The sequence below is a fragment of the Mesorhizobium sp. P2_H9 genome, assembly GCF_056403215.1.
In genome coordinates, this window is sequence record NZ_JBFUFX010000007.1 from 1 (window position 1) to 109,027 (window position 109,027).

114 protein-coding genes and 1 tRNA gene are annotated in these 109,027 nt (G+C 63.6%); 55 read left to right on the forward strand and 60 right to left on the reverse strand.

The window, feature by feature from the left end:
• Positions 1–290: 290 nt before the first annotated feature.
• Positions 291–1,439 (reverse strand): flavin-containing monooxygenase, encoded by a 1,149-nt coding sequence (locus AC1DXN_RS14170; RefSeq protein WP_477274035.1) that lies wholly within the window; start codon positions 1,437–1,439, stop codon positions 291–293.
• Positions 1,440–1,591: 152 nt separating this feature from the next.
• Here AC1DXN_RS14170 and AC1DXN_RS14175 point away from each other — a divergent pair, with 152 nt between their 5' ends.
• Positions 1,592–2,629, forward strand: a complete 1,038-nt coding sequence (locus AC1DXN_RS14175; protein ID WP_477274485.1) for a phosphatidylglycerol lysyltransferase domain-containing protein — start codon at positions 1,592–1,594, stop codon at positions 2,627–2,629.
• Positions 2,630–2,631: 2 nt separating this feature from the next.
• On the opposite strand, the gene AC1DXN_RS14180 is transcribed toward AC1DXN_RS14175, so the two are convergent.
• A complete protein-coding gene (locus AC1DXN_RS14180) occupies positions 2,632–3,393 on the reverse strand; it encodes an ABC transporter permease (RefSeq protein WP_477240349.1) in 762 nt (253 codons plus the stop codon).
• Positions 3,390–4,316: an ABC transporter ATP-binding protein gene (locus AC1DXN_RS14185; RefSeq protein WP_477274037.1), complete on the reverse strand. Its 927-nt coding sequence runs from the start codon at positions 4,314–4,316 to the stop codon at positions 3,390–3,392. Before AC1DXN_RS14185 ends, AC1DXN_RS14180 begins: the two co-directional genes overlap by 4 nt.
• Before the next feature lie 234 nt (positions 4,317–4,550).
• On the opposite strand from AC1DXN_RS14185, the gene AC1DXN_RS14190 reads away from it, so the two are divergent.
• Complete coding sequence (locus tag AC1DXN_RS14190) at positions 4,551–5,912, forward strand: cytochrome ubiquinol oxidase subunit I (protein ID WP_477274039.1); 1,362 nt, start codon at positions 4,551–4,553, stop codon at positions 5,910–5,912.
• 11 nt (positions 5,913–5,923) lie between these two features.
• Complete coding sequence (locus AC1DXN_RS14195) at positions 5,924–6,928, forward strand: cytochrome d ubiquinol oxidase subunit II (RefSeq protein WP_477274041.1); 1,005 nt, start codon at positions 5,924–5,926, stop codon at positions 6,926–6,928.
• Positions 6,929–7,081: 153 nt separating this feature from the next.
• Here AC1DXN_RS14195 and AC1DXN_RS14200 read toward each other — a convergent pair whose 3' ends face one another.
• The 5 genes from AC1DXN_RS14200 to AC1DXN_RS14220 all read right to left on the reverse strand — a co-directional run bounded on the left by AC1DXN_RS14200 (position 7,082) and on the right by AC1DXN_RS14220 (position 10,190).
• Positions 7,082–7,369 (reverse strand): GIY-YIG nuclease family protein, encoded by a 288-nt coding sequence (locus AC1DXN_RS14200; protein WP_477274487.1) that lies wholly within the window; start codon positions 7,367–7,369, stop codon positions 7,082–7,084.
• A 183-nt stretch (positions 7,370–7,552) separates the two neighbouring features.
• Positions 7,553–8,284: a peptide-methionine (S)-S-oxide reductase MsrA gene (gene msrA / locus AC1DXN_RS14205; protein WP_477274043.1), complete on the reverse strand. Its 732-nt coding sequence runs from the start codon at positions 8,282–8,284 to the stop codon at positions 7,553–7,555.
• Between the two features lie 160 nt (positions 8,285–8,444).
• Positions 8,445–8,786, reverse strand: coding sequence for a hypothetical protein (locus AC1DXN_RS14210; protein ID WP_477274045.1), 342 nt, complete (start codon positions 8,784–8,786; stop codon positions 8,445–8,447).
• A gap of 81 nt (positions 8,787–8,867) precedes the next feature.
• Positions 8,868–9,563 carry a DUF1223 domain-containing protein gene (locus AC1DXN_RS14215; RefSeq protein WP_477274046.1) on the reverse strand — a complete coding sequence of 232 codons (696 nt, stop codon included), beginning with the start codon at positions 9,561–9,563 and terminating at the stop codon, positions 8,868–8,870.
• A gap of 255 nt (positions 9,564–9,818) precedes the next feature.
• Complete coding sequence (locus AC1DXN_RS14220) at positions 9,819–10,190, reverse strand: endonuclease domain-containing protein (RefSeq protein ID WP_477274048.1); 372 nt, start codon at positions 10,188–10,190, stop codon at positions 9,819–9,821.
• Between the two features lie 158 nt (positions 10,191–10,348).
• Between AC1DXN_RS14220 and lepA the strand changes: the two genes are divergently transcribed.
• From lepA to AC1DXN_RS14280, 12 genes are all read left to right on the forward strand, one after another.
• Positions 10,349–12,154, forward strand: coding sequence for a translation elongation factor 4 (gene lepA / locus AC1DXN_RS14225; protein WP_477274050.1), 1,806 nt, complete (start codon positions 10,349–10,351; stop codon positions 12,152–12,154).
• A 398-nt stretch (positions 12,155–12,552) separates the two neighbouring features.
• Positions 12,553–13,065, forward strand: coding sequence for a hypothetical protein (locus AC1DXN_RS14230; RefSeq protein WP_477274052.1), 513 nt, complete (start codon positions 12,553–12,555; stop codon positions 13,063–13,065).
• A 15-nt stretch (positions 13,066–13,080) separates the two neighbouring features.
• Positions 13,081–13,590, forward strand: a complete 510-nt coding sequence (locus AC1DXN_RS14235; protein WP_477274054.1) for a hypothetical protein — start codon at positions 13,081–13,083, stop codon at positions 13,588–13,590.
• 117 nt (positions 13,591–13,707) lie between these two features.
• Positions 13,708–14,220 carry a hypothetical protein gene (locus AC1DXN_RS14240; RefSeq protein WP_477274056.1) on the forward strand — a complete coding sequence of 171 codons (513 nt, stop codon included), beginning with the start codon at positions 13,708–13,710 and terminating at the stop codon, positions 14,218–14,220.
• A complete protein-coding gene (locus AC1DXN_RS14245) occupies positions 14,217–14,753 on the forward strand; it encodes a hypothetical protein (RefSeq protein ID WP_477274058.1) in 537 nt (178 codons plus the stop codon). The genes AC1DXN_RS14240 and AC1DXN_RS14245 overlap by 4 nt, the downstream gene beginning before the upstream one ends.
• 73 nt (positions 14,754–14,826) lie before the next feature.
• Positions 14,827–15,174 carry a hypothetical protein gene (locus AC1DXN_RS14250; protein ID WP_477274060.1) on the forward strand — a complete coding sequence of 116 codons (348 nt, stop codon included), beginning with the start codon at positions 14,827–14,829 and terminating at the stop codon, positions 15,172–15,174.
• A 345-nt stretch (positions 15,175–15,519) separates the two neighbouring features.
• Positions 15,520–15,891: a hypothetical protein gene (locus AC1DXN_RS14255; RefSeq protein WP_477274062.1), complete on the forward strand. Its 372-nt coding sequence runs from the start codon at positions 15,520–15,522 to the stop codon at positions 15,889–15,891.
• A gap of 176 nt (positions 15,892–16,067) precedes the next feature.
• A complete protein-coding gene (locus AC1DXN_RS14260; RefSeq protein ID WP_477274064.1) occupies positions 16,068–16,691 on the forward strand; it encodes a CDGSH iron-sulfur domain-containing protein in 624 nt (207 codons plus the stop codon).
• A 59-nt stretch (positions 16,692–16,750) separates the two neighbouring features.
• Positions 16,751–17,053, forward strand: a complete 303-nt coding sequence (locus AC1DXN_RS14265) for a cupredoxin domain-containing protein (RefSeq protein ID WP_477240382.1) — start codon at positions 16,751–16,753, stop codon at positions 17,051–17,053.
• 180 nt (positions 17,054–17,233) lie between these two features.
• Complete coding sequence (locus AC1DXN_RS14270) at positions 17,234–17,488, forward strand: endonuclease domain-containing protein (RefSeq protein ID WP_477274066.1); 255 nt, start codon at positions 17,234–17,236, stop codon at positions 17,486–17,488.
• Between the two features lie 162 nt (positions 17,489–17,650).
• The gene (locus AC1DXN_RS14275; protein WP_477274068.1) at positions 17,651–19,678 is read left to right on the forward strand and encodes a hydantoinase/oxoprolinase N-terminal domain-containing protein; all 2,028 of its coding nucleotides are present in this window, start codon (positions 17,651–17,653) and stop codon (positions 19,676–19,678) included.
• 277 nt (positions 19,679–19,955) lie between these two features.
• A complete protein-coding gene (locus AC1DXN_RS14280; protein ID WP_477274070.1) occupies positions 19,956–22,130 on the forward strand; it encodes a malate synthase G in 2,175 nt (724 codons plus the stop codon).
• Between the two features lie 51 nt (positions 22,131–22,181).
• Here AC1DXN_RS14280 and AC1DXN_RS14285 read toward each other — a convergent pair whose 3' ends face one another.
• On the reverse strand, positions 22,182–22,697 hold the full coding sequence (locus tag AC1DXN_RS14285; RefSeq protein ID WP_477274072.1) for a GNAT family N-acetyltransferase: 516 nt from the start codon (positions 22,695–22,697) through the stop codon (positions 22,182–22,184).
• 93 nt (positions 22,698–22,790) lie between these two features.
• Positions 22,791–24,323 (reverse strand): YifB family Mg chelatase-like AAA ATPase, encoded by a 1,533-nt coding sequence (locus AC1DXN_RS14290; RefSeq protein WP_477274074.1) that lies wholly within the window; start codon positions 24,321–24,323, stop codon positions 22,791–22,793.
• Positions 24,324–24,628: 305 nt separating this feature from the next.
• Between AC1DXN_RS14290 and AC1DXN_RS14295 the strand changes: the two genes are divergently transcribed.
• Positions 24,629–26,134, forward strand: coding sequence for an Ig-like domain-containing protein (locus tag AC1DXN_RS14295; protein WP_477274076.1), 1,506 nt, complete (start codon positions 24,629–24,631; stop codon positions 26,132–26,134).
• Between the two features lie 328 nt (positions 26,135–26,462).
• Positions 26,463–26,843 carry a cupin domain-containing protein gene (locus AC1DXN_RS14300; protein ID WP_477240396.1) on the forward strand — a complete coding sequence of 127 codons (381 nt, stop codon included), beginning with the start codon at positions 26,463–26,465 and terminating at the stop codon, positions 26,841–26,843.
• A 4-nt stretch (positions 26,844–26,847) separates the two neighbouring features.
• Here AC1DXN_RS14300 and gshB read toward each other — a convergent pair whose 3' ends face one another.
• The gene (gene gshB, locus AC1DXN_RS14305; protein WP_477274078.1) at positions 26,848–27,792 is read right to left on the reverse strand and encodes a glutathione synthase; all 945 of its coding nucleotides are present in this window, start codon (positions 27,790–27,792) and stop codon (positions 26,848–26,850) included.
• Positions 27,793–28,018: 226 nt separating this feature from the next.
• Here gshB and AC1DXN_RS14310 point away from each other — a divergent pair, with 226 nt between their 5' ends.
• On the forward strand, positions 28,019–29,263 hold the full coding sequence (locus tag AC1DXN_RS14310) for a glycosyltransferase family 2 protein (protein ID WP_477274080.1): 1,245 nt from the start codon (positions 28,019–28,021) through the stop codon (positions 29,261–29,263).
• On the forward strand, positions 29,260–29,667 hold the full coding sequence (locus AC1DXN_RS14315; protein WP_477274082.1) for a GtrA family protein: 408 nt from the start codon (positions 29,260–29,262) through the stop codon (positions 29,665–29,667). The genes AC1DXN_RS14310 and AC1DXN_RS14315 overlap by 4 nt, the downstream gene beginning before the upstream one ends.
• Before the next feature lie 24 nt (positions 29,668–29,691).
• On the opposite strand, the gene AC1DXN_RS14320 is transcribed toward AC1DXN_RS14315, so the two are convergent.
• The gene (locus AC1DXN_RS14320) at positions 29,692–30,309 is read right to left on the reverse strand and encodes a class I SAM-dependent methyltransferase (protein WP_477274084.1); all 618 of its coding nucleotides are present in this window, start codon (positions 30,307–30,309) and stop codon (positions 29,692–29,694) included.
• A gap of 193 nt (positions 30,310–30,502) precedes the next feature.
• On the opposite strand from AC1DXN_RS14320, the gene AC1DXN_RS14325 reads away from it, so the two are divergent.
• The 8 genes from AC1DXN_RS14325 to AC1DXN_RS14360 all read left to right on the forward strand — a co-directional run bounded on the left by AC1DXN_RS14325 (position 30,503) and on the right by AC1DXN_RS14360 (position 39,802).
• A complete protein-coding gene (locus AC1DXN_RS14325; protein WP_477274086.1) occupies positions 30,503–32,302 on the forward strand; it encodes a GtrA family protein in 1,800 nt (599 codons plus the stop codon).
• Positions 32,303–32,444: 142 nt separating this feature from the next.
• Complete coding sequence (locus AC1DXN_RS14330; RefSeq protein ID WP_477274088.1) at positions 32,445–33,794, forward strand: putative bifunctional diguanylate cyclase/phosphodiesterase; 1,350 nt, start codon at positions 32,445–32,447, stop codon at positions 33,792–33,794.
• A 154-nt stretch (positions 33,795–33,948) separates the two neighbouring features.
• Positions 33,949–34,716 carry an SDR family NAD(P)-dependent oxidoreductase gene (locus AC1DXN_RS14335; protein ID WP_477274090.1) on the forward strand — a complete coding sequence of 256 codons (768 nt, stop codon included), beginning with the start codon at positions 33,949–33,951 and terminating at the stop codon, positions 34,714–34,716.
• Positions 34,713–35,660 (forward strand): 2-dehydro-3-deoxygalactonokinase, encoded by a 948-nt coding sequence (locus AC1DXN_RS14340; protein ID WP_477240410.1) that lies wholly within the window; start codon positions 34,713–34,715, stop codon positions 35,658–35,660. Before AC1DXN_RS14335 ends, AC1DXN_RS14340 begins: the two co-directional genes overlap by 4 nt.
• 40 nt (positions 35,661–35,700) lie before the next feature.
• Complete coding sequence (locus AC1DXN_RS14345; RefSeq protein ID WP_477240412.1) at positions 35,701–36,342, forward strand: 2-dehydro-3-deoxy-6-phosphogalactonate aldolase; 642 nt, start codon at positions 35,701–35,703, stop codon at positions 36,340–36,342.
• Positions 36,339–37,220 (forward strand): SMP-30/gluconolactonase/LRE family protein, encoded by an 882-nt coding sequence (locus tag AC1DXN_RS14350; protein WP_477274092.1) that lies wholly within the window; start codon positions 36,339–36,341, stop codon positions 37,218–37,220. The genes AC1DXN_RS14345 and AC1DXN_RS14350 overlap by 4 nt, the downstream gene beginning before the upstream one ends.
• Positions 37,221–37,344: 124 nt before the next feature.
• Entirely contained in the window at positions 37,345–38,418 is a 1,074-nt protein-coding gene (locus AC1DXN_RS14355) for a D-alanine--D-alanine ligase family protein (RefSeq protein WP_477274094.1), read from the forward strand.
• A gap of 115 nt (positions 38,419–38,533) precedes the next feature.
• Entirely contained in the window at positions 38,534–39,802 is a 1,269-nt protein-coding gene (locus AC1DXN_RS14360) for a low temperature requirement protein A (protein WP_477274096.1), read from the forward strand.
• 12 nt (positions 39,803–39,814) lie between these two features.
• Here AC1DXN_RS14360 and AC1DXN_RS14365 read toward each other — a convergent pair whose 3' ends face one another.
• From AC1DXN_RS14365 to AC1DXN_RS14415, 11 genes are all read right to left on the reverse strand, one after another.
• Positions 39,815–40,102, reverse strand: coding sequence for a DUF1330 domain-containing protein (locus tag AC1DXN_RS14365; RefSeq protein ID WP_477274098.1), 288 nt, complete (start codon positions 40,100–40,102; stop codon positions 39,815–39,817).
• Between the two features lie 27 nt (positions 40,103–40,129).
• Positions 40,130–40,834 (reverse strand): orotidine-5'-phosphate decarboxylase, encoded by a 705-nt coding sequence (gene pyrF, locus AC1DXN_RS14370; protein ID WP_477274100.1) that lies wholly within the window; start codon positions 40,832–40,834, stop codon positions 40,130–40,132.
• Positions 40,831–41,427, reverse strand: coding sequence for an NADPH-dependent FMN reductase (locus AC1DXN_RS14375; RefSeq protein ID WP_477274102.1), 597 nt, complete (start codon positions 41,425–41,427; stop codon positions 40,831–40,833). Before AC1DXN_RS14375 ends, pyrF begins: the two co-directional genes overlap by 4 nt.
• 168 nt (positions 41,428–41,595) lie before the next feature.
• On the reverse strand, positions 41,596–42,201 hold the full coding sequence (gene pmtA / locus AC1DXN_RS14380) for a phospholipid N-methyltransferase PmtA (protein ID WP_477240424.1): 606 nt from the start codon (positions 42,199–42,201) through the stop codon (positions 41,596–41,598).
• 135 nt (positions 42,202–42,336) lie between these two features.
• Positions 42,337–43,467: a molecular chaperone DnaJ gene (gene dnaJ / locus AC1DXN_RS14385; RefSeq protein ID WP_477240425.1), complete on the reverse strand. Its 1,131-nt coding sequence runs from the start codon at positions 43,465–43,467 to the stop codon at positions 42,337–42,339.
• 210 nt (positions 43,468–43,677) lie between these two features.
• Entirely contained in the window at positions 43,678–45,594 is a 1,917-nt protein-coding gene (gene dnaK / locus AC1DXN_RS14390) for a molecular chaperone DnaK (RefSeq protein WP_477240427.1), read from the reverse strand.
• Positions 45,595–45,811: 217 nt separating this feature from the next.
• Entirely contained in the window at positions 45,812–46,606 is a 795-nt protein-coding gene (locus AC1DXN_RS14395; protein ID WP_477274104.1) for an inositol monophosphatase family protein, read from the reverse strand.
• Between the two features lie 67 nt (positions 46,607–46,673).
• Positions 46,674–47,672 (reverse strand): LLM class flavin-dependent oxidoreductase, encoded by a 999-nt coding sequence (locus AC1DXN_RS14400; RefSeq protein ID WP_477274106.1) that lies wholly within the window; start codon positions 47,670–47,672, stop codon positions 46,674–46,676.
• Between the two features lie 2 nt (positions 47,673–47,674).
• Positions 47,675–48,502: an arylamine N-acetyltransferase family protein gene (locus AC1DXN_RS14405; RefSeq protein WP_477240433.1), complete on the reverse strand. Its 828-nt coding sequence runs from the start codon at positions 48,500–48,502 to the stop codon at positions 47,675–47,677.
• Positions 48,503–48,571: 69 nt separating this feature from the next.
• On the reverse strand, positions 48,572–49,735 hold the full coding sequence (locus AC1DXN_RS14410) for an AI-2E family transporter (protein ID WP_477240435.1): 1,164 nt from the start codon (positions 49,733–49,735) through the stop codon (positions 48,572–48,574).
• A 130-nt stretch (positions 49,736–49,865) separates the two neighbouring features.
• Positions 49,866–50,927 carry an LLM class flavin-dependent oxidoreductase gene (locus AC1DXN_RS14415; protein ID WP_477274108.1) on the reverse strand — a complete coding sequence of 354 codons (1,062 nt, stop codon included), beginning with the start codon at positions 50,925–50,927 and terminating at the stop codon, positions 49,866–49,868.
• A 221-nt stretch (positions 50,928–51,148) separates the two neighbouring features.
• On the opposite strand from AC1DXN_RS14415, the gene AC1DXN_RS14420 reads away from it, so the two are divergent.
• Positions 51,149–51,577 carry a DUF6481 family protein gene (locus AC1DXN_RS14420; protein WP_477240439.1) on the forward strand — a complete coding sequence of 143 codons (429 nt, stop codon included), beginning with the start codon at positions 51,149–51,151 and terminating at the stop codon, positions 51,575–51,577.
• Positions 51,578–51,657: 80 nt separating this feature from the next.
• On the opposite strand, the gene sugE is transcribed toward AC1DXN_RS14420, so the two are convergent.
• Positions 51,658–51,972 (reverse strand): quaternary ammonium compound efflux SMR transporter SugE, encoded by a 315-nt coding sequence (gene sugE, locus AC1DXN_RS14425; RefSeq protein ID WP_477274110.1) that lies wholly within the window; start codon positions 51,970–51,972, stop codon positions 51,658–51,660.
• A 200-nt stretch (positions 51,973–52,172) separates the two neighbouring features.
• Complete coding sequence (locus AC1DXN_RS14430; RefSeq protein ID WP_477274112.1) at positions 52,173–52,298, reverse strand: hypothetical protein; 126 nt, start codon at positions 52,296–52,298, stop codon at positions 52,173–52,175.
• Positions 52,299–52,510: 212 nt separating this feature from the next.
• Between AC1DXN_RS14430 and AC1DXN_RS14435 the strand changes: the two genes are divergently transcribed.
• The 3 genes from AC1DXN_RS14435 to AC1DXN_RS14445 all read left to right on the forward strand — a co-directional run bounded on the left by AC1DXN_RS14435 (position 52,511) and on the right by AC1DXN_RS14445 (position 54,846).
• Positions 52,511–53,320 (forward strand): transglutaminase-like domain-containing protein, encoded by an 810-nt coding sequence (locus tag AC1DXN_RS14435; protein WP_477274114.1) that lies wholly within the window; start codon positions 52,511–52,513, stop codon positions 53,318–53,320.
• Between the two features lie 89 nt (positions 53,321–53,409).
• Positions 53,410–54,375 (forward strand): cation diffusion facilitator family transporter, encoded by a 966-nt coding sequence (locus AC1DXN_RS14440; protein WP_477274116.1) that lies wholly within the window; start codon positions 53,410–53,412, stop codon positions 54,373–54,375.
• Between the two features lie 66 nt (positions 54,376–54,441).
• Positions 54,442–54,846, forward strand: coding sequence for a GFA family protein (locus AC1DXN_RS14445; RefSeq protein WP_477274118.1), 405 nt, complete (start codon positions 54,442–54,444; stop codon positions 54,844–54,846).
• Positions 54,847–54,864: 18 nt separating this feature from the next.
• Here AC1DXN_RS14445 and AC1DXN_RS14450 read toward each other — a convergent pair whose 3' ends face one another.
• Complete coding sequence (locus AC1DXN_RS14450; protein WP_477274120.1) at positions 54,865–56,133, reverse strand: DNA recombination protein RmuC; 1,269 nt, start codon at positions 56,131–56,133, stop codon at positions 54,865–54,867.
• A gap of 104 nt (positions 56,134–56,237) precedes the next feature.
• On the opposite strand from AC1DXN_RS14450, the gene def reads away from it, so the two are divergent.
• From def to truA, 4 genes are read left to right on the forward strand one after another with little or no spacing between them, the layout of a single operon-like run.
• Entirely contained in the window at positions 56,238–56,768 is a 531-nt protein-coding gene (def, locus tag AC1DXN_RS14455) for a peptide deformylase (RefSeq protein WP_477274122.1), read from the forward strand.
• Positions 56,769–56,778: 10 nt separating this feature from the next.
• Positions 56,779–57,732: a methionyl-tRNA formyltransferase gene (gene fmt, locus AC1DXN_RS14460; protein ID WP_477274124.1), complete on the forward strand. Its 954-nt coding sequence runs from the start codon at positions 56,779–56,781 to the stop codon at positions 57,730–57,732.
• Positions 57,729–58,238 (forward strand): GNAT family N-acetyltransferase, encoded by a 510-nt coding sequence (locus AC1DXN_RS14465; protein WP_477274126.1) that lies wholly within the window; start codon positions 57,729–57,731, stop codon positions 58,236–58,238. Before fmt ends, AC1DXN_RS14465 begins: the two co-directional genes overlap by 4 nt.
• Positions 58,239–58,257: 19 nt before the next feature.
• Complete coding sequence (gene truA, locus AC1DXN_RS14470) at positions 58,258–59,043, forward strand: tRNA pseudouridine(38-40) synthase TruA (protein ID WP_477274128.1); 786 nt, start codon at positions 58,258–58,260, stop codon at positions 59,041–59,043.
• Here the strand turns inward: truA and AC1DXN_RS14475 are convergent.
• The gene (locus AC1DXN_RS14475; RefSeq protein ID WP_477274130.1) at positions 58,995–59,603 is read right to left on the reverse strand and encodes a transporter; all 609 of its coding nucleotides are present in this window, start codon (positions 59,601–59,603) and stop codon (positions 58,995–58,997) included. The genes truA and AC1DXN_RS14475 overlap by 49 nt on opposite strands.
• Positions 59,604–59,605: 2 nt before the next feature.
• The gene (dapE, locus tag AC1DXN_RS14480; protein WP_477274132.1) at positions 59,606–60,802 is read right to left on the reverse strand and encodes a succinyl-diaminopimelate desuccinylase; all 1,197 of its coding nucleotides are present in this window, start codon (positions 60,800–60,802) and stop codon (positions 59,606–59,608) included.
• 115 nt (positions 60,803–60,917) lie between these two features.
• Between dapE and AC1DXN_RS14485 the strand changes: the two genes are divergently transcribed.
• The gene (locus AC1DXN_RS14485; RefSeq protein WP_477274134.1) at positions 60,918–61,958 is read left to right on the forward strand and encodes a 2-dehydropantoate 2-reductase; all 1,041 of its coding nucleotides are present in this window, start codon (positions 60,918–60,920) and stop codon (positions 61,956–61,958) included.
• On the opposite strand, the gene AC1DXN_RS14490 is transcribed toward AC1DXN_RS14485, so the two are convergent.
• Genes AC1DXN_RS14490 through dapD form a run of 3 tightly spaced genes read right to left on the reverse strand, consistent with a single transcriptional unit; the run spans position 61,861 to position 63,878 of the window.
• Positions 61,861–62,634, reverse strand: coding sequence for a hypothetical protein (locus tag AC1DXN_RS14490; RefSeq protein ID WP_477274136.1), 774 nt, complete (start codon positions 62,632–62,634; stop codon positions 61,861–61,863). The two genes, AC1DXN_RS14485 and AC1DXN_RS14490, sit on opposite strands and share 98 nt — an antisense overlap.
• Positions 62,635–62,655: 21 nt before the next feature.
• Positions 62,656–63,027 (reverse strand): DUF805 domain-containing protein, encoded by a 372-nt coding sequence (locus tag AC1DXN_RS14495; RefSeq protein ID WP_477240472.1) that lies wholly within the window; start codon positions 63,025–63,027, stop codon positions 62,656–62,658.
• Positions 63,024–63,878 carry a 2,3,4,5-tetrahydropyridine-2,6-dicarboxylate N-succinyltransferase gene (gene dapD / locus AC1DXN_RS14500; RefSeq protein ID WP_477274138.1) on the reverse strand — a complete coding sequence of 285 codons (855 nt, stop codon included), beginning with the start codon at positions 63,876–63,878 and terminating at the stop codon, positions 63,024–63,026. The genes AC1DXN_RS14495 and dapD overlap by 4 nt, the downstream gene beginning before the upstream one ends.
• Positions 63,879–64,105: 227 nt before the next feature.
• Between dapD and AC1DXN_RS14505 the strand changes: the two genes are divergently transcribed.
• Positions 64,106–64,951, forward strand: a complete 846-nt coding sequence (locus AC1DXN_RS14505) for an LOG family protein (RefSeq protein WP_477240476.1) — start codon at positions 64,106–64,108, stop codon at positions 64,949–64,951.
• 118 nt (positions 64,952–65,069) lie between these two features.
• Here AC1DXN_RS14505 and AC1DXN_RS14510 read toward each other — a convergent pair whose 3' ends face one another.
• A complete protein-coding gene (locus AC1DXN_RS14510) occupies positions 65,070–65,789 on the reverse strand; it encodes a pyrimidine 5'-nucleotidase (RefSeq protein ID WP_477240478.1) in 720 nt (239 codons plus the stop codon).
• Between the two features lie 162 nt (positions 65,790–65,951).
• Between AC1DXN_RS14510 and AC1DXN_RS14515 the strand changes: the two genes are divergently transcribed.
• From AC1DXN_RS14515 to AC1DXN_RS14525, 3 genes are all read left to right on the forward strand, one after another.
• The gene (locus tag AC1DXN_RS14515; protein WP_477274140.1) at positions 65,952–66,713 is read left to right on the forward strand and encodes a GGDEF domain-containing protein; all 762 of its coding nucleotides are present in this window, start codon (positions 65,952–65,954) and stop codon (positions 66,711–66,713) included.
• A 180-nt stretch (positions 66,714–66,893) separates the two neighbouring features.
• Positions 66,894–67,064, forward strand: a complete 171-nt coding sequence (locus tag AC1DXN_RS14520; RefSeq protein WP_477240482.1) for a hypothetical protein — start codon at positions 66,894–66,896, stop codon at positions 67,062–67,064.
• Positions 67,061–68,500, forward strand: coding sequence for a GMC oxidoreductase (locus tag AC1DXN_RS14525; RefSeq protein WP_477274142.1), 1,440 nt, complete (start codon positions 67,061–67,063; stop codon positions 68,498–68,500). The genes AC1DXN_RS14520 and AC1DXN_RS14525 overlap by 4 nt, the downstream gene beginning before the upstream one ends.
• A gap of 176 nt (positions 68,501–68,676) precedes the next feature.
• Here AC1DXN_RS14525 and AC1DXN_RS14530 read toward each other — a convergent pair whose 3' ends face one another.
• Positions 68,677–68,844 (reverse strand): hypothetical protein, encoded by a 168-nt coding sequence (locus AC1DXN_RS14530; protein WP_352635611.1) that lies wholly within the window; start codon positions 68,842–68,844, stop codon positions 68,677–68,679.
• Positions 68,845–68,938: 94 nt separating this feature from the next.
• On the opposite strand from AC1DXN_RS14530, the gene AC1DXN_RS14535 reads away from it, so the two are divergent.
• Positions 68,939–69,421 carry a MarR family winged helix-turn-helix transcriptional regulator gene (locus tag AC1DXN_RS14535; protein ID WP_477240486.1) on the forward strand — a complete coding sequence of 161 codons (483 nt, stop codon included), beginning with the start codon at positions 68,939–68,941 and terminating at the stop codon, positions 69,419–69,421.
• Between the two features lie 4 nt (positions 69,422–69,425).
• Here AC1DXN_RS14535 and phhA read toward each other — a convergent pair whose 3' ends face one another.
• Positions 69,426–70,259 (reverse strand): phenylalanine 4-monooxygenase, encoded by an 834-nt coding sequence (gene phhA / locus AC1DXN_RS14540; protein ID WP_477274144.1) that lies wholly within the window; start codon positions 70,257–70,259, stop codon positions 69,426–69,428.
• Between the two features lie 140 nt (positions 70,260–70,399).
• Here phhA and AC1DXN_RS14545 point away from each other — a divergent pair, with 140 nt between their 5' ends.
• Together AC1DXN_RS14545 and bchE are read left to right on the forward strand one after the other, a co-directional pair.
• The gene (locus AC1DXN_RS14545; protein ID WP_477274145.1) at positions 70,400–70,876 is read left to right on the forward strand and encodes an Lrp/AsnC family transcriptional regulator; all 477 of its coding nucleotides are present in this window, start codon (positions 70,400–70,402) and stop codon (positions 70,874–70,876) included.
• Positions 70,877–70,978: 102 nt separating this feature from the next.
• Positions 70,979–72,526: a magnesium-protoporphyrin IX monomethyl ester anaerobic oxidative cyclase gene (gene bchE / locus AC1DXN_RS14550; protein WP_477274147.1), complete on the forward strand. Its 1,548-nt coding sequence runs from the start codon at positions 70,979–70,981 to the stop codon at positions 72,524–72,526.
• 152 nt (positions 72,527–72,678) lie between these two features.
• Here bchE and argB read toward each other — a convergent pair whose 3' ends face one another.
• Positions 72,679–73,572: an acetylglutamate kinase gene (argB, locus tag AC1DXN_RS14555; RefSeq protein WP_477274149.1), complete on the reverse strand. Its 894-nt coding sequence runs from the start codon at positions 73,570–73,572 to the stop codon at positions 72,679–72,681.
• Between the two features lie 145 nt (positions 73,573–73,717).
• On the reverse strand, positions 73,718–75,214 hold the full coding sequence (locus AC1DXN_RS14560) for an amidase (RefSeq protein ID WP_477274150.1): 1,497 nt from the start codon (positions 75,212–75,214) through the stop codon (positions 73,718–73,720).
• Between the two features lie 154 nt (positions 75,215–75,368).
• Here AC1DXN_RS14560 and AC1DXN_RS14565 point away from each other — a divergent pair, with 154 nt between their 5' ends.
• The 4 genes from AC1DXN_RS14565 to msrB all read left to right on the forward strand — a co-directional run bounded on the left by AC1DXN_RS14565 (position 75,369) and on the right by msrB (position 78,200).
• Positions 75,369–75,908: a sigma-70 family RNA polymerase sigma factor gene (locus AC1DXN_RS14565; RefSeq protein ID WP_477274151.1), complete on the forward strand. Its 540-nt coding sequence runs from the start codon at positions 75,369–75,371 to the stop codon at positions 75,906–75,908.
• On the forward strand, positions 75,905–76,636 hold the full coding sequence (locus AC1DXN_RS14570) for an anti-sigma factor (protein ID WP_477274489.1): 732 nt from the start codon (positions 75,905–75,907) through the stop codon (positions 76,634–76,636). The genes AC1DXN_RS14565 and AC1DXN_RS14570 overlap by 4 nt, the downstream gene beginning before the upstream one ends.
• Before the next feature lie 226 nt (positions 76,637–76,862).
• Positions 76,863–77,420: a fasciclin domain-containing protein gene (locus AC1DXN_RS14575; RefSeq protein ID WP_477274152.1), complete on the forward strand. Its 558-nt coding sequence runs from the start codon at positions 76,863–76,865 to the stop codon at positions 77,418–77,420.
• Positions 77,421–77,696: 276 nt separating this feature from the next.
• Positions 77,697–78,200 (forward strand): peptide-methionine (R)-S-oxide reductase MsrB, encoded by a 504-nt coding sequence (gene msrB / locus AC1DXN_RS14580; RefSeq protein WP_477274154.1) that lies wholly within the window; start codon positions 77,697–77,699, stop codon positions 78,198–78,200.
• A gap of 18 nt (positions 78,201–78,218) precedes the next feature.
• Here msrB and AC1DXN_RS14585 read toward each other — a convergent pair whose 3' ends face one another.
• Entirely contained in the window at positions 78,219–79,100 is an 882-nt protein-coding gene (locus tag AC1DXN_RS14585) for an AraC family transcriptional regulator (protein ID WP_477274156.1), read from the reverse strand.
• Between the two features lie 380 nt (positions 79,101–79,480).
• On the opposite strand from AC1DXN_RS14585, the gene AC1DXN_RS14590 reads away from it, so the two are divergent.
• Positions 79,481–81,019 (forward strand): FAD-dependent monooxygenase, encoded by a 1,539-nt coding sequence (locus AC1DXN_RS14590; RefSeq protein WP_477274157.1) that lies wholly within the window; start codon positions 79,481–79,483, stop codon positions 81,017–81,019.
• A gap of 116 nt (positions 81,020–81,135) precedes the next feature.
• Here the strand turns inward: AC1DXN_RS14590 and AC1DXN_RS14595 are convergent, their stop codons facing one another.
• Together AC1DXN_RS14595 and AC1DXN_RS14600 are read right to left on the reverse strand one after the other, a co-directional pair.
• Positions 81,136–82,689, reverse strand: coding sequence for a DHA2 family efflux MFS transporter permease subunit (locus tag AC1DXN_RS14595; RefSeq protein WP_477241832.1), 1,554 nt, complete (start codon positions 82,687–82,689; stop codon positions 81,136–81,138).
• A gap of 61 nt (positions 82,690–82,750) precedes the next feature.
• Positions 82,751–83,932 (reverse strand): HlyD family secretion protein, encoded by a 1,182-nt coding sequence (locus tag AC1DXN_RS14600; protein WP_477274159.1) that lies wholly within the window; start codon positions 83,930–83,932, stop codon positions 82,751–82,753.
• A gap of 146 nt (positions 83,933–84,078) precedes the next feature.
• Between AC1DXN_RS14600 and AC1DXN_RS14605 the strand changes: the two genes are divergently transcribed.
• Complete coding sequence (locus tag AC1DXN_RS14605) at positions 84,079–84,810, forward strand: TetR/AcrR family transcriptional regulator (protein ID WP_477274161.1); 732 nt, start codon at positions 84,079–84,081, stop codon at positions 84,808–84,810.
• Positions 84,811–84,826: 16 nt separating this feature from the next.
• Here the strand turns inward: AC1DXN_RS14605 and yihA are convergent, their stop codons facing one another.
• The 6 genes from yihA to rpmH all read right to left on the reverse strand — a co-directional run bounded on the left by yihA (position 84,827) and on the right by rpmH (position 89,948).
• A complete protein-coding gene (gene yihA / locus AC1DXN_RS14610; protein ID WP_477240510.1) occupies positions 84,827–85,486 on the reverse strand; it encodes a ribosome biogenesis GTP-binding protein YihA/YsxC in 660 nt (219 codons plus the stop codon).
• Positions 85,483–86,121: a CatB-related O-acetyltransferase gene (locus AC1DXN_RS14615; protein WP_477274163.1), complete on the reverse strand. Its 639-nt coding sequence runs from the start codon at positions 86,119–86,121 to the stop codon at positions 85,483–85,485. The genes yihA and AC1DXN_RS14615 overlap by 4 nt, the downstream gene beginning before the upstream one ends.
• A gap of 576 nt (positions 86,122–86,697) precedes the next feature.
• On the reverse strand, positions 86,698–87,264 hold the full coding sequence (locus tag AC1DXN_RS14620) for a fasciclin domain-containing protein (protein ID WP_477240514.1): 567 nt from the start codon (positions 87,262–87,264) through the stop codon (positions 86,698–86,700).
• Positions 87,265–87,617: 353 nt separating this feature from the next.
• Entirely contained in the window at positions 87,618–89,429 is a 1,812-nt protein-coding gene (gene yidC, locus AC1DXN_RS14625; protein WP_477274165.1) for a membrane protein insertase YidC, read from the reverse strand.
• A gap of 14 nt (positions 89,430–89,443) precedes the next feature.
• A complete protein-coding gene (gene rnpA / locus AC1DXN_RS14630; RefSeq protein ID WP_477274167.1) occupies positions 89,444–89,797 on the reverse strand; it encodes a ribonuclease P protein component in 354 nt (117 codons plus the stop codon).
• Positions 89,798–89,813: 16 nt separating this feature from the next.
• Positions 89,814–89,948: a 50S ribosomal protein L34 gene (rpmH, locus tag AC1DXN_RS14635; RefSeq protein WP_008833937.1), complete on the reverse strand. Its 135-nt coding sequence runs from the start codon at positions 89,946–89,948 to the stop codon at positions 89,814–89,816.
• A 346-nt stretch (positions 89,949–90,294) separates the two neighbouring features.
• Here rpmH and AC1DXN_RS14640 point away from each other — a divergent pair, with 346 nt between their 5' ends.
• Both AC1DXN_RS14640 and AC1DXN_RS14645 read left to right on the forward strand, forming a co-directional pair.
• Positions 90,295–91,782: a sensor histidine kinase gene (locus AC1DXN_RS14640; protein WP_477274169.1), complete on the forward strand. Its 1,488-nt coding sequence runs from the start codon at positions 90,295–90,297 to the stop codon at positions 91,780–91,782.
• Between the two features lie 336 nt (positions 91,783–92,118).
• Positions 92,119–92,195 (forward strand) — tRNA-Arg (locus tag AC1DXN_RS14645).
• A 158-nt stretch (positions 92,196–92,353) separates the two neighbouring features.
• Here the strand turns inward: AC1DXN_RS14645 and AC1DXN_RS14650 are convergent.
• On the reverse strand, positions 92,354–92,629 hold the full coding sequence (locus AC1DXN_RS14650) for a hypothetical protein (protein WP_477274171.1): 276 nt from the start codon (positions 92,627–92,629) through the stop codon (positions 92,354–92,356).
• Between the two features lie 89 nt (positions 92,630–92,718).
• Here AC1DXN_RS14650 and AC1DXN_RS14655 point away from each other — a divergent pair, with 89 nt between their 5' ends.
• Positions 92,719–94,389: a winged helix-turn-helix domain-containing tetratricopeptide repeat protein gene (locus AC1DXN_RS14655; protein WP_477274173.1), complete on the forward strand. Its 1,671-nt coding sequence runs from the start codon at positions 92,719–92,721 to the stop codon at positions 94,387–94,389.
• Between the two features lie 131 nt (positions 94,390–94,520).
• Here the strand turns inward: AC1DXN_RS14655 and AC1DXN_RS14660 are convergent, their stop codons facing one another.
• Positions 94,521–95,222, reverse strand: coding sequence for a helix-turn-helix transcriptional regulator (locus tag AC1DXN_RS14660; RefSeq protein WP_477274175.1), 702 nt, complete (start codon positions 95,220–95,222; stop codon positions 94,521–94,523).
• Positions 95,223–95,333: 111 nt separating this feature from the next.
• Between AC1DXN_RS14660 and AC1DXN_RS14665 the strand changes: the two genes are divergently transcribed.
• A complete protein-coding gene (locus AC1DXN_RS14665) occupies positions 95,334–95,732 on the forward strand; it encodes a VOC family protein (RefSeq protein WP_477274177.1) in 399 nt (132 codons plus the stop codon).
• A 10-nt stretch (positions 95,733–95,742) separates the two neighbouring features.
• Here the strand turns inward: AC1DXN_RS14665 and AC1DXN_RS14670 are convergent, their stop codons facing one another.
• The gene (locus AC1DXN_RS14670) at positions 95,743–96,633 is read right to left on the reverse strand and encodes a sigma-70 family RNA polymerase sigma factor (RefSeq protein WP_477274179.1); all 891 of its coding nucleotides are present in this window, start codon (positions 96,631–96,633) and stop codon (positions 95,743–95,745) included.
• Between the two features lie 28 nt (positions 96,634–96,661).
• Positions 96,662–96,964: a hypothetical protein gene (locus tag AC1DXN_RS14675; RefSeq protein ID WP_477274181.1), complete on the reverse strand. Its 303-nt coding sequence runs from the start codon at positions 96,962–96,964 to the stop codon at positions 96,662–96,664.
• Between the two features lie 148 nt (positions 96,965–97,112).
• On the opposite strand from AC1DXN_RS14675, the gene AC1DXN_RS14680 reads away from it, so the two are divergent.
• A complete protein-coding gene (locus tag AC1DXN_RS14680) occupies positions 97,113–97,478 on the forward strand; it encodes a VOC family protein (protein ID WP_477274183.1) in 366 nt (121 codons plus the stop codon).
• Between the two features lie 44 nt (positions 97,479–97,522).
• On the opposite strand, the gene AC1DXN_RS14685 is transcribed toward AC1DXN_RS14680, so the two are convergent.
• The 5 genes from AC1DXN_RS14685 to AC1DXN_RS14705 all read right to left on the reverse strand — a co-directional run bounded on the left by AC1DXN_RS14685 (position 97,523) and on the right by AC1DXN_RS14705 (position 102,433).
• A complete protein-coding gene (locus AC1DXN_RS14685) occupies positions 97,523–99,181 on the reverse strand; it encodes an FAD-binding dehydrogenase (protein WP_477274185.1) in 1,659 nt (552 codons plus the stop codon).
• Positions 99,182–99,211: 30 nt separating this feature from the next.
• Positions 99,212–100,198 (reverse strand): Gfo/Idh/MocA family protein, encoded by a 987-nt coding sequence (locus AC1DXN_RS14690; protein ID WP_477274187.1) that lies wholly within the window; start codon positions 100,196–100,198, stop codon positions 99,212–99,214.
• A gap of 68 nt (positions 100,199–100,266) precedes the next feature.
• Entirely contained in the window at positions 100,267–100,842 is a 576-nt protein-coding gene (locus AC1DXN_RS14695) for a YceI family protein (RefSeq protein ID WP_477274189.1), read from the reverse strand.
• A 67-nt stretch (positions 100,843–100,909) separates the two neighbouring features.
• Complete coding sequence (locus AC1DXN_RS14700) at positions 100,910–101,482, reverse strand: cytochrome b (RefSeq protein WP_477274492.1); 573 nt, start codon at positions 101,480–101,482, stop codon at positions 100,910–100,912.
• A 60-nt stretch (positions 101,483–101,542) separates the two neighbouring features.
• Positions 101,543–102,433, reverse strand: a complete 891-nt coding sequence (locus AC1DXN_RS14705) for a LysR family transcriptional regulator (RefSeq protein WP_477274191.1) — start codon at positions 102,431–102,433, stop codon at positions 101,543–101,545.
• A 96-nt stretch (positions 102,434–102,529) separates the two neighbouring features.
• Here AC1DXN_RS14705 and AC1DXN_RS14710 point away from each other — a divergent pair, with 96 nt between their 5' ends.
• Complete coding sequence (locus tag AC1DXN_RS14710; RefSeq protein WP_477274193.1) at positions 102,530–103,525, forward strand: aldo/keto reductase; 996 nt, start codon at positions 102,530–102,532, stop codon at positions 103,523–103,525.
• 84 nt (positions 103,526–103,609) lie between these two features.
• Here the strand turns inward: AC1DXN_RS14710 and AC1DXN_RS14715 are convergent, their stop codons facing one another.
• The 6 genes from AC1DXN_RS14715 to rpmI form a co-directional block, all read right to left on the reverse strand.
• The gene (locus AC1DXN_RS14715) at positions 103,610–104,212 is read right to left on the reverse strand and encodes a nucleotidyltransferase family protein (protein ID WP_477274195.1); all 603 of its coding nucleotides are present in this window, start codon (positions 104,210–104,212) and stop codon (positions 103,610–103,612) included.
• Positions 104,213–104,251: 39 nt separating this feature from the next.
• Complete coding sequence (gene pheT, locus AC1DXN_RS14720) at positions 104,252–106,660, reverse strand: phenylalanine--tRNA ligase subunit beta (protein WP_477274197.1); 2,409 nt, start codon at positions 106,658–106,660, stop codon at positions 104,252–104,254.
• Positions 106,657–107,079 carry a GFA family protein gene (locus AC1DXN_RS14725; RefSeq protein WP_477274199.1) on the reverse strand — a complete coding sequence of 141 codons (423 nt, stop codon included), beginning with the start codon at positions 107,077–107,079 and terminating at the stop codon, positions 106,657–106,659. Before AC1DXN_RS14725 ends, pheT begins: the two co-directional genes overlap by 4 nt.
• Positions 107,076–108,128 (reverse strand): phenylalanine--tRNA ligase subunit alpha, encoded by a 1,053-nt coding sequence (pheS, locus tag AC1DXN_RS14730; protein ID WP_477274494.1) that lies wholly within the window; start codon positions 108,126–108,128, stop codon positions 107,076–107,078. Before pheS ends, AC1DXN_RS14725 begins: the two co-directional genes overlap by 4 nt.
• Positions 108,129–108,319: 191 nt before the next feature.
• Complete coding sequence (gene rplT, locus AC1DXN_RS14735) at positions 108,320–108,721, reverse strand: 50S ribosomal protein L20 (RefSeq protein WP_023672281.1); 402 nt, start codon at positions 108,719–108,721, stop codon at positions 108,320–108,322.
• Between the two features lie 88 nt (positions 108,722–108,809).
• Entirely contained in the window at positions 108,810–109,013 is a 204-nt protein-coding gene (gene rpmI / locus AC1DXN_RS14740; RefSeq protein ID WP_006201248.1) for a 50S ribosomal protein L35, read from the reverse strand.
• Positions 109,014–109,027 lie beyond the last annotated feature (14 nt).

Here is a 109,027-nt window from a genome sequence, read left to right on the forward strand (position 1 = left end):
TCACAGAGGCAGGCTATCACAGAGGCAGGCTATGCGCCAACCTAGATTCATCCCGCTCTAGAGTGCAGCGGACTCTCCACCGCAGCGTAGTTCAAAAGTCACGGCATGGATCCTCGGGTCTGCGCCGCGTCGCTACGCTCCTTGCTCCGCCCGTGGATGACGAAGGGGATGGGCGCTTCGGCCAATCGCCGAGGTATGCGATCCCAGCACGCAGATATGCGTGGAACCACCAATCTGTGCCACAGATGCAATCTCAAGAAGTGCGCAGTGCTTCACCGTCCAGTGCTCCGCTACGACCCCCTGGCAATCTGCCTCGCAATCTCGCGGGCCTGCAGACCGGCGCTGTGGAAGTAGCTGGTCAGGCTCGGCCGCATGCCGATGAACCACAGGCCGGGCTGGCCGCTCGGCGTGCCGCCATTGGCTTTCGGCACGCCTTTTTGGTCGAGCACACCGAGATCGCCGACCATGGTTTCGAGCCCGGTGCGGTAGCCGGTCCCCGCGATCACCACGTCCGGCTCGATGATCGTGCCGTCACTCAGCCGGACAGCCGCGCCATCGAAGCTCGCCACCGGCGCCGCCACTGTGATACGGCCGGCCTTGAGCGCGGCGACGGCGCCGTCATCGACGGCAATGGCGATCTGCTCGGCGCCGAGCCGGCTGGCGCCGCCCTTTGGCGCCGGTGGCAGGCCGAAGCGCGAGAGATCGCCGAAGACCAGCCGCTGCGTCGCCGAGATCATCCTGTCGACGATGGGCGTCGGCAGCTGCGCCATGAAGCCGGCGAAGCGGTGCACGGCGACGCTGCCGATCCGCTTCGGCAGCAGCGACGGGCCGTGCCTCGCCGACAGCCAGACATGTTTGGTGTCGATGCCTGAGAGATGGTTGAGCACGTCGAAGCCGGAATTTCCGGCCCCGATCACCAGCACGCTTTTGCCCGAATAGTCTTCCGCCGTGCCGAAATCGGCGGCGTGGATGAGTTTGCCCCGGAAAGCTGCAGCGCCCGGCCAGTCCGGCATCCAAGGCAGGCGGTCGCGGCCGGTGGCGACGATCACATGGGCGGCGCTGCGCGGACCCGCGCTGGTGTGCACCAGCCAGCCTTGGCCATCGCCGGCGATCCGTTCGACCGCCACGCCGAATTCGACCGCAAGGCCGCGCTCGCGGGCAAAGTCCTCGAGATGGTCAACGATGACATCCTTGTGCGGGAAGGCGCCGGTGCGCGGTGGATAGGAAAGCCCCGGCAGCGCCGACAGCGCCCGGTGCGTGTTCAGATGCAGCCGCTCGTGCCGCCGCCGCCACGGTTCGGCGAGCCGCATCTCTTTCTCCAACACCACGGCAGGCACGCCGAGCCTGCCCAGCGCGTCGGCCGCAGCCAGCCCGGCCGCACCGGCGCCGATGACGATCACCGGTCCATCGGGCACCGCTTCGCTTGTCGTTGCCGCCATTCCGCCGAGATTCCCTTCCAGGTGCGCCGTGGGGCGCAGAGTGCGTCCTATATGGCACTTGCGCGATATGATCGATAATCAGGTCGCGTCAATACGACTGATTCGAGGCCGTGGGCTGGCCTCCATACCCCAAGGCACGCGAAAGCTCGACCATGCCCTCGTTGCGCATCTATTTCGACAGGCTGCTTGAAGGCGCCGCGCCCAGGGTTCCGCGCCAGGAGCTGAGCCATGTCGAGCGCCTGGCACTGGTTCGCCGGCACGGCGATTTTTCGCTCGCCTATTCCACCGCCGTACAACAAAAACTGTCCTATTTCGGCGATGCCGACGGCTACATCGCCTTCGGCACCAAGATGAAGCACCACTTCGCTCTCGGCGATCCGGTGGCGCATCCGGCCGACCGACCCGACTACATCAAGCGTTTCGTCGAAGCCGCCGGCGACCCCTGGTTCGTGCAGGTCGGCGCGGAAACCGCCCGCGTGCTCGCAGGGCTCGGCTATCAGGTCAATCGCTTCGGCATCGACACCAGGCTTGTCCTGCCCGATCACGATTTTTCCGGAAAGCGCAACGAGACCGTCCGCTATTCCGAACGCTGGCTCTCGAAAAAGGGCTTTTCCTTTGCCGAGGACAAGCGGACCATTTTCCTCGATGAGATCGCCCGGCTTTCCGAGAATTGGCGCGGCGACCGCATCGTCAAGCGCTGGGAGATGGGCTTTCTCAACCGCCCTTTCGCCGATCATCTTGGCGTCGACATGCGCCGCTTCATCCTGCACGGTCCGCAGGGGGAGCTTGTCGCTTTGCTCGACTTCGATCCGCTATTTCGCGACGGCAAGGTCATCGGCTACACCACCGCCTTCAAGCGCAAGCATATCGATGCCTCGCCGCATGCCGAAATCGGCCTGACCAAATTCGCCGTCGACCGTTTTCGCGAAGAGGGCATCTCGGTCGTCACGCTTGGCCTGTCGCCGATGGTCGACATCGAGCCGAGCGGATTTGTCGAAAGCGATTTCTGGCGCAATGCCTTCCGGCGCGCCTATGATTCGCCCTGGGTCAACCGCCGCAGGTTCAACCTGCAGGGACAGGCCGCCTTCAAGCGCCGCTACCACGGCGTCGAGGAGCCGGTCTACATCGCCTTCCGCAAGGGGACCTATGTCGAGATGCTGGGGCTGCTGCGGCTGGTCAAGGCCATCTGAGGTCAGTTCCGCAGCCGATAACCGGTCCTGAAGATCCAGGCGACGATGGTGATGCAGACCAATAGGAAAACGACGGTCATGCCGAGGCTGATGCCGACCGAGACGTCGGATTTGCCATAGAAGCTCCAGCGGAACCCGCTGATCAGATAGACGACCGGGTTGAACAGCGTCACCGTGCGCCAGATGCCGGGCAGCATGTTGATCGAATAAAAACTGCCGCCAAGGAAGGTCAGCGGCGTGATGATCAACAGCGGCACCAGCTGCAATTGCTCGAAGCTTTTCGCCCAGATGCCGATGATGAAGCCGAACAGACTGAAGGTCACCGCCGTCAGCACCAGGAAGGCGAGCATCCAGAACGGATGCAGGATGGTGAGCGGCACGAACAGCGACGCCGTCGCCAGGATGATCAGCCCAAGCACGATCGACTTGGTCGCCGCACCGCCGACATAGGCGATGACGATCTCGAGGTAGGAGACAGGCGCCGACAGCAGCTCGTAGATCGAGCCGACGAATTTCGGGAAATAGATCGCGAAGGAGGCGTTGGAGATCGACTGCGTCAGCAGCGACAGCATGATCAGCCCCGGCACGATGAAGGCGCCGTAGCTGATGCCGTCGATCTCGGTGATGCGCGACCCGATGGCCGAGCCGAAGACGACGAAATAGAGCGATGTCGAAATGACCGGCGAAATGACGCTCTGCAGCAGGGTACGCCCCGTGCGCGCCATTTCCGTCCGATAGATTGCCCATACCGCACGCAGGTTCATGGCTCTTGCCTCAAGAGATTGACGAAGATCTCCTCCAGCGAGCTGTTTTGCGTGTCGAGATCGCGAAACTGGATGCCTGATGCCTCGAGGTCGCGGATCAGCGAGGCGACGCCCGGCCGCTCTGCCTGGTCATCATAAGTGTAGGTCAGTTTTCCGCCGTCGGGCGACAGCTCCAGCGCATAGCGCGACAAGGCCTCCGGGACGGTGGCGAGCGGGCGGCGCAGTTCCAGCATCAGCTGCTTGCGGCCGAGCTTGCGCATCAGCTCGGCCTTGTCCTCGACCAGGATGATCTCGCCGCGGTTGATGACGCCGACGCGGTCGGCCATCGCTTCGGCCTCTTCGATATAGTGCGTCGTCAGGATGATGGTGACGCCGTCCTCGCGCAGCCGCCGCACCATCTCCCACATGTCCTGGCGCAATTCGACGTCGACGCCGGCCGTCGGTTCGTCAAGAAACAGCACGCGCGGCTCGTGCGACAGCGCCTTGGCGATCATCAACCGCCGCTTCATGCCGCCCGACAGCGTGATCGCCTTGGCGTCCTTCTTGTCCCACAGCGACAGGTCGCGCAGCACCTTCTCGACGAAGGCATGGTTAGCCGGCTTGCCGAACAGGCCGCGGCTGTAATTGACCGTTGCCCACACGCTCTCGAAAGCATCGATGGTCAGTTCCTGCGGCACCAGCCCGATCAGGCTGCGCGCGGCACGATAGTCCTTGCCGATGTCATGGTTGTCGACTGTCACGGTGCCCGACGAGCGGTTGACGATGCCGCAGACGATCGAGATCAGCGTCGTCTTGCCGGCGCCGTTCGGCCCGAGCAGCGCAAAGATCTCACCGCGCTCGATGTCGAGGTTGATCTCCTTCAGCGCCTTGAAGCCGGTGGCATAGGTCTTGGTGACCCCGGAAATGGAGATGATGGATGGCATGGCTGAAAACGGCTGCTTGAAAGAGGTCACCTGATATAGGTCGAATGTCGGTGCGCGCAACCGCAAGCCGATGCCGCTGCTGACAGTTCTCGACAATCGTCGTGACACGACAGCGTGCGCTGACGCTTTCCCATGATCTGCTGCGACAACGCGCCCCGCGTGACGCCACGCCGCTTTGACTGGACCGCGCCTCGCGCCTATTCTTCAGGGCATAAGAAGCAGCCGGAGCCCGCCATGGACCCGCTCATCCTGTCGCGCATCCAGTTCGGCGCGAACATCTCGTTCCACATCCTGTTTCCGACGATCACCATTGCGCTTGGCTGGGTGCTCTTGTTCTTCAAGCTGCGCTATAACGCGACAGGCGATTCCGCCTGGATGCGCGCCTATTTCACCTGGGTAAAAGTGTTCGCGCTGTCCTTTGCCATGGGTGTCGTCACCGGCGTCACCATGAGCTTCCAGTTCGGCACCAACTGGCCGGGCTACATGCAGACCGTCGGCAACATCGCCGGGCCGCTCCTCGCCTACGAGATCCTCACCGCCTTCTTCCTCGAAGCGGCCTTCCTCGGCATCATGCTGTTCGGCTTCCGCCGCGTCTCCAACCGTGTCCACACGCTGGCCACCGTGCTGGTCGCCGGCGGCACCACAGTCTCCGCCTTCTGGATCATCGCACTGAACTCCTGGATGCAGACGCCGGCCGGCTTCGAGATGCGTGGCGGCGTCGCACATGCCGTCGACTGGTGGGCGATCGTCTTCAACCCATCCATGCCCTACCGCCTCGTCCATATGCTGCTCGCCTCCGGCCTGACGGTGTCCTTCCTGATCGCCGGCCTGTCAGCGCTGCGCTATCTCACTGGCGACCGTTCGGAATCGATGTGGAAGGCGCTGCGCACTGGCGTCTTCACCGCCGCCATCCTGATCCCGATCCAGATCTTCGCCGGTGACCAGCATGGGCTCAACACGCTGGAGCATCAGCCGCAGAAGATCGCCGCCATGGAGGCCAACTGGAACACCGGCCCCAACGTGCCGCTGGTGCTGTTCGCCATTCCCGACGAGGCCACGAAAGAGAACAAATTCGAGATCGCCATCCCCGACGGCGCCAGCCTTGTGCTCAGGCACTCGACCAGCGGCGTCGTGCCGGGGCTGAACGACTATCCCGGTCTCCATCCGCCGGTCTTCCCGGTGTTCTGGGGCTTTCGCATCATGGTCGGCACCGGCATCCTGATGCTCATCGTCTCCTGGTCGGCCGCCTTCTTCCTCAAGCGCCGCCACAGCCTGCCCAAGCCGCTGGCCATGCTGATGGTGCCCATGGCGCTGTCCGGCTGGTTGGCGACGCTGGCCGGCTGGTACACCACCGAGATCGGCCGCCAGCCCTGGCTGGTTACCGGGGTGCTGAAGACCGCCGACGCCGTCGGTCCGGTCGCCGGCAGCCATGTCGCCTTCACGCTTGCCGTCTATCTCATCCTCTACGTGCTGCTGCTAATCGCCTATCTCGGCGTGCTGGTGCACCTGGCGCTGAAGGCGGCCAAGGACGGCGACAACTCGCCACTGCCGGGTGTCAGAAGCGCAGCCTTGTCGCAGCCAGCGGCTGGTGAGTGAGGAGAAAAAAGATGACAATTGACTGGCCAACCGCGCTCCCCCTCATCTTCGCCGGCCTGATGGGCCTCGCCATCCTGATTTACGTCATCCTCGATGGTTTCGATCTCGGCATCGGCATTCTCTTTGCCGCCGCCGAGGACGCCGAGCAGGACACGATGATCGCCGCCATCGGCCCGTTCTGGGATGCCAACGAGACCTGGCTGGTGCTGGCTGTCGGCCTGCTGCTGGTCGCCTTCCCGATGGCGCATGGCACCATCCTCACCGCGCTTTACATTCCGGTCTTCGTGCTGCTGGTGGGCTTGATCCTGCGTGGCGTCGCGTTCGATTTTCGCGCCAAGGTGCCGGCCGGCAAGAAGCAGCGCTGGAACCGTATCTTCTTCCTGGGTTCCATCATCGCCTCGCTGGCGCAGGGCTATATGCTCGGCGTCTATGTGCTTGGCCTCGATGTCGGCCTTGGCGGCATGGCCTTTGGCGCGCTGGTGGCGTTCTGCCTCGCCGCCGCCTATTGCGCGATGGGCGCGGCGTGGCTGATCTACAAGACGGAAGGTGAGTTGCAGAAGAAGGCGGTGCTGTGGCTGCGCACCGCCCTGGTGCTGGCCGCGCTCGGCATGGCCGCGGTGTCGCTGGCAACGCCCTTCGCCAGCCCGCGCATCTTCGCCAAATGGTTCGTCTGGCCAGAGATGCTCTATCTGTCGCCGCTGCCGATCTTCTCGGCCCTGTTGTTCGCCTGGCTGTGGCGCCAGACCTTTCATCTGCCCAAGCCCGACGACCGCCATGCGCTGACGCCGTTCCTGACGCTGGCCGCCATTTTTGCGCTCGGCTTTGCCGGCCTGGCCTGGTCGTTCTACCCGTTCGTGGTGCCGGACAAACTGACCATCTGGCAGGCTGCCTCGGCCCCCGAAAGCCTCGCCATCATCCTCGCCGGCACGGTCGTCGTGCTGCCGGTCATCATCTTCTATTCGTTCTACGCCTACCGGGTGTTCGGGGGGAAGGCGACGGATTTGACGTATGATTGAGAGGAGCAGGGAATGGGCGTTGGCGAAGAGGGTGGCGTATCCCATCGCTTCGTCATCCTAGGGCGAAGCAAGGAGCGAAGCGACGCGGCGCAGACCCTAGGATCCATGCCGTGACAGTGGTGCCGTGCTCCAGCGGTGCAAGGAACCGAGCGACTACCACCCCGTCCCGCGAAAGAGCTCGAACCACTCGGGATTGGCCGTCTCGATCAGATCGATCTTCCATTGGCGTGGCCAGCGCTTCAGCGATTTTTCGCGCTGGATGGCGTCGGTAATGTCGAAGAATTCCTCGTACCAGACCAGCCGCTGCACGCCGTAGCGGCTGGTGAAGCCTGCGCCTTGGCCTGATTTGTGCTCCGGCATGCGGCGGCCAAGATCGTTGGTGACGCCGATGTAGATCGTGCCGCGCTTCTGGCTCGCGGTCATGTAGACGTAGCCGGTCATAGCGTGAGGATAGCTGGCGATCTGCCGCGCAGCTATCCTGGACCGCTGCATCCTACGATCACCTTCACGGCATGGATCCTAGGGTCTGCGCTGCGTCGCTACGCTCCTTGCTCCGCCCTAGGATGACGAAGGGAAGGGAGGGAGGGCGTCGCTGCTCCGTATCTTCCCAAACACCTACCAAACTCAGCTCTTGCTACTCGCCGCCACCAGCACCGGCTTGTCGCTGTACAGCGCCGGGAACAGCGCCTTCAAATTCGCCACCTTGGGCAGGTCGTTGTAGACGATGTAGGGATAGGTCGGGTTCAGCGTCAGAAAATCCTGGTGATAGTCCTCGGCGGGGTAGAAGGTCTTGCCTGTCTCCAGCGTGGTGACGATCGGCTCGGCAAACACCTTGGCCTGGTCGAGCTGGGCGATGTAGCTCTGCGCGATCTTCTTTTGCGCGTCGTTTTCGGCAAAGATCGTCGAGCGGTACTGGGTGCCGCTGTCGGGGCCCTGATAGTTCAATTGCGTCGGGTTGTGCGCCACCGAGAAATACACCTGCAAGAGCTGGCCATAGGTGACCTTGGACGGCTCATAGGTGATCTCGACGGATTCGGCGTGGCCGGTGCGGCCGCTGCCGACGGTCTCGTAGACGGCGGTGTCCTTGTCGCCGCCAGTATAGCCCGACACCGCCTTGGTCACGCCCTTGACGTGCTGGAACACGCCTTGCACGCCCCAGAAGCAGCCGCCGGCGAAGATCGCCTTTTCGGTGCCGCTGGCCGCCTTCTCGTCCATCGCCGGCGGCGGGATCACCACCGCGCCCTCGGCCGAGACGGCCGGGCTCTGCCAGAAGGCAGCACCCGCCGCCGCCAGGACGAGGGCGGCGAGCGCGCCCTTGGCGAAACTCGGCGTTCTCGTCTTTGCAATGCCGGTCATGTCTGATCTCCCAAGTTGGAGTTTGATTGTACGATATATAGGTACGTCGCCGTTTCACATTGCTGTGCGCATCTGGCGCAGCGCATCGCCGACAGAAGGGACCGTCCCTGACCTGGACAGGGAACGGCCATGGCCAGGGGCGGCCGGAAGCGAACCGAGCCTATTTGGCCGGAGCCATGGCGTCGGTCGCTCCCATCGCGGGTTTCATCGCATCCGTTGCCGGTTTCATGGCGTCGGTAGCCATCGGGTCGGCCGGCTTCATCGCATTCGTCGCCATCGGATCGACAGGCTTCATCGCATCGGTCGCTGGTTTCATCGCATCGGTCGCTGGTTTCATGGCATCGGTCGCCGGTTTCATGGCGTCCGTGGCCGGCTTCATGGCATCGGTAGCCATGGCTGGCTTCATGGCATCTTCAGCGCGGGCGATGCCGCCGGCAAACAGCACCGTCGAACACAGAGCGAAAGCCATCGTCGAAAGCGTCAGGCGAGAAAGATTGGTCATGGAAGTCTCCTTGGGTTGGTGGCGCGCGGATGCGGCCGGCAGTGCGGCGCCGCTCAAGCGGCGTTGCGCAAATCTTGGGAATTAGTTGGTGGCGGCGGCCAAGATCGGTCCGCCGCCCGGCGTCTGCACCAGCACCGCGGTGCTGAGCCCACCAGACGCCGCCGGCAGCGGCAGCGACGTGGCATCGCCGCTCCAGCTGCCGATCCTTTGCAGCGCATGCACGACATTGGCGTGCGGCAGCGTGCGCCCGGTGTTTTCGCCGCGCGCCACCGGCACCTCGACGACGCCGTCCTTGTAGCGAACCAGCCAGACATCCGCCTTGCCGCCGGGCACTGAGCCGGCGCCGATGCTTATTTTCCCGCCATCAAGCGACAGCGACGGACCCTTGGCGCGGCCGCTCGAGGAAATCAGCCGCTCGATTTCGCCGGGTGCCGCACCCACTGCATCGGCATCGCCATTGACCACCACTTGCGGCGTGAACGGGCCGGAGCGGCCGAGCGCCGGCTCATAGCTGACCTGGCGCTGGGTGAATTCCTGTTTGCCAAACGTGTCCTTCCAGCCGAGATAGTCCCAGTAGGTGACGTTGAACGACAGCGCCAGCACGTTCGGCTGGTCCTTGACCTTGATCAGATTGGCATTGGCCGGCGGGCAGGACGAGCAGCCCTGGCTGGTGAACAATTCAACCACGGTGAGCGGCTGGGCAGCGGCAGCACCCGTCGCGGCAAGCGCCATCAGGGCAGCCAGCAGCGCGCTGCGTTTGCTTTTCGATCGGGACATGGGGAAGTCTCCTGCGGCGGGGTTCATCTCCCACTTCGCCGCCGGCAGAGGCTTCGTTACATCGTTCACTGGTTTGTGATTGCGGCGCCGACGCTTCTTCCCTTCGCCCCTTGTGGGAGAAGGTGGATCGGCGCGTAGCGCCGAGACGGATGAGGGGTGTTGGACGGATCGCCGTCGCTATCAAGCTGGAGCACCCCTCATCCGTCGCCTTCGGCGACACCTTCTCCCACAAGTGGAGAAGGGAAAGAGGAGCCATTACCGCCAAGGCTGCAAGTTCACATCGCGTACATAGGCGATGATCGTATCGCAAACGGCATTCACGTCTTTCAGCACATCGTCGTTCCAGAAGCGCAACACGCGAAACCCTCTCGCCTTTAACTCAACTCCGCGCACCCGATCTGAATCAGACTCCGCATGCTGGCTGCCGTCGATTTCGACGATCAGGCCGGCTTCGAGGCAGGCGAAATCGGCGACGTATTTTCCGACAGGCACCTGGCGTCGGAATTTTATCTGGTCGAGCCTGCGGTCGCGCAGTTCACTCCATAGCTTGCCTTCTGCCTCCGTCATCTCGCGCCTGAGTGCACGGGCAAAGCTGCGTTTGGCGGGAGGGACGGGTTGATGCGGCATGGTGTGTTAGACTAACCAGCCGCCTCATTCCTTCCAACACCCCTCATCCGTCTCGGCGCTGCGCGCCGATCCACCTTCTCCCACAAGGGGAGAAGGCAAGAGGCGTCGGCACCCCGCACCGCTTGCCCCTCAACCCTGCCCCTGCTAAAGCGCGCGACATGAGCACGCCCCTCGACCACATCCGCAATTTCTCCATCGTCGCCCATATCGACCATGGCAAATCCACGCTTGCCGACCGGCTGATCCAGTCCACCGGCGGGCTGGAGCTGCGCGACATGAAGGAGCAGGTGCTGGACTCGATGGACATCGAGCGCGAGCGCGGCATCACCATCAAGGCGCAGACCGTGCGGCTGAAATACCGCGCCAACAATGGCGAGGACTATATCCTCAACCTCATCGACACGCCCGGCCATGTCGACTTCGCCTATGAAGTATCGCGCTCGCTCGCCGCCTGCGAGGGCTCGCTGCTGGTCGTCGACGCCTCGCAGGGTGTCGAGGCGCAGACGCTGGCCAATGTCTACCAGGCCATCGACAACAACCACGAGATCGTCGTGGTGCTGAACAAGGTCGACCTGCCGGCCGCCGAGCCCGAGCGCATCCGCGAGCAGGTCGAGGAAGTCATCGGCATCGACGCCTCCAACGCCGTGCTGATCTCGGCCAAGACCGGCCTCGGCATTCCGGATGTCCTGGAAGCCATCGTCAACCAATTGCCGCCGCCGCGCGAAGGCGATGCCTCAGCGCCGCTGAAGGCCATGCTGGTCGATAGCTGGTACGACGCCTATCTCGGCGTCATCGTGCTGGTCCGCGTCATCGACGGCGTTTTAAAGAAGGGCCAGACCATCCGCATGATGGGCACTGGCGCCAAGCACCTGGTCGAGCGCACCGGCGTCTTCACGCCCGCCCGCATCAATGTCGACGAGCTTGGCCCCGGCGAGTTCGGCTTCTTCACCGGCTCGATCAAGGAAGTGGCCGACACCCGCGTCGGCGACACCATCACCGAGGACAAGCGCCAGACGGCAAAGGCGCTGCCAGGCTTCAAGCCGGCGCAGCCGGTGGTGTTCTGCGGCCTGTTCCCGGTCGATGCCGCCGATTTCGAGGATCTGCGCGCCGCGGTCGGCAAGCTGCGCCTCAACGACGCCAGCTTCTCCTATGAAATGGAAACCAGCGCCGCGCTCGGCTTCGGCTATCGCTGCGGCTTCCTTGGCCTGCTGCATCTGGAAATCATCCAGGAGCGGCTGGAGCGCGAGTTCAACCTCGACCTCATCGCCACCGCCCCCAGCGTCGTCTACCGGCTGCTGCTGACCGACGGCTCGATGAAGGAACTGCACAACCCCGCCGACATGCCCGACGTGGTCAAGATATCCGCCATCGAGGAGCCGTGGATCCGCGCCACCATTTTGACGCCCGACGACTATCTCGGCGGCATCCTGAAGCTCTGCCAGGACCGGCGCGGCGTCCAGGCCGACCTGTCCTATGTCGGCAAGCGCGCCATGCTCACCTACGATTTGCCGCTCAACGAAGTCGTCTTCGATTTCTACGACCGGCTGAAGTCGATCTCCAAGGGCTACGCCTCCTTCGACTATCATTTGACCGACTACAAGGAAGGCGATCTGGTGAAGATGTCGATCCTGGTCAACGAGGAGCCGGTCGACGCGCTGTCGATGCTGGTCCACCGCACGGCGGCGGAAAAGCGCGGCCGCCAGATGTGCGAGAAGCTGAAGGAGCTGATCCCGAACCATCTGTTCAAGATCCCGATCCAGGCCGCCATCGGCGGCAAGGTCATCGCCCGCGAGACCATCTCGGCGCTGCGCAAGGATGTCACCGCCAAGTGCTACGGTGGCGACGTGAGCCGGAAGCGCAAGCTGCTCGACAAGCAGAAAGAGGGCAAGAAGCGGATGCGGCAGTTTGGGAAGGTGGATATCCCGCAGGAGGCGTTTATTCAGGCGCTGAAGATGGGGGATTGAGAAGCCGGTTGGCGCGCGCAGCGCGCCAAGTCATCGATCCGGTGGATCGATGACAGGCTTCGAAAGCGGGGGAGGTGCCGGAGGCAGCGGGCCCCCCGCCAGCGCGGCGCTGAAGCTGCACGGTGGATATTATTCGCCGGGCGGCGGCGCGGGGTGGTCTTCAGGCCCCGGCGGGGGCTCGCCCAAATCCTCGGCAATCATCGATGTTTGCGAAGATTAGCCGACCTAGCCCACCGTCTCATTCCGTCCAGCACCCCTCATCCGTCTCGGCGCTGCGCGCCGATCCACCTTCCCCCACAAGGGGGGGAAGGCAAGAAGCGCCGGCGCCCTCTTTATCGCGCCGCTTGGAGAACCTCCCATCCTGGACTATCCTTGAGCCCGGCTTGGGGGAGGTTTCGATGCGCTCCAATCTGGATATCGTCGCCGCGATCGGCCTCGCCATTGGTGGCGCTTTTGGCCTTGCCGGCACTTTTGTGGCCAGCCCGGAACTGCGCGAAACGCTGTGGACGATCGACGGCGTGGCCCTCGTGGTGGCAGCCGCACTGTTGACGATGAAGTATCAGCGGCAAGGCAATGATTGCGTCGCCGCCGGGTTCCTGACCTTCGTCGCCGGTGAGAGCCTGCTTCTGGCCGGCAATGCGGCAGGCCTCGAGGCCAGCGTTCCCTCCTATGCCGGCGGCATCTCGCTGTGGGCGGCGGCCCTTGTCCTGATCAGCGCGCCAAAAACCTTCGCCTTGTGGATGCGTCTCACCGGCCTCGTTGCCGCCCTCCTGTTTGCCGTGTCGGTGGCCAAAATCCTCTGGGGCGCGCCCTTGCTGCCGACCTCGTCGCCTCTGCCCGCCGCCGGCTATCCGTTCCTGGTGCTGACCTTCATCGGCTGGATCTGGACCTTGCTGAAGCCCGAGAGGTGAGTGAGCCCTCGCGCCATGTCCGCGCCGCTCGAAATCCACAACAGCCCCACCGGGAAGATCTTTCCCGCGATCGGGCCGTTTCTGATTGCAGCGATCTTCGGTTGCTTCGCGCTCATGGGGCTTGCGTCAGGCGCGCCGGGCCGTGGGGTGCTTTTGGTTGCGGTGCTCGCGCTTGGCTGCCTGGGATTTGGTCTGGTCATCGCGCGCGGCGCGTTCGACACCAGCGTCCAGGTGGTGCTCGATGCCGAAGGCTTTCGCGACCGGCGCGGCGGCGACGTGCTGGTGTCCTGGGAGAAGGTGCGCAGCGTCCGCCTGACCTCCGGCAAGGGCTCGGCGATGATCAGCTTCGAGCTGACCGAGCCGCCTCCTGATGCCATCCGATACGCGCCGGCCAATGTGCTCGGCCTCTTGCTGCCCTTCGGCAAGAACATCGTCCATATGGAGGTCTCCTCGCTCGACATGAGCGGCGCCGACATCATCGCGGCGATCCAGCGACTGGCGCCGCATGTGGCGGTGAATGGCTAGGTCTTCCCTTCCCCACAAGGGGGGAAGGGAAGAAGCGCCGGCGCCTCCTCATCGCGCGCCGCTTGGAGAACCTCCCATCCTGAACTATCCTCGAGCCCGGTTTTGGGGGAGGTCTCGATGCGCTCCACTCTGGATATCGTCGCCGCGATCGGCCTCGCCATTGGTGGCGCTTTTGGCCTTGCCGGCACTTTTGTGGCCAGCGCGGAACTGCGCGAAACGCTGTGGACGATCGACGGCGCAGCACTCGTGGTGGCAACCGCGCTGTTGACGATGAAATATCAGCGGCTGGGCAATGACGGCATCGCCGCCGGGTTCCTGACCTTCGTCGCCGGCGAGAGCCTGCTTTTGGCCGGCAATGCGGCAGGCCTCGAGGCCAGCGTTCCCTCCTATGCCGGCGGCATCTCGCTGTGGGCGGCGGCCCTGGTGCTGATCAGCGCGCCAAAAACCTTCGCTCTGTGGATGCGGCTCACCGGCCTCGTTGCCGCCTTTCTGTTTGCCCTGTCTGTGGGCAAAATCCTCTGGGGCGCGCCCTTGCTGCCGACCTCCTCGCCCTTGCCCGCGGCCGGCTATCCGTTCCTGGTGCTGACCTTCATCGGCTGGATCTGGACCCTATTGAAGGCCGAACGGTGAACGTAAAAAAATGTCCGCTCCCGTCGAACTCCGCAACAGCCCAACCGGCAAGATGTCTTCCGCCTTCGGGGCGCTCTTGTTTCGCGGCGATCTTCGGCTTCTACACGCTCAAGGGGCTGGTCACCGGCGCCGATGGCGGGCGGGTGCTGCTGGTGGCGCTGCTGGTGGCGCTGCTGGCGCTTGGCTTCCTCGGGTTCGGCTATTTCCTCGCGCGCGGCGCCTTCGACACTTCGGTCAAGGTCGTGCTCGATGCCAAGGGCTTTCGCGACCGTCGCCTCGGCGACGTGCTGGTGCCCTGGAACAAGGTGCAGAGCGTGCGCCTCACCTCCGGCAAGGGGTCGGGGATGGTCAATTTCGAATTGACCGAGGCGCCGCCCGACGAGATCAAATACGCGCTGGCCAATGCGCTCAACCTGATGCTGCCGTTCGGCCAGAACACCGTGCACATGGAGGTGTCTTCGCTCGACATGAGCGGCGCCGACATCATCGCGGCGATCCAGCGACTGGCGCCGCATGTGGAGGTGACGCGCTAATCTCCCCCCTCAAGGGGGAGATTACTCGCTCCTCTGCCCGTGCTCTACTCTGCCCCTCAGGGAACCCGCCACCATGATTCGCCTCATCCTCGCCGCCCTTCTCCTCACCACCTCCGCCCACGCCGCCGACATGGCCTTCTTCGTGAAGAACCTGCGGCAGCAATCGGTGGCGGTCGAGCTGTTCAGCCATGACCGCAAGACGGTGTGGCCGGGCGACGACCAGGTGTTCATGATCGAGCCGAATTCGCAGAAATCGGTGCCGATCTCCTGCAATCCGGGCGAAAACATTTGTTATGGCGCCTGGGTCAACGGCGACGACAGCATCTCCGCCGGCGTCGGCCCGGACAATGACCAACCCTGCGACAATTGCTGTTTCATCTGCGTGGAGAAGACGACGGAGACGATCGATCTGGTGCCGTAGCGCGCGGCGCGGAAGCTGCCAATCTCCCCCCTCGTGGGGGAGATGTCGCCGAAGGCGACAGAGGGGGTCGCCTCGCGTAGAGCTCCAGCCTCCATCTGCCGCAGCAGGTCGAGACCGGTCGGACCGACCCCCTCTGGCCTGCCGGCTTTCGTCGTTCGGAAAGCCAAGCAGTTGGCTTTCCGTCCGCTACGCGGACCACTCCTCAACCCCCTCAAGGAGGGAGATTCCGCGCTCGGCTGCCTTCGCCAATCACCCCGGGACTATCCCAATTCCCCTTCCGCCCTCCCACACATCGTGCAATGATTCCCCCAGCGGCCGGGGGCCGATTCTCATCCAGGGGGTTTCATGTCTTTCACATCCAAGCGCCGCATCGTCGTCGCACTCTCGCTCGCCGCGCTGTTTGCGCCGGCGGCGCACGCCGCCGACATCACCTTTGCCGTCAAGAACAGCCACCCCAACGCCATGCGCCTCGAGCTCTACAGCCAGGACCGAGACTATGTCTGGCCGGGCGACGGCAAGGATTTCTATCTCGACGACGGCGAGACCAAGCAGATCCCGCTGTCCTGCGACGAGGGCGAGTCGATCTGCTACGGCGCCTGGGTTGACGGCGACGAGCAGACCTATTGGGGCGTCGGCCCCGGCAACAAGGAAAAATGCGACGACTGCTGCTACACCTGCAATGGCGGCGAGACCGAGGAAATCGAACTGACGCCGTGAGGCGGAGCCCCTTCCTTCTCCCCCTGTGGGAGAAGGTGGATCGGCGCACAGCGCCGAGACGGATGAGGGGTGCTGGACGGGAATGAGGCGTTGGTGTCCTCTGGAACACCCCTCATCCGTCGCCTTCGGCGACACCTTCTCCCACAAGGGGAGAAGGAAGAAACAGGAGCTCACCCATGGCAGTGGTTGAAAGCGATAAGATCGACGTCGGCTTTTCCGGCAAACGCTGCATCCATTCGCGCAACTGCGTGCTGGGCAATCCGCATGTGTTCGTGCCCAATGCGCCCGGCGAGTGGATCCACCCCGATGCGGCCAGTGTCGAAAAAGTGGTGGCCATCGCCGAAAGCTGCCCGTCGGGCGCCATCACCTATGTCCGCAAGGATGGCGGGCCGCAGGAAAAGCCACCGGTGGTCAACACGGTGCGGCTTAGGGAAAACGGCCCGCTGGCCGTGCATGCCGAGATCGTGCTCAACGGCGAAACGTTCTACCGCGCCACGCTGTGCCGCTGCGGCGCCTCGCAAAACAAGCCGTTTTGCGACAACAGCCATATCAAGGCCGGCTTCACCGCCACCGGCGAGCCGCCGCTGAAGGACACGCCGGCGTTGGAGGCGAGGGACGGACCGCTCACCGTCACGCCGACGACCAACGGCTCGCTCAAGCTCGAAGGCAATGTCGAGATCGTCACCGGCACCGGCCACACCATCGACCGCACGCGCCGGGTTTTCCTCTGCCGCTGCGGCCATTCGGCGAACAAGCCGTTTTGTGACAACACGCATAAAAAGATCGGCTTCGTGGCATGAAAGGCCGTGCGCCAGCGTTAGTGTAGGATGAGGGTCTAGCGCTCAGGAGGAAATCCATCATGCGCACCATGCTCGTTCTTGCACTGCTTGCCTTTGCCATGCCCGCCTACGCCGCCAATCATGCGGTCCAGATCAAGGGCATGAAATTCAGCCCGTCGAAAATCTCGGCCGCCGTCGGCGACACGATCACCTTCACCAATGCCGACTCCATGACGCACACCGCCACCGCGCTCGACGGCTCCTTCGACACCGGCCATCTCGCCACCGGCAAGAGCGCGAAGGTCAAGATAGCGGCCGCCGGCGCCCACCCGTTCCATTGCGCGATCCACAGCTCGATGAAGGGCACGGTCACGGCGAAATAACGTGGTCTCTTCCGCTGAGGCCGAAGCTGCCAATCTCCCCCCCCTCGTGGGGGAGATGTCCGGCAGGACAGAGGGGGGCGCCATAGAGCGCCGACCTCCCCAACCACCGAGCATCGAAATGCCCCACACGCCATTGCCACCAAAACATCGCGCAAACGCGAGATCGATGCGCACCGGTTGATGGGGCTTGGCTTCCGGCGGCAATTTCCGATCGCCGGCTATATTGTCGACTTCGCGTGCCCGGAGAAGAAACTCGTCGTTGAGGTCGACGGCTCCCAGCATGCGGAAGCCGTCGCCGGCGATGAAGCAAGGACAGGGCATCTGGAACAGGATGGCTGGACCGTTCTGCGCTTCTGGAACGACGAGATCATCCGCGACATCGACAATGTCTGCCAGCATATCGTGATTGCTGCTGGGGTCGGTGAGGCGCCTTAGGTCGTGGCAAAGTGGGCGATCCTTCGCGCCCCCCTCTGGCCTGCCGGCCATCTCCCCCACGAGGGGGGAGATCGAACTCCTCCCTTGGCCCATCTCTCCCGCCTTTATCCCCAGGCCGCTATCGGCTAAGGGCGGGGACGCAAAATCTCCGGACCCGCCCTTATGACCGCCAAGACCAAACCCCTTCCCCTGTTCCTCGGCATCGACACCGGCGGCACCTACACCGATGCGGTGCTGTGGTCGGAAGCCGAGGGGCCGCACGGCAAGGTGCTGGCCAAGGCCAAGGCGCTGACCACGCGGCATGATCTCGCCGTCGGCATATCGGGCGCGGTCGACGCGGTGTTGCAGAAGGCGGGCACCGACCCGGCCGCGATAAAACTGGTGTCGATGTCGACGACGCTCGCCACCAACGCGCTGGTCGAGGGCCAGGGCGGGCGCGTGGCGCTGGTGATGATCGGCTTTGCCGAAGGCGACCTTGCCCGCGACGGGCTGAAGGCGGCGCTCGGCACCGACCCGGTGATTTTTTGCCCAGGCGGCCATGATGTGCACGGCAATGCGGCCAAGCTCGATCTGTCCGGGCTGGAAGCGGCCTTGCCGGAACTCGGCGCCTCGGTGTCGGGCTTCGCCGTCTGCGCCTATTTTGCCACCCGCAATCCGGCGCATGAGCTCGCTGCCCGCGACCTGATCCGCGAAAAGACCGGCCTGCCGGTCACCGCCAGCCACGAGCTGTCGGCCAAGCTCGGCGGTCCGCGCCGGGCGCTGACGACGCTGCTCAACGCCAGGCTGATCTCGATGATCGACCGGCTGGTGGCGGCGACCGAAGGATTTTTGGACGCCCGCAAGATCGTCGCCCCCTTGATGGTGGTGCGCGGCGACGGCGCGCTGGTCTCGGCGGCGTTTGCCCGCCAACGTCCGATCGAGACCATTCTGTCAGGTCCGGCCGCCAGCCTGGTCGGCGCCCGCCACATGACCGGGCTGGACAATGCCGTGGTCTCCGACATTGGCGGCACCACCACCGACGTTGCCGTGCTCGATGGCGGTCGCCCGCGGCTCGATCCGGAAGGCGCCACCGTCGGCGGCTTTCGCACCATGGTCGAGGCCGTCGCCATGCGCACCTTTGGCCTCGGCGGCGATTCCGAAGTGGCGCTGGAGGATGGCGCGCTCAACCCAAAAATCCTGCTCGGGCCGCGCCGCCTGGTGCCGCTGGCGCTGGCCGGCATGGTGCATGGCGCGGCGGTGACGTCAGAGCTCGAACGCCAGCTGCGCGCGCCGAATCCCGGCCGCATGGATGGCCGCCTGGCGGTGCGCACCGGCGTGCCCGACCGGCTGGCGGCAGGCCTCACCGGCGCCGAGGCAAAACTATACGAGCTGATCGGCGCCGTGCCGCTCGCCGTCGACAAATTGCTGATCTCCAACGCCCAGAACGCCACCTTGAACCGGCTGGTGTCGCGTGGGCTGGTGCATGTCGCCGGCTTTACCCCATCGGACGCCGCCCATGTACTGGGCAAGCAGGCCAACTGGGACCCGGTCACGGCCCGTCTCGGCGCTGAACTCTTCGCCCGCAAGCGCGACGGCCGCGGGCAATCCATTGCCGCCTCGCCGGAGGCCATCTCCGAACGGGTACTGACCACGCTGACGCGCCTGTCGGCCGAAGTCATCCTCGAAACCGCCTTTGCCGAGGATGGGCTGGATGGCGCGGCCACCGTCGCGCATGCGCTGGTGCAGCGCGCCGTCGATTCGCATCCCGGCATTGCTCGGCTGACCGTCGCGCTCGACCGCCCGGTCATCGGCCTCGGCGCCTCGGCGCCGCTGCACTATGCCGGCCTTGCCGAACTGGTCGGCAATGACTGCGTGGTGCCGGAGGATACCGATGTCGCCAACGCGCTCGGCGCCGTCGTCGGCCAGGTCAGGGTTTCGGCCGAGGCGCGCGTCAGCCAGCCCCAGGAAGGCCTGTTTCGCCTCGCCTCGGGCGAAACCGTGCGCGATTTCACCGACGAAGCGGCGGCGATCGCGGCCGCTGAAGCCGATGTGCGCGCCATCGTCGCGCAGCGGGCCAAGGATGCCGGCACCGACAGCGCTGAAATTGAAATCGCGACTGAATTCAAGGTCTCGACGGTCGAAGCCCAGCGCATGTTCATCGAGGCGCATGTGGTGGCGGTGGCGTCGGGAAGGCCGAGGATTGCGGTTTAGGCGCCTCTTCCTTCTCCCCGTTTCACGGGGAGAAGGTGCCCGAAGGGCGGATGAGGGGCAGCGCCAGCCAATGCGGTTTCGCGGTACGGCGCATCCAACAAACGCCGCGCCGCCCCTCATCTGGCTGCCGCCATCTTCTCCCCGTAAACGGGGCGAAGGACGCTGTCGCCACCGCCTTCGCCAACCGCCCAAAATCCCCACCTTCACCCTAAGCTGAATTGACCCTTCATCCCTGACATGCCAAAGGCCGCAAAGCCTTTCATCTGGAGAAGCCCTGATGACCGATCGCATCGAGATCGCCGGATTGCAGATTGCCCGCGCGCTTCATGACTTCGTCGTCAACGAAGCGCTGCCGGGCACCGGCATTGCGGCCGACGCTTTCTGGAGCGGTTTCTCGTCCATCGTCCATGATCTCGCCCCGAAGAACCGGGCGCTGCTCGCCAAACGCGATGCCATCCAGGAACAGATCGACGGCTGGTACCGCAGCAATGGCGCACCTAGCGACATGGAGGTCTACAAGGCCTTCCTGAAGGAGATCGGTTATCTCGTCCCCGAAGGGCCAGCCTTCTCCGTCGCGACCGAAAATGTCGACCCGGAAATCGCTGTCGTCGCCGGGCCGCAGCTGGTGGTGCCGGTGATGAATGCGCGCTATGCGCTGAATGCCGCCAATGCGCGCTGGGGTTCGCTCTATGATGCGCTCTACGGCACCGATGCCATTGCCGAGAGCGGCGGCGCCGAAAAGGGCAAGAGCTTCAACCCCGCGCGTGGCGCCAAGGTCGTCGCCTGGGCCAAGAATTTTCTCGACGAGTCGGTGCCGCTCACTCTGGGCAAATGGGCCGGCGTCAATGGGCTTACCGTCTTGGGCAGCACCTTGCGGCTCGGCTCCGGCGCCGGCGGCACCACGCTGGCCGATCCCAAACAGTTTGCCGGCTATCGCGGCGATGCCGAAAACCCGCAAGCCGTCCTGCTGGTCAAGAACGGCCTGCACATCGAAATATCAATCGACCGCGCCAATCAGATCGGCCGCACCGATCCGGCCGGCATCGCCGATGTCGTGCTGGAGTCAGCACTCACCACCATCCAGGACTGCGAGGATTCGGTCGCGGCGGTGGATGCTGACGACAAGGTCGTGGTCTACCGCAACTGGCTCGGCCTGATGAAGGGCGATCTGGCCGAAGAGATCACCAAAGGGGCCAAGACTTTTGTCCGCAAGCTCAATCCCGACCGGTCCTACACCGCGCCCAATGGCGGCCAGCTTGCCTTGCCCGGCCGCTCGTTGATGCTGGTCAGGAATGTCGGCCACCTCATGACCAATCCGGCGATATCAGACCGCGACGGCAACGAGGTGCCGGAAGGCATCATGGATGCGGCGCTGACGGCGCTGATCGCGCTGCACGATGTCGGTCCGAACGGCCGCCGCAAGAACTCCCGCGCCGGCTCGATGTATGTGGTGAAGCCCAAGATGCACGGGCCGGAAGAGGTCGCTTTCGCCGTCGAGATTTTCGACCGCGTCGAGGCCCTGCTCGGCATGGCGAAAAACACCATCAAGATGGGCATCATGGACGAGGAGCGGCGCACCACCGTCAACCTCAAGGAGGCGATCCGCGCGGCACAAGACCGGGTCGTCTTCATCAACACCGGGTTCCTCGACCGCACCGGCGACGAGATCCACACCTCGATGGAAGCCGGCCCGATGCTGCGCAAGGGCGACATGAAGCAGGCCGCCTGGATCTCCGCCTACGAGGCCTGGAATGTCGACACCGGGCTGGAATGCGGGCTGGCCGGCCACGCCCAGATCGGCAAGGGCATGTGGGCGATGCCCGATCTGATGGCGGCGATGCTGGAACAGAAGATCGCCCATCCAAAGGCCGGCGCCAACACCGCCTGGGTGCCGTCGCCGACGGCGGCGACGCTGCACGCCACGCACTACCACAAGGTCGATGTCCATGCCGTGCAGGCGGCGTTGAAGAGCCGGCCCAAGGCCAAGCTCGACGACATCTTGTCGGTGCCGGTGGTGGTGCGTCCGAACTGGACGCCCGACGAGATCCAGCGCGAGCTCGACAACAACGCGCAAGGCATTCTGGGCTATGTCGTGCGCTGGATCGAGGAAGGCGTCGGCTGCTCGAAAGTCCCCGACATCAACGATGTCGGCCTGATGGAGGACCGCGCCACGCTGCGCATCTCCTCGCAGCACATCGCCAACTGGCTGCGCCACGCCGTCTGCTCGCGCATCCAGGTGATGGATTCCCTGCAGCGCATGGCGGCCATCGTCGACCGCCAGAATGTCGGCGATCCCCATTACCGCCCGATGGCGCCCGACTTCGACAACTCCGTCGCCTTCCAGGCCGCCTGCGACCTGGTGTTCAAGGGCAGTGTCCAGCCGAATGGCTATACGGAGCCGGTGTTGCACGCGCGGCGGCTGCAGCTGAAGGCGCAGCAGGGTCCCGCATAGACGGCCCTCCGAGGCAATCTCCGATGGCGGAATCCCCCATGGCTTCTCGCCTCATGCAGGCGCGATCGAGCGCGACATGAAGATGTCGGTATGCCTGACATGCTCCGGGGTTTCGCGAAAGGGCGGGCAAGACCTGAAGCCGAACGACTCGTACACGGCGATGGCATTTGTCATGTAGAAGGTGGTGTGGATCAGCACGGTCCGGCTGCGCCCCTTCTCGATCTCCGCCAACACAGTTCCCATCAGGGCTCGGCCGATCCCCTTTCCGCGGAACGCTTCATCGACAAAGAACCGATGAAGCTCCACCCTCTTGTCGTCGAACGGGTCGAAGGCGAGGCAGCCCGCCGGCAGGCCCTCCGATCGTGCAATGAAGGCCACGGCATCCGGCGCGCCGAACGTCGCCGCCAGCAGATGGCCGCTTGTTTCCGGATGAAAGAGCGCCCTCACAGCCTCCTCCGAGACGCCGTGGGGCACCGAAGCGTCGACATCCCATTGCGCAAGCTTGCGGCAGAGCCCTGCCAAGGTCTCGAAGTCTTCGGCGCTACGCGCCGGCGAAACCGAAATCATCCCCCAAGCCCTCGGTTGATTACATCGCTGCGACGACCGTCAGGCGCGAAACCCCAACGTCTTGCAATCGTACGTCCAGCGACCGGCAGGAGTCTACGCCGCCTGCGCCACGCGCTCCGACATCATGCGATAGGAAATCGCCTCGGCCAGATGAATGCGGCCGACCGTTTCGCTGGCTTCGAGATCGGCCAGCGTGCGCGCCACCTTCAGCACCCGGTGGTAGGCCCGCGCGGAAAAGCCGAGTTTTTCGCTGGCATCCCTGAGCAGTGACAGGCCGGCTGCATCCGGCATCGCGATCTCCTCGATGACGGAAGGCGAGCAGTGTGCATTGGTGGTGGCGAGGGTAGCGCCCAGGCGCTCAAAGCGTTCGCGCTGGATGGTGCGGGCGCGGGCGACGCGCAGCGCCACGGCAGCACTCTTCTCCGCCCGGTCCGGCCGGATCAGATCGCTGGCCGAGACCGCCGGCACCTCGATGCGGAGATCGATGCGGTCGAGCAGCGGGCCGGAAATGCGCGCCTGGTAGTCGGTGCGGCAGCGCTCGCCGCGCAGGCAGCGATAGCCGGGCTCGCCGGCCATGCCGCAGCGGCACGGGTTCATCGCCGCCACCAGCTGGATGCGCGCCGGATAGGTGACGCGGTGGTTGGCGCGCGCGATCATGCAGTCGCCGGTCTCCAGCGGCTGGCGCAGCGCATCCAGTGTCTGAGGCGTGAATTCGGGAAACTCGTCGAGGAACAGCACGCCGTGATGGGCAAGTGACACTTCGCCCGGCCGTGCCCTGAGGCCGCCGCCCACCATCGCCGCCATCGAGGCCGAATGGTGCGGCGCGCGGAACGGCCGCCGGTCGGTCAGCTTGCCCTCGCCGAGTTCGCCGGCCACCGAGGCGATCATCGAGACTTCCAAAAGCTCCTTCGGCGCCAGCGGCGGCAGGATCGACGGCAGCCGCTGCGCCAGCATCGATTTGCCCGAGCCTGGAGGGCCGACCATCAGCAAATTGTGGCCGCCGGCCGCCGCCACTTCCAGCGCCCGCTTGGCGGTCTCCTGGCCCTTGATGTCGGAGACGTCGGGCAGGTCGCGCGCCGAGGCATGGATGCCGGCCTCCGGCCGCGACAGCACCTGCGTGCCGCGAAAATGATTGGCAATGGCGATCAGGCTGCGCGGCGCCAATATGTCGAAATCCTTGCCCGCCCAGGCCGCTTCCGGTCCGCACGCGAACGGGCAGATCAGGCCTTTCCCCTCGGCATTGGCGCCGATCGCCGCCGGCAGCGCGCCGGCGACAGCGGCAATGGTGCCGTCGAGCGACAATTCTCCAAGCACGACATAGCCGGCCAGCATGTCGCCCGGAATGGCGCCAAGCGCCGCCATCAGGCCGAGCGCGATCGGCAGATCGTAATGGCTGCCTTCCTTGGGCAGGTCGGCCGGCGCCAGATTGACCGTCACCTTCTTCGACGGCATCGACAGGCCCGACGCATGCAGTGCCGCCTGCACCCGTTCGCGGCTTTCGGCCACCGCCTTGTCGGCCAGGCCGACAATATGCATGTTGACCTTGCCCGGCGCGATCATCACCTGGACATCGACCGGCACGGCCTCGATGCCCTGGAAAGCCACCGTGCGAACCCGCGCCACCATCTTTGCTCTGCCCCCGGACCTGACTCGCTCTAAGCCAGTGCAATCAGACCGTGAGCGACGTCAGACAAGACAAGCACAGATTTCTGAATTGATCAAGAACATTACAGGAACATAGGGTCGCTGTCGCCTCCCGACGAATGTTACGGCAGTGCGCAGAACTCCATGGAACTGTCTCCGTCCGAGACGGAATTAACCACATGGAGAAAGGCGAAGGGGTTTGTCACCGACCCGGCGCGCATACCATGTTATGTTGGAATCGGGGGACATCCGCAGAGCGTCCAGGCGCAAAGGCGAGGAAGACAAGGATGCCGACCTTAAGCAATGGCAGTGAACTCACCGTATGGAAAGAACCCGACAATCCCAATCCAAGCCCTGACGCTGTCCTTTTCAGCATTGCGGAAACCGACGGCGATGTCATCGGACCGATAGGGGCAAAGCCGGATTTCCCGTTCGGTGGGATCGATCTGGCTTCGGTCGATGTCTTCGAAGGCTTCTTTACCATCACCAGCTTCACCCATGAGGGCAGGACCGAGACCTGGACGACGGTGGAAACGCAGGTCTTCGACAATGAAGGCAATCTTATCCGCACCGTGTCCGACCAGGCGGCCTTCCTGTCGGCCCGGATCGTCTCGGTCAACGCCGCCAGCCCAGACACCCTCACGGTGACATGGATCGGGGCGAACGACTATTTCGGCGGCGAAAACACGCAGTACGGCCTGCATCAGATCATCCTGGAAGACGGTACGCTTCAGCCCGACACTTTCGTCAATCATGCGCCCACGGCCGCCAATCTGAATGTGTCGGTTTCGCAGGGGCAATTTCTCGACGACGTCAAATTCAGCGTGGCCGATGCCGACTACGATCTCTTGAGCTTTGTCGTCCTGGACGGACCGGATCACGGCAGTTTTGAGCAGAGCACGCGTTTCGACGGCAACTACTACCCGTTTCACCAAGGTCACGTCGGCACCAGCCTGCATTATCACACAGACTTTCTGAGCGGAAATCTGTTCGACTACACGCCCGAGGCCGGCTTCGTCGGCACCGACAGCTTTACGGTCTACGCCACGGACGGCCAGGGCAACAGCAATGTGGCGACGATCACGATCACGGTCACACCACCGGCCGAATCCATCACGCTGACCGACGCCACGAACATCGTGAGCTATGGAAACTACGATCGTGCGGTGATCATCGACGGGCTGGGTGGTGGCGACCGCATCACCGGCACCTCGTTCAACGATACACTCGACGGTGGTGCCGGCCACGACCAGCTGTTCGGCGGTGCCGGCGCCGACACGATCATCGGCGGCGCTGGGACCGACTGGCTGAAGGGCGACGCCGGCAATGACGAGATCAGCGGCGGTGCGGGCACCGACGGCATTCGTGGTGACGCGGGCGACGATTTCCTCGACGGCGGCGCCGGCTCCGACGACCTGCGGGGCGGCGCTGGCGACGACATCCTCAATGGCGGTGTCGGCCGCGACCGGCTGGCCGGCGACGCCGGCAGGGATGTCTTCGTGTTCGACGCGCTTGGGCCGGCGAATTACGACAGCATCGCCGACTTCAATGCGCAAGATGATGTGTTCCGGCTGGACAGCTCCGTATTCGTCGGGCTGTCGGCCGGCCCGCTTTTCGGCGCGGTCTTCGCGATCGGCAAGACGGCCATCGATGACAGCGACCACATCATTTACGACGACGCGACAGGCGACGTGCTGTTCGATGTGGACGGGGCGGGCGGCGCGTCGGCTGTCAAGTTCGCCGCCGTAAGCCCGGGCACCTGGCTTACCGCGGACGATTTCTTCGTGATCTAGACGCTGTGGGGCGGCAATGCAGCGCCCTGCGCCGGCCATTCTCCGGCAGCTTAAGCGCCGCCTAATGTATGGAAACGCGCGGCGTCCGTTTGAAGAACCAACCGTGATTTCACAAAAGGCGGCTACGCCTTTTGGTGGCTGATCTACCCACAATCGCCTAGCGTCCTCGCGCCTCGAAGGCTACGCGCCGAACTGAGGCGTCAGAGCCAAGGAGTCGATATCGCTATTTTAGCAATCGCTTATAGATTGGCTCCAAACGTGATATGAATCCGGCCGCGGTTCCGACAATCGCAGCGTCAGGCTCCGCGTCAAGCGTAGGGAGGATGACATGGCCGAAGGTGCAATGAACGTCACGAAACTGGCATCCAAGTCTCACAACAACCCGGATGAAGTTCGCTCGCCCAACAAGACACGCGTCGAAGTGGTGCGGCTTCCCGGCTTTACACTCGGGCGGCTCAACATGGAGCCAGGATGGAAATGGTCCGAATGTGTAAAGCCGGTCGTCAAGACGGACAGCTGTCAGGTCTCGCATGTCGGCTACGTCGTGTCCGGAACCATCACCGTCAAAATGAATGACGGCACCCAGAAAACGTTCGAACAGGGCACGTCCTATACAATTCCGCCCGGCCACGACGCCTGGGTGGAAGGCAAAGAGCGGTTCGTGTGCATCGAAGTCATGAGCGCCGAGCAGTACGCCAAACCGGCTTAGGGTCCTATTTTCTCCGTTTGTCCTCGACCGCGTCCCAGAACAGGCTGGCGATATCGGCGCCGCCAAAACGCCTGACCTCGCGCACGCCCGTCGGCGAGGTCACGTTGATCTCGGTCATGTAGTCGCCGATGACGTCGATGCCGACCAGGATAAAACCGCGCGCCTTCAGCGACGGGCCGATGCGGGCGCAGATTTCGCGTTCGCGCGCCGTCAGCTCGGTTTTCTCCGCGCGGCCGCCGACATGCATGTTGGAGCGCGAATCGTGCTCGGCCGGCACCCGGTTGATGGCGCCCACCGGCTCGCCGTCGATCAGGATGATACGCTTGTCGCCCTTGCGCACTTCCTTGAGATAACGTTGCACGATATAGGGCTCGCGGAACATCTGGCCGAACATTTCGAGCAGCGAGGCGAGGTTGCGGTCGGCCTCGTGCAGATGGAAGATACCGGCGCCGCCATTGCCGTAGAGCGGCTTGACGATGATGTCGCCGAATTCCTTGCGAAAGGCCGCGACTTCCAGCGGATCCTTCGTGATCACCGTCTCCGGCATCAGGTCCGGGAATTCGGTGACGAAGATCTTTTCCGGGCTGTTGCGCACCCAGGCCGGGTCGTTGACCACCAATGTCTTGGGGTGGACGCGCTCGAGGATATGCGTGGTGGTGATGTAGTTCATGTCGAAGGGCGGGTCCTGCCTAAGCAGGATGACATCCATCTCCGACAGATCGGTGCGCACCTTCTCGCCCAGCGAGAAATGGTTGCCCTTCTCGTCGCGGACTTTCATCTCCTCGATGCGCGCGAACACCTTGCCGTCGCGCATCGACAGCCGGTCCGGCGTGTAGTGGAAGAGCTGATGGCCGCGCCGCTGCGCTTCCAGCGACAGCGCAAACGAGGTGTCGCCGGCGATCGAAACGGTGGAGATATGGTCCATCTGGACGGCGATCTTCAACTTCATGGCAGGTCTCCGGCAGCGCGATGGGCGGCTGTCTTGCCTGTACAGCCTCGCCGTGCGTCTGCCAATCGCCACATTTTGAAGATTGGCATCAGCGCGCCGCAACCGGCCAGTTGAAGACAAGGCGAGGCTGCGCGTCATCGTTTTCTTAAGCCTTGCCGTGCAAGGGTAAGCGCCGAATTGCCCGCCGGAGATGCGTCCGCGCAGGGCCCTCGATGGAACAACGACCATGAACGCCGTCACCGCCATCCGCGCCGCCTCGGCCAGGGAACTCGAACTCACCATCCTCATGCCGTGCCTCAACGAGGCCGAGACGCTCGCCGTCTGCATCGGCAAGGCGAAGGCCTTTCTCGACAAATCAGGGATCTCCGGCGAGGTGCTGATCGCCGACAATGGCAGTAGCGACGGCTCGCAGGACATCGCCGCCGCGATCGGCGCCCGTGTCGTGCCCGTGCCCCAGAAGGGCTATGGCGCGGCCCTGCTCGGCGGCATCGCCGCCGCCAAGGGCCGCTTCATCATCATGGGCGATGCCGACGACAGCTATGATTTCGGCGCACTGGAAGCCTTCGTCACGCGGCTGCGCGACGGCGCCGATCTGGTCATGGGCAATCGCTTCCAGGGTGGCATCGAGCCCGGCGCCATGCCGCCGCTGCACCGCTATCTCGGCAATCCGGTGCTGAGCTTTGTCGGTCGGCTGTTCTTCCGCATCAAGACCGGCGATTTCCATTGCGGCCTGCGCGGTTTCAATGCCGAAAGCATCCGCAAGCTCGACCTGCAGACGACCGGCATGGAATTCGCCTCGGAGATGGTGGTGCGCGGCGCGCTGGCCGGCCTGCGCATCGAGGAGGTGCCGACCACGCTGAAGCCCGACGGCCGCAGTCGGCCGCCGCATCTCAGGACCTGGCGCGACGGCTGGCGGCATCTGAAGTTCCTGCTGGTCTACAATCCGCGCTGGATGTTCTTCATCCCGGGCGCGGTACTCGGCGGCCTTGGCCTCCTGTTTGCGGCACTGCTGGTGTTCGGGCCGCTGCGGGTGATCGACAATCTGTCGCTCGACCTCAACACCTTCGTCGCCGCCTGTTTCATGGTCGTCACCGGCGTCCAGCTCATCACCTTCGGCGCCATTTCGCGCTATTATGCCGAGATCACCGGCATTCTGCCGCCAAGCCACCGTTCCGGCTGGCTGGCCAGAACCATCAGCACCGACCGTCTGGCCGCCAATGCCGGCATCTGCTTTGCCGGCGGCGCGCTGTTCTTCTTCTATGCCGTGGCGCGCTGGGCGCATCTCGGCTTCGGCCCACTCAACGATTCCGAGATACCGCGCATCGTCGTGCTCGGCCTCAGCCTGATCGTCATTTCGTTCCAGGCCTTCTTCTCAGCCTTCCTGCTGGGGGTCCTGGAGATACCGGTCAAACGGTTGAAGGCGGGTCAGGCCAGCCCTTCGGGCGACACCGTCGCACCTGCTGAAAAATGAACGGGCTGGCGCGAAAATTCGCCGCGGTACGGTTTGTCCGCTTCGCCGTGGTCGGCGTTGGCGCGGCGCTGCTGTTCTTCTTCCTGTCGTGGGCCCTGGTTTCGGCCGGCATGCCGCCCTTTGCCGGAAGCGTCATCGCCTATGGGCTGGCCTTCATCGTCGCCTATTCGGCGCAACGCGGCTGGACGTTCGAGGGACAGCACGACCATGGCCGTGCGTTGCCACGCTATCTCGTCACCCAGCTGGTCTGCGCGCTGTTTGCCGGCCTGTCCGCCCATGTCGCGGTGTCGATATTTTCAGCGTCGCCGCTGGTCATGTCAGCCATCATCACGCTCGCCGCAGGCGCAGCGAGCTATGTACTGTCATCGCTCTGGGTGTTTCGCGACGATCAACGAGCCGCGTGAGGGCGTTCGACCGCAGCCTGCGGATTACCGCAGCAATGCGACGAAGTGCAGACCCCGGTCGAACAGGAGGTTGGCCGGGAAGGGATACAGCGCCAGGTTTTCGCGCCAGCTTTGGGCCTTGATCCCGACCTGACCGAAAATCGCCTCCCATTCCTGCCTGGACAGATAGTTGTACGGCAGCCGCACATCGTGGCCCTTGTTTCCCACCCAGTCCATGAACCTGAGTGTGCTGTGGGCGAAGGGTCCGTCCCGCAGATGGTCCTTGATGACGACGCCCTTGCGGGCGACCCTTGCGGCCTCGGCGACAAGATGGCCGGGATTGTCCGTGTGGTGCAGAACGTCGACGATCGTCACCCAGTCGAACGACCCGGAAGCCGCCGGTATCGTCGTGCCGTCGAAAATCTCCACGGGGATGGCCGTACGCGGGCGCAGAAAAACATCGATCCCGCGAAACGTCAGCCCGGGTTTCCTGTCCATCACCGCCTTGGCGAGCGAGCCATCGCCGCAGCCGAGATCGAGAACGGTGCCTTCAGCGCCCAGCACGGCGCCGACATGTTCGGAAAGGACCCGGATGCGGCGTTGAAACACTGCCCGGCCGTGCGCCGCGTTCAGGATCTTCTTTTCGACCGCCATAACACTCATGCCAATATCCACGACCGAATTGCCATTCATTGTCTGTTCGGGACCATATCCCGTGAATGGCAAACAAAGCGTTTCGCGACATGGATCGCCTTTCGCACGGCCGGCTTAAGGTTTGCGCAGTGAGTTCGCGCTAGGTTTCCTCTCGCCAAAGAGAGCAAGCAAAGGCCGTCCCGTGTCCCCTGTCGATGCCAAGATGTCCGTCAAAGCCACGCCACGCCCGTCATGGCGCAACGACCTCGCGCTTGCGCTCATCGCCGCGCTGGTGATGGTTGCCGTCAGCGCCAGCGGCGGTTTCCGCGAACTGACCAATGCCGGCGGCGACAATGACAGTCTGCTGCGTCTGGTCGAGGTTCGCGACCTGCTGGCCGGGCAGGGCTGGTTCGACCTGCATCAGTACAGGATGGGCCTTGAAGGCGGCTTCGTCATGCACTGGTCGCGGCTGGTCGACGCACCGCTCGCCGCCATCATCCTCCTGGCCTCGGCCCTGACCGGCAGCATGGCCATGGCCGAAGCCATCGCGCAGGTGCTGTGGCCGGCGCTGCTGTTCTGTCTGGCCGTGTTCTTCACCGTCCGCGCGGCGCGCGGTTTCGCCGGCCCGGGCGCCGTGCTGCCGGCTGCCGTCATCGGCGCCTCGGCGCTGCACTTCATCGGCGTCTTTTCGCCGGGCGCGCTCGATCATCACAATGTCCAGCTGACGCTGACCATGGCCAGCCTGAGCTTGCTGCTCGAGGCACCCGCACGGCGGTGGGCGGCGCTGTTTTCGGGCCTGTGCGCGGCGCTGACGCTGGCTGTCGGCATGGAAACCGCACCCTATGTCGCCACCATCGGCGCCTGCATAGCCATATTGTTTGCCGTCGACCCCGACGGCGAACGTCGGATCGCCAGGGATTTTGGCCTCGGCTTTGCCGGCGTCTCAGCGCTGGTGTTCGTCACCACCATCCAGCCATCGGCCTGGGGCCAGGCGCAATGCGATGCCTTCTCGACCGTGCAGTTCGTCGTGGCAGTGATCGCTGGAACCGGTCTCGCGACCATCGTTTCGGTCGATGCGGCCGGCCGCACGCGCCTGCGGCGGCTGATCTCGCTCGGCCTGCTTGCCGTCGTGCTGGGCGCTGTCGTGGTGGCGCTGTTTCCGCAATGCCTGGCAGCTCCCTATGCCAACCTCGATCCGCGCCTCAAGGAATTGTGGCTCGATCACATCGACGAGGCGCAGTCGCTGTTCAAACTAGTCGTCTACGATCCGGCCCGGGTGGTGGCGCGCTATGTCACGCCGCTGCTGGCGATCGCCCTGATGGCGCTTCGGCTTCGGCGCGGACCCTGGCGGCGGCAGGACAGCCTCGTCGGCGCGCTGCTTGTCGGGGCGTTCATCGTCAGCGTCTGGCAGGTGCGCGGCTCGAGCTTCTCCATCGCCTTTGCCGTCATCCCGCTGTCGGCATGGGTCGCCACATGGCGCGAGCGCGCCAGAACCAGCCCCTCGCGCGGCGTCTCGCTGCGCATGGCCGCGGTTTGGCTGGTGTCGGTGAATGCCGTCTGGACCGGCGCCGCCGCCGCGACCTCGACCGCCTTCGACGCCAACAAGGCGACCGTCAAGGACGCCCGCATCGACGCGGCCTGCGAGGCCAAGGCATCGTTCGCCGCGCTGGCCCGGCAGCCCGACACCGCCGTGCTCGCCATTTCCAACCTCGGCTCGCCGATCCTGGCCTATTCCGGCCATCGCGTCTTTGCCGGCCTCTATCACCGCAACATCGCCGGCGCCCTGCTTGCGCTCGATGCCTTCATGGGGTCAGCCACTGACGCCAGGGCAATCGTGGCGGCGCACCATGTCGGCCTGGTGGCGCTGTGCCGTGGCAGCCCGGAAAGCGAGCTTCTCGCCGCCAGGGCGCCGCAAGGTTTTCTCGCCGGGCTGATGCACGACAATGTGCCGGAATGGCTCGAGCCGGTAATGGAGACCAAGGGAGCCCCCGTCGAACTCTATCGTGTCCGGCAAGGTGCCTGAAGGCATCCGTCCCTGAAAAGGGGCGGGACATTTCATACCATCGGCAGCCTTTTTCGACGAAAAAATCGATTTCGCGATACGTTTCCTAAAGGGTTTGCTGGCAATCTGGATATAAATTCCGATATTCAAAACAGGGACACCGATGCAAACGACGTTTGGCACCGGGCAGGCAAGCAGGGAAAGCTCGGATCAGGCCTTCACGGATCCGTTGACCGGACTTGGCAATCACCGCCGCTTCTTCGACAAGGTCGACCGCCTGATCAGCGATCGGTCCGAGGACCCGGCGCCGTTCACCGTCGGCATTCTCGATCTTGATGGCTTCAAGCCGATCAACGACCTGTTCGGGCACAAGGCCGGCGACGATATCCTGATCCAGGTGGCGATGCGGCTGCGCGCCTCGATGGACAGCTATTCCACCGTCTGCCGCATCGGCGCCGACGAATTCGCCTTCCTCTATCCGATGGTGTTCTCAGAAGACGCCGCGGCTGAAAAGTCGCGCATGCTGATCGAGATCCTTTCGGCGCCCTATGATGTCGGTGAACGCACCGCCAGGCTTTCGGCCTCGGTAGGCTGCTCGCTGTTCTATTCGGGCGACGAAACCACGGAAATTCTGGTCAACAAGGCCGAAACGGCTCTCTATCATGCCAAGCGTTCGGGCCGCGGCCGGGTTGTCGTCTACACCCGCGAGATGGAGGAAGCGGCCAAGCGCGTCACCCGCATCGAGCAGGCGCTGCGCCGCGCCGTCTCTGCCGGCGAGGTCGAGCCGCATTTCCAGCCCATCGTCGATTTGAACACCCGCCGCACCATCGGCTTCGAGACGCTGGCGCGCTGGACCGATCGCGACCTCGGCTCGGTGCCGCCGACGGTCTTCATCCCCATCGCCGAGGAGCGCGGCATCATCGGCCCGCTGTCGCAGCTGGTGCTGCGCAAGGCGACCGAAGCCGCGCGCAACTGGCCGAAGGACCTGTTCCTGTCCTTCAACCTGTCGCCCTCGCAGCTCGTCGACCAGAACACCGGCCTGCACATATTGGCCATCCTCGACCGCAGCGGTTTCGACCCCCGCCGGCTGGAGATCGAGATCACCGAGACCGGCCTGATGAACGACCCGGCCTCGGCCGAGAAGATCGTCGAGGATCTGCGCCGCGTCGGCATCCGCGTCTCGCTCGACGATTTCGGCACCGGCCAGTCCTCGCTCGGGCGGTTGCGCGAATTCCATTTCGACAAGCTCAAGATCGACCGCGCCTTCGTCTCCTCCATTCTCGACGACCGTCCGTCCGAACACATCATCCGCGCTATTCTCGCAATGTGCGAGGGGCTCGGCATGGACGTCGTCGCCGAAGGCATCGAACAGGAAGCGCAGGCCGACCGCCTCGTCCAGTTCGGCTGCGCCGGTGGCCAGGGCTATCTGTTCGGCAGGCCGGCCGATGCCGACGCCACGCTCGGCTACCTCCGCGATTCCTATCGCGGCGCCTCGCACGCCAAGGCAGTCTGACCGGCGAGCTCGACGCCGTCAGCATTCGCACCGCACGCCCGGTGTGGCGCATTGTCGTTTTGTCTGACATATGCCCGCAAATCCGACGTTTCGCCCTTGCCCACACGACGTGTCTGGCTAGGATGCGCGCCGATCAGGCTGGGAGAGAACAGATATGATGCCATCGGCGGATTTTGCCGACCTTAGGGGAGCCTCGGTGCTGATCACCGGTGGCGGCTCCGGCATTGGCGCGGCGTTGACCGAAGGCTTCGTTCGCCAGGGCGCGAAAGTCGCCTTCATCGACATCGCCGATGGCCCGAGCACGGCACTTGCCGACCGTGTGGAGAAGGAGACCGGCTTTCGGCCGCTCTACTTCAAGACCGATCTGCGCGACGTCGAGGCGCTGCGCGCTTCAGCCGCCAGCGCTGCCGCGGCGCATGGCGATGTTACCGTGCTCGTCAACAATGCCGCGTGGGACGAACGCCACGCCGTCGAAGACGTGACGGTCGAGTTCTGGGACAACAACCAAGCCATCAATCTCAGGCCGCATTTCTTCACCGCGCAAGCGGTGGCGCCAGGCATGAGGCGGGCCGGCGGCGGCTCGATCATCAACTTCACCTCGACATCCTACTTGATCAATCACCCCGACATGCCGGCCTACACCGCCGCCAAGGCCGGTATCCTTGGCCTCACCAAGGGCCTCGCCGGCAAGCTTGGCGTGGACGGCATTCGCGTCAACGCCATCGCACCTGGCTGGGTCATCACTGAGCGTCAGAAGGAGCTCTGGGTGACCGAACAGGCGCTCGCCGCCCATGTCGCCAAGCAGTGCATCAAGCAGGTGATGCTGCCCGAAGACATCGTCGGAACGGTGCTGTTCCTGGCGTCGGATGCCTCGCGCATGCTGACCGCGCAGATGCTGATCGTAGATGGAGGCTTCCTGTGAGCCAGGTTCCGGCAAGCAAGGTGCCTGCTGTCGCCGCCGTCGACTGGGGCACCACCCGCATGCGGGTCTGGCTGGTCGACGCCGCCGGAAAGGTTCTTGCCGAACGCCGCGGCGATGACGGGCTGATCACCGCGCAGCAGAAGGGCTTTTCGACAATTCTCGAAGGCCATCTGGCGGCCCTGGGTGCGCCCGAAGCGCTGCCCGTCATCATCTGCGGCATGGCCGGCTCCCGCCAGGGCTGGCTCGAGGCGCCCTACGTCACCGTGCCGTCGCCGCTCAATGCCATCCTTGCCGGCGCCGCCAAAGTTCCCGGTCAGCATCGCGACATCCGCATCGTGCCGGGGCTCGCCCAGCGCCAGATCGACGCGCCGGATGTCATGCGCGGCGAGGAAACCCAGCTTGCCGGCGCTGGTTTGCCGGCAAAGGGTCGCCAGCTCGTCTGCATGCCGGGCACGCATTCGAAATGGGTGCTGGTCGAGGACGGCACGGTCGCCGGTTTCGGCACCTGGCCGACCGGCGAACTGTTTTCGGTGCTGGCCGCGCATTCGATCCTGCGTCATTCGCTGGGCGAGCAGCCGAAGCCGGTCACATCGGACAATCCGTTTTTCCAGGACTGGTGCCGCAAGGCGCTGGCCGAGGGTGGCGATGTCACGTCCAAACTGTTTTCCATCCGCGCCGCCGGCCTGCTGCAGGATCTGAAGCCTGACGATGCCGCGGCCTGTCTCTCCGGCCTGCTGATCGGCGGCGAGATCGCCTCGGCAAACCGCCGCTATGGCGCAAATGCCGCGCCCGTCGTGCTGATTGCTTCCGGTGCACTGGGTACGCTTTATACTGAGGCTCTTGGCCTGGCCGGGCTTGCGGTCAGGGCCGTCGACGCGGACGAGGCGGTGCGTGCCGGCCTGATCGAAGCCGCGCGTGAAAATGGCATGATCGGCCGAACTTGACTGATCGACAAGGTATGATCGCCAGCAACGGAGTTATCGCATGAACCGGACCGCACCTTTCCCAAAGCTCAGGCGTGGTCTGGTCGCCATCCTGCGCGGCCTCAAGCCGGAGGAGGCGGTGGCGGTTGGCCGGGCGCTGTTCGAAGCCGGCATCGAAGCCATCGAAGTGCCGCTCAATTCGCCGCAGCCGTTTGCGTCGATCGCCAGCATCGTCGCAGCGCTTCCCAAGACGGCGCTGGTCGGCGCGGGGACCGTGCTGACGCCGGACGATGTCGACGGCTTGCACGAGGCCGGCGGCAGGCTGCTGGTCAGCCCCAACATAGATGCCGAAGTCATGGGCCGTGCCATGCAGCATGGCATGGTGACGATGCCCGGCGTGTTCACGCCGACCGAAGCCTTCCACGCGATCCGGCTCGGCGCCTCGGCGCTGAAATTCTTTCCAGCAAGCGTCCTGGGCGCGGCGGGAATTTCGGCGATGCGCGCGGTGCTCCCGGTTGAGACGCTGGTCGGCGCCGTCGGCGGCGTTTCGGAAAAAGACTTTGCCGGCTACAAAGCGGCCGGCGTCAGCGTCTTCGGTCTTGGCTCCAGCCTGTTCAAGCCGGGCATGAGCGTTGACGACGTAACGATGCGGGCGCAGGCCGCCGTGGCCGCCTGGGATGCAGCGTTCGGAGGTGCGTCATGAGTGGTGAGATCGTTTCCGTTTTTTGCGATCACGTCTGCCATCTTGGCGAGGGGCCAAGCTACGACCCCGCCACCGATACGCTCTTCTGGTTCGACATCGTCAACAGTCAGCTTCTGGAAAAGCCCTTTTCCGGTGGTGCGCTGAAGGTCCATGAACTTGGCCAGATGGCCAGCGCCATCGCCATCATCGACGACCATTGCCAGCTGATCACCACCGAGACCGGCCTGCACGTGCGCGACGTGGCGACCGGCAAGCTGACGCTGCACACCGCCATCGAGGCCGACAATCCGCTCACCCGCTCCAATGATTCCCGCGTCCACCCTTGCGGGGCATTCTGGGTCGGCACGATGGGCAAGGGCGAGGAGAAAGGTGCGGGCTCGATCTACTGGTTCTTCAAGGGCGAAGTGCGCAAGCTGTTTGGCGACATCACCGTGTCGAACTCGATCTGCTTTACCGGGGATGGCGCCATCGCCTATTACACAGACACCTCGACCGGGCTGCTGATGCGCGTCGCCTGCAATCCGGCGACAGGCCTGCCGGCCGACGAGCCGAAAGTGTTCGTCGACCATCGCGCTTCCAAGGGGTATATCGACGGCTCGGTGCTCGACCGCGACGGCGTGCTGTGGAACGCCGTCTGGGGCGGCAAGGTCATCGAAGCCTATGGCCCCGACGGCAAGCTGCTGCGCTCGGTCGCCATGCCGGTGACGCAGCCGTCCTGCCCCGCCTTCGTCGGCGCCAAGGCCAACCGGCTGGCGGTGACCTCGGCCTGGAAGGGCAAGGACGACAAGCAACGCAAGCTAGACCCGCAGGGCGGCATGACCTTCCTGCTCGATATCGAGGTCAATGGCCGCTTCGAGCCGCGCGTGCTGATCGCCTGACACGAGCGAGCGGCGCTCCTCATCCACGCGGATGCTGTCACGCAACCGCCCGTCACGGTCGGTTTCGCGAAAGCCGATTGTACCCGCCATGCGATGGTAGCCATATACATCGCCGGGAGATCCCATGCCGCGCCACCAGCCGAAGCTGATCCTTGTCTACGAGCCGGAAAAAGCCTGTTACATCAGGCTGGTCGCCGACGGCCACGCGCCGGAGCGCGCCGCCGAGATCGCCTCCTATCTGGCACAGTCGACCGATCTAGCGCCTGAGTTCGATGCGCTTGCCGCAGCTTGCCAGAAGCGCGGCCTGTCCTTCGCGCCGGTGGCCCTCGACGATGCCGCGAAGGCACTCGCCGACGGGGACCCGAAGACCACGCTGGTCTGGACGTTGACCGACGGCATCGCCTATTTCCGCGGTGGCGCAGCACCTGCTTTGGCAAGGCTGAACGGGTTGAAAACCATCGGCGCCGACGATGCGCTGTTTGCGCTCTGCCAGGACAAGTTCCGTTCCGGCGCCGTGCTTGGCGCGCTTGGCCTGCCGGCGCCGCCGGCCGGCCTTGCCCGCGACGGTCACTGGCTGTCCGAGCCGCCGACCGCTCCCGCCGGCTGGTTCGTCAAGCCGAACCGGCTGGGCGCCAAGATCGGCATCTGGCCGGATTCGCGATGCCACAATCTCGGCCACGCGCTGGAACTTAGCCGGCGTGTGTTCGCCGCCTATCGCGACGACGTCGTCGTGCAGCCCTATGTCGCCGGCCGCAATGTACGCGCGAGTTTCCTCGGCCTGAAACCGGACACCGGTGCCGAGGGGCTCGGCATCGTTTTTGTCGATTCAGGCGCCGATTTCCAGACCATGGCGGACAGCCTGGCGCTCTATGGCGACACAGGCGAGGCGGCCAGAGCGGCGGGACACTACACTGAGCCTGTGCTGCTGCCGGTCGCCGACACTCAGCCGGCCGCCGCCGCAACAATCCGCCGCATTGCCGAGAGGCTGATCAGCGGGCTTGGCCTGCGCGATGTGTTTTCCATCGATCTCAGGGTCGAGGCAGACGATCGTGTCCATCTCATCGAATTCGAGGTCTGTCCCGGCCTGCCTTGCTTCGATTTTCGCGCCTATTGCCGCTCGCAATGGGGGATGAGCCTCGCGGACGCGATGGCCGAGACCGCCGCGAGCCGGCTGGTTGGCCAGGAAAGTCGCGTATAAAAGGCACAGCCGAAACCGTTAGGCTTTTTGGCGACCTGCAGCTCTGGCGGCGCGCCTTGACGCTCACTGCCTCGCCTCTAGTGTCGGCTGACGACCTCAAGCCGAAGGCCGCGCGATGAACACCACGCCCATCAGCCCCGAAACCCTCCACCATCATGTCAGGCGCATGGCTGGGCGCGATCCGCATGAGGGGCATCGTGTCGCGACCCCGCTCGAACTTCTGTTCGACCTGACCTTCGTGACTGCTTTCAGCCTCGCATCTTCCCAACTCGCCCATGCGCTGGCCGAAGGCCACTACGCCGCCGCTTTGCTCGGCTTTGCTTTTGCCAGCTTCGCCATCTGCTGGGCCTGGATCAATTTCTCCTGGTTCTCCTTGGCCTATGACACCGACGACTGGATTTTCCGTCTCGTCACCATGGTGCAGATGATCGGCGTGCTGGTGCTGGCGATCGGGCTGCCGCGCATGTTCGCTTCGATCGAGCATGGCGGCCATCTCGACAATTCCATCATGGTGCTCGGCTACGTCATCATGCGCGTCGCCATGATATTCCAGTGGCTGCGCGCCGCGAGACAGGATCCCGCCCGGCGTCGCGCTTGCCTGACCTATGCCACGGCCATAGCGGTGGCGCAGGTCGGCTGGGTGATGCAGATCCTGGCCGATTTCTCCGTGCTGGCGAGCTTGCTGTTCGGTGCGGCCCTGCTTGCTATCGAACTCGCCGGGCCAGTGATTGCGGAGCGTAAGGATGGCGGCACGCCCTGGCACGCTCACCACATGGCCGAGCGCTACAGCCTGTTCGCCATCATTGCGCTCGGCGAAGGCGTCGTCGGCACGCTGGCGACCTTGTCGGCCGTGGTCGAGGAGCAAGGCTGGAACCTCGATGCGGCCCTTGTCGGCATCGCCGGCATGGGGCTCACCTTCGGCATGTGGTGGGTCTATTACATGCTGCCCTCGGCGCCGGTGCTCCATGCGCACCGCAACCGCGCCTTCGTCTGGGGCTATGGCCAGATGCTGATCGTCGCGGCCATCGTCGCGACCGGCGCCGGCCTGCATGTCGCGGCCTACTTCATCGAGCACAAGGCCCAGATCGGCCCGGTGGCGACCCTGCTCTCGGCCGCAATTCCGCTAGGCATCTATCTCGCCGTGATCTATGCGCTCTACTACTATCTCGTCCAGCGCTTCGATCCCTTCCACATCTGGCTGCTGGCGGGAACGGCTGCGGTTGTAGCACTTGCGATCATCGCCGCGCTTGTCGGTGTCGACATGGCGGTTTGCCTCATCATCCTGACACTGGCGCCTGCCGTCACCGTCGTCGGCTATGAGACGCTCGGACACCGCCATCAAGCGGAGGTGCTGGCCAAAGATGAGCAATCGGCGCGGCACTAGCTCCGAGAAATCTCAGACCCCCTCGACCAGCACGATTTCGCCGTCGGCCACCTTCTGGCGAATGGCGGCGGCGCGCTGATACTCCGGCGAGTGGTAGCACTCATGCGCCGCGGCAAGCGACGGAAACTCGATGATGACGTTGCGGGCGCGGCCGGCGCCCTCGGCGAATTCGTAGGGTCCGCCGCGCGCCAGGAATTTCATGTCGAATTTGTCGAAGGCCAGTTTGGCGGCGGCGACATACTCCTTGTAGCCTTCGGTGTCGCGCACTTCGACGCGGGCAATCCAGTATCCCTTGGGCATTCTTTTTCTCCGGAAATTGTTGCTGGGTTATGCCGAGCGCATCTCGTCGAGAATGGCTTCCGCCGCCGCGCGCCGGTCGCTTGCCGCGACGATGGGGCGGGCGACGACGAGGTGGCTGGAGCCGTTGCGGATCGCTTGCGCCGGCGTCACCACACGTTTCTGGTCGCCATGGTCGCTGCCCTTGGGCCGGATGCCCGGCGTTACCACGGCCATGTTCGGTCCGACGATGCGGCGCACCGCCTCCGCTTCCTCGGCCGAGCAGACGATGCCGCCCATGCCGGCATGCAGCGCCTGTTCCGAGCGCCGCAACACCAGCGTGTGCGGGTCATACTCATAGCCGACATCGATCATGTCCTGTTCGTCCATCGAGGTCAGCACACTGACGGCAAGCAGGCACAGCTCGCTGCCCCTGGCGGCTTCCACCGCCGCCCGCATCGCCTTGGGATAGGCGTGGATGGTCAGCATGCTGACGCCCATCTTGACGATGTTTTCGACGCCCTTGGCCACCGTGTGGTCGATGTCGAGCAGCTTCATGTCGAGAAAGACTTTTATGCCGCCGCTGGCCAATTCTCTGGCGAAGTCCAACCCGCCGGCGAAGGCCAGCTGATAGCCGATCTTGTAGAAGGAGACGACGCCTTCGAGCTCGCGCACCGCTTCCTCGGCCTGCTTCAGCGTCGGCACGTCGAGGCCGACGATCAGCCTGTCGCGCATCGTCTCTTGCGCCCGGATCATGTCTCGATCCGGGTCGACAGCATGCGCGAGGTTTCGATCAGCGTGCGGCATAGATGCTCCATCGATTTATGCAGTCTTTCGTCCCTGAAATTGCCGCCCTCGTCGAAGGCGTCGCCGCCCTCCGGCACCGAGCACTCCGGCGTCACCACCACCATTTGGCAGCGCACCAGCACCGCGCGCAGATGGTTGATGCAGCGTATCCCGGCGAAATGTCCATTGGAAGACGAACAGAGGCCGGCGACCTTGCCGGCAAGCGGCCGGAGCGAGCGGCCGCCATCCTTGCGCACCCGGCTTGCCCAGTCGATGCTGTTCTTGAGCAGCGGCGGGATGGAGCCGTTATATTCGGGGGTGGCGATCAGCAGCCCGTCATGGGCAGCGATCAGCCGGGCGAGTTTGACGGCGTTGTCGGGGACGCCCTTTTCCTTTTCAAGGTCCTCGTCGAGGATCGGCAGCGGATAGTCGGCGAGCGAGATGCGGGTCACCTCGGCGCCCTGCATGGCCAGCTCCTTCTGCGCCACATCGGCGGTCCTGCCGCTGAAGGCGCCGGTGCGGATCGAGCCGGCGAAGACGAGGATTTTCGGAGTTACTGCCATTGGCATCCGGAGGAAGCGGACTGCTTCGGGGTGTGTTGAGATTCAGGTCAGGCCGAGTCGAAATGGTGGGTTCCGAGAACCGGAGCGGAGCGTACTTGAAGTACGTGAGCACCGGAAGCGCAGGAAGCTGCCATTTGCAGGCCGGCCTCACCTGAATATCGGCATACCCTAATGCGCCTTGCGGCGGTAGATCCACAGCTGTGTGGGCGGGATGTTGCGGATGACGAAGTGGAAATGCTCGACCGTGTAGTCGCCGCGGCCGGGCGGGATCGGCGACAGCGGACCGTAGGTCAGCTGCACGATCGGCCGTCCCTCAGGGATGCGGTCGAGCAGGCTTTCGATATAGGCGATGCGCTGTGCCACCGGGAAGTTGAGCAACGGCACGCCCGACACCACCGAATCGAAGACCATCTCGCTCTTGTCGCCGAGCGTGGCGTTGAGATTGAAGGCGTCGCCCTCGATTACATGGACGCCCGGGTAGATGCGGCGCAGATGGCGGACGAAGTCGGTGGAATATTCGACCGCGTAGAGATTTTCAGGCTTCACGCCGAGCGCAAGGATGGCGCGGGTAATGACACCGGTGCCAGGCCCGACTTCGAGCACCGGCAGGCCGGACTTGGGATTGACGATCGAGGCCATCTTGCGGGCGGTGATGGAGCTGGTCGGGACGATCGATCCCACCGTCTTCGGCTTGTCGATCCAGCCCTTGAAGAACTTCAGCTCGTCGTCGAACTTTTCCGCCAGTGCTTTCCGCAATCCCGGACCACGTGCCATGCAAGTTCTCCTCAGCGCTCCCCGAAGCTACTTAGCAGCTACGAGGTTCAAGGCAAGGCGAAAGCCCGGGATAAGATGTTGATGACGTTTGGGAAGCTGCTCGCCATGCATGTCGCTCAAAAGCGTGCAAGGCCGTCAATGCTCGCCGAAGGACTCGAAAAAATCCTTCATGCGGGCGAAAAAGCCGCTCGACTGGGGCGAATTGTCTTGTGACGACAGCTGCTCGAACTCTTCCAGCAATTCGCGCTGGCGGCGCGACAGGCTTTGCGGCGTCTCGACCGCGGTCTGGATATAGAGGTCGCCGACATTGGGCTGGCGCAGCACCGGCATACCCTTGCCCTTGAGGCGGAACTGGCGGCCGTTCTGGGTGCCTTCCGGCACCTTCACCTTGGTCTGGGTGCCGTCCAGCGTCGCCACCTCGAACGAGCCGCCAAGGGCTGCCGTCGTCATCGAGATCGGCACCTTGCAGTAGAGATCGGCGCCGTCGCGCTGGAAGAATTCGTGTGGCTTGACCGCCAGGAAAATATAGAGATCGCCCGACGGGCCACCGCGTAGACCGGCCTCGCCTTCATTGGCAAGCCGGATGCGAGTGCCGTCCTCGATACCGGCCGGAATATTGACCGACAGCGAGCGCTCCTCGATGACGCGGCCTTGGCCAGCGCATTTCGGGCACGGATCCTTGATCGTCTGGCCGCGGCCCTGGCACTGCGGGCAGGTGCGCTCGATCGAGAAGAAACCTTGCGTGGCCCGCACCTTGCCGTGGCCGTTGCACATCGCGCAGGTGACGGGCTGGGTGCCCGGCTTGGCGCCGCTGCCGGAGCATTCCGTGCAAGAGATCGAGGCCGGCACGCGGATCTGCGCGGTCTTGCCGGAAAACGCTTCCTCCAGCGAGATTTCCATATTGTAGCGCAGATCGGCGCCGCGCTCGCGGCCGCCCGAGGAGCGGCGCTGGCGCCCGCCCATCATGTCGCCGAAAATGTCCTCGAAGATATCGGCGAAGCCACCGCCGCCAAAGCCTTGCGCGCCGCCATTCATGCCGCCCTGCTCGAAGGCGGCGTGGCCGAAACGGTCATAGGCCGCGCGCTTCTGCGGGTCCTTCAGCGTCTCGTAGGCTTCGTTGATTTCCTTGAACTTGTGCTCGCAGGAATGATCGCCGGGGTTGCGGTCAGGATGGAACTGCATGGCGAGCTTGCGGAAAGCGCTCTTGAGCTCCTTCTCGTCGGCGCCCTTTTGCACGCCCAGCGTTTCGTAGAAATCAGCTTTCATCTTTTCCCGCAGTCCGGATGCTCAACGTCTTAAAGCTTTGTGCGTCGCTTGCCGGCACGTTGTGTCGATTTAGGTGCGATGGGGCCGGGATGCCAGTGTCGACGCCGGTTTGTCCGTGTTTTTTCGGCCAGGCTCGCACTTTTTTTGGCCAAGGGTTGCAAAAAAGCCCGGCTTTGCGCCGGGCTTTTCGCTTATTCTGCCGTCAGACGGTCAGGCCGACTTCTTCTTGTCGTCGTCCTCGTCGATTTCCTCGAAATCGGCATCGACCACGTCAGAGTCCTTGGCGGCGTCCGCCTTGGCATCGGCTTCCGCGGCTTCCTTCTGCGAAGCTTCGTACATGGCCTGGCCAAGCTTCATCGAAGCTTCGGCGAGCACCTGGCTCTTGGCCTCGATGTCGGCCGCGTCGTCGCCCTCGGCAGCCGTCTTCAGGGCCGCGATCGCATCGGAAATCGCCGTGCGCTCGGCTTCCGAGACCTTGTCGCCATATTCCTTCAGCGACTTCTCGGACGAATGCACCAGCGCTTCGGCCTGGTTGCGGGCCTCGACCACGGCACGCCGCTTCTTGTCGCTCTCGGCATTGGCCTCGGCGTCCTTGACCATCTTCTCGATGTCGGCGTCCGAAAGGCCACCCGAGGCCTGGATGCGGATCTGGTGCTCCTTGCCGGTGCCCTTGTCCTTGGCCGAGACGTTGACGATGCCGTTGGCGTCGATGTCGAAAGTGACCTCGATCTGCGGCACACCACGCGGCGCCGGCGGAATGCCGACCAGGTCGAACTGGCCAAGCGCCTTGTTGTCGGCGGCCATTTCACGCTCGCCCTGGAAGACGCGGATGGTCACCGCCGACTGGCTGTCTTCGGCCGTCGAGAACACCTGGCTCTTCTTGGTCGGGATCGTCGTGTTGCGTTCGATCAGGCGGGTGAACACGCCACCCAGCGTCTCGATGCCGAGCGACAGCGGTGTCACGTCGAGCAGCAGAACGTCCTTGACGTCGCCCTGCAGCACGCCGGCCTGGATGGCAGCGCCCAGCGCGACGACCTCATCGGGGTTGACGCCCTTGTGCGGCTCCTTGCCGAAGAACTGCTTCACGATCTCCTGGATCTTGGGCATGCGGGTCATGCCGCCGACCAGGACCACTTCGTCGATCTCGCCAGCCTTCAGGCCGGCATCCTTGAGCGCCGCCTTGCAAGGGTCGATGGTGCGCTGGACGAGGTCGTCGACCAACTGCTCGAACTTGGCGCGCGTGAGCTTCAGCGTCAGGTGCTTCGGGCCGGTCGCGTCGGCGGTGATGAAGGGCAGGTTGATTTCGGTCTGCGTCGTCGACGACAGCTCGATCTTGGCCTTTTCAGCCGCCTCTTTCAGACGCTGCAGGGCCAGCTTGTCGTTCTTCAGGTCGATGCCCTGTTCCTTCTTGAACTCGGCCGCCAGATATTCGACCAGGCGCATGTCGAAATCCTCGCCGCCGAGGAAGGTGTCGCCGTTGGTCGACTTGACCTCGAACACGCCGTCGCCGATTTCGAGCACCGAAATGTCGAACGTGCCGCCGCCAAGGTCATAGACGGCAATGGTCTTGCCTTCCTTCTTGTCGAGGCCGTAGGCAAGCGCTGCCGCGGTCGGCTCGTTGATGATGCGGAGCACTTCCAGACCGGCGATCTTGCCGGCATCCTTGGTCGCCTGGCGCTGGGCGTCGTTGAAATAGGCCGGAACGGTGATGACCGCCTTCTCGACCTTCTCGCCGAGATAGGCTTCGGCCGTTTCCTTCATCTTCTGCAGGATCATCGCCGAGATCTGGCTGGGCGACTGCTTCTTGCCGCCGGCCTCGACCCAGGCATCGCCATTGTCGCCCTTGACGATCTTGTAGGGGACAAGCTTCTTGTCCTTCTCCGTCACCGGATCGTCATAGCGGCGGCCGATCAGGCGCTTGACCGCGAAGATGGTGTTTTCAGGATTGGTGACCGCCTGACGCTTGGCCGGCTGGCCGACGAGGCGCTCGCCGTCGCCCGAGATGGCGACAATGGAAGGGGTCGTGCGCGCGCCTTCCGCATTCTCGATAACCTTCGGCTCCTTGCCATCCATGATGGCGATACAGGAGTTGGTGGTTCCCAGATCGATACCGATTACTTTTGCCATTTTTCTAGTCTCTCCGCTAAGCAGGCTCTCAGGACCCGTTACAGGCGTTCCGACGAAAGCCCCTGTTCACAAGAAATTCCGCTCCGGCAACCGGCATTCCGGCACCGAACGGCTTGGCGCGTATATAAGAACAGGCTGCTCGACGCGCAAGCATTCTACGCAAGGCGTCCACCGCCTTGCCGGTCGGTAGGGAACGGACCAGTTGTCACGCGCCGGATCAGAACCTGAACGCTTTTGAACAAAGCGTGTGCAATTCAGGAAAAATAGCCTTTCCGGCCGCGATCACCAGCGTCCCGTCCCGCAGCACGGTCTTCGGGTCGGGTTTCACGATCCTGCCGCCAGCTTCTTCCACCAGAAGCATGCCGGCCAGGCAGTCCCAGGCGTTCATGTGCTCTTCGACATAGCCAAGCAGCCGGCCGGCGGCGACATAGGCCAGCATCAGGGCGCCTGATGCATTGCGAAAGAACACGCCGCCTTCCGCCAGGATGAGGCCGACCAGCACGGCGACATTTTCGGTTCTGGCGCGGTTTGAAAGTCCGGTTCCGACCGAGCCCTCCTCCAGGCTGGCAGCGGCACTGGTCCTGATCGGCTTGCGGTTGAGGAAGGCGCCGCCGCCGCGCCGGCCATGAAAGGTCTCGCCGGTCGATGGCTCGTGGATGACGCCAACGACGGTCTCCCCGTCCCTGGCGCAAGCGATCACCACGCACCAGGCCGGAATGCCGTGGACGAAATTCGCCGTGCCGTCGATAGGGTCGATCACCCAGACATATCCGGTCGTCCCGGCCACCGAGGCATGTTCCTCGCCGACGATGCCGTCTTGCGGATAGGCGGCGGCGATAGCCGCGCGGATGAACAACTCCACCTCGCGGTCTGCTTCCGAGACCAGGTCCTGATGCCCCTTGCTCTCGATGGTCAGGCTGTCGAGGTCGCGGAAGTATTTCAGCCCGAGGTCGCCGGCGCGGCGCGCCAGGTCGATGGCAAAGCGCACGTGCTGGTCGAGATCATGGGTCACGGGAGGGCTCTTGGCTGAGGAATGCGCCTGCCCTTAGCAGACGCACATGTCAGGCAAAAGCCAACCCTCAAGCGGCTTGCGACAGCGATTTGTGCGCCTCGGCCAGGATCTCGAACGACCGCACCCGAGCCGCATGATCGTACATCTGCGCGGTGACCATCAATTCGTCGGCGCCGGTGCGGCTAAGGAACGCGTCGACGCCCTGCCGCACCGTTTCCGGCGAGCCGACGACGGCGCAGGACAGCGCCTGGCTCAGCATGGTTCTGGCCATCGGGTCGAGGTCGCGCTCATAATTCTCGACTGGAGCCGGCAACCGGCCGGGCCGGCCGGAGCGCAGATTGACGAACGCCTGTTGCAGCGAGGTGAACAGCAGCCGCGCCTCGGCGTCGGTGGGCGCCGCAAAGACGTTGAGGCCGAGCATGACATAAGGCTTGTCCAGCTGTTCCGACGGCTGGAAGCGCGAGCGATAGATCTCCAGCGCGTGGTCGAGTTCGGCCGGCGCGAAATGCGAGGCAAAGGCGTAGGGCAGGCCAAGCATGGCGGCAAGCTGCGCGCCATAGAGGCTGGAACCGAGAATCCACACCGGCACCTGCTGGCCCTCGCCGGGCACGGCGCGAATGCGCTGGCCGTCCTCGGCCGGCTGGAAATAGCCCATCAGCTCGACGACATCCTGCGGGAAATTGTCTGAGGCCTCGAGATTGCGGCGCAGCGCCCGTGCCGTACCCATGTCAGTGCCGGGTGCGCGGCCGAGGCCGAGGTCGATGCGGCCGGGGTGCAGCGCCGCCAGCGTGCCGAACTGCTCGGCAATGACCAGCGGTGCATGGTTGGGCAGCATGATGCCGCCGGCGCCGACGCGGATCGTCTTGGTGCCGCCGGCGACATGGGCGATGACGACCGCGGTGGCCGCACTGGCGATGCCCGGCATGTTGTGATGCTCGGCCAGCCAATAGCGCTTGTAGCCGAGTCGCTCGGCATGGCGGGCAAGGTCGAGCGAATTGGCCAGCGACTGCGAAGCATTGCTGCCTTCGATGATCGGCGACAGGTCGAGAACGGACAGAGCGGTCATGGTCAGCTTCCTACGATATTCTTCTGCCGCACCTTGGCCTCGAAGGCGGCACGGTCGGGAATGGTGATGTCGAGCACGCCTTCCAGCACGTCGGCGAGCTCGGTGGCTGTCGCTATCTCGCGCTGCTCGGTGCGGCCTCCCTGATGATGGATCGACAACCTGTTGTTGCGCAGCGCGTAGCGCCGGTCCGGCAAGGCGCGGGCGGCAATGACGGAATAGAGGAAATGCGAGGTCGGGTGGGTCGACACGAAATGGTTGGCGACCGCATAGTCGATCTCGTAGGCCTCCTGCATGTCGAAGCGGTGGAGTGTGCGCCAGTCGCCGCCGAGATTGGCTTGCATGCGGAAGTGGTCGCCGGTTTCAACGATGCGGAAACTTTCATGCGGGGTCGTTTGTTCGAGACCGGGCTCGAGCAGCAGCGGCGCCGTCAGCGTCAGGCCACCAAAGCCGACATCGGCGATGTAGGTTCGGCCGTCGAGTTCTACACGCAACAGCATATGGCTGCGCGCGGTGATGGCGTTTTCTGCCTGGCCCCACAGAACCCGCGCGGCAAGGCCGCTGACGGCAAAGCCCAGCGCCTTCAGCGCCTGCATGAGGAGCAGATTGTGCTCGAAGCAGTAGCCGCCGCGATCCCGGGCGACGATCTTGTCCTGCAGCGAGGCAAGATCGAGGCGAACGGGAGTGCCCAGCAGCGTATCGAGATTTTCAAACGCGATCGCTTGCGGGTGCTTGAGATGCAATGCCTTCAGCGTTTTGAGCGAAGCTTCCCTCGCACCGCTGTAGCCGATGCGGGCGAAATAGGCATCGAGATCGAATGAGGCATCGGTCATGGAAAGGAAGTCCGGCTTGACCGGCTCGATATAGGCACTCCGATCGGAAGCCGCAAACTGTGCGCCGATCTATGCCGACGCCTTGTCAACAGTCTCGACGGGTTCTTCCTCGACGACAACGGTCTGTTGCGCGGCGAGAAAATTGCCGACATGGCTGAGGCCGTCGAAATGATCGCAGAACACCTTGATGACGACCAGCAGCGGCACCGCCATCAGCGCGCCGACGAAACCCCACAGCCAGGACCAGAAAGCGATGGCGATGAAGATCGCCACCGCGTTGATCTCGAGCCGGCGGCCAACCACCATCGGCGTCACGAACTGGCCTTCGACGATGTCGCACAAAAGCACGAAGGCCGGCGCCAGCAGCGCATACGAGATGCTATCGAAGCTGATCAGCGCGATAACGCTGACCAGCAGGATGGTCATGAACGCCCCGACATAGGGCAGGAAGTTGAGCAGTGCCGCCGCTGCGCCCCAGACCAGCGGGTTGGGCACGCCGAGCCCCCACAGGCCGAGCGCGATCACCGTGCCGAGGCCGGCGTTGATGAGGGCGACGGTGAGCAGATAGTGCGAGATTTCGCTCTCGACGTCGTAGACGACGCGCAATGCCCGCTTCTTTTCGCTGAGGCTGGCAAATGACTGGATTATCTTTTCATAAAACATCGTGCCTGACGCCAGCAGGAACAGCGACAGCACGAAGATGATGGTCAGGCTGGTTCCCGCGGACAGTATGTTGCCGGCGGCCTGCGACAGGATACCGGACTGCGACACCACGACCTTCTGTATGCCGGGCTCCTGGCCGGTGTTGGTCAGCCCTTCCAACTCATGCGAGATCTGCATGATCTTTTCGAAAGGGCGACGCAATTGCGCCAGGCGCTCGGTCAATTGCTGACCGATCGACGAGCTGTTGTTGACGAGGTCGATGACCGGGCCGCTGAGCAGGTAGCCGGCGCTGGCAAACAGGCAGACCGACAACAGCACCAGCAGCGTCGCCGACACCACGTCGGGCACGCCATGCTTGCGCAAATAGCGCACGATCGGCGTCAACGTCAGGGTCAGCAGGAAGGCGAGGATGACCGGCATGAAGAAGGCGCGGGCGAAATACAGCGCGTAGATGGCCATCAGGATGAAGATGCCGATGAGCAGCGAGCGCATCAGCCGTGTGTCCGCGCGCGCCTCGACGCGCGGATCCGGGCTTTCGGCTGCGCCCAAAGCGACGGGTTCGACTTTCATTCTGGTTCCCTCGATCGCGCACCGCAATTGGTGCAGCCGATCGGCGAAAACGCCGGTGCCGCCTCAAAGTTCCTTTAGCCGGCAGCGACAAGGCTCGTGTGGGCCTTGTCCAGGAAGCCTCTACCGTGGATCAGGCGACCGATGCCGCGATGACGGGAACGGCCTTCGCCGTTTCCTTGCGCACGATCGGCGCAACTTTGGTGCCGTAGAGTTCGATCGCCTTCATGATCTTGGCGTGCGGCATGGTGCCGATCGCCATCTGCAGCAGGAAGCGGTCATTGTTGAAAATCCGGTGCTGGGCGACGATCTTCTCGGCCACCTGCTCGGGATTGCCGACGAACAAGGCACCACTTGGACCCCGCGCGTGGTCGAAATGCGCCCGCGATGTCGGACCCCAGCCACGTTCGCGGCCGATGCGGTTCATCACTTCGGCCTGCGGTCCGTAGAAATCGTCGGCCGCCTGCTCAGTGGTCTCGGCAATGAAGCCGTGGACGTTGATGCTGGTGGCGAGATTGGCCGGGTCGGTGCCAGCCCGTTTGGCGGCGTCGCGGTAGATATCGAACAGCGGCGCGAACCGCGCCGGCTCGCCGCCGATGATGGCTAGCGCCAGCGGCAGGCCGAGCACGCCGGCTCGTGCCGCCGATTGCGGCGTGCCGCCAATGGCGATCCAGATCGGCAATTTGTCCTGGAAGGGACGCGGATAGACGCCGCGATCGTTGATCGCTGCCCGCAGATTGCCGGACCAGCTCACCTTGACGCTGTCGCGAATGGCGAGCAGCAGATCGAGCTTTTCGGCAAAGAGCTCGTCATAGTCTTCGAGATTGTAGCCGAACAGCGGGAAGGATTCGATGAACGAGCCGCGCCCGGCCATGATCTCGGCCCGCCCGCCCGACAACAGGTCGAGTGTCGCAAACTGCTGAAACACGCGCACCGGATCGTCGGACGACAGCACGGTGACGGCGCTGGTCAGCTTGATGCGCTTTGTGCGCTCGGCCGCCGCGGCCAGCGCCACGACCGGCGCCGAGGCCGCATAGTCGGGGCGGTGATGCTCGCCCAGTCCGAACACATCGAGCCCGACCTCGTCGGCGAGCTCGATCTCCTCTATCAGATTGCGCAGCCGCTGGTGCGGTCCAATGGCGCCGGGACCGGGTTCGGGGCTGACGTCGGCAAAAGTATAGAGACCGAGTTCCATGACGTGTCATCCAATGTTTTGATTGTTGCCCTAGAGGTAGCGATGCGTCCGCCTCGCCGCCAGAGGGGCGGACGGTAAACAGTGCATGTCGGTTTCGCCTCGAAAAGGCGTCTCCCGGCTGCAACAGCCAGCAATTTCATGGCTGCCATGCCGTTTTGGCGCTTGAACTCTCGGTTTTCGCGCGTATGTAAGCGTCGCGAATTGACTTCAGGGAAGTGGACTTGGCTATTTACAGGGAAAAAGACGTTTTCGAGCGGCGCAACGCCGCAAACGAGGCAAAGAAGGCGCTTCTGGAGCGCTTCAAGTCAAAGCCGGCGGCAGACGATCCAGCGGTGCTGGCGCGACAGGCCGAACGCAAGGCGATCCTCGAGGCCCGCGAAATCCGCGAGGCTGAAAAGGCCCGGCTGAAGCAGGAAAAGCTGGCACGCGAGGCGGTCGAGAAGGCCGAGCGCGAGGCAGCAGCCGAAGCGGCGCGTATCGCCGCCGAAGAAGCGGCACAGGCGGAAGCAAAGATCCGGGAAGCCGACGAGAACGAGCGTATTGCTCGCCTGCTCGCCGACGAGGCCGAACGCAAGGCCAAGCGCGACGCGCGTTATGCGGCGCGCAAGCAGCGTACCGGCAGGACGCCTCCGGGCTTCTCCGCCCGCTAGCCTCAAGGCTAACGAAGCATCTGCTTCGAGGATCAGGGTCGCTTTTGAGCGGCCCTGAATGTGTTTGTCTGTCGGTATGGTCAGGCCGCCAGCTTCAGCCCCATGATGCCGCAGACGATCAGCCCGATGCAGCCCAGCCTGATCGCCGTCGCCGGCTCGCCCAGCAACCAGATGCCGAGCAGCGCCGTGCCGACGGTGCCGATGCCGGTCCACACCGCATAGGCCGTGCCGACCGGCAGCGTCTTCAGCGCCAGGCCGAGCAAGGTCAGGCTGACGATCATCGAGGCGACGGTCAGCACGGTCGGCAGCGGTCTTGAGAATCCGTCGGTGTATTTGAGGCCGATCGCCCAGCCGATCTCGAACAGGCCGGCAAAGAAAAGAAGTATCCACGACATCGGAGCGCTCCATCGGGGCATCGGAACCGAAAATCCGATGCTCAAGCAAAGATTGGCGGGTCGTCCCGGCCGTTTTGGGGAAAGCGCGAAGTCGTCTTCGTCGGGCTGGATATAGAAACTTGCGTGGGGTCAATCAACAGCAGCGCCGGCGGCACCTGAGCACCGCCGGTAAAACCTTTACCGAAACGGATGGCCGAGGCCTACCGCTCCTTCAGCTTCATCGCCTTGACCGGCGGCGCCTTCAGGGCCGGGGCCGCGGCGGGCTTCTTGGCGTCCTTCTTCGGCTTGCGGGCTTCCTTGCCCGCTTTCATCGCACCTTTAGCCATGATTCGTTCCTCCAATTGTGGGAAGGCAAGTGAAACAAGAGAAACGCCCGACTGCAAGAGGCTAGCCCCTGTCGCCACCGCCAGCCGGCCGCTTTCAACCGGTTTCTAATTTGCTCGTAAACCATGTCGGTCTGTGTCATGGTTGTCTTCGCACTGCAGCATCGGCCCGTGCCTTCGCCGGGTGATGATCAGGCAGGCCGGTCAGGACAAAGATGCGAATCCACATCGGCTGCGAGATGAGCTTCGACTTTCCGCAGGAAACGCCGCTGATCGCGATGCTCAACGTCCACTATAGCAGAGCATCCGATCTCGAGCGCCCGGATTTCCTGACCTCCAATCCGCCGGTGCCGATCCAGAGCTACCGCGACAGTTTCGGCAATTGGTGCAACCGTTTTGTCGCCCCGCCCGGCCGCTTCACCTTCGGCACCGATGCGGTGATCCGCGACCCCGGCACGTTCGAAATGGGCGACCTGATGGCCTGGCAGCATGAGGTGCGCGACCTGCCGTCGGACACGCTTTTGTTCCTGTTGCCCAGCCGCTTTTGCGAGAGCGACCTGCTGGCCAGCGAAGCCTGGCGGCTGTTCGGTCACACACCGCTCGGCATTGCACGCGTGCAGGCGGTCTGCGATTTCGTCCACAACCACATCGTCTTCAGTTACGGCAATGCGCGGCCGACGCGCACCGCCGCCGAAGCCTATCGCGAGCAAAGCGGCGTCTGCCGCGACTTCGCGCATCTTGCCGTCACTTTCTGCCGCGCGCTCAACATCCCGACGCGCTACTGCACCGGCTACATCAGCGACATCGGCCTGCCCAAACCCTGGGCGAGTATGGACTTCGCCGCCTGGATGGAGGTCTATCTCGGCGGTCGCTGGCATGTCTTCGATCCGCGCAACAACGCACCGCGCATCGGCCGCATCCTGATCGCCTCCGGCCGCGACGCAGCCGACGTGCCGCTGACCCATATTTTCGGCCCGGGCCTGCTCACCGGCTTCAAGGTGTGGACCGACGAAATCGTCGAGTAGGTGCATCTGCAAGCCCGCCTTGTGAATGGCTGTGGAGCTTGGGCGGGTGCTCCGCTAAGCTCAAGACATCAACCAGGACAGTACACACCATGGCGGCGCATGGCGGGTCGAAAAAGGTCATCTACGCGGCGCTCGCCGGCAATCTCGCGATCGCGCTGACCAAATTCGCCGCCGCCTTCTTCACCGGCAGTTCGGCGATGCTGTCGGAAGGCGTGCACTCGCTGGTCGACACCGGCAATGGCGGCCTGCTGCTCTACGGCATGCACCGCGCCGCGCGTCCGCCGGACCGCACGCATCCGCTCGGTCATGGTCGCGAGCTCTACTTCTGGAGTTTCATTGTTGCACTGCTGGTCTTCGCGCTCGGCGCCGGCGTGTCGTTCTACGAAGGCGTGATCCACATGCTGGCGCCCGAGCCGGTCGCCAATGCCAAGGTGAACTACATCGTCCTTGGCCTGTCCTTCCTGTTCGAAGGCAGTTCCTGGTGGGTGGCGCTGAAGGAGTTTCGCAAGCAGAAGGGCAGGCTGGGCTGGCTGCAAGCCGTGCAATCGAGCAAGGACCCCAGCGTTTACACCGTACTGTTCGAGGACAGTGCCGCCCTTCTCGGCCTGATCGTCGCCTTCGCCGGCATACTGGCGGCCGACCTGTTGGAGATGCCGCAGCTCGACGGTGCCGCCTCGATCGGCATCGCGCTGATCCTGGGCGCCACCGCGATCTTCCTGGCACGTGAAAGCAAGAGCCTGCTGCTCGGCGAACCGGCGTCGCCTGAGGTGCAAAAACAAGTGTTGGCCATTGCCCAGCAGGACCCGGCGGTGCAGCGCGCGAACGGCGTGCTGACGCTGCATATGGGTCCACAGGAGATCGTCGCCGGCCTGAGCATCGAGTTCGAGGATCATCTGGCGGCGCCCGAGATCGAGGCCTGCGTCGAGCGCATCGAGGCGCGGCTGAAGAAGGAAATGCCCGAGATAACCCGGCTGTTCGTCAAGCCGCAGACGACCGGAACCTGGGAGCGGCGGCGCAAGGCGGTCGAGGCGGCAGCCGGAGAGGCTCTGGACTAGCCGCCAGCCATTGCCTGACGACCCCGCCGCGCTAAGATTGCGGGACGGATTTCGGGAGGAGCCAGGATGAAAATCGACGGCGGTTGCCATTGCGGCGCCATCACTTATGAGGCGGAGGTCGACCCGCAAAAGACCTCTATCTGTCATTGCACGGATTGCCAGCAACTGACCGGCACGGCCTTTCGCGTCACCGTTCCCGCGCCTGAGAGCCAGTACCGGATTACCAAGGGTACGCCCAAGGTCTATATCAAGACAGGATCGAGCGGCGCCAAGCGCGCGCAGGGCTTTTGCGGGGACTGCGGTTCGCATCTCTACGCGACGTCGGTTGGCGATGGCCCGAAAGTCTATGGAATCAGAGCGGGGACCGCGCGGCAGCGCGAGGATTTAGTCCCGACACAACAGAAGTGGCACCGGTCGGCTCTGCACTGGCTTCCGGAATTCGAGGGGATCAGCGTCGTGGAGGAGCAGTAGCCCCGGCGCGGCACCTTCTCAGTCGTCGCCTTCGACGACCCGCAGCCTCAACTGGCCGGTCTTGGAATCGGCAACGCGCGTTTCGGCTTTAGCTACCGCCGGGCGTGCAATCTCGACCGTGCCGGCATCACCCTCGCCAGGCTGCACACCGAACTCCAGCGCCTCGATCTTCTGGCCGCGCTTGGTCACCTTCGACGTCGACACCAGAATGTCGTCGATGTCCTTGGCCGACTGGGTGAAATGCGTCTGCAGCCGGCGCACCCGCTCGTCGACGCGCGCGACATCCTCCATCAGCCGAATCACCTCGCCTTGGATCAGATGCGCCTGCTCGCGCATGCGGGCGTCCTTGAGGATCGCCTGGATGACCTGGATCGACAGCATCAAAAGCGACGGCGAAACGATGATGACGCGGGCGCGGTGCGCCTTCTGGATAAGCGCATCGAAATTCTCGTGGATCTCGGCGAACACCGATTCCGACGGCACGAACATGAAGGCGGTGTCCTGCGTCTCGCCCTGGATCAGGTATTTTTCCGAGATATCGCGGACATGGATCTCGATGTCGCGGCGGAAGGCTTGCGCGGCCACCTTCTGAAGGTCGGCGCCGTCGGCGGCGCGGATTGCGTTCCAGGCTTCCAGCGGAAATTTTGCGTCGATGGCCAGCGACGGCGCGCCGTTCGGCATCTTCACCAGGCAATCGGGCCGGCTGCCATTCGACAGCGTCGCCTGGAATTCGTAGGCGCCCATCGGCAGGCCGTCGGCGACGATCGCCTCCATGCGCGACTGGCCGAAGGCGCCGCGCGTCTGCTTGTTGGACAGGATTGCCTGCAATTGCACGACCTGGCCGGCGAGCGACTGGATGTTGCCTTGCGCGACATCGATGATCGCCAGCCGCTCCTGCAGTTTGGCCAGGCTCTCATGCGTCGATTTCGTCTGCTCGGTCATGGTCTGGCCGAGGCGGCCGGTCATCGCGTCGAGGCGCTGGCCGATCGACTGCGTCAGCTCGGCCTGCCGTGCCCCGAACACGTCGGCGATGGCGCCCATGCGGCCCTGCATTTCGGCCTGGCTTTGCAGGATGCCGGCCATCCGCGCCTCGGCGTCGCGGGCATGGTCGGCCGCTTCCGCGGCGGCTACGGTCCGCGCCTTGGCCGACCGCCACAGCGCAACGACCAGCGCCAGGAACAGGCCTAGAAACAGCATCGCCCCGAACGCCAGCGCATGACCGAGCGTGATCGTCGTGGCGCCGAGCCGGGCAACAGGCTCGGAAAGGATTGATGTCAGATCATTCATTTGGGCAGCATAGATGATTCGGCCCGCCGGCACAGATCAAAACGTGAACGACACCGCAAGCGCCCCGGTTGACGCTTTTCGCGCGAGGTCTTAGGTGAGAAAGCATGTCGATCAAGCCGCTTATCATCCTTCCCGATCCCATCCTGCGCCAGCTTTCCAAGCCGGTAGAGCGCGTCGACGGCGCCTTGCGCAAGCTGGCCGGCGACATGCTGGACACCATGTATGACGCGCCCGGCATCGGCCTGGCGGCAATCCAGATCGGCGAACCGCTGCGCATGCTGGTGATCGACCTTGCCAAGGAGGACGAGACTCCGGCGCCGCATGTCTTCATCAATCCCGAAATCCTCGAAAGCGCCGACCAGCGCTCGGTCTACGAGGAAGGCTGCCTGTCGATCCCGGACTATTATGCCGAGGTCGAGCGACCGGCGGCCGTGCGGGTGAAATATCTCGACCGCGACGGCAAGTCGCAGGAACTCGAAGCCGAAGGGCTGATGGCGACCTGCCTGCAGCATGAGATCGACCACCTCAACGGCGTGCTGTTCATCGACCACATCTCGAAGCTGAAGCGCGACATGGTGGTGAAGAAGTTCAAGAAGCTCGCCAGGGACAAGGTGCCAGGCAAGCTGGTGGGATAGGGGTCGAAAAATGCCCCTTCGCGTCATCTTCATGGGTACGCCTGAATTTTCCGTGCCGACGCTGCGGGCGATCGCCGAGGCCGGGCATGAGATCGTTGCCGTCTACACCCAGCCGCCGCGTGCCGCCGGCCGTCGTGGGCTGGAGCTGACGCCATCGCCGGTGCAGCGCGAAGCGGAGAGGCTGGGCGTCGAGGTTCACACGCCGGTGTCGCTGAAAGGCGAGGCCGAGCAGGAAGCTTTCCGCGCCTTGCAGGTCGATGTCGCCGTGGTCGTCGCCTACGGATTGCTGTTGCCCAAGGCTATTCTCGACGCGCCACGGCTCGCTTGCCTGAACGGCCACGCGTCGTTGTTGCCGCGCTGGCGGGGTGCCGCACCCATCCAGCGCGCGATCATGGCTGGCGATACCGAGACCGGCATGATGGTGATGCGAATGGAAGCGGGTCTGGACACCGGTCCGGTGGCAATGGTTGAAAAATGCGCCATCGAACCCGATATGACCGCCGGCGACCTGCACGACAGGTTGATGAGTATTGGCGCCGCGTTGATGATAGAAGCGCTGGCGCAGCTGGAAAGAAACACCCTGACATTTACCACGCAGGCGATGGTGGGGGTGACCTACGCCAAAAAGATCGATAAATCGGAGACGCGTGTGGACTGGACACGGCCTGCTTCCGAAGTCCACAATCACATTCGCGGCCTGTCGCCCTTTCCCGGCGCATGGTGCGAAACTGAAATTGGTGGCCGCACAGAACGGCTGAAACTGCTTCGCTCGACGCTTTCAGATGGCCTGTTGCTTTCTGAGGATTTGGGCGAGTCGGGAGGAATTCTCGATGACCGGCTAACGGTCGCCTGCGGGTCAGGCGCAATCAGGCTGGTCGAAGTTCAACGCGCGGGCGGAAGGCCCGCTGCCGTGCAGGAGTTTCTGCGCGGAACCAAGCTCGAAAAAGGAATGAAATTCTCATGAGCATGATGTCGATACGCGCGGCGATGCCGCGGGATCGCGAGGCGATCCGCCTCGTCGAGGAACATGCATTCGGCCAGCAGGCGGAGGCCGGACTGGTCGACGCGCTGGTCACCGGCGGTGATGCCGTCGTCGAACTGGTGGCGGAAGAAGACGGGCAGGTGGTCGGCCACATCCTGTTTTCGCGGCTGTTCGTCCAGAATGGCGGCAAAAGCTCGCCGGCGGTGGCACTTGCGCCCTTGGCGGTCGAGCCGTCTTTCCACGGCTCGGGCATTGGCGGCGCGCTGATCCGCGAGGCGCATATCCGCCTCAAGGACGCCGGCGAGACGCTGGCCGTGGTGCTCGGCGACCCGGCCTACTATGGCCGCTTCGGCTACACCCATGCGCGCGCCGAAAAGTTCGACAGCGAGTACCAGGGCGAAGCGCTGCAGGCATTGACCTGGGGCGAGGCGCCCGAGGCCGGCAAGCTGGTCTACGCCTCGGCCTTCAGCTCCGCTCTCGCCGCCTAGGCGAGAGCAACCGCAGGGCATGCCGCGTTTTCGCCTCGACGTCGAATATGACGGCAGTCTGTTTGCCGGCTGGCAGCGCCAGGCCGACCAGCCTTCGGTGCAGCAGGCGATAGAGCAGGCCATCGAGAGCTTCTGTGGCGAGCAGGTCTCGCTGCGCGGCGCCGGCCGCACCGATGCCGGCGTCCACGCCACCGGCCAGGTGGCGCATGTCGACCTCGCCAAGGCGTGGCCGAACGATAAGGTGCGCGACGCCCTCAACGCCCATCTGCAGATGGCCGGCGCCCGCGTCGCCATCCTCAGGGCAGCCGCTGTTCCGGATGGTTTCGACGCGCGGTTCTCGGCCATCGGCCGTCATTATCTCTACCGCATCGTCAATCGCCGCGCGCCCGCCGCGCTCGACAAGGGCAAGGTGTGGTGGGTGCCGAAGCGCCTCGACGCCGCTGCCATGCACGAAGCGGCAAAAGTGCTGCTCGGGCGGCATGATTTCACCACCTTCCGCTCGACCCAGTGCCAGGCCGACAGCCCGATCCGGACGCTCGACCGCCTGGATGTCAGCCGGGTCGACGATGTGATCGAAGTCAGGGCCTCGGCGCGCTCGTTCCTGCACAATCAGGTGCGCTCGATGGTCGGTTCGCTGAAACGTGTCGGCGAAGGCGGCTGGACCATTGCCGATCTCAAGGCTGCGCTCGAAGCGCACGACCGCGCCGCCTGCGGCCAGGTGGCGCCGCCGGATGGGCTTTTCCTCATCGGCGTCGATTATCCGGAGACGGACACATCCGGCATGGAAATGCCGAGCAGCATCTGAAGCGCGTAGGACACAAGCTGTGATGCGACAAACATGCCCAAAAAGACGGCGCTGCCAACTGCCGCGCCCTTGCCGATGACCGCATTGGTCATCCGCCAGATCAGCCCCTGCGAGAACACAAACAGCGCCAGCATCATCAGCAAGACGAACTGGTCGGTGAAGGGCACAAAAAGGCTGAGCAATGCTGACGGCAGCGACACCCAGGCAGCAATCGCCATAGCCCAATTGTAGGCGACGACATAATGGACGAAGCGCCCGCCAATGCCGACGCGCGGTGCGACCAAGGCAAGCCCGACAAGCGGCAGTACCCAGCCGCCGATCTCGACAGTCGCAAGACGGGTGAGCATGCCGAAGCGACCCGCCATGGCCTCGGGATCGGCGATCACATTGGCGATGCCGACCCAGCCAACGATCAGCGCCGGCGCCGCCACGACAATGGCGAAAAAGGAATTCCAGAAACCGTCCGCCGAAAGGTCGAGCAGCCGCAATCCGTCGGCCTTGCCGAGCATCAGCCGCCAGGCGCCGATTAGAGATGCGTAGGTTTCATCCGCCGAAAGCATGATTACGCCACGCCTCGCTCGAACCAGTCTTCGATGAAGCGCAGGTAGATCTGCGTCAGCGTCTCGAGGTCGGCAAGCGCGACGCGTTCGTCGACCATGTGCATGGTCTTGCCGACCAGCCCGAACTCGACCACCGGGCAATAGTCCTTGATGAAACGCGCGTCCGAGGTGCCGCCGGAAGTGGACAGCGCCGGGTCCTTGCCGACCGCCGACTTGATCGAGCCACGCAGCGTGTCGATGAGCTTGTCGTCGCGCGTCAGGAAGACATGGCTCGGCCGGTCGCGCCAGACAAGCTCATAGTCGAGCGGCGTCTTGGCCGTCCGGTACTTCTTGCGCCTGGACGCATGGTCGAGGCGGTTGTGGATTTCCGTCTGCACGGTCTCGGCGGTCCATGTGTCGTTGAAGCGGATGTTGAAGGTGGCCGTCGCCTTCGCCGCGATCACATTGGTGGCCGGATTGCCGACATCGATCGAGGTCACCTCCAGATTGGTCGGCTGGAAGTCTTTTGTCCCCTTGTCGAAGACCGGGTGCAGCAAGGCGTCGACCAGGCTCATCAGCCCGCGCACCGGGTTGTCGGCAAGCTGCGGATAGGCGACGTGGCCCTGGCGGCCGTTGACGGTGATGCTGCCGGACAGCGAGCCGCGGCGGCCGATCTTGATCATGTCGCCGAGCGCGTCCGGGTTGGTCGGCTCGCCGACGATCGCCGCATCCCACTTTTCGCCCTTGCCGGCCGCCCATTCGAGCAGCTTCGTCGTGCCGTTGATGGCCGGGCCTTCCTCGTCGCCGGTGATCAGCAGCGAGACCGAACCCTTGGGGCCGCCCTTTTGCTCGACATGGCGCGCCACCGCGGCAATGAAACAGGCGATGCCGCCCTTCATGTCGACGGCGCCGCGGCCAAACATCTCGCCCTTGGCGATCTCGGCGGCAAAGGGCGGGTGGGTCCAGGAGGCTTCGTCGCCGACCGGTACCACATCGGTGTGGCCGGCAAACATCAGATGCGGACCGTTGCCGGAGCGCCGTGCGTAGAGGTTTTCGATGTCCGGCGTGCCGCCTTCAGAAAACACCGGCCGCTCGACGGAAAAGCCGAGCGGCTTCAGCATGGTCTCCAGCGCGCTCAACGCACCGCCCTCGGCGGGAGTTACGGAAGCGCAGCGGATGAGGGCGGCGAGGTTTGCGGCGGGGTCGGTCGGCAGCGTCATGGGCAAAGCGATAGTCGAAAGCGAAAGGCCTGTCACGGCCAGACATGAAGACCGGCCATGCCGCCGACATTATGGTTTTCATGTCGTATAGTTGAGGCCACAGCAGGAATATCGGATGTCCAACGGGACCAAAACAATCGCCATTGCCGGCGCCGGCAGCATCGGTTGCTACGTTGGTGGGTGCCTGACGCTGGCTGGCCGGCCGGTGATTCTGCTGGCGCGGCCGCGCATCGACGCGGCTTTGCGGCAAGGCGGATTGCGCATCACCGACCTCGACGGCCGCGACAGCTTGATCGAGCCGAACGGGATTTCGGTGACAGCCGATCCGGTGGCCGCCTTGCGCAACGCCGATTTGATCCTGGTGACGGTCAAGAGCGGCGCGACGCGAGAGATGGCCGCGCTGATTGCCGCTCATGCCCGCCCGGACGCAGTGGTGGTCAGCCTGCAGAACGGCGTCGACAATGCCAGCATTCTGCGGGCCGGGCTTGGCCAGCGGCTTGTACTCGCCGGCATGGTGCCGTTCAACGTCGTCCAGTATCCAGACGAGCAATCGCCGCTTCGCGTGCATCGCGCCAGCGAGGGCAAGGTGATGATCGAGGACGGCGTCGCAGGCCTTGCCGAACGGCTCGATGTCGAGGGGCTTGAAGTCGAAACGCATGCCGACATGACGGCGGTGCTGTGGGGCAAGCTGCTGATGAACCTGAACAACGCGCTTGCCGCACTGTCCGGCCTGCCGCTGGCGACGGAGCTTGCCGACCGCCGCTGGCGGCTGATCCTGGCTGGTCAGATCGACGAGGCATTGGCGGCCATGAAGGCGCTGGGTATCAAGCCGGCGCGCATCGCAGGCCTGCGGCCCGCACTGCTGCCAAAGGTACTGAGGCTGCCGGACTGGCTGTTCAGGCGGCTGGCGCGGCGCATGCTTGCCATCGATCCGCAAGCACGCTCGTCAATGTGGGACGATCTGCAGCGCGGCCGGCCGACCGAGATCGGTGAATTGCAAGGAGCGGCGCTGCGCCTTGCCGAAAAAGCCGGCACGCCAGCGCCATTGCTGACCAGCGTTACCGCTTTGGTGCGCGCGGCGGAGGCGGCACAGCTTGGCGCGCCGGGCCTGACGCCTGAGCAGGTTTCGCCGCCGGATGGCTCTCGATCAGCGTGATCTTCTGCCAGATTTTGCGCGACAGGTTGGAGCTCAAATTCTCGATGTCGTTGACGCCGTCGATGACCACATCGTCATTGACCGACTGCGCGAACAGCGCCGCGATCTTGCCGGTGATCGACAGCATTTCCGAGCAATAGTCGAGGTAGCGCGCCAGGTCGGCGGCGTTGGTGATGCGGGCCGGCGAGTGAGCGGTTGGTTTGAAATTGGCCGAAAGCGTCGCCGGATCCTTGGTCAGCTGATGCATGTCGATGACATGGATCAGCGAGCGCAGGCCGTGCAGCTGGCGAAACACCTGCTTGCGCTTGATACGCTCCTCGGTGCGGATCAACGCCAGGAAGCCGAGAACGGCCAGGATCATCATGTTGATCGTGGCTTCGATGCCTTGCACCGACTGCACTGCATCGTCGGCCTGGGAGATGTGAATGAGCGGCAGGATGGTGCCGACGAACAGGAAGATCAGGGCACCGGCGACCACGGCGGCGACGATGATGCCGCGCAGCCACCAGATCGGCGCTTCGAGCGCCTTGGCCGCCTTGGTCAGATCGCGCGACAGCGACACCAGCTCGGCGGCGACGCCGCGCAAGCCGGCATCGGGAAAACGCTCGGCGACCCGGCTTTCCAGCCGCTCGGCGGTGTCGATGATCAGTTTCGGATCAAGCGTGCGGTAGCGCATGACAAGAGGTCCGATCGGCGCTCAGGGTTCACCCGGCGCATTGGTGCGTTTGCCGTAGCGGTTGGGCCCAGGATCGCTCCTGAAGCACGCCAGGATGATGAGAAGAATGGGGCCAATGACAAGGGAGATCAACGCATAGTAGGTCGGCTTGCCGAAATCATGGAAGCGCTTTGCGGTCACGGCGAAGCTCGACCACGTCGAAATCAGCAGCACGGACCAGAACACAACCGCCCAGATCTGACTGTTAGGGGTGCCAGGCTCCAGTCTGGCGAACTGGTAGAGCGGGAAAAACTGGGCGACCAGCAGCAGCAGACCCGCCAGCACGTATGCGCTCGGGCTGACGCGGCCCGAGAGGCTGAAGAAGAGCCAGGGAAGTTGCGGCTTGTCGGTCAATCGCGCAGCAATTCGTTGATCGAGGTCTTGGATCGGGTCTTGGCGTCGACCCGCTTGACGATGACGGCGCAATAGAGGCCCGGGCCCGGCTCGTTGTTCGGGAAAGCCTTGCCCGGCATCGAGCCGGCGACGACGACGGAATTCGGCGGCACTTCGCCATAAAAGACCTCGCCGGTGGCGCGGTCGACGATCTTGGTCGACTGGCCGATGAAGACGCCCATGCCGAGCACCGAGCCTTCGCGCACGATGCAGCCTTCGACCACTTCGGAGCGCGCGCCGATGAAGCAATTGTCCTCGATGATGGTCGGGCCGGCCTGCATCGGCTCCAGCACGCCGCCAATGCCGACGCCGCCCGACAGATGCACGTTCTTGCCGATCTGGGCGCAGGAGCCGACCGAGGCCCAGGTGTCGACCATCGTGCCGGAATCGACATAGGCGCCGACATTGACGAAGGACGGCATCAGCACGGCGCCCGGCGCGACATAGGCGGAACGGCGCACGATCGACGACGGCACGGCGCGAAAGCCTGCCTTCTCGAAATCGACCGCGCTCCAGCCGTCGAACTTCGACGGCACCTTGTCCCACCACACGGCTTCGCCGGGACCACCCTTGATGATCTCCATCGGGTTGAGCCGGAAGGACAAAAGAACGGCCTTCTTCAGCCACTGGTTGACGTGCCATTTGCCGTCGGCCTGGCGCTCGGCGACGCGCACGGCCCCCCGGTCGAGCAGGTCGAGCGCCGCATGAATGGCGTCGCGCGTCTCGCCGCGGGTTGCGGACGAAATCGTATCGCGCTCCTCGAAGGCCTTTTCGATGGTCTTTTCGAGGCTCGCCAGATCGGGCTTCGACATGAATTCGCTCCATTACCAAGCTGTTAAGGGGCAGCGCCTTAACCTGTTTTGAAAGTCGCGCGGGCCTTGGGCATGCTTCGTCTGCTCAGGTCTTTGCATGTAGCAGGTTCTTGTCGCAAAACCGCAGGACACTTTTGCGGAACCTGCTTATGTGAAGGCATGGGGAGGGTCAATCGCGGCTGCGTCACGGGACGGCGCAAGTGAATTATTTGGACGGGTAAACTGATATGACACCTATGGAAAAGGCGGGATGGACRCCGCTGCCGCATTCGGACGAGGATCTGGAGCGGTCGAAAAGCGTACCCGACACGCCGCAGACGCGCGCCGAAACCTATCGTCTGGCCTGGAACGATCCGGAATTCATGACGCGGCGCGAATTGCGTGCGGTGCGGCTGCAGCTCGAACTCTTGAAACCGGAGATGATCCTCGCCGAACGCGGCATCCGCTCGACGGTGATCCTGTTCGGCGGCGCGCGCATTCCAGAACCGGGCGGCGAAGCCTGGGCGGCCAAGAACGAGACGCAGAAGAAGAATCTCGAGGAAAACAGCAAATATTACGAGGAGGCGCGCAAATTCGCCCGCCTCTGCTCGCAGCAGTCGGCCGCCTCCTACTACCGCGAATTCGTCGTGGTGACCGGCGGCGGGCCGGGCGTCATGGAAGCCGGCAACCGCGGCGCCGACGATGTCGGCGCCCCGTCGATCGGCCTCAACATCGTGCTGCCGCACGAGCAGGCGCCGAACGCCTATGTGACGCCGGAACTGTGTTTCAACTTCCACTATTTCGCCATCCGCAAGATGCATTTCGTCATGCGCGCCAAGGCCGTGGCGGTGTTTCCGGGCGGCTTCGGCACGATGGACGAATTCTTCGAGACGCTGACCCTGATCCAGACCGGCCGCATGGAGCGTGTTCCGGTAATCCTGTTCGGCAAATCGTTCTGGAAGCGGGCGATCGATCTCGATTTCCTCGCCGAGCAAGGCACGATCACGCCCGGCGACCAGGACATCATCGATTTCGTCGACACCGCCGACGAAGCCTGGGGGATCATCAGGCGCTTCTACAAATTAGGGGAGTAGGGCGGGGAACTGGGGAATTGAAGAATTGAAGAATTGAAGAATTGAAGAATTGAAGAATGAGGGCATCGCGGTCTCTGCGTTCCGGATCAATTCCCCAGTTCTTCAATTCCCCAATTCCTCAGTTCTTCAATTCCTCCACCCCCTCCACAATCGCCGTGAGAAATGTCGCGAGGTCGTCGGTGACGAAATCCACGTCGTCCTCATTGGCCGGATCGCGTTCCCAGATTTCCGCGAAGGTCGGCTCGAAATTGCGCGGCACGATGAGCACCGTGGTCATGCCGAGTGATTTAGGCACGGCCAGATTGCGGGCCAGATCCTCGAACATCACCGCATTGTGGCCGGTGACGGCGTGCAGTTCGGCGAATTTCTCATAGGTCTGCCGCGACGGCTTCGGCGTCAGCCCGGCGGCGACGATGTCGAAGATGTCATCGAAATGCTCGAGAATGCCGAGCTGGCGCGCGGTGCGTTCCGCATGCCGGCGGTCGCCATTGGTGAAGATGAACTTGCGGCCTGGAAGCTGGCGGATCGCGGTGCCGAGCACGGGATCGGGCACCAGCCATGAATAATCGATGTCGTGGACCTTCTCGAGAAAGTCGTCGGGGTCGATGCCATGGCGCGTCATCAGCCCGTTCAGCGTCGTGCCGTACTCCTGGTAGAGCTCCTTCTGCAGCTTGCGCGCCTCGTCGCGCGGCAGCGTCAGCAGCTCGCCGACATAGGCGGTCATCTTGACGTCGATCTGCGAAAACAGGTTCGAGTGATGCGGATAGAGAGTGTTGTCGAGGTCGAACACCCAGTCGGTGACGTGGGCGAAGCGGGCGGGATCAGGGAGCGTGGTCATACCCGTCTTATGGCACGAAACGATTTCCCTGACAGGGGGATTTATCCACAACTTATACGCGTCGAACGTGACGAAAGTGGTGCCAAGATTCAAATTTTAGGCATCGCCGAAAGGTGACCTTCAGGGCTTGCTGGCACAGAGACGGTTCAGTGGGAGCCAGCGATGAACCGCATATTTCTAAAGTCCGCCACCGTCGCTTTCGCCTCAGTTGCAACCTCGCTTCTGTTGACGCTGATCATCGTTCCCGCGATGGGATTCCCGGTCAGCCGCACCATCTGGTTGAGCTCGACGGTCTGTCCGCTGGCCCTCGCCTGGCTCGCCACCGCCAGCACCTTCTGGCAGAGCGACAGGTTGAAAAGCGCGCATCGCGAACTCGCTCGCGCCCACGCTCAACTCGCCGCTGCCCACCGGCGGCTGTCGGAAAAAGCGAGCCGCGACGACATGACCGGCATGCTCAATCGCGAGAGCTTCTTTGCCGCGCTCGACGGCTCCCGGCGCAAAGCCGATCGCGGTGCGCTGCTGATCATCGATGCCGACCATTTCAAGGCCATCAACGACAGTTTCGGCCACCTGACCGGCGATGACGCGCTGCTTTTGATCGCCAGCGCCATCGAACGCGGCGTGCGCAGCGGCGACGTGCTCGGCCGCATCGGCGGCGAGGAATTCGGCGCCTTCCTGGTCGGCGCCACCGAACAGGAAGCCAAACGCGTCGCCGAGCGCATCCGCCGCGAAGTCGAACTGATCCGCTTTCGTCCGGTTGACGAGCGAACGGTTCCGCTGACTGTCAGCATTGGCGGCGTCACCTGCGCAGAAGACGTCAATGTGTCGGACCTGATGCGTGCCGCCGACCGGCGGCTCTACGAGGCCAAGCATCGCGGCCGCAATCTGTCGATCCTCGACCGGGACATTTCCGAAGCCGCCTGAAGTCCCGCTTAAGCCCGCCGCGCTTGTTAGGCAATTGCTAACCTTGTTCTCACTCAACCATGCCGTTTACCCGCCTGAAATCAGGTTCCGGCTAGGTTGGCACGAGATTGGCATCTCCCGGGGCTCGTGTGCCGTTCAGAGAACGCCATGCGGGATCGAAGTTCCATCGAGAGACGTGTCATGAGTTTCTTCGTCAAGAGAATATCACGCCGCACGATCGTCCAGGCGCTGATGGCACTGCCGGCGCTGTCGCTGCTGCGCCGCCTGCCCGATACCGACCCCCCTTTCGTCGACCCAAATGAGATCGTCGAGGTCAATGGCTGGATCCTGAAGCGGAGCGATCTGGCATGATTTTCGACAGCTATGAGACGTTCAAAGCCGCGAACTTTGCCGCCAAGGTCTGCATCCTCGGCTCGGGACCTGCCGGCACCACAATCGCCAGGAAGCTTGGCGCCGCCGGCATTCCGGTTGTCGTGCTGGAGGCGGGTTCGCGGGAATTCAGCGACGATTCGCAGGATTTCTACCGCGGCACCACGGTCGGCGATCCCTATTTCGATCTCGACATCACCCGGCTGCGCTTCATGGGCGGCAGTTCGAACCACTGGGCCGGCTGGTGCCGCGTGCTGGACAAACAGGACTTCGAGCCCAAGACCTGGGCGCCCGATACCGGCTGGCCGATCAGCCGCGCCGATATCGAGCCCTATCTGCCGGAAGTGCACGATATTCTGGAACTGCCGGCTTTCCAGCCGGATGTGCCAATTTCGGACGACATTCGCTGGGTGCAGCTGATCAAGAGCCCGGCGGTGCGCTTTGGCGAAAAATTCGCCGACGAGCTCGACAAGAGCAAGAACATCGCCGTCGTGCTCAACACCTATGCCACCGAGCTTGCCGGTGACGGCAAAAAGGTAACCGGCGCCAAACTCTGGTCGAACGGCCAGGATGCCGGCTCCTTTACTGCCGATTATTTCATCGCCTGCACCGGCGGGTTGGAGAATTCACGGCTGCTTTTGTGGTCGAACCAGCGCTCGAACGGCGGCGTGGTGCCGAATGCGACGGCACTCGGCCGTTACTGGATGGAGCACCCGACCTTCGAGGGCGGCAATGCCATCCTGGCCGACTATGGCGAGTTCCAGGTCGACGCCGTCAACGAGGCTTTCTTCTCGCCGACGCTTGCCGCGATGGAGCGCCTGCAGATCATGAATTTCGGTATCCGGCTGATCGAAACGCCCTATGCCGGCGTCAAGGGTCTGATCGCCGACCTCGCCTGCACGGCGCCCGACGCGGCCGAATGGGTCGCCTACCAGCTCAGCCAGAACCTGCGCTGCGCCGCCCAGCTCTATGTCGCTTGGGAACAGGCGCCGCTGGCCTCGAACCAGATCGAACTGTCGAAGACCGACGTCGACCACGCCGGTGTGCCGCGCATCGAACTGCATTGGAAGAAATCGGAGCTGGAACGCCGCACCATCCTTGAGGGACTGCGGCTGTTCGGCACGACATTGGTGCAGAAGGATCTCGGCCGGGTGCGCATCGCCGACTGGCTCACCAAAGGCGAGGACTATCCGACCAATGAGGAACTGGCCGGCCACCATCACATGGGCGGCACCCGCATGGGCACCGACGTGGCCAAGAGCGTCGTCGACGCCAACTCCAAGGTGCACGGCATGGAGAACCTCTATGTCGGCGGCTCCTCGGTGTTCTGCACCTCGGGCGAGTGCAATCCAACGACGACCATCACCGCCCTGGCCTGCCGGCTCGGCGATCATCTCAGCAAAATCATCGCGGTGTGACGCAGGTCATCACCCGTCTGACCGCCAAAAAGCCGGCGGCGCCGGCAGCAGTGATTGCTGCCGGCACCGCCCTGGCGCGCCTTTGGGTGGATTCTGATCTGGCCTAGAGCATGATCCCGAAACCGGTTTTCGGGAACACAGGGCCTCATCCCGGGTCCATCGGGACGGGACAGCCTCTAAAGACCGTAGACGGCGATACGCACCAGCACGGCGGCGGCAGCCAGCGATACCAGCAGGATGCCGAGGCCGATGGGGGAACCCCAGCCGTACCATTCCATCGCCAGCTTGGCGTATTTGAACTCTTCCTCGTGGGAGAGGGGCGCACGCTGTTGGATCAAGCTCATTTTTCACTCCTTGTTTGCGGTTGGCCCTTGCTATGTCCGGGTCGCCGCCGCATATTGTTATTACGGTCTAAATGTTAGACAGATTGATAGTTAGATGATCGAACTAAATTCGTCAAGCGAAAATCGCAACGAAATGACCACGGCTATCGGCCTGGCCATCATGCAATGGCAGGACGCGACGCAGGCCTATGACGAAGCCGTGGGGGTGAGGCTCGGGCTGAACATGGCGGAACGCCATTGCATCGGGCTGCTCTATGGCGGCCCGCAATCGGCTGGTGCGATCGCCACGGCAACCGGGCTGACGCCGGCCGCGGTGACGGCGCTGATCGACAGGCTGGAGGCGCGCGGCCTGCTCACGCGCACGCGCAGTCTGGAGGACAGGCGCAAGGTGGTGATCGAGGCAACCGAGGCGACGCGAGACCTGTCGGCGCGCTACTACGGCGCCATTGCGCGGGAAGGCGAAAAAGTCATCGCCACCTTCAGCGACGCTGAGCTCGCCACCATATCGCGTTTCGTCACCACGGCCCTCGACCTGCAGCGCGACCAGCTGGCGCGGCTGAAGGCCGAGACCGACTGACCCTTTACACAGTGGCCGGGTCGAGCGCCGGCTGGCCTTTGCGGCGGCCGACGATGTCAGCCATGTCGGCGGTCTGGAAGGCGTCGCGCAGCACGTCGAAGGACGGCAGCACGAAATAGGCACGCTGGAACTTGTCGATCTCGTAGATGGTGCGCATCACCGTTTCGAGGTCGAAGGGAACGTGGTGGGCATCCTTGCTGGCGACGGCGAACTGCAATTCGGTGAAGGACGACATCAGCCCGGCGCCGAACGCCTTCAGGGGCTGACCAGGCTCCTGCATCAGCCCGTATTCGGCGGTGTACCAGTAGAGGCGGGTGATCATCTCGTCGCCGCCCAGCGCGATCACGTTCTCGGCCTTCTGCCCATACATCTGCATGAAATCGGCAAACACCGGCTGCGTCAGGATCGGCACGTGGCCGAAGAAGTCATGGAACATGTCCGGCTCGACAATGTAGTCGAGCTCCTGTTCGGTGCGCAGCCAGTTGGTGACCGGGAAGCGGCGGTTGGCGAGATGGTCGAAGAAAGGGGCGGCGGGAATAAGCCCCGGCACGGCGACGATTTCCCAGCCGGTGAGCTTGCGCAGTTTTTCGCTGACCGCGCCGAAATCCGGGATCTTGTCGAGCAGGCCAAGGGCGGCAACGCCGTCGAGATAGGAATGGTGCGCCAGTTGCTGCGTCAGCTTCGTCTGGCGGTCGCAAAGCGTGCGCCACACCGCCTGTTCGCTGGCAGAGTAGTCGTAGCCTTGCGCCACGGTGAAATCGGCACGGCAGACCGAATAGTCGCCGCGCAGGCCCTGTGCCGCGCAATCGCGGGCGTAGTCGGCAACACTCATCGTCATGGCTGTTCTCCTCGCAAATCATCAATGGCGAATTCTGCCGCAAGGCTAACCTGACTTGCCGAGGCAAATCGGTTTTGATGATGGCTCAAACGGGATATTCGAGATAATATTCACTCAACACGCGCCACTGGAGAGTGAAAATGCCTCAGTTTGACGAGTTCGAGATCAAGATGCTCGACATCCTGCAGCGCGATGGACGCAAGCCGGTGTCCGAACTCGCCCAGGAAATCGGCCTGTCGACCACACCTTGCGCGCGGCGTTTCGAGGCGATGCAGGATACCGGCATCATCAAGGGATTTGCCGCCGTGCTCAGCCGCCGCGCCGTCGGACTGATGGTCGAGGTGTTCATCGAGGTGCGGCTCACCAGCCACAGCGATGGCTCGCCCGAAGCCTTCATCGCCGCCGTGCAGCGCATGGACGAAGTATCCTCGTGCTGGACGATGACCGGCGACCACGATTTCCTGCTGCATGTGATGGTGCCGTCGGTCGACGAGCTCAACGCCTTTGTCATGCACCGGCTGATGCGGCTCGACGGCGTGCGCGACGTCCACACACAGCTGGTGCTGCAGAACATCAAGGGGCCGGGCCACGTGCCGCTCGGGCATCTCAGGCGCTAGGCATTTCTGCCGAAAAGCTGCACACAAACTGCTGAACAGAGCCCAATTCCAAGTTTGAATCGCCGGCTACGACATGCGGACCGCCATTGCGAAGGGTCCGTCATGAAAATCGTCCTGATCAATCCGCCGCACACCGCCATCGGCAGCCGCGTGCCCGACGACCATCTGCCGCCGCTCGGCCTGCTGGCGCTGGGCGGCCCGCTGATCGATGCCGGCCATGCCGTGCGCCTCGTCGATGCCGAATTCGGGCCGATGCCGCTCACCATGCTTGTTCGTGATGCCCTGAGCGATCATCCCGATTGCATCCTGATCGGCCACTCTGGTTCGACCTCGGCGCATCCGACTGCCTTGCAGATCGCACAGATGGTCAAGGCGCGTGAACCGGCAACGATGGTGATCTACGGCGGCGTCTTCCCGACCTATCACTGGCGCGACATTCTCTCCGCAACGGATGTCTTCGATTTCATCGTGCGCGGCGAAGGTGAGGCGACCATCGTCGCATTGGTCGAGGCGCTGGCGAGACGCCAGCCGCTGGCGGAAGTCGCCGGCATCGCCTATCGCGACGATCTGCGCCGTCCCTTCGCCACGCGGCCGGCCGGCACCATCGCCACCCTCGATGAATATCGCGTCGGCTGGGAGTTGATCGACCACCGCCGCTACAGCTATTGGGGCGGCAAGCGCGCGGTGGTCATGCAGTTCTCGCGCGGCTGCCCGCATCTGTGCAACTATTGCGGCCAGCGCGGTTTCTGGACCCGCTGGCGCCATCGCGACCCCGTGAAATTCGCCAAGGAGATCGCCTGGCTGCACCGCGAGCATGGTGTCGAGCTGATCAATCTCGCCGACGAGAACCCGACCGTTTCGAAGAAGGCCTGGCGCGCCTTTCTCGATGCGTTGATCGCCGAGAACGTGCCGGTGCTGATCGTCGGCTCCACCCGCGCCGACGACATCGTGCGCGATGCCGACATCCTGCATCTCTATCGCAAGGCCGGCGTGATCCGCTGGTTGCTCGGCATGGAAAACACTGACGAGCAAACGCTGCAATTGATCCGCAAGGGGGGCAGCACCTCATCCGACCGCGAGGCGATAAGGCTGCTGCGCCTGCACGGGATCCTGTCGATGGCGACCTGGGTGGCCGGCTTCGAGGACGAGACCCTTCGCGATCTCTGGCGCGGCTTTCGCCAGCTCATCGCCTATGACCCCGACCAGATCCAGGCGCTCTATGTCACGCCGCATCGCTGGACGCCGTTCTTCCGCATCGCCCGGGACCGCAAGGTGATCCAGAAGGACGCCCGCCTGTGGGACTACAAACACCAGGTGCTGCAGATGACCCGGCTTAAACCCTGGATGCTGTTCTTCAGCGTCAAGCTGATCGAGGTGGCGGTGCAGTCGCGGCCGAAGGCGCTGGCGCGCATCCTGTTCCATAGGGATCCGGAGCAGCGCCATTCGATGCGCTGGTACACGCAAATGGGCCGCCGCGTCTGGTTCCGCGAAGTCTGGGGTTTTCTGGCGCGCGACATCAGGGTGAAGGACGGCCCGACGCTGGCTGAATTCTGGGGCGCGCCGCAGGACGCGGAAGAGGAATCGATGGTGTTCGCGCGCCCCGCCCGCAAGCCGGCCGCGCCCGCTATCGGGATTTCGCCGAGCGCCTGACTATGATTGGTTGAGGTGTGTTCAGATTCAGGTCAGGCCGAGTCGAAAACGTGGGTTTCGAGAACCGGAGCGGAGCGGACATTCGGTCCGTGAGCACCGGAAGCGGAGAAAGCCGGCGTTTGCAGGCCGGCATCACATAATATCAATACACCTCAGGGTATGATCAGCGTGCCGGCGCCATGCTCGGTGAACAGTTCGAGCAGCACTGCATGCGGCGTCTTGCCGTTGAGGATGACGACGCCTTCGACGCCGCGCTCGATCGCCTCGATGCAGGTCTCGACCTTGGGGATCATGCCRCCGGTCACCGTGCCGTCCTTGATCAGCGCCTTGGCCTCGGCCACGGTCAATTCGTCGATTAGCTTCTTGTTCTTGTCAAGCACGCCGGGCACGTCGGTCAGGAACAAAAGGCGCGTCGCCTGGCATGCGCCGGCGATGGCGCCGGCAAAGGTGTCGGCGTTGATGTTGTAGGTATGGCCGTCGCGGCCGGGCGCCACCGGCGCCAGCACCGGGATCATTTCGGAACGCGCCAGCAGGTCGAGCAGCGTGCGGTCGACCTCGACCGGCTCGCCGACGAAGCCGAGATCGAGCACCCGCTCGATGTTGGAGTCCGGGTCGATCATGGTCTTGCGCGCCTTTTCGGCAAAAACCATGTTGCCGTCCTTGCCGCACAGGCCGATCGCCCATTCGCCCTCGGCGTTGATCAGCGCCACGATCTCCTTGTTGATCGAGCCGGCCAGCACCATCTCGACGATCTCGACCGTCTTCTGGTCGGTGACGCGCAGGCCGCCCTCGAACTTCGATTCGATGCCCATCTTGGCCAGCATGGCGCCAATCTGCGGCCCGCCGCCATGCACGACGATCGGATTGACGCCCGACTGTTTGAGCAACGCGATGTCGCGGGCAAAAGCCTTGCCGAGCTCGATGTCGCCCATGGCGTGGCCGCCATACTTCACCACCACCGTCTTGTTCTCGTAGCGCTGCATGTAGGGCAGCGCGCGCGAAAGTAGCGCGGCCTGCATTTCGGCGGTGGCGGTGATCTCCGTCATCGGTATGTTCCCGGATTGCTGGAAAGGACGGCGGCGTCTTAGCGGGAATTGGGGCAAGCCGCAAACGGCTTTGCTGTCACAAATTGATGAAGCCAGCCCTATCGCGTCATTCGACCAGATCCGGCCTCAAGTTCGGGATCACGGTTTAAGCCGGTACCTTGAACGGCGCCCGCCGCGCCAACCACCCCGAAATCTTTTCCATCTGCGCGGCCAGCGACAAAAGCGTCTCTTCATCGCCTGGCCGGCCGACGGCCTGGATGCCGAGCGGCAGGCCGGCATCGGTGACATGCACAGGCAGCGCGATCGATGGCTGGCCGGTGACGTTCTGGATCGCCGGCCAGTGGGTGAACCACAGGCTCTTGTCCATCAATTGCCCGAACAATGGCTTGAGCCTCAAGAGCCGGGTGAGGTGCAGTTTGTCGAGCACGTTCTCAATCAGCTCGTCGGCCCCCTTCGGATCCATGGCGCCGCAGGCGAGCGGCGGGTGCGCAATGATCGGCATCAGCACGGCATCATACCGGGCGGTCTCGGCGATCAGCCGGCGCGATGTCGCATTGAGCCGCTGCAGGCCGGCATAGATGTCGCCGGCCGAGACGATCTCGCCGAAGCGCGCAATGATGCGCGTGGCGCGTTCGAGGTCGCCCAGGACGGGGCGGCCGACGCGCAAGGCCTCGCCTCGCATCGTCCCGGCCACCGCCGAGGCGACCGACCTGGCAAAATCGGCCATGAAATCGCGATCGATGTAGGGCAGGTCGATCTCCTCGACCGTGTGTCCGCCTTCGCGGGACAACGCCACGGCGATGTCCAACGCCTTCAGCGTCTCTGCCGATATCGGCAGGCCAAGCGGCGATCCGCGGTAGACGGCGAGCTTGAGCTTGCCTGGATCGCGCCCTGCCGCGGCGACGAAACTGCCTTTCGGCGCTGGCGCGGCATAGGGCGCCAGCGGATCGGGGCCGTGCGTGAGGTCGAGCAGCAAGGCGCAATCGCGGACCGAACGGGTGACGGCATGATCAACGACCATGCCGTACCAGGCTTCGCTGATCAGCGGCGTCTGCGGCACGCGGCCGCGCGAGGTTTTCAGGCCGACCAGCCCGCTACAGGCGGAAGGCACCCTGATCGAGCCGCCGCCATCAGCGGCATGCGCCGCCGGCACCACGCCGGCAGCAACGAGGGCGGCTGCGCCACCGGAAGAACCGCCGCTGGTATGGGCCGTGTTCCATGGATTGCGGGTGATGCCGAAAGCTGCGGATTCGGTCATCAGCCTCAGCCCCTGTTCGGGCGAGGTGCTGGTGGCGATCGGAACGAGTCCGGCGGCGAGGTAGCGCTCGGTCATCACCGAGTTGAAATCGGCGGTGAAAGCCGGAATGCGGCTGCCGGAATGCGTCGGCACCCCCTTGATGGCGATGCCGAGATCCTTCAGCGCAAACGGAACGCCGGCCAGCGGCAGCTTGCGGTCGATGGTTTTGGCGCGCGTCCGCGCCGCGTCGTAGAGGGGCTCGGCGATGGCGTTGATGTCGGGGCGGGTGGCCTCGGCGCGCGCAATCGCGGCGTCGACAAGCTCCTGTGGCGAGATCTCTGCCTTGTGCACGAGAGCGGCGAGGCCGGTTGCATCTTGTTCCCACAGAACCCGTTCAACCGACATGTCTGAAGTCCTCCACCTCCAGGAAGGCTAGCGGCCGGCGATTTCTTTGGCAATCGATGCGGTCGAAAACTGGCGGGCCTGAGGCAACAGCGGATTACGTGGACAATAACGTTTCCACCGTTGCAAATACATGGCAATCGCCTAATTTATCGGCATGACGCCGCAGGACATCTCCACCCTGATTGTCCGGACTTCGATGAAGGATCGGGCCGCGTTCGATCTGCTCTACCGGCAGACCAGTGCGAAACTTTTCGGTGTCTGCCTTCGTGTATTGCATGACCGGGGAGATGCGGAAGAAGCGCTGCAAGAGGTCTTCGTCAAAGTATGGACGAAGGCAGACCGTTTCGCTGTTTCCGATCTGAGTCCGATCTCCTGGCTGGTGGCAATCGCGCGCAATCACGCGATCGATCGCATCAGGGCGAGGCGCAAGCCTGCCGCCGATATCGATGCCGCGCTCGACGTGGCCGATCCGGCTCCGGGACCTGAGGCTATGGTTGTGGCGGGTGGTGAATCCGAACGCATCTATCAATGTCTCGATGAGTTGGAAAAGGACCGGGCAGCGGCTGTCCGGGGCGCCTATCTCAATGGCGAAAGTTATGCCGAATTGGCGGAGCGCCACAGCGTTCCGTTGAACACGATGCGGACCTGGCTACGGCGCAGTCTGCTGAAACTTAGAGAATGTCTGGAAAGATGACGCTGGCACAAGACAACGGACCGGAACGTGGAGGCGACGACCTGCTCGCCGCCGAATACGTTCTCGGCGTCCTGGCAGCGGACGAACGCCAGATTGCCTCCAGCCGTATCGACGCGGAAACCGGCTTTGCCCGTCTTGTTGACGGCTGGGAAGTGCACCTTTCGCCGCTGGCGTCCGCCTATCCGGAAGTAGCACCTCCGGCGACCGTTAAGGTCGCGGTCGACCGCCGGCTGTTCTCCTCCACCGCAACAAGCTCGACCACAACCGCGCAACCGAGCGCCGGCCTCTGGGCAAGCCTTGCCTTCTGGCGCGGCCTTGCCACCGCGGCCGTCGCGGCGCTGGCGATCTACATTGCCGTGCCCTACATCAACCCGCCGGTCGAGCAGCCGCAGACACGCCTCGTCGCCTCGCTGGGCGCCGATGGCAGCGATGTCAAATATCTGGTCGTCTACGACGCCGCCCATCACGATGTCGGCCTGTCCCATGTCTCCGGCGAACGCGCCGCCGGCAAGGACTTCGAGCTGTGGATGATCGAAGGCAAGAACAACCCGGTCTCGATGGGTGTCATCCCGGCCGGAACGACCACGCACCTGACCATCACGCCGGCCGTGCAGGAAAAACTTGCGCAAGGCGCCGTGCTGGCGGTCAGCGTCGAGCCCACCGGCGGTTCTCCGACCGGTCAGCCAACCGGACCGGTGGTCGCGGCGGGCGATCTGAAGAGCATCTGACAGGCTCCCGGCGTCAGTTTTCCGCAAAAAGTATATTATGGATCACTGCCTGGTCGTGCGCGAATGCGAAAAAGCATATGAGCAGGCAAAGGCAATGCAGAAAAATCTGCGCACAGACATGAAAAAAATAAAAAATCTCCTGATTTGGTGAAACTCACGCATTTCTATTCCGTAACTTCCTCGCGTCCCAAATGTGGGAAACGATAACCCCTAGGAGTTCGACATCATGCGTAAATTCGCCACCCTTTTGCTTGCCGGTACGATCGCTGTTTCTGCACTTGCCACCGCCGCCTATGCCGAAAATCCAATGGTCGGCGGCGCCGCCATGTTTGCCACCAAGAACATCGTCGAGAATGCCGTCAATTCGAAGGATCACACGACGCTGGTCGCCGCCGTCCAGGCGGCCGGCCTGGTCGAGACGCTGCAGAGCGCCGGTCCGTTCACCGTCTTCGCACCGACCAACGAGGCTTTTGCAGCCCTTCCGGCCGGCACCGTCGAGACGCTGCTCAAGCCTGAGAACAAGGACAAGCTCACCAAGATACTCACCTGCCACGTCATCGGCGCCAAGGCGCTGGGCGCGGACGTCGCCGCGATGGCCAAGGCCGATGGCGGCGCGCACAAGGTCAAGACCGTCGGCGGCTGCGAGCTGTCGCTCAAGGCTGACGGCGGCAAGGTCACCGTGACCGACGAGAACGGCAACGTCGCCAATGTGACGATCGCCGATGTCGAGCAGTCGAACGGCGTCATCCACGTCATCGACAAGGTTCTTCTGCCGAAGATGTAACAAAAGCTTCGCCGCCGGCGAAGCTATGGCCAAGGCTCCAAGTAGATTGCGCGGCTACCGTCCCCTCGTGACCCGCGCAATCGACAAGCGTACACTCCGCACCGTCCGCCCTAAGCGTGGAGCCGTTGCGGAGTGTCCGTTTTCAGGGGCGTGATCCCGAAAAGTGGAAGCCGGTTTTCGGAAAAGATCATGCCCAAACAAAGAGCTCTGATCGTCACCGGGTTTTGATTTCCTTGTGACGGTTGAGTTTGGCAAAGGACAGCAGGAGGAATGGTCATGAACCGTCGCGACTTTCTTTGGAGCGGTGCCGCCGCCGTGGCATTGCTGGCGGGCACGGCAACCATGCTGCGCATGGGCGGAGCGCAGGACGCGCGGGCAGCGGAAAAATTCGAGGTCACCAAAACCGACGCCGAGTGGCACGCCATCCTGTCCGATGAAGCCTTCAATGTGCTGCGCAAGGAAGGCACCGAATATCCAGGCACCAGCCCGCTGCTCAACGAGCATCGCAAGGGCATTTTTGCTTGCGCCGGCTGCGACCTGCCGGTCTATCCCTCGGAGACCAAGTTCGACTCGGGCACCGGCTGGCCGAGCTTCTGGCAGGAGATCGCCAATGGCATCGGCAAGACCACGGACCGGTCGCTCGGCATGACCCGCACCGAGGTCCACTGCCGCCGTTGCGGTGGCCATCTCGGCCATGTCTTCGACGATGGTCCGGCCCCGACCGGCTTGCGCCATTGCATCAACGGCGTCGCCTTGACCTTCAAGCCGGCGACGGCCTGACGGCGCCGTCCAGCGGTCCTATTTAAGAGGCAGAAACAGTTCAAGGACCACTTCATGCACCTGTACGTTCGGGGAGAACGAAAAGTGTCGCTGGCAGTATATCGGAAAATCACGTGCTTCCTCGCCGCTGGCCGGAAGCCATTCACGATAAAGGAATAGCGCGGCGGGCTCGAGATTGTTGGTGTTGCCGGGATAGCGCAGCACCGCGCAACGTCCGCCGGGGATCACGCCAGCCTTCATCTGCGCGTCATTCGCCTCGATCGGCTGGTCGGTCCCGGCACACAGGTCCATGCTGTAGTCGGCCGGGACCGCCGGCTCCCTTTCGGAACGGAAGACGTTGAAGGTCGGGCTTGTCTCGGGCGACAGGCCGGCAGCTTTGCGCCAGGCGATGAACCGCTGGATGGTATCCTGGAGCGTCGCCCGGTCTCCGCGATGCTCCATGATCGCCACCGGCGTCGGCGGCACTTCGCGGATCGTCACATCGTCGGATTCGAAGATTATCTGCATGAGCTTGTTCCTTGCTTTGTCGAGAGGCCCGAATGCCATGAGCCACGGCCCCCAGTCGGGAGACTTGCGGAACGACGAAGGCGATTGTCCGAACCGTTGCCGAAAGGCGCGGGCGAAGGCATCCGGTGCGTAACCGGCATCCATCGCTATGTCGGTGACGCTTTGGGCGTCGCTCTCGGCAAGCCTGTACGAAGCGCGCTTCATGCGGGCGAGCTGGACATAGCGATGCACCGACACGCCGAAGGTTGACGTGAACTGCCGGTGGAAATGGTATTTCGAGAACGCCGCGACGCCGCTCAACGCTTCCAGGCCCAGATCGTCGTCCAGGTGCTGGTCTATGTGATCCAGCACCCGCTGCATTCGGGCTTGGTAGTTTTCAGATGCCGCCTTCATCGTCTCTTCCTTCGTGGCGACACCAGCTACGCCATTCCGGATATGCTGCGCTCGACCGATCTTGCGATTTGGCATGGATCAACAGCTGCCTGCCAGCAACGGCATACAGGCGAGCCCGATCTACGGTTGAACGGCGGAATAGGGGTCGTTTCCGGCGGCTTGGGCGATAATTTCTTCGCCATGATACGATCAGCGTCAATACGCCTCCGGCTCGGAGCTTATGAGCCTGCAAACTGAAGTTATCGGCGTATCGCGAATTTCGGCTACGGCCTGACCACCGCCCCTACACCTAAAATGGGGCGGAAACAGTCAAGTTCAAGAATTGGCAAACAGCTTTTTATGCGTAGATTCCGCAGCCCTGATCGAGAGGGCCAGAACCTATGCAAAGAACCGAAGAACGCGCTCGCCAAGGCGGGCGTAAGTCGACCGGCCGCGTTGATGCCGACCGGCCACAGATCTCCCATCAAGTGGTGATCGCCGGAGGCGGCCCGACGGGGCTGATGCTGGCCGGCGAGCTTTCATTGGCCGGCATCGATGTCGCCGTCGTCGAACGGCGCGACAGCCAGGCAATCACGGGCACGCGTGCGGGCGGTCTGCACGCACGCACCATCGAGGTCTTCGACCAGCGCGGCATCGCCGATCGGTTCCTGTCACAAGGCAAGACCGCCCAGGTCGCATCCTTCGCCGGCGTTACGCTTGATATCAGCGACTTTCCCACCCGCCACAATTACGGGCTGGCGCTCTGGCAAAAGCACATAGAGCGCATCCTTGCCGATTGGGTCGATGAGCGCGGCGTCACTGTCTACCGTGGCCGCGAGGTGACGGGCTTCGTGCAAGATGACAGTGGCGTCGATGTCGCGCTCAGCGACGGCGGGTCGTTTCGTGCCGACTATCTCGTCGGCTGCGACGGCGGCAGAAGTCTCGTGCGCAAGGCAACCGGGATAGAGTTCCCGGGCTCGGAGCCGACCGTCAGCAATTTGATCGCCGAGGTCGAACTATCGGGAGAGCCGCAATGGGGTGTCATCCACCGCGATGCGATCGGCATTCACGGCTTTGGCAAGCTGGATGACGGGACGGTGCGGGTGCTGGTGACCGAGCGCGAGGTCGGGGCTGGCGGCGAGCCTACGCTGCATGAACTCAGCGAGGCGCTGATGGCCGTCTACGGCACCGATTATGGCGTTCACAATCCGACGTCGCTGGCCCGCTTCACCGATATGACAAGGCAAGCGGCTTCATACCGCAAGGGGCGGGTGCTGCTCGCCGGCGACGCCGCGCACGTGCATCCGCCGGATGGCGGACAGGGTCTGCAGACCGGCGTGCAGGACGCCGTCAATCTCGGTTGGAAGCTTGCCCAGGTGGTCCGGAAAACATCGCCGGAAAGCCTGCTCGATACCTACCAGGCCGAGCGCCATCCGGTTGCCGCGCGTGTGTTGAAAAGCACCATGGCGTCGGTCGCGCTCCGTCGCGAAGACGAGCGAACCAAGGCGCTGCGAGACACGATGTCCGAACTTCTCGCCATGGCGGAGCCACGCAAGCGCTTTGCCGGCATGTTGTCCGGCCTGGACATCCACTATGATTTCGGTGAGGGCCATCCGCTGCTTGGCCGCCGCATGCCGGACCTCGACCTCGTCACCGCTGACGACCCGCTGCGGGTCTTCACCCTGCTGCACGACGCGCGCCCGCTGTTGCTCAACCTCCGTCAGTCTGGCGCATTCGACATCGGCCCTTGGGCGGATCGGGTTCGGTCGGTCGACGCCAGATACGATGGCGCCTGGGAGGTTCCGGTGCTGGGCGCGGTCACGGCACCCGCCGCCGTGCTGGTCCGGCCCGACGGCTACGTCGCCTGGGTCGGCGACCCTGAAACGGCGGGGTTGGCCGACGCGCTGACCAGGTGGTTCGGACCGCCTGCCTTGGCATAGCCGGCATCGCCTTTTCGGTCATGACGGATGGTCGCGGCTTGACAAAACATGACCCCGGAAATCGTTTCCAATTTCCGGGGTCATGCGTGAGGGCGCCAGGGGGGTTCCGGCGCGTCTCAATGGCCTCCGCCGCCACCGCCGGCTGCGACAGGTTTGCGGATCACCATGGTGAACAGTCCCAGCGTCGCAAACAGCACCGTCAGCATGAAGAACACATCCATGAAGGACAGCAGCGCCGCCTGCTGGTGGACCATGGCGGACAGCTTGGAGATCGCAGCACTTGTGGCGTCGAGGCCGGCAGTCTGCTCGAAATTGAGCGTCATGTTCTGCAGCTTCTGCTGCGCCGCTGCACTGCCCCATTCCACATGCTCGGCCAGCCTTGCGTAGTGGAAGGCATTGCGGTCGATCAGCACCGTGTTGATGACGGCAAGGCCGACGGCGCCGCCGAGGTTGCGGGTCAGGTTGAACAGGCCGGACGCGTTCTTCAGCCGGTCGGGCGGCAATGTGCCGAGCGCAATGTTGTTGATCGGCACCATGCACAGCATCATCGAACAGCCGCGCAGGATCTGCGGGATCAGCAATTCATAGAAATCCCAGTCGGCGGTCAGATGTGTCATCCACCAGGTGCCCGTGGCAAAACCGAAGAAGCCGATCATCATCATCAGCCGTGGGTCTATCTTGCCCGACAGGATGCCGGAAATCGGCGCGGTGAAGAACATCGCCAGGCCGCTGACGAACAGCGCCTCGCCGATCATCATCGAATCGTAGCCGCGGATGCGTCCGAGGAACACCGGGTAGAGATAGGTCAGGCCATAGAGGCCGATGCCGATGACGAAGGAGAACAGCGAGCCGAAGGCAAAATTGACATTGCTGAATGCCCTCAGGTCGACGATCGGCTCCTCGGCAGTGAACACACGCCAGAAGAACAGCACCCCGCCAACGGTCATGATGATGGCGCAGATCAGCACCGCCTGGTCCTGCAGCCAGTCGTTGTTGGGGCCTTCCTCGAGCACATATTCCATGCAGCCGAGGAAGGCAGCCATGCCGGCGAGGCCCCACCAGTCGAACTTGCTGAACAGTTTGAGGTTTGGCTTGTCGAAGTCGATCAGCGACCAGGCGGCCACCGTCACCATGATGCCGGGCACGACGTTGACCAGGAACAGCCAGTGCCAGGACATGGCATGGCTTATATAGCCGCCGACGGTCGGACCGATGGTCGGCGCCAGCGTCGCCACCAGGCCGATCATCGGCGACACCACGGCCCGGCGCGACGGCGGGAAGATGGTGAAGGCAGCGGCAAAGACGCTCGGGATCATGCCGCCGCCGATAAAACCCTGGATGGCGCGGTAGACGATCATCTGGTCGATGTTGGTGGCGGTTGCGGCCAGCGCGCTCGCCGCCGTGAAGCCTGCCGCCGAAATCGTGAACAGCACGCGTGTCGACAGCATCCGGCTGAGGAAGCCCGACAGCGGAATCATGATCACTTCGGCGATTAGATAGGCGGTCTGCACCCACGGGATTTCGTCGGAACTGGCGCTCAGGCCGGCCTGGATCTCGGCCAGCGAGGCCGAGACGATCTGGATGTCGAGGATGGCCATGAACATGCCGAACACCATCGCCAGGAAGGCGATGACGCGCCGCGTCGAAATGGTGGTTGGCATGGCCGGCATTGCCGGCGCCGATCCTGCTGTCAGGGTTGCGGTCGCCATGACCCTAGCTCCCGGTTTGCGCTTACTTCGACGCCGAAGGTGCCGTACGGCTGTCGACGGCGACGACGACGCTCAGGCCGGCGCGCAGCCTGCCGGTCTTCAGCACATCGGCCGGCACGTCGATGCGAACCGGAACGCGCTGTACGACCTTGGTGAAGTTGCCGGTGGCGTTTTCGGGCGGCAGCATCGAGAACACCGCACCGGAGGCCGGCGCCAGCGACGACACGGTGCCCTCGAAATCCTGGCCGTCGGCCGCATCGACCGAAATCCTGACCTTCTCGCCGGGCACCAGGCGGGCAAGCTGCGTCTCCTTGAAATTGGCGACGATATAAAGCTTGTCCATCGGCACGATGACGGCGAGCTTCTGTCCGGGGCTGATCAGGTCGCCCTGTTCGACCGAGCGGTTGCCGACGACGCCGTCATAAGGCGCCTTGAGCACGGTGAAGGAGAGGTCGCGCACGGCCTTGTCCCGGCTCAGCTGCAGCGAGGCCAGCGTGCTTGCCGATTCCGCGCGCTGCGCCTGCAGCACGCCGATATTGGCCTGCGCCGCGGCGATCTGCGCGTCGGCGCCGACAAGGGCTGCATTGGCCTGATCGACCGCGGTCTGGGCATCGTCCAGCTGCGCCTGCGTGCCGACATGGGTCTTCAGCAATTGCGCGGCGCGCGACTGCGCACGGGCGGCGTTGTCGGCCGCGGCCTGGTCGGCGGTCTTCTGCGCCTGCGCCTGGCTGAACGAGGCGCGCGCGGCTTCAGTCTGGGCATCGATGCGGTCGAGCGTCTTGCTCAAGGTGGCGATCTGCGCCTCGGCCTGGGCAACGGCTATTCTGTAGTCGCCGTCATCGACGACCAACAGCGGGTCGCCGGCCTTGACCTGCTGGTTCTCGATCACCTTGACCTGATCGACATAACCGGAAATCTTGGGCGAAATGAATGCCATGTCGGCCTGGACATAGGCATCGTCGGTCGAGATCATGAAGCGGCCGTCGGTCCAGTAATTGTAGCCGTACCAGGCGCCGGCGCTGAGCAGGCCAGCTGCGATGATCGGCAGCAGAAAGGAGCGCACAGAACGCTTCTTCTTGGCCGGCGCTTCGACGGGCGTGGCGGCTGCGGGCTGGACGGGGACTCCCGGCGCTTCGGTCGCGGGGGCGACCTTGGCGTTGGGAAAAGGACGGACTTCGGCGGTGACAGGCGCGTTCGAGGACATGGTATCTCTCAGCAGGTCTAATATGAGGAAAATCTGTTATACTGAACCGTTCGGTTCGATGCGGACATTGACTTAGCGCGGAAACAGGCCCATATCAAGGGCAATCGAACCGATCGGTTCGAATTATTTTGCGAGGTGTGACTTTTATGGTCGAAATATTACCCGATGCCGGCGAGGAGCAGTGCGATGTGCTGGACAGCCTGCGTCGTGGCCGCCCGGCAGCAGGACAGGATCCGCTCAAACGCAGCCAGATCATCGACGGCGCCCGTCGTGTCTTCATCGACAAGGGCTTCGAAGCGGCGTCGATGAACGACATCACCCGCGAGGCCGGTGTCTCCAAGGGCACGATCTATGTCTACTTCGCCAACAAGGAAGAGCTGTTCGAAGCGCTGATCGAGGAAGAGCGCGGCACCATCTTCAAGAACATGTACGATGTGCTGGACCGCGCCGACGATTTGCGCGAGACGCTGGTGAAGTTCGGCAAGGTGCTGTCCATCAAGATCACCTCGGCCAAGGTCATCCAGGCGCAGCGCACGGTGATCGGCGCGTCCGACAGGATACCCGACATGGGCGCGCGCTTTTACGAACGCGGCCCCAAGCGCGGCCATGACAAGTTCGTGGTCTTTCTCAATGCCGCCATCGAGCGCGGCCTGCTCAAGATCGACGATGTCGACCTTGCCGCCTATCAGTTCACCGATCTGTGCCTGGCCGGCCTTTTTCGCCAGTGCATCTTCGCCTACCGCACGGAAGCCCCGGGCGAGGATGAAATCGACAGCGTCGTCAGGTCAGGCGTCGGCATGTTCCTGAAAGCCTACGGCACCGAAGCTCTTGCCACGGAAGAAAGCCACCAGAGGATTGCCCTGGAGGCAAGGGGTTAGAGCCTGCAGGTATGCCCTAGCCGCCATTGGCCGCGAGCACGATCGCGGCCTTCAATTCCTCGAGGCCCTCGCTCTTTTCCGACGACGTGGCGAGCACGAACGGAAACGCCGCCGGCCGCTTCTTGATTTTCAAAAGCGTCTCTTCGATCAGCCGCGGCACGCCGGCCGCCTTGATCTTGTCGGTCTTGGTCAGCACGATCTGATAGGACACCGCCGCCTTGTCGAGCAGCGACAGCACCTCGTCGTCCTTGGCCTTGATGCCATGGCGGGCGTCGATCAGCACATAAACGCGCTTCAGCGTGACCCGGCCCTTGAGATAGTCGAAGACCAGCTTGGTCCACTCGTCGACTTTCTCCTTGGGCGCGGTGGCATAGCCGTAGCCCGGCATGTCGACCAGCGCCATCGGCGGCAGGTCGGCGCCTTCGCCCGAAAATCCATCCGGCACGAAATAGTTGAGCTCTTGCGTGCGCCCCGGCGTGTTGGAGGTGCGCGCCAGCCCTTTCTGATTGACCAGCGCGTTGATCAGCGACGACTTGCCGACATTCGAGCGCCCGGCAAAGGCGATCTCCGGCGGCCCTTCCGGCGGCAGGAACTTCATCGCCGGCACGCCGCGGATGAAGATCCAGGCCCGGGTAAACAGTTCGGTGCCAATCACAGTCTTGTTCAACGCGTTCAAACCGCTGCCTCCAGAAGGGAAATGTCGGCGCCACGAATGGCATTGAGGTTGCGGCTGACCTTTTCCACCGGCCAGTCCCACCAGGCCACTGCCAAAAGCCGCCGGATCGTCCTGTCGTCGAAGCGCATCTTCACCACCTTGGCCGCATTGCCGGCGACGATCGCATAGGGCGGCACATCATGCGTCACCACCGATTTTGCAGCTATGATGGCGCCGTCGCCGATTGTCACGCCGGGCAGGATAACCGCTTCCATGCCGATCCATACATCATTGCCGATCACCGTGTCGCCGCGCAATTCCTTCGACCACGTCTTCGGGTCGAAACCGTCCTCCCAGCCATGGCCGAAGATGTTGAACGGATAGGTCGAGAAACCGGACATTGCATGATTGGCGCCGTTCATGATGAAGCGCGCGCCCTCGGCGATGGCGCAGAACCTGCCGATGATCAGCCGGTCGCCGATGAATGGGTAATGATGCAGCACGCATCGCTCGGCGAATTTGTCTGGTCCATCGGGGTCGTCATAGTAGGTGTAGTCGCCGACCTCGATGTTCGGCGCCGTCACCAGGCCCTTCAGGAAACCGACGCGCATATGCATCGGGATCGGATGCTTGATGTTGGGGTTGGGTCCGATCATGGTCTGGCTCCGTCAAATCCGATAACAGGCAAGGTCAAAATAGCGCGATCCGCCCGGCGGCACCAACGGCCTGCGGAACGGATCAACCCTGGCTGTTCATCGATGGAGCGTTCCTGAAACGAAAGGGCGCTTATAGGGGCGCGCCGCGGCTGCGTCTACCGCGCCGTCGGCATTGTCCTGAAGCCGCACGAAATTGCCGAATGCCGGCCGGTTTCGCAGATAAACCGGGGTCCTGAGAAGGACCTTCAGGACCCCGGTCTGCCGCCACGGCCTCCCAAACACCGGCGCCTGTGCGCCGGAAGCCGTTATGGCAAGGGTATCTTGGCGTCGTCGCGAACACACCGCGGCAACGGCGCAGTTACGGCGCGTGGCAGGCCAAAGTTTCGCCGGCTGGGTCGCCGGGCAAAAAACTCCGAATGAACCGGGGGTCTCTTCGAAGCTAAAACCGGGGCCCTGCGAGGGACTGCAGGACCCCGGCCGTGCCGAGAGAGCTCCGAAACTTGACCTCTCATGAGGTTGAAAAGGCAGGATCCCAGAAAGCCGACGGGACAGCTGCCTTTTCCATTGTCGGAACCGTTACTTCGGCAAGAGCACCTTGTTGACGACGTGGATGACGCCATTCGACTGGTTGACGTCGGCCACCGTAACCTTGGCGGTGTCGCCGGACTCGTCGACGATGTAGAGCGAACCGCCTTTGACTTCGGCGGTCAGCGTGTCGCCGCTCACCGTCTTCATCTCGTATTTGCCGCCCATCGCCTTGGCCTTGGTCATCATGTCCTTGGCGGAGATCTTACCGGCCACGACATGGGCGGTCAGGATCTTGGTGAGCTGGGCCTTGTTCTCGGGCTTGACCAGCGTGGCGACGGTGCCGGCGGGCAGCTTCTTGAAGGCGGAATCCGTCGGCGCGAATACGGTGAAGGGGCCGGCGCTCTCCAGCGTTTCGACCAGGCCGGCTGCCTTGACGGCCGCGACCAGGGTCTTGTGGATCGGCGAGTTGACGGCGTTTTCGACGATGTTCTTCGAGGTCAGCATCGCGGCGCCGCCGACGGCGGGGTTGGCGAGCGAATAGGCCGTCGTGGCAGCGAGGCCGGACAGCGCGAGACCAGCGGAAATGCAGAATGCCTTGAGGATGGACTTTGCCATTGGAGAACCCTTCTGATGCGACAATTGTTGATTCGATTGTCGGAGAGAGTTACGCGGCGGCGAAAGGATAGTTTCCGTCAGCGGAAGAAAAAATACAATAAAAACAAATAGTTATATGAACTGCGCCGGCCCACGGCCAGCGTCCCCGCGACGCAAGCCGCGAGGCTATAGGATCAAACGAAGCGGTCTCCGGATGGGGGCTGAGCGATTTCGAGCGCCCTGGAAAGTCAGAGGCAGTCACGCCGGCCGGGCGGCGCTAGTTTCGCGGCTCACGGGAACGTGATCGAGCGCTCGCCCCACAAAAAAGCCCCGGACGGACCGGGGCTTTTTTGATTTAGCGAGCGGGGCGCCGGCTATTCAGCCGGCGACGGTTTCTTCCGAAACAATGCCACCAGATTGTCCCACAATTCGATCTTGGCGCCCTGGCGCTTCATGATCACGCCCTGCTGCAGGATCGACAGCGAGTTGTTCCAGGCCCAGTAGATGACCAGGCCGGCCGGGAAGCTCGCCATCATGAAGGTGAAGATGATCGGCATCCAGGTGAAGATCGCGGCTTGCGTCGGATCTGGCGGCGTCGGGTTCATGCGCATCTGCAGGAACATGGTGACGCCCATGATCAGCGGCCACACGCCGATCATCAGCATATGCGGCAGGGTGATCGGAATCAGGCCGAACAAATTGAACAGCGAGGTCGGATCGGGTGCGGCCAGATCTTGGATCCAGCCGAAGAACGGCGCATGCCGCATCTCGATGGTGATGTAGAGCACCTTGTAGAGCGAGAAGAAGACCGGGATCTGCAGCGCCACCGGCCAGCAGCCGGCCAGCGGATTGATCTTCTCGGTCTTGTAGAGCTCCATCATCGCCTTTTGCTGCGCCATCTTGTCGTCCGCGTATTTCTCGCGGATCTCGAGCATTTTGGGCTGCACCTTCTTCATGTTCGCCATCGACGCGTAGGATTTGTTGGCGAGCGGGAAGAACAGGGCTTTGACGATGACGGTGGTGGCCAGAATGGCCAGGCCGAAATTGCCAAGCAATTTGTAGAGCGTGTCGATCAGCCAGAACATCGGCTTGGTGATGAAGTGGAACCAGCCCCAGTCGATCAGCAGGTCGAACCGCTTGATGTGACGGTCTTCCGCGTAGGCGTTGATCTTGCCGACTTCCTTGGCGCCGGCGAAGATTTCGCTCTCCACCGTCGCCGACTGGCCGGCGTCAACGGTGATCGGGTCGGTCAGGAAGTCGGACTGATAGCGGTGGCGGCCGTCTTCGAAATAAGCGTAGCGCGGCTGGAACGGCTGCTTCTCGGTCGGCACCAGCGTGACGGCCCAGTATTTGTCGGTGATGCCGAGCCAGCCATCGGTCGACTTGCCCGGCGTGAACTGCTTGTCCTTTTCGATGGACGCGTATTTGTGTTCCTGCAGGCCTTCCGTGCCGGTGAAGCCGATCAGGCCTTCATGCAGCACATAGGTGCTGGCAACAGCCGGCTTGTCGAAACGGGTGACGCGACCGTAGTTGGACAGCGAGACCGAAGCCGTGCCCGAATTCTGCACCGTGTCGGAAACGGTGAACAGGTAGTTCTCGTCGACCGAAAAGGTGCGCTTGAAGGTCAGGCCCTTGTCGTTGGTAAACGTCAGCGTGACCGGTGTTGCCGGGGTCAGCGTCGCATTGCCATCGACGGCCCACACTGTCTCGGGACCCGGCACCGCACCGGTCTTGTCGTTGCCGACAAAGCCGATCTCGGCATAGTAGCCATTGGGCAGCGCCGCCGGGTTGAGCAGGCTGATCTCGGGCGAATTCTTGTCGACCGTCTCGGTGTAGTGCTTGAGCCGGAGGTCATCGAGCCGCGCGCCGGTCAGGTTGATCGACCCTTCCAGGCTTGGCGTGTCGATCTTGATGCGCTTGCTTGTCGCCAGCGCTTGCTCGCGGCCGGCCGGCGTCACGGCATCGGTGCCCGGCGCGTTGGGAATGGCGCCCGGCGCTGCGGGCGCTGTGGTGTCGCCAGGATTGGCGGCCTCGGCGGCCTTCTTCTGCTCCGCCACACGCTGCTCTTCGATGCGGGCCGCCTCGCGCTGCTGCTCGCCGCGCGGCAGCACGTAAAAATACTGCCACAGCCCCAGGATCAGCACCGACAGTGCGATGGTGATGAAGAAGTTCCGGTTGTTTTCCATCGAAAGCCCTTGGCCTATCGTGTTCCGCTGAGACGGCGGGAGAGTTCGGCTTTCAACTGGCCGAACGGAATGGTCAGCACGTCTTCGCGCCCGACGATGACATAGTCATTGCCAGGCGCCATGTCACTGGCCGCATGCGTGCGCACGGCCTCTCTCAGCCGCCGCCGGACGCGGTTGCGCACGACGGCATTGCCGACCTTCTTGGTGACGGTATAGCCGACGCGCGGCGCGAGATCGTCGCCGCGGTCGAGAACCTCAACGAGAAAAAGCCGCCCGCGCCGCTTTTCACCGCGGCGGACGGCCAGAAATTCCGCGCGCTTCAGAAGCCGCTTGGGATTTGGTCCCACTGGCTTGCCGGTTGCGGGCAACGATCTCGTCTTCCGTTCAGGCGCTCAGCCGCTTGCGACCGCGGTTGCGGCGGGCTGCGACGACGCCGCGACCACCCTTGGTGGCCATGCGGGCACGGAAACCGTGCCGGCGCTTGCGGACGAGTTTAGACGGTTGGTAGGTACGCTTCATTTGTTTTAATACCGCGGGGTGCGGCCCTTCTTGATTCTGTCACTTTGTAACAGGAGCTTTGCCGGGCCGGTTTTGGCGCGATCGAAACCGCGCCGGGACGAATGGCCCGAGCGTGAGCGGCTTATAGAAAGAAGGCTTTTGCGAGTCAATCCGGCGCGAACCAGCAGTTCGTCGCAGCGCGAACTCGCAGTTCGTCGCAGCGCGAACGACCAGTTGGTCTCGCCGCTGCCGGGCGGATGGACGCGGTTTTTTGTGCCGCCGCCGCTGTGCGACGAAGGATGAAATTGGCAAAAAAGCCGCGATCGCCTAGTCTCGGGCTATCAAGTGATTGTGAAGACAGGTCTCAATGAGCGAAGTTTCACCCGCGGATGAAAGGACCGGGCCGGCCAACAGCGCCGTCCGCACGGTGCCTTTGTCGCGCGGGCTGTCGACCAAATTGCTGCTGCTCACCATCGTCTTTGTGCTTCTGGCCGAAGTGCTCATTTTCCTGCCCTGGATTGCCAGCTACCGGCTGAGCTGGCTGAAGGAGCGGCTGGGAACCGCGGCGGCGGTGTCGATCGTGCTGGTGCAGGGCGAACCCAATTCGCTCTCCCGCGCTGCCCAGAACGACGTGCTGATGGCAATCGGCGCCAAGGCGATCGCGGTGCGTGACGGCGGCGTCTCGCGGCTTCTGGTGGTGGCCGAGATGCCGCCGCAGGTCGATGAGCATATCGATATCGCCAGCGTCGGCATGATCAAGGGCATGACAGGTGCGCTCGACACGCTGTTTTTCGGCGGCAGGCGCATGCTGCGCGTGTTCGGGCCGGTTGGCGAAAGCGACAAGGAATTCGAGCTGATCATGCCCGACCGCAGCCTGCGCGATGCCATGCTGGTCTATTCGCGCAACGTCGCCTTCGTCTCGCTGCTGATCTCGCTGTTCACCGCCATGCTGGTCTATGCCGCCATAGACCTGATCATGATCGGCCCGATTCGGACGATGACGCGCTCAATGCTGGCCTTTTCCGAGGCGCCCGACGACCCCGGGCGCATCATCCGCCCCGCCGCCCGCGCCGACGAGATCGGCGTTGCCGAGCGCGAGCTGTCGCTGATGCAGGAGCGGTTGCAGAAAATGCTGTCGGAGCAGAAGCATCTGGCCGACCTTGGCCTCGCCGTGTCCAAGATCAACCACGACATGCGCAACATCCTGGCCTCGGCGCAGCTGATGTCGGACCGCTTGCGCCAGGTCAAGGACCCGACCGTTCAGTCCTTCGCGCCGAAATTGCTGCGCGCGCTCGACCGTGCCGTCTCCTATTCGGAAGGCGTGCTGGCCTATGGCCGCACCCAGGAGCCGCCGCCGTCGCGCCGCCGCCTGCGGCTGCGCCAGCTGGTCGAAGACGTGCACGGTCTGCTCGACATTGAGGACGGCATCGAATTCGTCAACGCCGTCGACCTGACCTTCGAGGTCGACGCCGATTCCGACCAGCTGTTCCGGGTACTCACCAACCTTTGCCGCAACGCCGTGCAGGCGATGGCGGCGGACACCGAAAGCGCCCTGGTGCGGCGCCTGGCCGTGTCGGCTGTGCGTCTCGGCAGCGTCAGCCGCATCGCCGTCAGCGACACCGGCCCCGGCCTGCCGCCGAAAGCGCGCGAAAACCTGTTCGCGGCGTTTCGCGGTTCTGCCCGCAGCGGCGGCACCGGCCTTGGCCTGGCGATCGCCCATGAATTGATCCGCGCGCATGGCGGCACGGTCGAGCTTGTCGAATCGATCGGTGGCAGCACCACCTTCGCCGTCACCATTCCCGACCAGCCGGTCCGCCTCGACCAGGCCCGCAACGGCCTGCGCCGCCCGGCCTAAGGTGTGTTGATATTCAGCTGAGCCCGGCCTGCAAATGGCTGATACCTGCGCTTCCGGTGCTCACGTACCAAAAGTACGCTCCGCTCCGGCCTTCGCCGGCCGAAGCCCTCATAAGTGCCTTCGCTCTATGAAGGGCTACGGACGGCGTAGGCCGGTTCTCGGTATCAGCCATTTTCGACGCGGCTTGAGCTGAATCTCAACACACCTCGATCTGCCTGCGACAAAACTTTTGTCGGATCGGCTTGCTTTTCGGAAATTCAGTCGCTAGGGAACACGTCTTGTCGCGGCCGGTCGTCAGGATCGGTTTGCGGGGCTATGCCAAGCATGGCCTGTTGCGCGCCCGTAGCTCAGCTGGATAGAGCACCAGACTACGAATCTGGGGGTCAGGAGTTCGAATCTCTTCGGGCGCGCCATTCGCAATTCACTGATTTGCCCTGGGAAGCCTTCGAGCCCACATCAGTTCGCAGTTGCCCAGTCCGTCTATTCTCGTCTGGTTCTTCGCCGGGGCGCCGCCTCAGCTCATACCAAACATTCGCGACACGCCGCGAGACGCCGGCTCGGTCATTCGCGCTCAGGATGATGCGGGCGTCGCCTCTGTTTGCGCACAATATACGAAAGAGACAAAAGCGGGCGGATCGGGAGGAAGGAAATCCTTCTGATGTTTCCATGCCAGACAGAGCGCGTATGTATCGAAGGGTTTCTGTTCTCGCCGTTCGTCGATACCGCCATTTGCAAATGCGAGAGAAACAACATGCGCGGTTGCATTCACAATTTGGGAGTCCGCTTTTGCAGCCGTTTGCGCTGTCAAAAGGAGAGCGAGAGCGATGATGAACCTGGTCCGTTTCATGTCAGCCTCCTGTCCAATCCAGTGCCGCGGGGATCGCTTGGATGCGGCGGCCAAATGGGCTAGGCTAGGGAGCGCGCCATGAGGGTGAAATGTCCCGAAAGGCTCCTGAAATTGACCCGAAATCTGCCGAAACGATCACGTTTGGCGGTTTTGTTTTCCTGACCAGATCCAACGAACTCCGAACGGTTGAAGGCAAAGCGGTCGATCTGCGCAGCCAATCCGCCGAGGTGCTCTCCGTGCTCGCGGCGCGACCGGGCGAGATCGCGTCCAAGGATGCGCTGATGCAGGCGGTTTGGCCCGATACTTTCGTGACCGACGACAGCCTTACCCAATGCATTGCCGATATTCGCCGCGCATTGGCGGACGACGCGCATGCGATTGTGGAAACCCTCCCCAGGAGAGGCTACCGGCTGAATGCCCATCCATCGGACGCAACCGACCCAAACGCCGCGGCCGTCATGGAACGAGCTAAGACACGTCTTTCGCAACGCGGGTTCATCCTTGCTGCGATCGTTCTCGTCGCGGCAGCGATCGGCGCATACTACAGCGCGGGAGCATGGCGAGCCGCTCTGGTCCCTTCGAGCGACATGCCCAGGATTGCAATCCTTCCCTTCGACGACTTCAGTGCCGGAGCGGACAAGGGATATCTCAGCGATGCCGTTGCCGAAGGGATCATCACCGAGCTGGCACGAAGCAAGACCTATGCCGTCATCGCCCGGAACTCGAGTTTCAGGTATCGCGATAAGCCCACAGACACCAGGCAGATCGGAGATGAACTCCGGGTCGACTACTTGCTTGAGGGCAGCCAGCAGAAGGTGGGAGACCGGCTGAAAGTGACAGCCCAGCTGCTGAATGCGCATGACGGATCGCATGTCTGGGCCAACTCCTACAACCGGGAGATCGGCGATCTTTTCGTCGTCCAGGAGGAAATCATCCGCACGCTTGCGGAACGGGTCGGGCGCAGGATCGAGCGCCCCCTGCCACAGAGCCGTGCCGCCAGGGTCAGTGCGCTCCACTATCATCTGATGGGGATTGCCGAGATTCGAGAGGATTTCTCGGCTGCGAGGAACGAGCTGTTTCGGCAGCTGGACCTCAAGGCGATCCAAGAGGATCCAAACTCGCAGTTCGGCTATATCGGGCTGGCCTGGTCCTATCGCAACGATGCGATGTTCGGCTGGAACGAACAGGACCGTGACGAGGCGTTGAAGCGCGCGGCCGAATACGCCGACAAGGCCATCCTGCTCGGTCCTGATGACGCTGAAGCGCATAATATCCGCGCCAGCATCCACACCGAAGCCGGCGAGGTGGAGCAGGCCCTTGCGCAGTTCGATCAGGCAATCGCCCTGAACCCCAGCAACTCGGATATCCTGGTCCGCAGCACGGATCTGCTACTCTATGTTGGTCGTACAGACGAAGCGATCGATCGAATCAGGCAGGCCATGGGCATCGATCCTTTCTACCCGGACGACTTCAACTGGCAGATGGGCTGGGCGCTCTGGGAAAAGAACGATTGCGGGGCCGCGCTGGCGGCGATGCGGAAAATGTCCACAATCCCGATCGGCGCGCATCGAATGCTTGCGGGAATCCAAGCATGTCTGGGAAACAAGCGCGAGGCAAAGGAAGCACTTGCGGTTTTCCTCCAGAACACTCCCAGTGAATCCATCAGTAAAGAACGCAGGGAGTGGGGCAAGATTTGGACCGCACCCGGAAGCCTCGATCGCTGGATCACGCAGATGCGGTTCGCCGGGTTGCCGGAGTGAACGGCTGTCCGTGCGCGGCCGCGACCTTGGCGAAGTCGCTTTAGATTGGATTCTCCTCAACTTTGTTCCTTTGACGCCAGACGGCGCATCTGCGCGAAGTCCGCAGCCGCGCGCGTGCCGGAACCGTCCCCTCACGACAAGCGCACGCCGCGCTCGGTCTCCATATGGAGTTTCCATCGGGTTCTCAGCTCGCCGAGGCGGCTGCCGTGGTTCTCGTCAAGAAATTCGGCGGCGACGATGCGATCCGTCCTGAAGTTGCGAAACGCCTGGCGCAGCTCGCACCAGGCCGCCAGGAGGCGCACCGTCTCGGCGTAACCGATGATCACCGGCCAGATGACGCGCTCGCTGTCTTGCGCCTCCTGGTTTCGGTAGCGGATACGCATTTTGCGCCCGCTGCGGATCCATAGGCGGGCTTTCGCAATATCCAGGACGTCAGGGGCGAGCACCCTGGCCGGCGCCACCCCGGTGGCCGGCTCGGCGATGAACGGCCGCAGGCGTTCTGGCACGACGGTGGCGATCTTGGCGATCAGGTCGCGCGCCGCAAGCGCCAGCACGGGATCGCCCCGCTCGGCGACCAGTTGCGCGCCAAGCACCGCGGCTTCGATCTCATCTGGTGTCAGCATCAGCGGCGGCATGTCGAAGTCGCTGTCGAGGACATAGCCCAGCCCGGCCTCGCCGCGGATCGGCACCCTTTGCCCGATCAGATCCGCCATGTCGCGGTAGACGCACCGCTTCGACACTTCCAGCTCTTCGGCCAGCATGCCGGCGGTGATCGGGCGGGTGGAGCGCCGCATGATCTGGATAATCTGAAACAGGCGGTCGGCTCGGCGCATGTCGGTCTCGCTGCTGACGGGAAGCTGTCAGCAGGACCCTGCCACAAGCCGCCCAGCGCCGCACCCCCGCGGCAAAAAGTCGGGAACATCGCCCCGCAGAAGGAGAACACCATGAATTTCATTTCGGTGCGCATAATTGCCAGCGACGTCGGCCGCCTGGTTGAATTCTATGAAGCCATCACAGGCCTGCAGGCGACGCGCTACACCGACGATTTTGCCGAACTGGCGACGCCGGCCTGTACCCTGGCAATAGGTAGCGAGCGCACCGTTGCCCTGTTCGGCGCCGGCTCCGCGCGCCCTGCCGCCAACCACAGCTGCATCATCGAGTTCCGCGTCGATGACGTCGACAAGGATTTTGCGAGACTGGGCAAGGTCGTCAGTGAATTTGTCCAGCAGCCGACAACCATGCCTTGGGGAAACCGCTCCTTGCTGTTTCGTGACCCCGACGGGAATCTGATCAATTTCTTCACGCCGGTCAGCGCCGAAGCCATCAAGAAATTCAACGGCTAGAGATTTCCACTCACCCGTCGATGAAGCGAATATCCGCGTCAACGACGCAATAGGGCGCGTAGCGGAAATCGCGGATCTGGACGACCTGCTCGTCCACCCATTCGACCAGCATGAAGCCGCGGACGCCGTCATCCTTCGCCTGCGGGTCGCGGATCAGGATGGCCGGCCTGCCTTCGACGAAGCCGAGCGAAAGGACCCAGTCGCTGACGCGGTCGTAATTGCCGAAATAGGTCGATGCCTGCGCCTTGCCATGCAGCCGCGTGCGGTTGACGACTTCGAGCTGGATATCCTCGGCGATCAGCGCCCGCACGGCGTCGAAATCGCGCGCATTGAACAGATCGACATAGTGGCGCAGGCGCCGCTCGTCGTCCGGATCGAGCCTGGGCACGGGTGCGTCGTCCGGTGCTGACGCCAGCACTCTCAGCTGCGCCCGCCCGCGATGCAGGGCCGCCTTGGTCGCGGCCAGCGTCGCGCCGGAGACGTCGCAGGTCTCGTGCAGGCTGAGGCCGAGCACGTCGACCAGGATCACCGCACTGCGCTGCGCCACTGAAAGCTGCATGAAGGAGCGCAGGCCGGTCGCCGCGGCGAGCCTGGCGTCGGCGCTGCCGGAGAGGTCCTCGATCGTCGTCATGTCGGCCTCGGTGATGCGCAACCTTTCCCGGTTGCGCCGGCGCAGATGATCCTGCGCGGCATTGTGGGCGATGCGAAACAGCCATTGCTCGGGGCGCTCGACGGCGGCACGGCCGTCGATGGCCTGCAGCGCCTTCACCAGCGTCTCCTGCACGATGTCCTCGCCGTCGATCACCGAGCCGGCCATGCGGGCGCAATAGCGATGCAGCTTTGGCCGCAACCTGGCCAGCATCGCTTCCAAGGCCGGCCGGTCGAGTTTTGCTGTGCTCATCGTCATTCCCGCGCGGATGATCCCGATTTCAGTGTTCAGCCAGCATACGGTAATTGCCGATGATCCTGGCAGGCGATCTGACAACCGGCGTCGCGCGCCGCCCCGCATGATCTGCGCTGAAGGCCTTGAAGGCCGCCAGCCCGGTGATCGCCGAACTGTCCTTGTCCTGGCCGACGATGTGAATGAACTCGCCATTGTCCAGTTCGAGCACGAGATAGCCCACGGCTGGCGGCGCCGCCTCAGCCAGCGCCTCGAAAACCTTGGTCACCAGCGCGCGGTTCTCCGCCAGCTCGGCGTCCTTCACGCCGTAGCGAATGATTGTGTAGCCCATCGTCCATCTCCTGTTTGGTTGGTCTGCTGAAAGGACGTTTCGCGGCGCCGAAAAGATTCTCGCACCCCTGAGAATCTTTTTGACCACCCACATCGTCTTTCACCGGTGGGGCTGCGCCGCGGCCATCAAAGAGCAGGAGAGACACGTCATGCACATCCAGTTTGCCGAATTGCCGGTGTTCGACCAGGACCGCGCCAAGGCGTTCTACACCGGCCATCTCGCCTGCCAGGTCGCTTCCGACCAACCGATGGGCGACAGCGGCTGGCGCTGGATCGAACTGACATTTCCCGGCGCCGTCACCAACCTGCATTTCGTCAAGCGCGCCGATGATACGCCAGCTGCCGAGCCAGTGCTGGTGCTGGTCGACTGGAACGTCGAAGCGACCATCGCGACTTTGAAGTCTCGCGGCGTCGAGATCATCACCGAGCCGCAGGAAGCGCCCTGGCAACGGGGCCGCACCGTCGCCGAGTTCCGCGACAGCGAGGGCAACCGGATGGTGGTTGCCAGCCGATGAGAGGAGCTACGGCACCCCCGAACGGATGCAGGTGCTTTTCGCGTCTATCCCACTGAAGCCGCCGCTGCCCGACCCGCGCTGCGGCCCGAAAAAATGCAGCCGCCAAGAAACGTGCCTTCCAGTGCGGCATAGCCATGCACGCCGCCACCGCCGAAGCCGGCGACCTCGCCGACTGCATAGAGCCCCTCGACCGGCTGGCCGTCGGCATTAAGCACGCGGCTGTCGAGATCGGTCTGCAGGCCGCCCAGCGTCTTGCGGGTCAGGATGTTGAGCTTCACCGCAATCAGCGGGCCGTTCGCGGGGTCAAGCATCTTGTGCGGCTTGGCCGTGCGGATCAGCCGGTCGCCGAGATAGGCGCGCGCGCCGCGTAGCGCGGTGATCTGCATGTCCTTGGAAAACGGATTGTCGAGCTGCCGGTCGCGGGCGCGGATTTCGCGCTCGACCTGCGCCAGTTCGAGCAGCGGTTCACCGCCGGCCAGCGCATTCATGCGCGCGACCAGCGCCGGCAATTCGGCCTCGACGATGAAGTCTTCGCCCTTCTCCATGAACGCCTTCACCGGTCCGGGGATGCCTGACGTGGCGCGGCCGATCACCTGGCGCCAGCTCTTGCCGGTCAAATCGGGGTTCTGCTCGGAGCCCGACAGCGCGAACTCCTTCTGGATGATCTTTTTGGTCAGGATGAACCAGGAATAGTCAAAACCGGTGCTCATGATGTGGTTGAGCGTGCCCAGCGTGTCGAAGCCGGGATAGAGCGGCACCGGCAGGCGCTTGCCGCGCGCGTCGAGCCACAGCGACGACGGTCCCGGCAGGATGCGGATCGCATGGTCCGTCCAGATCGGCGCCCAGTTCTTGATGCCTTCGACGTAATGCCACATGCGGTCGCGGTTGATGATCGAACCGCCAGCCGCCTCTGATATCGCCAGCATGCGGCCATCGACATGGTCGGGCACGCCGGTGATCATGCGCTTTGGCGGCGTGCCGAGCCGCTGCGGCCAGTTCTTTCGCACCAGCTCGTGATTGGCGCCGATGCCGCCGGAGGCGACGATCACCGCTTGCGCCTTCAGTTCGAAATCGCCGGCGATCTCGCGGGAGCTTTTTTGCCCACGCTCGATAGAGCTCGGTTGCAAGATGTCGCCGCGCACGCCGGTGACGACAGCGCCCGTCCGGACAAGTTCGTTGACGCGGTGGCGGAACTTGAAGCGGATCAGCCCGCGCTTCTCGGCCTCTCGCACCCGCAGGACAAAGGGTTCGAGCACGCCGGGACCGGTGCCCCACGTCACGTGAAAGCGCGGCACCGAATTGCCGTGGCCGATGGCGTTGCCGCCGCCACGTTCGGCCCAGCCAACCACCGGAAAGAATTTCAGGCCGCGTTGCACCAGCCACGAGCGCTTTTCGCCGGCAGCAAAGCCGACATAGGCCTCGGCCCAGCGGCGCGGCCAAAGATCTTCCGGCCGGTCGAAGGCGGCCGTGCCCAGCCAGTCCTCGAGCGCCAGATCATGGGAATCGCGAATGCGCATGCGCCGCTGTTCGGGCGAATCGACGAGGAAGATGCCGCCGAAGGACCAGAAGGCCTGACCGCCGAGCGACTGCTCCGGCTCCTGGTCGACGATGATGATTTTCTTGCCGGCCTCGGTCAGCTCGGCCGCGGCAACCAGCCCGGCGAGGCCGGCGCCGACAATGATCACATCCGCGTCGTCAGCCATCTTTTGCTCCCCCGGGCTTCGATAAAATCGTCAGACCGCTTCCCAGCCGTCCTTGCCGCCGGCGCGGAAGATGGCGTCGATGACCTTCTGGTTGAGCACCGATTCTTCCAGGGTGAAGACGTGCTCCTTGCCGCCCTGTGCCGCCCGCGCAAAAGTCTCGACCTCCAGCCGGTACTGCTGCGTGCCGGGAAAGCGGAACACCTGCGCCTCGGTGTGGTTCTGGTTGTGCAGCTCGACCCGGTGATGATCGTAGAGCCCGGCATTGAAGGGCGAGAACACCTCGATGAAACCCTTCTCGCCGTGGAACACCATCACCTGGCGCGCCGCCATCTGCGTCGACAGATAGAAGGACAGTTCGAAGTCGCCGAAATCGGCGCGGATCGAGGAGTAGATGTCGGTCCCGAATTTTTTGTCGCGCTCGATCGTCGCCTGCACACGGCTAGGCTCCTTGCCGGTGGAAAAGCGTGTCGACACCGTCGGATAGACGCCGATGTCGGGCAGCGCGCCGCCACCGAGGTCAAGCTGGTTGCGCATGTTGTTGGGGTCGACATTGTAGTAGGAGAACGCGCCCTGCACATGGCGCAGCCGGCCGATGGCGCCGCTGGCGATGAGTTCGCGCACCTTGATCCATTGCGGATGGTAGATGACCATGAAGGCTTCGCAGACCAGCACCTTCTTGGCATCGCGCAGCTTGATCAGTGGTAATATATCCTTGGCGTCGAGCGCGAGAGGCTTCTCAACCAGCACATGTTTTCCCGCCTCGATGGCCTTGGCTGTCCATTCGACGTGCTGCGAGGTCGGCAGCGGGATGTAGACGCCGTCGACGTCCTTGGAGGCGAGCAACTCCTCATAGGAACCGAAGGCATGGCGCGCGCCGAAACGGTCGCCCAGCGCCTTGGCTTTCGACAGGTCGCGGCTGGCGATCGCCGACAGCACGCCGTTCTCTGCATCGACGATTGCGGGCAGCAGCTGCTCGCGCCCGATCTTGGCGGTCGACAAAACACCCCATCGGAACATCACGCTTCTCCATCTCGATTACAGGCGACGAGGTTTGCCCGAAATCGATGGAAAAGCCAATTGAAGACTCAGCTCCGTTTTCCCGTCAGCGTCATGTCGAAATCGACGACATTCGAATAGATCGGTGTGCCGACATCCATGCCGTAGCGTGACCGCAGCACCTTGCCGGTGACGTGGAATTTGATCGTGCCGGCCTTGAGGCCGCCGAGTTCGGCGGTGAACTTTTCCGCAAACGTCTTGCCGCGCGCCTTCAGCCGCCCAGTGACCAGGGCTGTGGTGTCGCTGGTGCGTTTGACGCTGGTCGAGCGAAACTGGATTTCCGGACTGTTGGCCGCGTCGAACACCGCGTCGGAGCGCAGGAAGGCGTCGATGCGGCCCTGGCCGGTGCCGACGCTTTCGGGAAAGATGGTGAAGTTGACCTGGGAGCGCCCGACATCGCTGTTGTCGATGCGGATCGAGCCCTTGAAACGACCGAAGGCGCCGTTCAACCCCCCGCCACCAACCTTGCCGATGGAGAAGTGGATGCTGGAACTGCCCGGGTTGATCGTGTAGCTGCCGGCGGCTTCGCCGAGTTCAACAGCGGCGGAGACAGGCATGGCAAGGCAAGCGGCGACCGCCGCGAATCCGATGATGCGCGCATACATGGAGTTATTCCTTTTTTGGAGGCAACGCTTTCGCGTCCTCACCCAACAAACGAATGAGCCGCCCGCTCTATTCCTGATCTGACGAAGGCGTGATCATGCGCGTGAGCACCGCGTCCTTCAGCCAGAAATGATGGCGCAGCGCAGCAGCGAGATGCAAGACGACAAGTCCGATGCCGGCATAGGCGAGATACCAGTGCGCCGACGTCCAGAAGCTTTCGCTCGCATCCGATTCAGCCAGCGGCAGGTTCGGCATCACGAACAGGTTGAACGGCATGCTGGGGATCTCCAGCATCGACACCGAGACCAGCGCCCAGCCGGACAACGGTAGAGCCAGTTGAAAGGCATACAGCACCAGATGCGCCAGCGGCGCTGTCCGGCGCTCCAGGGCGCCGACCGAGCGCGGCAGCACCGGCGCGGCATTGCCGAGCCGCCAGGCGATGCGCAGGACAACCAGGCCAAGCAACAGAAAGCCGAAGGATTTGTGCAGCTGGATCAGCTCGAAGGCGGTACGCTGGCTGGTCAGCCGCACCATGACGAAGCCGAGCGCGAACTGGCCGATGAAGATTATCGCGATCAGCCAGTGAAGGAGTATGGCCGCCCAGCCATAGCGGGTGGTGCTGTTGGTGATCAGTGCAGGCATGGACGGTGAACGAATGTAGGGGCGGGTTTCTTCCATTCTCCCCTCGTGGGAGGGTGGTCCTCACCCGCTCACCTTGAAGAAATCGACGAACGCCCGCAGTGCCGGCCGCATCTGGCGGCGGCTCGGATAGTAGACGAAGAAACCGTCGAAGGACGGGCACCAGTCCTCCATCACACGGATGAGCCTGCCGTCGGCGAGCGGTGCGCGAACATAATCCTCGAACACGAAGGCGAGCCCGGCGCCATCGACCGCTGCCTGGGCGATCAGATGGTCCTCGTCGAGGATCAGTGGCCCTTGCGCAGCGAACTCGATCTCCTCGCCGTCCTTCTCGAACTCCCAGCGGTAGAGAATGCCGCTGGAGAAGCGGAAGCGGATGCAGCGGTGGTCGGCCAGATCGTGCGGATGCGATGGTTTGGGCATGGTCGCGAAATAGGACGGAGCGCCGACGACGGCGCCGCGAAGGTTGGGCCCTATGCGCACAGCGATCATGTCGCGTTGCATGCTCTCGCGGAGGCGGACGCCGCCATCGAAACCGCCTTCGACGACATCGGTGAAGCGATCCTCGATGACGATTTCCAGCACGATGTCGGGGTAGGCCGCAGCGAAGGCGCCGAGCCGTGGGGTCAGCGCCAGGTGGGCTGCGGTGCGCGGCACGGTCAGCCGCAGATTGCCGGCCGGCCGGTCGCGCGCCTCGATCGCCGTCTCCAGCGCCAGATCGATCTCCGACAGCGCCGGCCGCAGGCGCTCCAGCAACTGCGCTCCTGCCTCGGTCGGCGCGACGCTGCGCGTGCTGCGCGCCAGCAGCCGCACGCCAAGCCGTGCCTCCAGGCTGGACACCGCATGGCTGACCGCCGAAGGCGCGATGGCCAGCTCCCTGGCGGCGCCGCGAAAGCTGCCGCACTGGGCGACGGTCGCCAGTACGGCCAATTGGGAAAGATGCGCTCGGTTCATTGATCTATTTTCTAGAACAGGCCGTACAGATGAGAGCTGATTATCGAACATAGGGCAAGGCCCTATCTCTGTCGCATCGCAACAAGGAGACGCGTGATGCAAACCCGCAAGCTAGGAACTGAATTGAATGTCTATCCCGTCGGCCTCGGCTGCATGGGCATGAGCTTCGCCTATGGCGGTCAGGCAGAGGTCGACGCGATCGCCACCCTGCGCCGCGCCGTCGACATCGGCGTCAATTTCTTCGATACCGCGGAAGTCTACGGCCCCTTCGAGAACGAAATCCTGCTCGGCAAGGCGTTGAAGCCGGTGCGCGACAAGGTGACCATCGCCACCAAATTCGGCTTCAAGATTCTCGAGGAAGGCACCGGCATGGAGCGCATGGCCGGCGTCGACAGCCGTCCCAAGCACGTCAAGGCGGTCGCCGAGGCGTCGCTGAAGCGGCTGGGCACCGACGTGATCGATCTCTACTACCAGCACCGTGTCGACCCCAACGTGCCGATCGAGGACACGGTCGGCGCCATGGCCGAGCTGGTGCGCGAGGGCAAGGTGCGCGCGCTTGGCCTGTCGGAGGCCAGTGCCGCAACCATCCGCCAGGCCCATGCCGTGCACCCGATCGCGGCCGTGCAGAGCGAATACTCGCTGTGGAGCCGCGATCCGGAAGACGAGGTGTTTACTGTGTGCCGCGAACTCGGGATCGGCTTTGTTCCCTACAGCCCGCTCGGCCGTGGCCTGCTGACCGGCACCATCGCCAAACCCGAGGCCTTGAGCGACGACGATTGGCGCCGCACGCTGCCCCGCTTCCAGGCCGACGCCATGGCCGCCAATGCTGCTGTCATCGCCACGCTGGAGAAGATGGCGGCGCAAAAGGGCGTGACCACGGCACAGCTGGCGCTCGCCTGGGTGCTGCACCAGGGCGATTTCATCGTGCCGATCCCGGGTGCGAGAAAAATCCACCATCTGGAGCAGAACACGGCGGCAGCCGCGATCGAGTTGAGCGCGGCTGAGGTGGCGGCGATTGGCGATGCGCTGTCGCCGGATAAGGTGGTTGGCAAGCGCTACACCGAGGAGCTGTTGGCGCTGGTGAATGGGTGAGCGATGATCAACAGAGGAAGGGGCGCTTCGGCGCCCCTTTTTCGTATCTGGCAGCGCAGAGGGGGTGTCTCGCGCCGACATTTCCTACCAAGGCACCACCGATATCTCCGGCCAGTTCTCTCTTGCCCTCGCCCCCTTCGCCTCATGCGTCTGCTGGTTGTCCATCACCCGGTTCGGCGTGATGCGAAACGAGAAGATGTCGTCGAGACCAAACGGCGCCACCAGCTCAAGCTGTCCATCCGCAGCGTAGCGAACGCCCACCGCGTGGGTCCTCGAGGCGAAGAAATGGAGCGCGTGGCTGGAGCTGGTATAGCGGGGGCAGGATCGTCCGAATTTGAGCGGATACCACAGATGCACCCGCGCCTGGTTGCGCAGCTCGACCGGCAGCGGCAGGCCGACGAAGACCGGCGCGGCGCGAGCAATCACACCGTCCTCGGCTTCATAGGACAGGTCATTCTCGTCGAAATAGAACAGGTCGACGTCCTTGATACCGCAACCCGACGGCTTTCCCGTCAGCTGGTTCCAGACGCTGTTGTAGAGCGCGCCGGAAACGATCAGCCAGTCCGGTAGATCGAGGCTCCTTGCCCGAACCAGCGCTTCATGGATCAGCTTATCTCTCGACACGATGTCGAGAAACGCCGCGCGTTGCGTTTCGAAAGGCAGGCCGGAATAGCGCAGATGGTCCATCGCCCTTTGGAGGACGATTCGCCATCTGCCGGCAATCCCTTACGTCCTCAGCACGCCGCCCGTCTGCTTGCCGACATTCTCGACGATGCGCTTGGCCAGCGCCTCGAAATCCTCGTCGGTCAGCGTCTTTTCGACCGGCTGGATCGACACTTCGATAGCGATCGATTTTTTGGCCGCGCCAAGCGAAGCGCCCTCGAAGACGTCGAAGACCGAGACGGCGGTGATGAGCTTCTTGTCGGCGGCCAATGCGGCGCGCACCAGCGTGCCGGCCTCGACCGTCTTGTCGACGACGAAGGCAAAATCGCGCTTCACCGCCTGGAAAGCGGAGAGCTCCAGCTTAGGCTTGGTCTTCGTCGGCTTGGCCTTCGACTCCGGCACGGCGTCGACGAACACCTCGAAGCCGCACAGCGGTCCGGAGACATCGAGCCCCTCCAGCGTCTTCGGATGGAATTCGCCGAATGTGCCGAGCACCGTCTTCGGGCCGAGCTTGATCGTGCCGGAACGGCCGGGATGATACCAGGCCGGACCGCCGGCCTCGATCTGCAGCCGCTCGACCGGTGCGCCGCAGGCTTCCAGGGCCGCGATTGCATCGGCCTTGGCGTCGAACACGCCGACATTCTGGGAATTGCCGGCCCAATTGCGGCCGGAGCCGTCAAGCTTTGCGGTTCCGCGCCGCACGCCGGCGGCGACTCGCCGCTGCTGGTCGGCGCCGTCGCCTTCATAGGTGCCCGACACTTCGAACAGCGCCACATCGCCGATGCCCTTGTCGGCATTGCGCTGCGCAGCCGCCATCAGGCCCGGCAGCAGCGACGGCCGCATGTCGGACATGTCGGCGGCGATCGGGTTGGCAAGCTTCAGCGCCGTCTGCCCGCCGCCGAACAATTCGGCGTGTTTTGCGGGAATGAACGACCAGGTCACGGCCTCCATCATGCCGCGCACGGCAAGCGCGCGCTTGGCCGTGCGGGTTCGGATCTGCAGCGTCGTCAGGATTTTGGAATTGACCGCGTCATGCGCGCCGAGCGGCTGCGGCACGATGTTGTCGACGCCGTGGATGCGCATGACCTCTTCGACCAGATCGGCTTTCCCAGCGACATCCGGCCGCCAGGACGGCACGGCGACTTTGACGACATCGCCCGATCCCTTGGGCTTGAAGCCGAGGCGCGACAGGATGTCGAGGCTTTCTTCCCTAGGCACCTCGATGCCGGTCAGCCGCTTCACTTCCGAAAGCGGGAAGGAGACGATCTTGGGCTTATGGCCGGCATACCCTGCCACTTCGATCTCCGTCGGCGTGCCGCCGCAGAAATCAAGCACCAGCCTGGTCGCTAGCTCGACGCCCGGAACCATGAATTCAGGGTCGACGCCGCGCTCGAATCGATAGCGCGCGTCGGTGATGATGCCGAGCGTGCGGCCGGTGCGGGCCGTGGCGATCGGGTCCCAAAGAGCCGATTCGATCAGCACATCGGTGGTGTTCTCGTCGCAGCCGGAATGTTCGCCGCCCATGATGCCGGCAATCGATTCGACGCCATTGTCATCGGCTATGACACACATTTCCGGCGTCAGCGTGTATTCACGACCGTCGAGTGCCTGCACCTTTTCACCGTCGCGCGCGCGGCGCACGACGAGATTGCCGGCGACCTTGCTGGCGTCGAACACGTGCAGCGGCCGGCCACGGTCGAAGGTGACGTAGTTGGTGATGTCGACCAGCGCGCTGATTGGCCTCAAGCCAATGGCGATCAGCCGTTGCTGCAGCCATTTCGGCGACGGGCCGTTCTTGACACCCTTGACCAGATTGAGCGCGAAGCCGGGGCAGAGCTCCGGCGCCTCGATCGTCACCTTGACCGGGCACATGCCGCTGCCGACATGGGGCATGATGGCGCCGCCGACGAGGCGGCCCAGCCCACTCGCCGCCAGGTCGCGGGCAATGCCGTAGACGCTGGTCGCATCGGGCCGGTTCGGCGTCAGGTTGATCTCGATCAGCGGATCGTCGAGATGCGCATAGGCGGCGAAGCTGGTGCCGACAGGGGCATCTGCCGGGAGGTCGATGATGCCGTTATGCTCGTCCGAAAGCTCCAGCTCGCGCTCGGAGCACATCATGCCATGGCTTTCGACACCGCGGATCTTACCGACCGTCAGCGTCACGTCGATGCCGGGAACATAGGTACCGGGCGCGGCGAAGGCGCCGATCAGGCCCGCTCGGGCGTTGGGCGCGCCGCAAACCACCTGCACGGGCGGCTTGCCGTCGCCGGTGTCGACGGTCAGCACCCGCAGCCGGTCGGCATCTGGGTGCTGCACCGCCGTCAGCACTTTGGCGATGACGAAGGGCTTTAAGCCAGCTTTGTCGTCGACATGTTCGACTTCGAGGCCGATCGAGGTCAGCCGCTCGACGATCTCGTTGAGCGTTGCGTCGGTCTCAAGGTGATCCCTAAGCCAGGAGAGGGTGAATTTCATGATTCTGTTCCGTGTGGTCTGGGCACGCTTGTCTTCAAATGGCGCGGCAAGTCGTCCGGCATATGCAGGAAGGGCAGCTGTTCGCTGACATAGGCATGCAGCGTCGGCTTGAAATCGGCCGGCGCGTCCATGGCGCCGAGCGCGAAGTAGATGTGGTCCTCAAGCCGCTCATCGACATAGGCGATCGGCGAACCGCAAATGCCGCAGAAGGAGCGCGTCACCGGCCCGTTCTCGAACATCTTCAGCGCCTTGCCGGTGAAGGCGACCTGTTCGGTCAGGAAGCCGACAAAGGCCGACACCGGCGCGCCGCTGGCCCGCCGGCAATCGCCGCAATGGCAATAGCTGACATGGTGCGGTTCGGCCGAGGCTTCGAACCGCACGGCGCCGCAACGACAGCCGCCGGTATGGGGCGCTGTCATGCCGAGAGGCCTCCGAACAGGGTCGGCATGTCGAGCGGCCTGAAGCCGTAATGCGCCAGCCAGCGCACATCGGCGTCGAAGAACGCGCGCAGGTCCGGCATGCCGTATTTCAGCATGGCGATGCGGTCGATGCCCATGCCCCAGGCAAAGCCCTGATATTCGTCCGGGTCGAGCCCGCCAGCGCGCAGCACATTGGGATGCACCATGCCGCAACCAAGGATCTCCATCCAGTCGGAGCCTTCGCCGAAGCGCACTTCGCCAGGCCGCGAGCGGTCGCACTGGATATCGACCTCGAGGCTGGGCTCGGTGAACGGGAAGAAGGACGGCCGGAAGCGCATCTTCACCTGCGGCACCTCGAAGAAGGCCTTGCAGAACTCTTCCAGCACCCACTTCATGTTGGCGACGTTGGCTGATCTGTCGATCACCAGCCCCTCGACCTGATGGAACATCGGCGAGTGGGTGGCGTCGGAATCCTGCCGGTAGGTTTTGCCGGGGATGACGATGCGGATCGGCGGCTTCTGCGTCTCCATGGTGCGGATCTGCACCGGCGAGGTGTGGGTGCGCAAAAGCTTGCGCTCGCCCTTCTCGTCCGGCTGGAAGAAGAAGGTGTCGTGCATCTCGCGCGCCGGATGTCCCTCGGGGAAATTCAGCGCAGTAAAATTGTAATAGTCGGTCTCGACATCCGGACCTTCGGCGATGGCAAAGCCGAGATCGCCGAAGATCGCCGCGATCTCGTCGATGACCTGGCTGATCGGATGAATGCGGCCGCGCTCGGCTGGTGATTGCCGCACCGGCAGCGTCACATCGACCTTTTCCGCCGCCAGGCGGGCGGTGATCGCCACATCCTTCAGTTCGGCCCGGCGCAAGGTCAGCGCGTCGGTGACGCGGTTCTTGAGGCCGTTGATCGCCGGCCCCTTCAGCTGGCGCTCTTCGGCACTCATCGCTCCGAGCGTCTTCAGCATCTCGGAGACGGAGCCCTTCTTGCCGAGGGCCGCGACGCGCACGGCTTCGATCGACGCCTCGTCGGCGGCCGAGGCGATGTCAGCCATCAGGGAATTTTCGAGCGTATCCAGGCCAGTGGTTGCGTCGTTCACGGTCAAACTCGCTACGTTGGAAGTCTGCTTAAAGTGAAAGTCACTTTTAAGTTGAAGTTCAGGCATCAGAGACAAAAGAACCCGCGCCAGCCGTGCCAGCGCGGGTTCCCCAAATCAGAATTTCGAATGCTTGGGAAGCGCTGGTCTTAAGCGACAGCGCTTTCAAAAGCGTTCGGCGTGGTGTTCTTCAGATATTCGAGCGCGACCTTGGCCTTGGCGACCAGGGCTGCGAAAGCCTGCGGCTCGTGGATGGCCATGTCCGACAGGATCTTGCGATCGATCTCGATGCCCGACTTGTTGAGGCCGTCGATGAAGCGGCCATAGGTCAGGCCATGCTCGTGCGTCGCGGCGTTGATGCGCTGGATCCACAGCGCGCGGAACGAGCGCTTGCGGTTCTTGCGGTCGCGATACGCGTACTGCATCGACTTTTCCACCGCCTGCTTGGCGATGCGGATGGTGTTCTTGCGGCGGCCGTAGAAGCCTTTCGCGGCTTTCAGGACCTTCTTGTGCTTGGCGTGCGAAGTGACGCCTCTTTTTACGCGTGCCATGTCATGATCTCCTTAAAAGCAATTCCAAGTGCCTGGCGGCTTTCCGTTCGGAATTGCGTAAAACAAATGCGTGCCCGGACCGAATGCCTTAGAGGCCGTTCGGAAGAAAATTCTTGATGACCTTCTTGCCATCCGGTTCAGCCAGAACCATCGTGCCGCGGGCATTTCGAATGAACTTGTTGGAACGCTTGATCATGCCGTGACGCTTGCCGGCCGCAGCCGACAGGACTTTACCCGTACCTGTGATCTTAAACCGCTTCTTGGCGGCCGACTTGGTCTTCATCTTGGGCATTTTGCTACTCCGTA

What these genes read in the sequence shown, in the direction of transcription:
- AC1DXN_RS14170 (WP_477274035.1), bottom strand. Translation starts at nt 1,439, where the DNA reads ATGGCGGCAACGACAAGCGAAGCGGTGCCCGATGGACCGGTGATCGTC.
- AC1DXN_RS14175 (WP_477274485.1), top strand. Translation starts at nt 1,592, where the DNA reads ATGCCCTCGTTGCGCATCTATTTCGACAGGCTGCTTGAAGGCGCCGCG.
- AC1DXN_RS14180 (WP_477240349.1), bottom strand. Translation starts at nt 3,393, where the DNA reads ATGAACCTGCGTGCGGTATGGGCAATCTATCGGACGGAAATGGCGCGC.
- AC1DXN_RS14185 (WP_477274037.1), bottom strand. Translation starts at nt 4,316, where the DNA reads ATGCCATCCATCATCTCCATTTCCGGGGTCACCAAGACCTATGCCACC.
- AC1DXN_RS14190 (WP_477274039.1), top strand. Translation starts at nt 4,551, where the DNA reads ATGGACCCGCTCATCCTGTCGCGCATCCAGTTCGGCGCGAACATCTCG.
- AC1DXN_RS14195 (WP_477274041.1), top strand. Translation starts at nt 5,924, where the DNA reads ATGACAATTGACTGGCCAACCGCGCTCCCCCTCATCTTCGCCGGCCTG.
- AC1DXN_RS14200 (WP_477274487.1), bottom strand. Translation starts at nt 7,369, where the DNA reads ATGACCGGCTACGTCTACATGACCGCGAGCCAGAAGCGCGGCACGATC.
- msrA (WP_477274043.1), bottom strand. Translation starts at nt 8,284, where the DNA reads ATGACCGGCATTGCAAAGACGAGAACGCCGAGTTTCGCCAAGGGCGCG.
- AC1DXN_RS14210 (WP_477274045.1), bottom strand. Translation starts at nt 8,786, where the DNA reads ATGACCAATCTTTCTCGCCTGACGCTTTCGACGATGGCTTTCGCTCTG.
- AC1DXN_RS14215 (WP_477274046.1), bottom strand. Translation starts at nt 9,563, where the DNA reads ATGTCCCGATCGAAAAGCAAACGCAGCGCGCTGCTGGCTGCCCTGATG.
- AC1DXN_RS14220 (WP_477274048.1), bottom strand. Translation starts at nt 10,190, where the DNA reads ATGCCGCATCAACCCGTCCCTCCCGCCAAACGCAGCTTTGCCCGTGCA.
- lepA (WP_477274050.1), top strand. Translation starts at nt 10,349, where the DNA reads ATGAGCACGCCCCTCGACCACATCCGCAATTTCTCCATCGTCGCCCAT.
- AC1DXN_RS14230 (WP_477274052.1), top strand. Translation starts at nt 12,553, where the DNA reads ATGCGCTCCAATCTGGATATCGTCGCCGCGATCGGCCTCGCCATTGGT.
- AC1DXN_RS14235 (WP_477274054.1), top strand. Translation starts at nt 13,081, where the DNA reads ATGTCCGCGCCGCTCGAAATCCACAACAGCCCCACCGGGAAGATCTTT.
- AC1DXN_RS14240 (WP_477274056.1), top strand. Translation starts at nt 13,708, where the DNA reads ATGCGCTCCACTCTGGATATCGTCGCCGCGATCGGCCTCGCCATTGGT.
- AC1DXN_RS14250 (WP_477274060.1), top strand. Translation starts at nt 14,827, where the DNA reads ATGATTCGCCTCATCCTCGCCGCCCTTCTCCTCACCACCTCCGCCCAC.
- AC1DXN_RS14255 (WP_477274062.1), top strand. Translation starts at nt 15,520, where the DNA reads ATGTCTTTCACATCCAAGCGCCGCATCGTCGTCGCACTCTCGCTCGCC.
- AC1DXN_RS14260 (WP_477274064.1), top strand. Translation starts at nt 16,068, where the DNA reads ATGGCAGTGGTTGAAAGCGATAAGATCGACGTCGGCTTTTCCGGCAAA.
- AC1DXN_RS14265 (WP_477240382.1), top strand. Translation starts at nt 16,751, where the DNA reads ATGCGCACCATGCTCGTTCTTGCACTGCTTGCCTTTGCCATGCCCGCC.
- AC1DXN_RS14270 (WP_477274066.1), top strand. Translation starts at nt 17,234, where the DNA reads ATGGGGCTTGGCTTCCGGCGGCAATTTCCGATCGCCGGCTATATTGTC.
- AC1DXN_RS14275 (WP_477274068.1), top strand. Translation starts at nt 17,651, where the DNA reads ATGACCGCCAAGACCAAACCCCTTCCCCTGTTCCTCGGCATCGACACC.
- AC1DXN_RS14280 (WP_477274070.1), top strand. Translation starts at nt 19,956, where the DNA reads ATGACCGATCGCATCGAGATCGCCGGATTGCAGATTGCCCGCGCGCTT.
- AC1DXN_RS14285 (WP_477274072.1), bottom strand. Translation starts at nt 22,697, where the DNA reads ATGATTTCGGTTTCGCCGGCGCGTAGCGCCGAAGACTTCGAGACCTTG.
- AC1DXN_RS14290 (WP_477274074.1), bottom strand. Translation starts at nt 24,323, where the DNA reads ATGGTGGCGCGGGTTCGCACGGTGGCTTTCCAGGGCATCGAGGCCGTG.
- AC1DXN_RS14295 (WP_477274076.1), top strand. Translation starts at nt 24,629, where the DNA reads ATGCCGACCTTAAGCAATGGCAGTGAACTCACCGTATGGAAAGAACCC.
- AC1DXN_RS14300 (WP_477240396.1), top strand. Translation starts at nt 26,463, where the DNA reads ATGGCCGAAGGTGCAATGAACGTCACGAAACTGGCATCCAAGTCTCAC.
- gshB (WP_477274078.1), bottom strand. Translation starts at nt 27,792, where the DNA reads ATGAAGTTGAAGATCGCCGTCCAGATGGACCATATCTCCACCGTTTCG.
- AC1DXN_RS14310 (WP_477274080.1), top strand. Translation starts at nt 28,019, where the DNA reads ATGAACGCCGTCACCGCCATCCGCGCCGCCTCGGCCAGGGAACTCGAA.
- AC1DXN_RS14315 (WP_477274082.1), top strand. Translation starts at nt 29,260, where the DNA reads ATGAACGGGCTGGCGCGAAAATTCGCCGCGGTACGGTTTGTCCGCTTC.
- AC1DXN_RS14320 (WP_477274084.1), bottom strand. Translation starts at nt 30,309, where the DNA reads ATGAGTGTTATGGCGGTCGAAAAGAAGATCCTGAACGCGGCGCACGGC.
- AC1DXN_RS14325 (WP_477274086.1), top strand. Translation starts at nt 30,503, where the DNA reads ATGTCCGTCAAAGCCACGCCACGCCCGTCATGGCGCAACGACCTCGCG.
- AC1DXN_RS14330 (WP_477274088.1), top strand. Translation starts at nt 32,445, where the DNA reads ATGCAAACGACGTTTGGCACCGGGCAGGCAAGCAGGGAAAGCTCGGAT.
- AC1DXN_RS14335 (WP_477274090.1), top strand. Translation starts at nt 33,949, where the DNA reads ATGATGCCATCGGCGGATTTTGCCGACCTTAGGGGAGCCTCGGTGCTG.
- AC1DXN_RS14345 (WP_477240412.1), top strand. Translation starts at nt 35,701, where the DNA reads ATGAACCGGACCGCACCTTTCCCAAAGCTCAGGCGTGGTCTGGTCGCC.
- AC1DXN_RS14350 (WP_477274092.1), top strand. Translation starts at nt 36,339, where the DNA reads ATGAGTGGTGAGATCGTTTCCGTTTTTTGCGATCACGTCTGCCATCTT.
- AC1DXN_RS14355 (WP_477274094.1), top strand. Translation starts at nt 37,345, where the DNA reads ATGCCGCGCCACCAGCCGAAGCTGATCCTTGTCTACGAGCCGGAAAAA.
- AC1DXN_RS14360 (WP_477274096.1), top strand. Translation starts at nt 38,534, where the DNA reads ATGAACACCACGCCCATCAGCCCCGAAACCCTCCACCATCATGTCAGG.
- AC1DXN_RS14365 (WP_477274098.1), bottom strand. Translation starts at nt 40,102, where the DNA reads ATGCCCAAGGGATACTGGATTGCCCGCGTCGAAGTGCGCGACACCGAA.
- pyrF (WP_477274100.1), bottom strand. Translation starts at nt 40,834, where the DNA reads ATGATCCGGGCGCAAGAGACGATGCGCGACAGGCTGATCGTCGGCCTC.
- AC1DXN_RS14375 (WP_477274102.1), bottom strand. Translation starts at nt 41,427, where the DNA reads ATGGCAGTAACTCCGAAAATCCTCGTCTTCGCCGGCTCGATCCGCACC.
- pmtA (WP_477240424.1), bottom strand. Translation starts at nt 42,201, where the DNA reads ATGGCACGTGGTCCGGGATTGCGGAAAGCACTGGCGGAAAAGTTCGAC.
- dnaJ (WP_477240425.1), bottom strand. Translation starts at nt 43,467, where the DNA reads ATGAAAGCTGATTTCTACGAAACGCTGGGCGTGCAAAAGGGCGCCGAC.
- dnaK (WP_477240427.1), bottom strand. Translation starts at nt 45,594, where the DNA reads ATGGCAAAAGTAATCGGTATCGATCTGGGAACCACCAACTCCTGTATC.
- AC1DXN_RS14400 (WP_477274106.1), bottom strand. Translation starts at nt 47,672, where the DNA reads ATGACCGCTCTGTCCGTTCTCGACCTGTCGCCGATCATCGAAGGCAGC.
- AC1DXN_RS14405 (WP_477240433.1), bottom strand. Translation starts at nt 48,502, where the DNA reads ATGACCGATGCCTCATTCGATCTCGATGCCTATTTCGCCCGCATCGGC.
- AC1DXN_RS14410 (WP_477240435.1), bottom strand. Translation starts at nt 49,735, where the DNA reads ATGAAAGTCGAACCCGTCGCTTTGGGCGCAGCCGAAAGCCCGGATCCG.
- AC1DXN_RS14415 (WP_477274108.1), bottom strand. Translation starts at nt 50,927, where the DNA reads ATGGAACTCGGTCTCTATACTTTTGCCGACGTCAGCCCCGAACCCGGT.
- sugE (WP_477274110.1), bottom strand. Translation starts at nt 51,972, where the DNA reads ATGTCGTGGATACTTCTTTTCTTTGCCGGCCTGTTCGAGATCGGCTGG.
- AC1DXN_RS14430 (WP_477274112.1), bottom strand. Translation starts at nt 52,298, where the DNA reads ATGGCTAAAGGTGCGATGAAAGCGGGCAAGGAAGCCCGCAAGCCGAAG.
- AC1DXN_RS14435 (WP_477274114.1), top strand. Translation starts at nt 52,511, where the DNA reads ATGCGAATCCACATCGGCTGCGAGATGAGCTTCGACTTTCCGCAGGAA.
- AC1DXN_RS14440 (WP_477274116.1), top strand. Translation starts at nt 53,410, where the DNA reads ATGGCGGCGCATGGCGGGTCGAAAAAGGTCATCTACGCGGCGCTCGCC.
- AC1DXN_RS14445 (WP_477274118.1), top strand. Translation starts at nt 54,442, where the DNA reads ATGAAAATCGACGGCGGTTGCCATTGCGGCGCCATCACTTATGAGGCG.
- AC1DXN_RS14450 (WP_477274120.1), bottom strand. Translation starts at nt 56,133, where the DNA reads ATGAATGATCTGACATCAATCCTTTCCGAGCCTGTTGCCCGGCTCGGC.
- def (WP_477274122.1), top strand. Translation starts at nt 56,238, where the DNA reads ATGTCGATCAAGCCGCTTATCATCCTTCCCGATCCCATCCTGCGCCAG.
- fmt (WP_477274124.1), top strand. Translation starts at nt 56,779, where the DNA reads ATGCCCCTTCGCGTCATCTTCATGGGTACGCCTGAATTTTCCGTGCCG.
- AC1DXN_RS14465 (WP_477274126.1), top strand. Translation starts at nt 57,729, where the DNA reads ATGAGCATGATGTCGATACGCGCGGCGATGCCGCGGGATCGCGAGGCG.
- truA (WP_477274128.1), top strand. Translation starts at nt 58,258, where the DNA reads ATGCCGCGTTTTCGCCTCGACGTCGAATATGACGGCAGTCTGTTTGCC.
- AC1DXN_RS14475 (WP_477274130.1), bottom strand. Translation starts at nt 59,603, where the DNA reads ATGCTTTCGGCGGATGAAACCTACGCATCTCTAATCGGCGCCTGGCGG.
- dapE (WP_477274132.1), bottom strand. Translation starts at nt 60,802, where the DNA reads ATGACGCTGCCGACCGACCCCGCCGCAAACCTCGCCGCCCTCATCCGC.
- AC1DXN_RS14485 (WP_477274134.1), top strand. Translation starts at nt 60,918, where the DNA reads ATGTCCAACGGGACCAAAACAATCGCCATTGCCGGCGCCGGCAGCATC.
- AC1DXN_RS14490 (WP_477274136.1), bottom strand. Translation starts at nt 62,634, where the DNA reads ATGCGCTACCGCACGCTTGATCCGAAACTGATCATCGACACCGCCGAG.
- dapD (WP_477274138.1), bottom strand. Translation starts at nt 63,878, where the DNA reads ATGTCGAAGCCCGATCTGGCGAGCCTCGAAAAGACCATCGAAAAGGCC.
- AC1DXN_RS14510 (WP_477240478.1), bottom strand. Translation starts at nt 65,789, where the DNA reads ATGACCACGCTCCCTGATCCCGCCCGCTTCGCCCACGTCACCGACTGG.
- AC1DXN_RS14515 (WP_477274140.1), top strand. Translation starts at nt 65,952, where the DNA reads ATGAACCGCATATTTCTAAAGTCCGCCACCGTCGCTTTCGCCTCAGTT.
- AC1DXN_RS14520 (WP_477240482.1), top strand. Translation starts at nt 66,894, where the DNA reads ATGAGTTTCTTCGTCAAGAGAATATCACGCCGCACGATCGTCCAGGCG.
- AC1DXN_RS14525 (WP_477274142.1), top strand. Translation starts at nt 67,061, where the DNA reads ATGATTTTCGACAGCTATGAGACGTTCAAAGCCGCGAACTTTGCCGCC.
- AC1DXN_RS14530 (WP_352635611.1), bottom strand. Translation starts at nt 68,844, where the DNA reads ATGAGCTTGATCCAACAGCGTGCGCCCCTCTCCCACGAGGAAGAGTTC.
- AC1DXN_RS14535 (WP_477240486.1), top strand. Translation starts at nt 68,939, where the DNA reads ATGATCGAACTAAATTCGTCAAGCGAAAATCGCAACGAAATGACCACG.
- phhA (WP_477274144.1), bottom strand. Translation starts at nt 70,259, where the DNA reads ATGACGATGAGTGTTGCCGACTACGCCCGCGATTGCGCGGCACAGGGC.
- AC1DXN_RS14545 (WP_477274145.1), top strand. Translation starts at nt 70,400, where the DNA reads ATGCCTCAGTTTGACGAGTTCGAGATCAAGATGCTCGACATCCTGCAG.
- bchE (WP_477274147.1), top strand. Translation starts at nt 70,979, where the DNA reads ATGAAAATCGTCCTGATCAATCCGCCGCACACCGCCATCGGCAGCCGC.
- AC1DXN_RS14560 (WP_477274150.1), bottom strand. Translation starts at nt 75,214, where the DNA reads ATGTCGGTTGAACGGGTTCTGTGGGAACAAGATGCAACCGGCCTCGCC.
- AC1DXN_RS14565 (WP_477274151.1), top strand. Translation starts at nt 75,369, where the DNA reads ATGACGCCGCAGGACATCTCCACCCTGATTGTCCGGACTTCGATGAAG.
- AC1DXN_RS14570 (WP_477274489.1), top strand. Translation starts at nt 75,905, where the DNA reads ATGACGCTGGCACAAGACAACGGACCGGAACGTGGAGGCGACGACCTG.
- AC1DXN_RS14575 (WP_477274152.1), top strand. Translation starts at nt 76,863, where the DNA reads ATGCGTAAATTCGCCACCCTTTTGCTTGCCGGTACGATCGCTGTTTCT.
- msrB (WP_477274154.1), top strand. Translation starts at nt 77,697, where the DNA reads ATGAACCGTCGCGACTTTCTTTGGAGCGGTGCCGCCGCCGTGGCATTG.
- AC1DXN_RS14585 (WP_477274156.1), bottom strand. Translation starts at nt 79,100, where the DNA reads ATGAAGGCGGCATCTGAAAACTACCAAGCCCGAATGCAGCGGGTGCTG.
- AC1DXN_RS14590 (WP_477274157.1), top strand. Translation starts at nt 79,481, where the DNA reads ATGCAAAGAACCGAAGAACGCGCTCGCCAAGGCGGGCGTAAGTCGACC.
- AC1DXN_RS14595 (WP_477241832.1), bottom strand. Translation starts at nt 82,689, where the DNA reads ATGCCGGCCATGCCAACCACCATTTCGACGCGGCGCGTCATCGCCTTC.
- AC1DXN_RS14600 (WP_477274159.1), bottom strand. Translation starts at nt 83,932, where the DNA reads ATGTCCTCGAACGCGCCTGTCACCGCCGAAGTCCGTCCTTTTCCCAAC.
- AC1DXN_RS14605 (WP_477274161.1), top strand. Translation starts at nt 84,079, where the DNA reads ATGGTCGAAATATTACCCGATGCCGGCGAGGAGCAGTGCGATGTGCTG.
- AC1DXN_RS14615 (WP_477274163.1), bottom strand. Translation starts at nt 86,121, where the DNA reads ATGATCGGACCCAACCCCAACATCAAGCATCCGATCCCGATGCATATG.
- AC1DXN_RS14620 (WP_477240514.1), bottom strand. Translation starts at nt 87,264, where the DNA reads ATGGCAAAGTCCATCCTCAAGGCATTCTGCATTTCCGCTGGTCTCGCG.
- yidC (WP_477274165.1), bottom strand. Translation starts at nt 89,429, where the DNA reads ATGGAAAACAACCGGAACTTCTTCATCACCATCGCACTGTCGGTGCTG.
- rpmH (WP_008833937.1), bottom strand. Translation starts at nt 89,948, where the DNA reads ATGAAGCGTACCTACCAACCGTCTAAACTCGTCCGCAAGCGCCGGCAC.
- AC1DXN_RS14640 (WP_477274169.1), top strand. Translation starts at nt 90,295, where the DNA reads ATGAGCGAAGTTTCACCCGCGGATGAAAGGACCGGGCCGGCCAACAGC.
- AC1DXN_RS14650 (WP_477274171.1), bottom strand. Translation starts at nt 92,629, where the DNA reads ATGAAACGGACCAGGTTCATCATCGCTCTCGCTCTCCTTTTGACAGCG.
- AC1DXN_RS14655 (WP_477274173.1), top strand. Translation starts at nt 92,719, where the DNA reads ATGTCCCGAAAGGCTCCTGAAATTGACCCGAAATCTGCCGAAACGATC.
- AC1DXN_RS14660 (WP_477274175.1), bottom strand. Translation starts at nt 95,222, where the DNA reads ATGCGCCGAGCCGACCGCCTGTTTCAGATTATCCAGATCATGCGGCGC.
- AC1DXN_RS14665 (WP_477274177.1), top strand. Translation starts at nt 95,334, where the DNA reads ATGAATTTCATTTCGGTGCGCATAATTGCCAGCGACGTCGGCCGCCTG.
- AC1DXN_RS14670 (WP_477274179.1), bottom strand. Translation starts at nt 96,633, where the DNA reads ATGAGCACAGCAAAACTCGACCGGCCGGCCTTGGAAGCGATGCTGGCC.
- AC1DXN_RS14675 (WP_477274181.1), bottom strand. Translation starts at nt 96,964, where the DNA reads ATGGGCTACACAATCATTCGCTACGGCGTGAAGGACGCCGAGCTGGCG.
- AC1DXN_RS14680 (WP_477274183.1), top strand. Translation starts at nt 97,113, where the DNA reads ATGCACATCCAGTTTGCCGAATTGCCGGTGTTCGACCAGGACCGCGCC.
- AC1DXN_RS14685 (WP_477274185.1), bottom strand. Translation starts at nt 99,181, where the DNA reads ATGGCTGACGACGCGGATGTGATCATTGTCGGCGCCGGCCTCGCCGGG.
- AC1DXN_RS14690 (WP_477274187.1), bottom strand. Translation starts at nt 100,198, where the DNA reads ATGTTCCGATGGGGTGTTTTGTCGACCGCCAAGATCGGGCGCGAGCAG.
- AC1DXN_RS14695 (WP_477274189.1), bottom strand. Translation starts at nt 100,842, where the DNA reads ATGTATGCGCGCATCATCGGATTCGCGGCGGTCGCCGCTTGCCTTGCC.
- AC1DXN_RS14700 (WP_477274492.1), bottom strand. Translation starts at nt 101,482, where the DNA reads ATGCCTGCACTGATCACCAACAGCACCACCCGCTATGGCTGGGCGGCC.
- AC1DXN_RS14705 (WP_477274191.1), bottom strand. Translation starts at nt 102,433, where the DNA reads ATGAACCGAGCGCATCTTTCCCAATTGGCCGTACTGGCGACCGTCGCC.
- AC1DXN_RS14710 (WP_477274193.1), top strand. Translation starts at nt 102,530, where the DNA reads ATGCAAACCCGCAAGCTAGGAACTGAATTGAATGTCTATCCCGTCGGC.
- AC1DXN_RS14715 (WP_477274195.1), bottom strand. Translation starts at nt 104,212, where the DNA reads ATGGACCATCTGCGCTATTCCGGCCTGCCTTTCGAAACGCAACGCGCG.
- pheT (WP_477274197.1), bottom strand. Translation starts at nt 106,660, where the DNA reads ATGAAATTCACCCTCTCCTGGCTTAGGGATCACCTTGAGACCGACGCA.
- AC1DXN_RS14725 (WP_477274199.1), bottom strand. Translation starts at nt 107,079, where the DNA reads ATGACAGCGCCCCATACCGGCGGCTGTCGTTGCGGCGCCGTGCGGTTC.
- pheS (WP_477274494.1), bottom strand. Translation starts at nt 108,128, where the DNA reads ATGGCTGACATCGCCTCGGCCGCCGACGAGGCGTCGATCGAAGCCGTG.
- rplT (WP_023672281.1), bottom strand. Translation starts at nt 108,721, where the DNA reads ATGGCACGCGTAAAAAGAGGCGTCACTTCGCACGCCAAGCACAAGAAG.
- rpmI (WP_006201248.1), bottom strand. Translation starts at nt 109,013, where the DNA reads ATGCCCAAGATGAAGACCAAGTCGGCCGCCAAGAAGCGGTTTAAGATC.